This is a genomic window from Niveibacterium sp. COAC-50 (genome assembly GCF_013184235.1).
Classification (GTDB): domain Bacteria; phylum Pseudomonadota; class Gammaproteobacteria; order Burkholderiales; family Rhodocyclaceae; genus Niveibacterium; species Niveibacterium microcysteis.
Genome location: NZ_JABCJM010000001.1, coordinates 1,199,084 through 1,314,426 on the forward strand (window position 1 = coordinate 1,199,084; position 115,343 = coordinate 1,314,426).

Here is a 115,343-nt window from a genome sequence, read left to right on the forward strand (position 1 = left end):
GCAGGTGCGTGGCACTCGGGTCGCTTTGCCGGTGAGCGAGTCCCCTTGTTTGCTGATGCGATTCGGCGCTGCCGTGCGTTGGCTATTGCGGCAAACGTCGAGATCAAGCCGGCCGAAGGTTTTGAACTGGCCACTGGTCGCGTCGCCGCTGCAGTAGCCGCCGCCGGTTGGGCTGGGGCTGATCGGTTGCCATTGCTGTCCTCGTTCAGTGTCACCGCCCTCGCGGCCGCTGCGGAAGCGGCGCCGCATTTGCCACGCGCGATTCTGTTCGACGCGCTTGCGCCGGACTGGCTTGACCAGGTCAGGGCGCTTGGTGCAGTTGGCGTCGTCTGCAACGCAAATCGTCTTGATGCGGCAACGGCCGCTGCGGTCAAACAGCACGGCGTCGGGCTTGCCGCCTACACTGAAAACGATCCGCTGCGCGCGCGGCAACTCTTCGACTTTGGTGTCGATTCGGTGATCACGGATCGGCCCGATCTCGTTACCGCAGCATCCTGAACGTTGCGCCTGATTGGCGCGAGGCCCGGTGGTGCATGGCCGGCCGGGGCTTTCAGTTACAATCCCGCGTTTCCAGTTAACGAATCGCGCCAGCGCGCGAGCACCGCACGGAACGCCATGAAAAGCGCAGAGATCCGCCGCCAGTTCCTTGAATTCTTCGCCTCCAAGGGCCACCAGATCGTTTCATCCAGCTCGCTGGTGCCGGGCGACGACCCGACCCTGCTGTTCACCAATGCCGGGATGAACCAGTTCAAGGACGTCTTCCTCGGTTTCGACAAGCGGCCCTACACCCGTGCGACCACGTCGCAGAAGTGTGTACGTGCCGGTGGCAAGCACAACGACCTTGAAAACGTTGGCTACACCGCCCGCCACCACACCTTCTTCGAGATGCTGGGCAACTTCAGCTTCGGCGACTACTTCAAGCGCGACGCGATCAAGTACGCCTGGGAGTTGCTGACCGAGGTCTACAAGCTGCCGACCGAGAAGCTGTGGGTCACGGTGTATGCCGAGGACGACGAGGCCTACGACATCTGGACGAAGGAAGTCGGCGTGCCGGCCGAACGGGTGATCCGTATCGGCGACAACAAGGGCGCTCGCTACGCATCCGACAACTTCTGGATGATGGGTGACACCGGCCCGTGCGGCCCCTGCACCGAGATCTTCTACGACCACGGCGAGCAGATCTGGGGCGGCCCACCGGGAAGCCCGGACGAAGACGGCGACCGTTACATCGAGATCTGGAACAACGTGTTCATGCAGTTCAACCGCGACGAGGCCGGCGTGATGCACCCGCTGCCCAAGCCGAGCGTGGATACCGGCATGGGCCTCGAGCGCATCTCGGCAGTGCTGCAGCATGTGCATGCCAACTATGAGATCGACCTGTTCCAGAGCCTGATCAAGGCCGCTGCGCGCGAAACCCGCAGCGCGGACATGGACAGCCCGTCGCTCAAGGTTCTGGCCGATCACATCCGCGCCTGCTCGTTCCTGATCGCCGATGGTGTGATTCCCGGTAACGCCGGCCGCGGCTATGTGCTGCGCCGGATCATCCGCCGCGCGATCCGCCACGGCTACAAACTCGGCGCGCGCGCCGCGTTCTTCCACAAGATGGTGCCGGATCTCGTCGCCGAAATGGGCGAGGCGTATCCCGAGCTGGTCAAGGAACAGGCGAAGGTCACGGCGATCCTGAAGGAAGAGGAAGACAGCTTCTTCCGCACCATCCAGAACGGCATGGAGATCCTCGACGCCACGCTGGCGGTGATGGATACCAACGGGCGCACCGAGCTCGACGGCGAAGTCGCCTTCAAGCTGCACGACACCTACGGGTTCCCGCTTGACCTGACCGCGGACATCTGTCGCGAACGCAACTACACCGTGGATGCGGCGGGTTTTGATGCTGCGATGGCGCGCCAGCGTGAGCAGGCTCGTGCGGCTGGCAAATTCAAGATGGCTGCGGCGCTCGAATACAGCGGCAGCGCCACGACCTTCCACGGGTACGACAAGCTCAACGTGGATGGCGCACGCGTGACGGCGGTGTATGTGGATGGCGCTTCGGTCGACGTGGCGGTGGCCGGGCAGGACGCGGTGATCGTGCTCGACAACACCCCGTTCTATGCCGAGTCCGGTGGTCAGGTTGGCGACGCTGGCGTGCTGCAGAACGGCACGACGCGAGTGGTCGTCGAAGATACCCAGAAGATCCAGGCCGACGTATTCGGCCACCACGGTCAGATCGTGGAAGGCTCTGTGCGCGTTGGTGATCTGCTGAATGCCAAGGTCGATGGCGAGTCACGCGCGCGCATCATGCGCAACCACTCGGCAACGCACCTGATGCACAAGGCGCTGCGCGAAGTGCTCGGCGAGCATGTTCAGCAAAAGGGCTCGCAAGTTGATGCCGAGAAGACCCGCTTCGACTTTGCTCACAATGGCCCGATGACCGATGAGGAAATCCGCAAGGTCGAGGCCATCGTCAATCGCGAGATCCTCGCCAACGCCGCAACGCAGGCTCGCGTTCTTCCGATCGCGGAAGCGCAGAAGACCGGCGCGATGATGCTGTTCGGCGAGAAGTACGGCGACGAAGTACGCGTGCTCGACATCGGTTCGTCGCGCGAGCTGTGCGGTGGCACGCACGTCGGCCGTACCGGCGACATCGGCCTCTTCAAGATCGTGGGCCAGGGCGGCGTCGCGGCCGGCATTCGCCGTGTCGAGGCTGTTACTGGCGAAGCGGCGTTTGCGATCGTGCAGGCGCAGGATGCAATGCTGGCGGACCTGTCCGCCAAGCTGAAGCTGCCGGCCGCCGAGGCGGTGGCACGAGTCGGGCAGTTGCAGGAGCAGCTTAAGGCGACTGAGAAGGAACTCGCCAAGCTCAAGAGCGAAATGGTCGTGATGCGGCTTGACGAGCTCGTTGCGGCGGGTATGCGCACCATCAAGGGCGTGAAGATCGTTGCGATGCGCCTCGATAATGTCGATGCCGCAGCGCTGCGTGACGTGGCCGACAAGGCGCGTGATCGTCTGGGTGAAGGCGTTGTGGTTGCCGCTGCGGTCACTGACGGCAAGGTGTCGTTGGTGGCGATGGTGACGAAGTCGCTGACCGACCGACTCAAGGCTGGTGAGATCGTCGGCGCCGCCGCTCAGGTAGTCGGCGGCAAGGGCGGTGGCCGTGCGGACATGGCCCAGGCTGGCGGCACGCAACCTGAGAAGTTGCCGGAGGCATTTGAGACTGTCTTGCAGTTGCTAGATTCGAAGCTCTGATCGCGTTTGAATCAGAGGGCCGCCTGAGGGCGGCCCTTTTCATTTGTGGAGCACGCTATGACGCGACTGCGCGCCGACATGACGGTCGACAAACTCAATGCCTGGAGCCCCGGCTGCCTGCCCGGACACCATGGCTTTGAAGTGCTGGAGCTTGAACAGGGGCGCCTGATCGCGAAACTTCCGCTTGGCCCAGAGGTGATGGCGCCAAACGGCTTCCTGCATGCGGCAAGCGTTGTGCTGCTGGCGGACTCGGCTTGCGGCTACGGTGCGATTGCTCATCTGCCCGAAGGTGCCAGCAACTTCACCACGATCGAGCTCAAGACCAACTTCCTCTCCACCGCGAAAGAGGGCGAGGTGCTGTGCGAGGCGCGTGCAGTGCATCTTGGGCGCACAACCCAGGTCTGGGACGCGGAAGTACGCAGAAGCGACGGCAGCAAGATTGCGTTGTTCCGTTGCACCCAGATGATTCTGTGGCCCAAGCCCTGAGGCCGGACGATGCCGAGCGCATCAACAATCGACAACCGTATTTGATCCAGACGAAAAGATAGCGCTGCCGCGGCGCGCACACTGGGGCTCCCTGCCGCCGGTGAGTGTTTCGGTGCCCACCTGCGACGCCACAGGAAAGGGCTGGGCATGCAGACTTATCAGGCCGATGTCGTCATCGTCGGCGCCGGCGGTGCCGGTCTGAGGGCCGCAATCGCGGTCGCCGAGCTGGACCCGCGCCTGCGGGTCGCGCTGGTCTCCAAGGTCTACCCGATGCGCAGCCACACCGTGGCCGCCGAAGGTGGTTCAGCGGCGGTGGTCCAGGCGCACGACAGTCTCGAACACCATTTCCACGATACCGTTGCTGGCGGCGATTGGCTCTGCGAGCAGGACGTGGTCGACTACTTCGTCGCACACTGCGCCGAAGAGATGGTGCAGATGGAGCACTGGGGCTGCCCTTGGAGCCGCAAGGACGACGGCCATATCAACGTGCGCGCCTTTGGCGGCATGAAGATCGAGCGTACCTGGTTCGCTGCCGACAAGACCGGCTTCCACATGCTGCACACCTTGTTCCAGACCTCGATGAAGTACCCGTCGATCAAGCGTTTCGACGAGTATTTCTGCGCCGACCTGCTCGTCGATGAGGGCCGTTGCGGTGGGGTGGTCGCCATCCAGATCGCGAGCGGCGAACTGGTGCAGATACAGGCGCCGTCAGTCGTGTTGGCAACCGGCGGGGCGGGCCGCGTGTTTCGCCAGAACACCAATGGCGGTATCGTCACCGGCGACGGTATGGCGCTGGCCTATCGCCACGGCGTGCCGCTGCGCGACATGGAGTTCATGCAATACCACCCGACCTGTATGCCGGGCACCGGGCTGCTGTTTACCGAAGGCTGCCGCGGTGAGGGCGGCATCCTGACCAATCGGGATGGCTACCGCTATCTGCAGGACTATGGTCTCGGCCCAGCCGATCCCTGGCCGCGCAAGAAGGCGATGGAGCTCGGGCCACGCGACAGGCTGTCACAAGCTTTCTGGCATGAAGAACGCAAGGGTAGAACGATTGATGGGCCGCACGGCTCCGTCGTCAATCTGGACTTGCGTCACCTGGGCGAGAAGAAGCTGCGCGAGCGCCTGCCGCAGATCTGTGAGCTGGCCGAAGAGTTCCTCGGCATTGATCCGGCCAAGGCGCCGATCCCGGTTCGGCCGGCAGTGCACTACACGATGGGGGGCATTCTGGTTGATGGCGCGTGCGCGGCGCCGTTGCGGGGCTTGTTCGCTGCGGGTGAGTGCTCCAGCGTCGGCATCCACGGCGCGAACCGGCTCGGTTCAAATTCCCTGGCCGAGCTCTGCGTATTCGGCAAGGTCGCCGGCGAATCCGCAGCGCGATTCGCGCAAGACTCGGCGCCCTTGCGGCGCAATCACCTTGCCGAGCAGGCATCCGATGTCGAAGGCCGTGTAAGGGCTTTTGTCGACAACGAGGGGAACGAACGGATCGCCACCCTGCGAACCGAAATGGCGCAGACCATGGAGCAGGGCTGCGGCATTTACCGACTCGGTAACGAGATGCAGGCCACCTGCGACAAACTTGCCGAGCTGCGTGAGCGCTTCCGCCGCGTGAAGCTCGATGACAGATCCCGGGTCTGGAATTCCGAATGGTTGCTCGCAATCGAGTTGGGCTACCAGCTCGAAGTGGCGCAGGCGATGGCACATTCGGCACTGGAGCGGCGCGAGTCGCGCGGGGCCCACCAACGCCTCGACGGCTACGAGACGCGCGACGACGTCAATTTCCTTGCGCATTCGCTCGCGATCTACAACGGGCGCGAGGCGCCGCGAATCGAGTATGGGCCGGTGAAGATCACACACCTGCCGCCGGGCGTACGCGCGTACGGGGCCGAAGGAGAGCGCGTCGAGCAGGAAAGGAGTGCTGCCGGTGTCTGAACAGCAAAAGATCATCGAGATCGAGGTGCTGCGTTATCGCCCGGAGCAGGACGAGAAACCGGTGCCGCAAGTCTTCAAGGTGCCATTCACCGATGACATGTCCGTACTGCAGGGCATTCAGTACATCAAGGACTGGCTGGACGGCACGCTCAGCTATCGCTGGTCCTGTCGCATGGCGATCTGCGGCAGCTGCGGAATGATGGTGGACGGCGTGCCGAAGCTCGCCTGCAAGACCTTCCTGCGCGACTACTACCCAAACCGTGTGCGAATCGAGGCGCTGGCTCACTTCCCGATCGAGCGGGATCTGGTGATCGTTGCTGACGACTTCATTGAAAAGCTCCAACGCATCAAACCCTGGATCATCCCCAAGGAAGCACGCACGCTGGAGCAGGGCGAATACATCCAGACTCCTGCGGAACTGGATGTGTATGAACAGTTTTCGTCGTGCATCAACTGCATGCTGTGTTACGCGGCCTGTCCGCAATATGGGCTGAACGACAAGTTTCTCGGGCCCGGCATCATCGCCTTGCTCCACCGCTACAACACCGATTCGCGCGACGGTGCGGAAGCCGAGCGGATGCAGGAGATCCACGGCCACGAGGGGGTGTTCAACTGCACGGCCGTGGGCTACTGCTCCGAGGTCTGCCCGAAGGGCGTGGATCCGGCCAACGCGGTCAATGTGAACAAGACCAAAGTGGCGCAGGACTACTTCCTGCGTTTCGTGCGACCCAAGGCAAAGGGAGACTGCGAATGACGGCCCGACGCCCATACAAGCGCCCGATGCAGGGGTGGTGGCGCAAGAATCCGTACTTCGTTGAATACGTCATCCATGAGGCGACGGCCTGCTTTGTGGCGGCGTATGCGTTGGTGTTGCTGGCCGGGTTGTTGTGCCTTGTGCAAGGCGAAGCGGCATGGAACCTTTGGCTCGCTGTGTTGCGTAGCCCGTGGTCGATCGTCGCGCATGGCGTGATGCTGCTGGCGATGTGTTACCACAGCTACACCTGGTTCAAGATCATGCCCAAGACCTTGCCGCCGGTTGTGGTGGGGGGCAAACGCCTGTCCGCAGGCGCGATTACCGGTGGCGGTTTGCTGGCCGCGATGATCGCGAGTGCATTGGTAATCGGGCTTGCCTGGGGAGTCCTGCAATGACCAAGCGCAGCAATGAACCCATCTTCTGGCTGCTGTTCGGGGCAGGGGGCATGTTCTCGGCCTTGGTTGGCCCGGCGTTGGTCATCATCACTGGGCTGGCAGTGCCGCTTGGGCTGATGATCGCGCCGGATGCGCTGCGTTACGAGCGGGCGCATGCGCTGGCACAGCTCTGGTTCGGAAAGGGGCTCCTGTTCCTTGTGGTGTCGTTGTTCCTGTGGCACGCCGGACATCGCATCTTCCACAGCCTGCACGACTTCGGCATTCATGCGGGCGGTGTCGCGCGCGCGATCTGCTACGGCGTGCCTGCCGCCGCGACGGTGCTGGCCGCTGCGGCTTTGTTAGCGATTGGCTTCTAACGAGGGGTCTCGGCCGGTACGGTGATACCGCCGGCTTGCAGCGCTTCGGCCGTGGGGGCGGGCAGTGCCTCACGCGTGAGCCCCTGCGCATTGATCTGCGCCTGCAGCGCCTGCTGTCCGCCAAACGCGCGGATATAGCGGGCAACGGCATCGTTGAGCAAGGCCTTGCGGACGTGTTCCGACACGATCGGTTTTGCGTCGAACATGCGATCGGGCGTGCCAAGCACTTGTTGCATGGTCCCGCGGCGATAGACGACGGCGCCGAAGTCAGGCTCGCTCACCGCTTCACCACCGCCATCGCTTTTGACTGTGCGCATACCCGCAATCACGCAGGTGCTGGCATCGCCAGATTGCGCGCAGCCAAACACCCATTTTCGACCGCTGCCCAGATCCCGGCGGGTCGCATGGCTGTCCTGCCAGGTTGGGAAGCGAACGGTGTCCGGACTGAAAGACAGGCCCAGCAGGGGGTCGGTCATCATCGCCGTGCCGCCGTCGGCGACGGCGACCGTGCCGCTCAGCGAGAGCGCCAGCGCGGCACACCGCAGGGCGTTACGGACGATAGATTTCATACGCAGCCTTTTCTTTGCGATAAGCGGGGCCGGGATAGATCCCGGTTCCCTGCACGAAATCCGATACCCAGGTCGTACCGTTGTAGATCTGGATATGGCCGGCGGTCTGCCCTGCGGGCGGCTGAATCACGACCACGTCACCCTTCTGTGGGGTATAGCCCTCGGTTTCAACCTTGGTAAATCCTAGCGACGCCAGTTTCGCACCGTAGTCCTTCGCATAGACCGGGCGTGGCGGATCGATCGTGATACCGCCGGCTTCAATCGCCAGCCGTACGTACTTTGCGCATTGCCCCTGGCTGGTCGCGTGGGCGTGCGCGTCCAGATGCTTGATCATGTCATCGATGTTGACGCGGCTGGTCGCCGTGGTGGCGGGGCTGATGGCAGCCGGCGCGGTGACAGGGGCCTCAGGTGCTGTGGTGGGCCCCGGTGGGGGCGTTTCCATCAAAGCAAGCGTGCCATCGTCGGCGAGCGGGGTGTTGCTGCCGATGCCTGCGGGGCCCGGGGTGCGTGCGCCAGCCATGTGCTCCTCCTGATTCGCTCGGTGCGCCGATCTTATGCGCGCGGTATCGCGACTGCGAGTGACGACGATGCTAGCGCGCGCCACGCTGCGTGGCTATCGCGATCCGCCTCAGAGCGTCCGCGCGCGGTGAACCGCTTCAGTGCGCGTACGGATGCCCAGCTTGGAGTAGACGTGATTGATATGCGTCTTCACCGTTGCAAGGGAGACGTGCAGCCGGGTGGCAATCTGCTCGTTGGTGAGCTGCTCGCCGATCAACTGAAGAATCTGCCACTCCTTGGCGGTCAGCCCAGCGGGCGGTGGGGCGTCCGTGCTGGCCTCGGCGTCTTCTTGCGGCCGGGCGTCGCGTCGCCGCTCCAGCAGCCGTTGCACCAGCTCGCGCAGAAAGTTGCGCGTCAGCGTGTCAGCGGCGAGCGAGGTATCGCCCAAGAGCGCTTCAAGCGGGCCGAGCGCGCGCGGTGCGAGCCAAAGCCAATCGAGGCGGTCATTATGTGCAGCGGCCTGGCGGACGGCGCGCAGCAAGGCGGCGTTGTCGCCGGATTGCAGCGCCATCAGGCGATGGCCCAAGGTCGCCAGGTCTGCTGCGCCGCCTTGTTTGAGTCGATTGACGCGCTCGGCCAGTGCGCCGGTATCCAGTGTTTCGCCCGCGAGGAGGCGTGCAGCCGCGCAGAGCAGGTCGCGCCGGTCGCGGTAGAGGCACTCGGGCCAGGGTTCGGCTTCGGCGCGGGCGGCGATCTCAAGCAGACGTTCCCGGTCCGCCTCACGCGCGCGTAGCCAGATGCGCGGCAACATCGCCTCGGCACGCCATTTCAGGCACAGGAAGCGCTCCGCGAGCTGCCCTTCAAGCCAGGTGACGCCTTCAGCCGCTTCGTCGCTGCGCCCCTCGATCAAGGAGCTGATCGTCTGCAACGTGCCGTAGGTGAAGCTCCAGTATTCACCGTATGTGCACGCGGCGTCGGTGCCCGCTTGCAGCAGGCGCCGTGCGGACGACGTGTCGAGGCGACGCAGGTGGATTGTGGCTTCAAGGCGCACGCTCGGGTCCAGCGCGGCAGCGGATTCGAGTCCCGCAATCCGCACCCGTTTGCGGCGCTCGATCGACCAGCGCATCGCCGTGTCGAGGTCGCCGCGCTCAAGCATCAAGGCTGCGCGGCGGTGCAGTGCTTCGAATTGCAGCCAGTCGAGTCGGTCGCGATCAGCACATGCCTGCATGTGGGTGAGTGCGTGTTGCGCATGTTCCAGGTCGCCCAGCGCCAACGCGCAGCCAGCCGCGACGTATTCGGCCAGGGCGAAGCTGGGGTGGAGATCCTCATGCAAAGCCTTCAACGCCGCATCGGCATGGCCGGCCGCACAGGCGAAGCCGTCGTACTGGAACGAGATCGACGCTGCGAGCGCGCGTGCTGGTGCGGCAATCGCAGCGTCAGGGTGCTCGCACAGTCGGCTGACTTGTGCGTCGGCCTCGTGCGGCAACTTGCTGACTTCTACCTTCCACGCTGCGTCCAGCAACGCGCGAGGCGTGTGCTCGGTCTCGGTGGCGGTCGCGTCGAGCAGGGTTCGCAGCAGGTCGCGGTTGCGATCGAACAGCATGCGCCAGCCCGCCGCTTCGATGACGCTCAGACACAGCGACGGATCGCCCGCATCGAGCGCCAGCATGGCGGCGGGGGCGTGCTCGCCGCGTGCGAGCAGCGCAGCGCTGCCGTTGTCGAGCGCGGCGCGCCAGGCCTCGGGTTCTCGCGCACGCCAAGCAGCAACGAGATAGGGGCGGAAGCGCGCAGCAAGCCGGACGCCGCCGCCTGCGTTGCAGAGCGGCCCGGCCAGCGTGGCCACCTGAAGCATTGCCGCGTCGGCTTGTGGCTTGGCGCCGATGCCGAGCGCCATCAGCCATTCCGGGCGCGATTCCGGCAGCAGGGCGGCACGGCCGAGGGTGGCAATCTGCGCATCGCTCAAGTCGTTGAGCCAGGCTAGATCCAGCCATTGCGCCAACTCGTCGTCCCAGGCGGCGTCCGGGTGTACCGTCGCCTGCCGGGCGCCCCACCAGCCCGCCCAGGTGTCAGCGTCGCCTTCCAGCCCGGCGCTACGCCATTCGTCAGGCGAAAGGGCCAGGTGGTGCGCATTGAGGGCAGAAAGCCGCCCTTGCGATCGCCACAGCGAAACCGGAAGCGAGCCCGCACTTCGGCCGGCGAGGACCAGCCTGGCCGTGCGGGGCAGGCTATCGACCAGCGTTGCCAGCGTGTCAGCGCCTTGGGGATCAAGCGCGTCGATTGCGTCGACGACCAGCAGGCCATCGTCGCCAAGGGCGTCAATGGCGCCGCGCATGGCCTTCAGGAATCCTGCCGCTTCGCGCCTGGCCGTAATCCAGGCGCGCGAACCATGCCAGTCGTGCCAGAAGCCGCGCAAGGCACAGGTCTTACCGTAACCGCCGGGTGCCAGCACGGTCACCAGCGGTCGCTGCAGTGCCGCTTGCAGGGCTGCCGATACGCGCGGGCGCGGCATGTCGGGGCGGTAGGGTGCCGGTGGGTGGAGGGTATCCATCTGCATCCGAGCATCGTACCGCGACAATCAACCTCAGGGTTTGACGACTTCATTTCTGCGCAAGCGGAGCATGGTTGCCATAGGGAAACCGCAACACAGATCTGGAGCAATCATGACCCGTGATGAAGCACGTCAGGCCGCGCAACTGGCCTTTGCTGCGAGCAACGAGGAAATCGGTTTGGGCGACGCGAGCACCTTGCCCTTGCCGCTCGATCAGTTGCTTGCCCTCGACGAGACTCACCCCGACGTGGTGGAGGCGCACACCGGCGGCCTGACCGGATTCGTGTACCGACTTCGCACCTCACACGGTGACTGGAACATCAAGCGCGCCCGCAGTTCCAGCCTGGTGCAGAACCCGGATGGTCAGACGTCCTTTCTCAACGAAGTTCAGCGTCGCTGCGAACTCGAAGCCCTTGGTAACGACTGCCCGCCCGGCGTGGTGCGGACGCGCTACGCCTCGTTCCGAAAGGGCTTGATCGTGTCACCGTGGATCGAGGGTGAGATTGCGAAACGTTGGGACGAGCGGACGCTGTCGAGTCTGTTCGACTTGCTTGTCGATCTGTACCTGCGCGGCTTCTTCGAGTGGGACGTATCGCCGGGGAATCTGGTCGACGACGGCACGCGACTGTGGATGTTCGACTTTGGCTACATGTATCGCTTCGACCCGCGGGTCGACTTCAATTCGAACGGGCTTGAAGCGCTCCTCTTTCATCCGGCCGAGCGCTTCGAAACACGCAACTACTTCGCGGTCTTGTTGGAGCAGGAGAAGGCGCAAGGGCAGGATGCTGCCCTTAAGGACTTCGTGCTCGAGAAGCGGATTGCGCTCTCAGCCTATGAACGCTTGGTCAGTGGGCTTCGCGCAATGAACGCGAGCAGCGCCGTGATTGATCAGTTCACCGCAATCATCGGCCGGTGGACGCGTGCGCTGCGGGAGGATCCGGCTGCGCTCTACCTTGCCGAGGGCTGGCGTTCCCATCGCCTGGACCTGGACGACGATCTGCGGGGGCAGACTTGCACGCGCCGCACGCTGGCACGTACTGACTGGCTGCTTGATGCGGTCGATCAACACTTCGATGCGCTGCGTTCGCTTGATGCCTTCTTCTGGCACGACGTCGGCCAATCGCGTGAAGCCTTGCTTGATCAACTGGCAGCCGACCGCGAGAACGCGGTACGTTGGCAGATTGCGAGCTGAATGGAGACGGTATGCACTTCCCCTTTAAGGCGGTGTTGTTCGATATGGATGGCACGATCACAGACAGCACAGCGTTTCACGACGCCGCGTGGGACGCCTTCGCCCGAGCGCATGCCGGTGGCGGGCTGGCACCTGGCGATCCGCGCCTCGTGCCGGGGCGGACGATCGATGTGGTGCGCGCGGTACTTGGGCGCGACGTGGTTGGCGACGAAGCGCAACGCCTGCACGACGACAAGGAGCGCCGCTTTCATGCGATCGCGCGTGGCCGCATGACCGCGCTGCCAGGACTGTCGCGCTATTTGCGCTGGTTGTCCGAGCAGGGCATTCCGGCTGCGTTGGTGACCAACGCCCCCCGTATCAACATCGACTTCACGCTCGCGGAGCTCGGTCTGGAAGGTGCGTTTCCGCTCACGCTCGGGGCTGAGGATGTGGAGCGCGGCAAACCGCATCCCGACCCGTTCATCGAAGCCTGTTTGCGCCTTGGGGTGGCTGCGACCGACGCCTTGGTTCACGAGGACTCGCGTCTTGGCATCCAGGCGGGGGTGGCGGCGGGTTGCCCGGTTGCCGCCATGCTCACCGGTTTGTCGGCAAGCGACGCTGCCACCGCTGGCGCGCGCTGGGTTGCGCGTGACTATGACGACTGGCTGGCGCAGATTTCGCGCGAGACGGCGGAGGCCTGACTGCCTGCCTCATTCTTGAGCAAGTCGGCAAAACCCATTTGCTTCAAACGCTTGGCGCAGTGTTGCAGTGCTTATCCACAGGGCCACGCACATATTCTGTGGATCAACGCTTACCAGCGCAGCCCCAGGGCGCGGAACGCGAAGCTCAGGCAGAAGAGCGGCCCAACCCACAGATAGCGCAGATCCTCGAAGAACGACGGCTTCTTGCCCTCGATGCGGTGACCAATGAATTGGCCGATCCAGGCGAGTACGAACACCCCCAGCGAGACCGGCAGCAGATGTTCGCCCAGTGCGATCACGAGCCCGAGTACGATGGCGCTGACAAGTGCCATCGCCACCAGGAAGGGCACCGATAGCCGGGCGTAGTACACCAGGCTTGCTCCGATGAAACCGATCGCAAGCCACGGGCTGCCTGCCCACATCAGCCCAACCAGGCTGGCGAGGATGAGCGGGATGCAGACCAGGTGGATCCGTTCGTTGATCGGGTTACGGTGGCTTTCGCCGTAATGCGTGAGCAAGCGGTCCACTTCGCGTGTTGAAGCGGTCGAGTTGCTTGGCTGCATCGGGTGACTCCGTTGGTTCTGGGCGTTGTTTGGCCAAGCTTAGGGCTTTGCGGCCGGTGCAGTGATCGTTTCGGCGACAGTGTGTGCGGCGGCGTCCGGAACACTTTGCACGGTCAAACTGATCCGCGTCAGCGGCGGTGCGCGGCGAGGTGGTCGCGCTCTGCATTTTGGTGGATCATGCGCAGCATCATGAGTTGGCCGAGCCAAACGCCTCCGCGCCGGGAATGGGAACTGCGACGCCTCTCCGACGCTGACACCGAAGCGATCGCGCGGCACTGGTTGTCGCTGCCGGCGGGCGCGCGCTACAAGCGTTTCGGGCACATCCTTCCGGACGCCACCCTGCTGCGATTTGCAGAAGATCTCGATTTCTCCAGCGATCTTTTTTGCGGCATGGTTTCGCCCGATGGCGATCTGGTCGCCCTGGCCCAAGCGGCACCGGAGTGGGACGGTGCATGGGAGTTGAGTTTCTCCGTGCTGCCGCGCGCGCAGCGCAACGGCTTTGCGCGGCGACTTGGCGAGCGGATGCTCCGCATGCTCGCTGCGCAGGGCGCGCGGCGGGTGCGCTTGTGTTGTTTGGCTTCAAATCTCCCGATGACCAGCCTTGCAAACGCGCTCGGCTTCGCGATGGTGCGCGACAACGTGTTCATGCGCGGCGAGCGCGAACTCGAAGGGCCGAGTATCCGTGGTTTGCGCGCAGGCCAGACTGGTCGATTGCGCGGTAGCTGAAGGTCTGAATCGCTGCTGAGCAAAATAACGCTGGTGTTTCCTGCGCACCGTGGCATAATCCGCCCCTTCGTCTCGGCTGCCGGTTAGTTTCACCTCCGGCACGCATCGATTTCCAGCTTCCCGTCGTTTCCGGACTCTCCCGTTCGACATACCCGGTTGGCATCGATGTTTATTGCGATGCGCCATCCCGGGTTGCCACCTGGCAAGCCCTCATTGGCTCTGCGCCACTGAATCGAATGTTCGATTCATGCGCCGAGGCGGCTTTTGTTTGTCCGAACTGGAGAATTGAATGTCCGATATCGGCTTCGCCGACCTTGGCCTTGGCCAAACCCTCGAGTCCACCCTTGCCTCGCAAGGCCTGACTCAACCGACCCCCGTGCAGCAGAAAGCAATCCCGATGCTGCTGCAAGGCGCCGACCTGATTGCGTCCGCGCCGACCGGAACCGGCAAGACTGCCGCTTTCCTGCTTCCCGCCCTGGCCCGCCTGACCGAAGCGCCGAAGACCAAGAGCATCGGTCCGCGCATCCTGGTCCTGACGCCGACCCGCGAACTCGCGCAACAGGTTGCCAACGCTGCAAAACAGTTTTCGCGCCAGCTCAATCGTGTCAAGACGATCTGCGTGACCGGTGGCGAGTCGTACCGCGAACAGAACCGCGCCATCTCGACGCCGCACGAGATCCTCGTTGCGACGCCGGGTCGCTTGATGGACCAGATGCAATCGGGCCGTCTGGACTTCTCGCGCCTCGAAGTGTTCGTGCTCGATGAAGCTGACCGCATGCTCGACATGGGCTTCTCGGACGACGTGATGGCGATTGCCGCCAAGCTGCCGACCGATCGCCAGACCGTGTGCTTTACCGCCACGATGTCCCGTACCGTGCTGTCGTTGTCGTCGCAACTGCAGAAGAATCCGCAGACGATCGAAGTGAAGGCCGAAGTCGCGCGCACCGATGCAATCGACCAGCAGATCGTTTTCGTCGACAACTTCGGCCATAAGCGCCGCCTGCTGAGCCATTGGCTCAACGGCGAAGCCAGCGGCCAAGCCGTCGTGTTCACCTCGACCAAGCGTAGCGCGGACGAACTTGCCGCCGCGCTGGATGCTGAAGGCCATGCCACGGCTGCCTTGCACGGCGACCTGCAGCAGCGCCAACGTACCCGCATGCTCAACCAGCTGCGTCGCGGTGAAGTGCGCGTGCTGGTGGCAACCGATGTCGCCGCCCGCGGCATCGATGTGCCGGCAATCACCCATGTGTTCAACTTCGATTTGCCGAAGTTCGCTGAAGACTATGTGCACCGTATCGGCCGTACTGGCCGCGCCGGCGCCACGGGTACCGCGGTGTCCTTTGTTGGTCGCGACGATGTGGGCGCACTGCGCGGCATCGAGCGCTTCATCGGCCGCCCGGTGAAGATCACCGAAGTCGAAGGCATGGTTGCCGAGTTCAAGCCGGGTGCCCGTGGTGACGGTCGTCGCCCGGCGCCGCGCAAGTGGGATGAGCGTCGCCCGCAAGGCGAGCGCCGTGAAGGCCGCCCGTTCGGCGATCGCAACTTCGGTGATCGTCGTCCGCAGGGCGAGCGCAGCTTTGGTGACCGCCGTCCGCAGGGTGAGCGTAGCTTTGGCGACCGTCGTCCGTTCGCGAGCGAGCCGCGCAGCTTTGGCGACCGCGCGCCGCGCGGCGAGAGCTTCGGCAATCGCGAAGGCTTCGGCAACAGCGAACGCCCGGCCAGCCGCGAAGGCTTCGGCAATCGTGACGGCTACCCGAAGCGTGAAGGCTTCCGTCGTGACGAGGCGCCGCGTAGCTTTGGTGATCGTCCGGCGCGCGATGCCGCGCCCTACGGCGATCGTCCGCAACGCGAAGCTCGCCCGAGCGGCGAGCGCAGCTTTGCCGACCGCCGTCCGGATGCACCGCGCAAGTCCTGGGGCGATAGCAAGCCCTTCGGTGCCGAGCGCCCGCGTCGCAAGTTCGACTGATCGCACGCTGATTGCCAGAAACGGCCGGGATATCCCGGCCGTTTTTCTTTGTAGCGGTCGTTTCTGACGGCGCGGTGGTGTGTCGGCGTGCGCGCAATTGGCTCTCGCGACCCGGTCGATTGGCGCGTAGGCTGTCGCGTTTTATTCGCCGACGCATCGATTGAGGCCGCTGCCATGTCCTACCAGACCCGAACGATCGACCTTGCCGCGGTGCGGGACGTTGCCTGCATGTTTCCCGATGTGAACGCGGTGCCGAGAGGCAAGATCCGGCCCCTGCGCGATTTCCGAAATGGCGCAGAACTGCGCATTGCGGAAGCAATCGGCCTGCATACGATCGACGGCAACTATCCGGATGACGACATCACTGGCGACGCGGATCAGGACATCCGGCTAATCGCCGACCCGCGCAGTCTGCGCGTGCTGCCCTGGCGGCCGAACCGTGCGATCGCGATCCACGACGCTGTCCACGGCGATGGTCGTGCGTCGGATTTCGCGTCGCGAGCCGTACTGCGGCGTGTGCTGGAGGCATACCGGCAGCTTGGCTTGCAAGCCGTGGTAGCGCCGGAAATCGAGTTCTACCTGTTCGACCGCAATGATCGTGTCGAGCGTGGTTTTGAGGCACCGCGCGGACGCGGCGGCGTGACTGAACAAACGCCCGCCGGTTACAGCCTTGACGCGGCCAACGAGCACGCCGCCTTCTGGGACGAACTTGCTGCCACATTGGATGGGCTGGGGGTGCGCACGGATACCTGGCTGCATGAGGTGGGGGCGTCTCAGTATGAGATCAATCTGCTGCATGGCGATCCGATGGATCTCGCCGATCAGGTGATCTATTTCAAGATGGCCCTGCGGGAAGTGGCTGCGCGCCACGGCTTGCTTGCGGTCTTCATGGCCAAGCCGTTGGGCGGTCAGCCAGGTAGCTCGATGCATCTGCATCAGAGCGTTGTCGACTCGGCGGGCAACAACATCTTTGCAGCGAGTGACGGTTCGGACAGCGACGCATTTCGCGCTTTCATGGGTGGCCTGCAGCGCTACCTGCCAGATCTGATGCTGGTGTTCGCGCCGTTCATCAATTCGTGGCGACGTTACGTCAACGGATCCCAAGCGCCCGTAAATCTGGAGTGGGCCGAGGACAACCGTACCGTGGCCTTGCGTGTTCCCAGCGCAGCGCCGGTGGCGAGGCGGGTCGAGAACCGCCTCGCGGGGAGCGACGCAAACCCCTATCTCGTCATTGCCGCTTCGCTCGCCTGTGGGCTACGCGGGATCGAGGAGGGTTTGACGCGTCGTGAGTCGATCGGCGCGCGTTCCGGCTATGCCTTCCCGCGCGAACTCCCGCTGGGCATGGAGGCTGCGCTGCAGCAGTTGCGCGGCAGCGTGCCGGCCGCGGAGATGCTCGGCGCCGGATTTCTGCGGGCGTACTGCGGCGTCAAGCAAACTGAGCTCGATGCCTTCATGGGCGAGGTTGGCGCGTGGGAGCGCAGGCATCTCGCGTTGCACGTGTGAACAAAAAAGGGCCGGATTACTCCGGCCCTTCTGTCGATTGCCTTGGCGGATCAGAACTTCAGGAAACGGGCGCTGAGTGCCGGCACCTTGATCGTATAGATCCCGTCCGCTGCGCTGATCGTGCTGCTCGCGAGCAGGTCGCTCAGATCGGTTGTCACACCGCTGATGGCCTTGCTGTCGAGCTTGATCGTGGCTTCGCTGCTGCCCGTGTTGAGGATCACCAGGACACGGTTGGCGCCGGCGTCCTTGCGATCGACGTACAGCGTGCTGTCGGCGTAGATATGGGTGCGCGAACCGAAGGCGAGCGCCGGGTTGCTGTCGCGCAGCGCCCAAAGCTTTGAAACGTAGCTCTTCAGATCGCTTTGGCGCGCGTTGAGTGCACCGACCGAGCCACCCACGGTGGTTGCCACGCCATCTATGACGGCGCTGTCACGGCTGACGTGGTCGTCGCAGAGACCCATTGCGGCACAGGTGGAATCGGGTTGCTTCGCCGCGAAGCCAGCGACTTCCTGACCGATTTCGTCGCCGTAGTACAGCGTGATCGGGCCGCTGTATGCAGCCATGAACGAGAACGCCAGCTTGTGACGATTCCAGTATGCGTCGTCCGACGGCTGGGCGATGCCGCCACGCTGCAGCAGATCACCGAAGCGGACCAGGTCGTGGTTGGTCAGCATCAGGTTCGGCATGGCATGGTCGGGGTAGGCCGCCTGCACCGTTGAGTAGACCTCTTTCAGCGTGCTTGCCGGCTTCTTGCCCGTGCCGCTTTCTTCGACTGCCAGCGTTTGCACGACGCGGTAGCGGCTCGGGAAGTCGAAGTTCGAGAGCAGGCCAGGCGCTGCCGCGCTGCCGTAGCCGCTGGCAGTGATCTGGCTCTCGCCCTGCCAGATTTCACCGACCATGTAGCCCAGCGGGTTGACCGTGGCGCCGGACGCGTTGGTGTAAGTGACGCTCGCCGAAGCCTGCTGGACCGCCGCGCGCAGCTTGGCCCACTGATCGACCGGTACCTGATAGGCCTGGTCAAGACGCCAGCCGTCGATCTTCAGTTCCTTGATCCAGTAGGTCGCAACCTCGGCATAGAAATCGTAACTGCCGGGATAGCTGACCGGGTTCGCGTTGCCGGTCGGAGTCTTGCCGGTCGGCGAGGCGACCACGTTGTCCTTGTGGTGCCCGAAGACGCCGTCGAAGAACACATACAGGCCGCGTTTGTGGGCCTCGGCCACGAGCGTTTTGGCTTGGTCGAGCGTGCCGAACTTCGGGTCCACCTTGAAGTAGTTGCTGGTGAAGTAGCCCGTTGCGTCGAGGCGCGTCGCCCAGATGTCCTGACCCGCCTTGGGGATCGATTCGAAAATCGGCGTCAGCCAAATCGCGTTCGAGCCGGTGCTCTTGATGTAGTCGAGCGAATTGATGATGCCCTGCAGATCGCCCTTGTGGTGGCTGGAGCCGTAGCCGGCGTTGTAGTCCGCGCTTGAATCACCGTCGACAAAGGACTCCACCATGATCTGGTAGACGCGAAGTCCGCACTCAGCGCTGGCAGTGCCTTTGAAGCATGCGAGGCGGCTGTCGGCGCTGGCTGCGGCGGCCGAAATGGTGATCGCGCCGTCGGTCGGTGTGGTCGGGGTAGTCGGCGTCGTCGGGGTGGTGGTGTCGCTACCGCCGCCACCGCCGCCGCAAGCGCCGAGGGCGAGCGAGAGTGCGACGGCGATCGGGATCTGCTTGAACAGGGTGCTGCGCATGGGTTTGTTGCTCCTGATTGATGTGGATCCGGGCTGAGATGCCCGAGCCTCCCTGGCGTCGCTGCCGCCTTCGGGCGGGCGCGCTTCTGCGTGTGGGCGCTACGCTAAGGGGGCTTTGCAGGAGCGTCTTGTCGGTTTTTGTGGTTTTTTACCGAATTCACATTTCGTGATAGCGGACGCCTTGATGGGTGCCGCGTTCGGTGAGCAGGGCTTCCAGTCGTGGCGCCAGTTCCGACAGACGCAGGTTCCAGTGCGGCGCGAGCTTCAAGCGCGGCGGTACTTCGCTTCCGAGTCGCTGGATCAGGATTCGTGGCGCCAGGCGTTCGACGAAGTCAGCGAGCAAGGCCAGATACTCGTCCTCGCCGAACAGGGGGACCTTGGCTGGATCCGATTGCCATTCGCGGGCCAGAGCGGTGCCGCGCACCAACTGGAGTTGATGGAATTTGATCGCGTGGAGCGGTAGTGCCGAAAGGCGGGATGCGCCGGTGAGCATGTCTTCGCGCGACTCACCCGGCAGGCCGAATATCAGGTGCCCGGTGATGAACAGCCCTCGCGCGGCGGTGCGCTGAATGGCATCGACGCTGCAAGCGAAATCGTGCCCGCGATTGACGCGCGTGAGTGCCGAATCGGAGGTCGATTCGATGCCGATCTCAAGCTCGATCTGCGTTTGCTCGGCGAGTTCGGCCAGGTAGTCGAGTACGGCATCGGAGAGGCAGTCCGGCCGGGTGCCAATCGCCAGACCGCCGATCGCGGGGTGCGCCAAAGCAGCCTCATAGCAGGCCCGCAAGCGCGCGAGTTCGCCGTAGGTGTTGCTGTAGGTCTGGAAGTAAGCGAGGTAGCGGCGCGTGTTTGGATAACGACGGCTCAGGAAGCCGATGCCAGTGTCGATCTGTGCGTGGATGTCGGCGCGCGCATCAAGGTAGCCTGGCGTGAAGCCGGCGTTGTTGCAGAAACTGCAGCCTCCGGTGCCGACGGTGCCATCGCGATTGGGGCAGGTAAATCCGGCTGAGACGGACACTTTCTGGATGCGACCGCCGTGGGTGCGAGCGATCCAGTCGTTGTAGGCGTTGTAGCGGCGTTTGCCGAAGGGTGAGGCGTTGTCGGGTGCATCCATCTGGCGGATTTTCCCGACAACGCGCTGACTGCGCCTTGATCCGGGTCGGATCAAGGCGCGATCGCGCCGGAAGGCGTCTAGCGGCGCAGTTGCGTGCGGCTGCGCCAACCCATCAGGCCAAGGCCCAACGCGAGCAGAGCCGCTGTTGAGGGCGCTGGGACCGGATTCGGGTGCTCGACAGCGACGCCCTCAAAGATGAAGACCATGTCGTTGAAGTCGCGATCGCTCTTGCTGCCGGCGCCGAGCCAGGTGTCTTCGAAGCCGACCAGCAGGCGGTCGTCGCCGATATCCAGCGCGAACGCGCGGGCATGGATCGCGTCGTCGTTCCAACCGCGCGGGTCGTCATTGGTGCTGCCCGGGCCGGTGAAGAAGTACTCGACGTTCGGCAGGTTGATGCCGTCGTAGACGAGGCGTTGGGTCTGCAGGCCGAACACCAGCTGGCTGCCGACCGTCAGACCGGTGATGTCGCGCGACATGCCGATCTGCGTCGCAAGGCAGGTGTTACCGGCCTTGGCGGTCTGATAGGAACAACCGGCACGAGTCTGGAACAGTTGGTTGGAACTGTTGACCGGGTTGTAGATGCTCAGGTTGTTGGTGCCACCGCTGGCGTAGATCGGATTCCAGAACGCGGCGGTGTCGAAACCGCCGCCATCGCTTGCCAGGAAGAGATTGGAGTCCCGCGCAGCGCCCGTGCCGACATAGGTGACGCGCACCTTTTCGGACGTAGCGAACAGCCCCAGCGGTGCTGCCGGGCTTGTCTTGAGCGCATTGAACTGGCTGCTGGTGATCAGCGACGCATCGAAGCGGCTGAACCACTCTGGGCCCATCTGGACCTGCGGCGTAGTGGTGGTGCCGATCAAACTGCTGATCGGCGCGGCCGCGGCTGTGCCCGCGGCGCCAGCCGACAGGGCGAGCAGCCCGGCGGCGATCTTTTTGTGCATGATGTCTTTCCTCGGTTTGGTGTCGCGTGCGCCGAGACCGTTCGCACGAGGCGGGGGGGCGGTATCTGCGTACGCAGCAAAGCATCGGCTCTGCTGCTGTGTAGCCTAAAGAAACCCTGTGCCGCGAGGCTTGTTAAAAACCGTGAAACGGATCGACGCGAGTGATCTTCGTCACGATGTCTGGAACCTAATCGCCACGCCGCTTTCAGAAACTTTGTTGTTTAACCGGAAATACCAATGGCATTTTTGCGACTAGCGTTGAACACGCTTCGCCGTGACCTGCGTGCGGGTGAACTGAACCTGTTGCTCGTCGCGCTGGTCCTTGCGGTTGCCAGCCTCACCAGCGTAGCGTTCCTGACCGATCGGGTCGGCCGAGCGCTGGATCGCGATGCCAACCAGTTGCTGGGCGGTGACATGCTGCTGGTGGCGGATCACCCGCTGCCGCCGGTGTTCACCAACGATGCGCACGCCAGGGGTTTGCGACAGGCGCAAACCTGGCTGTTCTCGAGCATGGTTAGCACGGCCGAACAGGCGCAGCTCGCAGGCGTCAAGGCAGCGAGCGCGGACTACCCTTTGCGAGGTGGCCTGCGCGTGCGTGCGGACATGGCTGCGCCAGAGCGCCCGGTCACGACAGGGCCAGCCCGCGGCGAGGCATGGCTGGATGAACGCCTGATCGCGGCACTCGGTGTGCGTGTCGGGGATGAGGTTGGCGTTGGCCTTCTGAAGCTGCGCGTGGCCGCGATCTTGAGCTATGAACCGGACCGCGGCACCAACTTCTTTGCGCTTGCGCCGCGCTTGATGATGAACCTCGACGATGTACCGGCTAGCGGCCTTGTACAGCCGGGTAGCCGCGTGACTTACCGATTGCATGTGGCGGGCGACGCTCCGACGGTCGCAGCGTTTGAACGAGCCAGCAAGTCGCGGCTGACTCGCGGGGAATCGATCGAATCGATCGCCAATGCGCGTCCGGAGTTGCGTGAGATGCTTGAACGCGCGCATCGCTTCCTGTCACTTGCAGCCTTGCTTGCGGTGGTGTTGTCGGCTGTTGCAGTCGGGCTCGCGACGCGCCGCTTCGTACTGCGTCATGTGGATGGATGCGCCGTCATGCGGTGCTTCGGTGCAACGCAGCGGACTCTGCTCAGCGTGTTTCTGTCGGAATTTGTGCTGCTGGGTATGCTCGCCGCCGTCCTTGGGGCGGTGCTGGGCTTGCTGGCTCATCTGCTTCTGGCCGTGGCGCTCAGCACGCTGATTGCCACGGACCTACCTCTGCCCTCCGTGTGGCCTGCGTTGCAGGGCATGGTGGCCAGCCTCGTCTTGCTGCTTGGTTTCTCGATGCCCCAATTGCTGCGACTGGGGCGGGTGTCCACGCTGCGCGTTCTGCGACGCGAATGGGCGAGCTTTGAAGCAACAGGCAGCCTTGCTTGGCTCGCTGCGGGCCTGGCCCTGACTGCGCTGATGCTATGGGTGGCGCGTGACTGGCGTTTGGGGGCATGGGTGGCAGGTGGGTTTGCAGTGGCGCTCCTCGGGTATGGGCTTGTTGCACGCCTGGCGATCGGGCTCTTCGCGCGTACCCGGCGCCTCACCGGCGCTGCGGGCGGCGGATGGCGGTATGGGCTGGCCTCGCTTGGCCGCCGTTCGCTCGGTGCAACCGTGCAGGCGGTGTCGCTCGCGCTTGGTGTAACGGCGATGCTGCTGCTTTCAGTCGGGCATGGTGATCTGCTCGACGGCTGGCGTCGGAAGCTGCCGCCGGACGCGCCGAATCGCTTCATCATCAATATCCAGCCCGAGCAACTCGATGGCATCCGACAGCGCTTTGAAAGCGTTGGGCTCGCGCCACCCGATCTGATGCCGATGATCCGCGGTCGTTTGGTCACCATCAACGGCCGTGCGGTCGACCCCGGCGCGTATGAAGATGGCCGCGCACAGCGGCTCGCCGAGCGCGAGTTCAATTTGAGCCACAGTGCGCGCATGCAAGAGGGCAACCGCGTGGTGGCCGGCGTGTGGCATGGCAATACCGAAAAACCGGAGTTCTCGGTTGAGCTGGGCATCGCAAAGACGCTGGGGCTCAAGATCGGTGATCGTTTGCGATTCGATATTGCTGGCACGCCGGTCGAAGCGCCGGTCACCAGTCTGCGCGCGCTGGAGTGGGATTCGATGCGCGTTAACTTTTTCGTGATCGGCTCCCCTGGTTTGCTGGCCGGACAACCGACAAGCTACATCACCAGCTTTTACCTGCCGCCACAGCACAACGCGCTGACAACCGCGCTGGTGCGTGACTATCCGAACCTCACGATCATCGATACCAGCGCCATTCTTGGCCAGATGCAGCAGACGACGGATACGTTGATTGGTGCGGTCAAGCTGGTGTTCGGGCTCGCACTGGTCGCCGGCCTGATCGTCATGGCGGCGGCCTTGCAGGCCACGCATGACGAGCGTGCGCATGAGCTGGCGATCCTGCGCACACTGGGGGCTCGAGATGGCCAATTGCGATCTGCACTGCTGGCCGAGTTCGCGGCGCTCGGTCTGGTCGCTGCCTTGCTGGGGTGTTGCGGTGCGCTGGGTGTTGGCTGGGCGCTTGCGACACAGGTGTTCCAGTTTGCCTATGCCCCCAGCCTTGGTGCGTTTGCGGCCGCTGCTGCGGTGGCGGTGGTGGCGGTGGTTGTTGCAGGGTGGGCTGGCACGCGCCGCGTGCTCCGCACACCGCCGCTTGCCAGCCTGCGCGCCTTGGCGTGAACAACCGGCGGCGCCTGCCTGGCGCTGTTTCGGAGTAGTGCGCGCTGAGGTGGCCGTTTTGTTTCGTCGCCAACCGCGCTTTGCCGACGGAAGTGCGGGCAAGGAGTAGCCGTGGAAGAGGGCGTTTCGTGCTCGCCACGCTGCTTCAGTGCTCGGCAGAGGCGTGAGTGGTGGCGCTATCGCGTGTCCGTGTATGAATGCGGCGACGCGCAGTGCGCGGCGCGAACAAGGGTCGAACTAATGGGCTGCGTGGTCTGACGGGTCGTCCGGCTGAATCGGTGCGTGCAGCGGTAGCCGAATCGTGAAGCAGCTGCCGCGACCGGGCTCGGACTTCACGTCGATTTCGCCACCAAGGGTGCCGGTGACGATGTTGTGCACGATGTGGAGGCCCAGGCCGGTGCCGCCTTGGCCAAGGCGCGTCGTGAAGAAGGGGTCAAACACGCGCGACAGGTTCTCTGGCGCAATCCCGCAGCCGAAATCCTCGACGGCGATGCAGACCCAAGCGCCGTCCAACGTGGCCGACAGGCGAATGCGGCCCGGCCCTCCGCTCGGATAGGCGTGCAGCACCGCGTTCTGGATCAGGTTCATCAATACCTGATCGAGCGGGCCGGGGTAGCTGTCCAGCTTGATGTCCGGAATCTCGGCCTCATCGATGCTGACGCCCGAACGCCGCAAGCTCGGCTGGAGGGTCACGACGAGGTCGTGGATGGCACCGGCAAGTGTGAAGCGTCGCCGCTGCGCGGTGGTGCGGTCGGTCGCAACCTGCTTGAAGCTGCTGATCAGCTCGCTGGCCCGCCCGAGGCTGCGCTGGATGATGTCGCTGGCCTCATGCATCTGTGCCAGCGCTGCAGTCCACTCCGAGCGCTTCAGGTTGGCGTCGCCCTTTGTGAGTTGTCGCAGCTTCTCCATCAAGGTACTTGCCGCAAGCAGGCTGTTGCCGACCGGGGTGTTGAGTTCGTGCGCGATGCCTGCAACGAGCGCGCCGAGGGCGGCGAGCTTTTCGCTGCGCACCAGGTCGCTCTGGGTTTTGCGCAGCGTCTGCACCATTCGGGCGAGCTCGTCGTTCGCGCTGCGCAGCTCGGCCGTCCGCGCGTTGATGTGGGCTTCGAGTTCGTTGTTCAGACGCGCGAGTTCGTCACGCGCCAGCTCGCGCTCGTGCTTCTCCTGCATCAATCGATATGCCAGCGAGCCGATCATCGCCGCGATCACGCAGTAAAGCAGGCGCAGCGCCTGGATTCGTATTGACGGTGTTGTCCAGCCTCCGGCGGGGATCGCGGCGATCGTCCAGCTACCGCCGGGCAGTTCGAGTTGGGATTCCACTGGCCGCATGGCAAACACTTGCTCGCTGCCGAAGAACACCGCACCGCGCGCCCCTTCGGCGTCCTTGCCTCGGATCGCCAGCCGATACTCGGAGGATTCCGCTTCCAGGCCTGCCGTCTTTTGCAGTGAGTCCCAGTCGATCACAAGACTCAGCAGGCCCCAGTATTCGCCGTTGGATCGGAAGATCGGGGTGCGCGAAACGAGTCCGCGCCCGCCCTGCACCAGGTCAACGGGGCCGGCGACAATGGTGCCGCGCCGCTTGATTGCACGCTCCACCGCCGGCCACTGCTGCGGATTGTTCGGGTAATAGAGGCCGATTACGCGCTCATTGCCGGCAAGCGGATAGACCCACTTCACGCGGTTGTCCGGCGCGATCACGATGTTGCGGACATTGCGGCCCGTCTTGTAGAGCGCCGACAACAGGTCGGTCACATGTGCGACGTCGAGAAGGTCTGCGCGGGCGCTGGCGAACGCGACAAGCCCTGAGGACAGGTACAGGGTCGAATTGAGCTCCGTCTCAAGCCGTGCACGCACCCCGGCGACGTAGGCGAGCACCAGCGCGCGCTGCTCTTCGGTTTGACGTGCGAGTTCCAGTTGCACGCCGGTCTCGCCAATCAGTACAACAATCAAAGCCTGCGCGAGCGCACTCAGCCATCGCCAGGCCGAGGTGCTGCGCGGCGGCGGTGCGGTGGGGGCGACGGATTCGCGGGATGCCATGTCCTGCTAACGGAGCTTTGAACCGTGAGCTTTAGCGCCATCTGATCTGGGCTCCTGCGCCCGAGGGAGCAAGGGCGCTGCCGGCTATACTCTTGGGGTTGAAACCGGAGTGCCGATGACCGAATTCCTGCCCTTGCTCGCCGCCATGCTGACGCTTGCTGCCGTCGCTTGGCTGGCGCTGACGATCCGCGCGGCACTGGCTGCCGCTGAACAGAGTGCTGAGGCGCGTATCCAGCGCCTTGAAAGCACATTGGTACAGGCGCTGCGTTTGACCGAGACCGATCTCGCGGCGGGTTTCGAGCGCCAAGTCGAAAGGCTTGCCGGTACGCAGGTCGAAACCGCCGAGCGGCTTCGATCGCAGGTGTTCGAAGCCCTGCGTGCCACGGGCGATGCGGTGGCCGATACGCGGCGCACTGTGGAGCAGGGTGGGGCGCTGCAACGCGAAGACCTTGCCGCCCGCCTTGCCGAGTTGACTCAGGCGACGGCAACACGGCACGAGCAACTGCGAGGACAGCTGACCGAGGCGATGCTCAAGAGCGTGGCGGAGCAGGCGCGCGCCGATCGCGAGTTGTTGCAGGAAGGCCTCAAGGCAGCCTCACTGCAGATGGCGACCAGCAACGAGGCGCTGATGCGGGTGCTGAGCGAGCGACTGGATGCGATCACCGGCGTGGTGCACCAGCGCCTCGACGAGGGCTTCAAGAAGACCAACGAGACCTTCGCCAGCGTGATGGCCCGCCTTGCGACGATCGATGAGGCACAGAAGAAGATCGATGGCCTCACCACCAATGTGGTCAGCTTGCAGGAGTTGTTGGGCGACAAACGATCGCGTGGCGCGTTTGGCGAGGTGCAGCTCGAGGCATTGGTGAAGAACGCGCTGCCGCCCGATGGTTATGCCTTCCAGGTCCAGCTTGCCAGCGGCGTACGGGCCGACTGCGTGCTTAACCTGCCGGAGCCGACCGGCCGCGTGGCAGTGGATGCCAAGTTCCCGCTCGAGAACTACCACCGCATGTTCGACACCGACGTCGGTGATGTCGAACGCAAGTCAGCCCAGACGGCCTTCCGTGCCGATGTGAAGCGCCACGTTGAGGCGATTGCGTCGAAGTACATCATTCCAGGTGAAACCTCCGATGGAGCGGTCATGTTCGTGCCGGCCGAGGCGGTGTTCGCCGAGATCCACGCCTATCACCCGGAGGTCGTCCAGTTTGCGCTCGCGCGCCGCGTGTGGATCGTTTCGCCGACCACGCTGATGGCCGTTCTGAATACAGCGCGCGCCGTGCTCAAGGACGTCGAGACGCGCAAACAGATCCATGTGATCAAGGATGCGCTCGGCAAGCTCGCCAAGGACTTCACCCGTTTCGACGAGCGCATGCAGAAGCTCGCCACGCATATTCGCCAGGCGCACGAAGATGTTCAGGACGTTCATACGTCAAGCAAGAAGATCTCCGGCCACTTCACGCGAATCGAACAGGTACAGCTTGAAGACCTGCCACGCGCACTCAGCGAAGACGATTCACAGTAGGGTCTGACCACATTCAAGGGGGAATCTCGCCATGTCCATTGATCTCTATCGGCTTTCGGTTGGCACCTTCCAGCGTCATCTCGAACACATTGACGCCTTGCTCAACCGCGCCCTCGCGCACTGCGCCGAGCACGCGGTCGACCCGCAAGAACTCCTTGGCGCACGTCTTGCCCCGGACATGTTCGACTTCAAGCGTCAGGTTCAGATCGCCTGTGACTTCGCCAAGGGCGCAGGCGCGCGGCTCGCCGGTGTCGAGGTGCCGAAGTACGAAGACGACGAGCAGACCTTCGAGGATCTGCGCGTGCGCGTGAACAAAACCATGGGTTTCCTGCGCGGGCTGTCGCAGGCGGACTTCGTCGGTGCCGACACGCGCACCGTCGTGATTCCGCTGCGCGAACGCACACTGCGCATGGACGGCGCAACCTACCTCGTCGATTTTGCGCTGCCGAACTTCTATTTCCACTACACCACGGCCTACGACCTGCTTCGGCACGCGGGCCTGGCAATCGGTAAACGCGACTTCATCGGCGACGTTTGATCGCAATATTGCGAGGCGTGAGCGGGCGACGCTCAAGTCGCCTGCCTCTGATGCCGTAATCCCTTGAGTTGCGACGTTGCCCTTTGCGCGCCGCAGGCGTAGCGAAGCGGGTAGGTCGACTCGGGGGAGATCTTCATGACCATTACGACCCGGCTCGCCAGTCTGATCGGCGGGGCCATTCTTGCGCTGCTCGTGGTGGGCGCAATCGGCTTGGTGCAACTGGGGCGACTGAACGCTTCGGTGCGACAGGTCACCGAACAGGAAGTGCCGGCGCTGGAAGCCGTCAAAGGCTTCGAAACCCGCTACCACGAACTGCGTACGCTGATCTTCCGGCATATTGCAGACCCCGATCTGCAGCGCAAGGCTGCGCTCGACAGCGAACTCAAGACCAAGGGCGCGGCGCTGGAGCAGGACATCCAGCGCTTTGAGAACCGGCTCGAAGACGCCACCGCGCGTGCACGCGTCACGGAATTCCGCAAGACCGTCGCGGCCTACCTGCTGGTGTGCGAAACCGCGCTGACACGGTCGCGCCAGAACCAGACCGAAGCGGCGATGGAACTGGCGGTAAGCCCCTTCATCGAAGACGCCGCCGTCCTCAGCAACGAGATCCTCGGCACGCTCGCGAAGGAAGCTTCCGAGCGCGTCAGCCGCACCCGCGAAGCCTCTGCCGCGACGTACAAGACCGCCTTTGGTGTGCTGGCTGGGCTGATCGCGCTGGTGGTCGTGGGCATGGTGATCCTTGGCTGGCTGCTTGCCACCTCGATAACCCGACCGCTCACCACGCTGCGCAATACCGTGGTCGAGATTGGCAGCTCCTTGGACTTCACGCGACGCATCCCGTCGCGCGGGCGCGACGAGATCGGCCAGACCGTGACGGCGTTCAATACGATGGTGGAATCAGTGCAAGCCTCGTTCGCCGAACTGGCTCAGAGCGCGAAGCGTGTTGGTGAGGCGGCACGCGGCATGGAAAAGACCTCGCAGCAGCTGGCCCACGGCGCTGGCGTGCAGGCCGATTCGGCGTCGGCAATGGCTGCGGCGGTGGAGGAGGTGACCGTCAGCATCAACCATGTCGCCGAACGTGCGCAGGACGCCGCTGCGCTGTCCGCCGATGCGAGCCGCAGCGCGGGTTCGGGTGAAGCGGTCGTCGGAGCGACGGTTCAGCGCTTTGGCACCATTGCAAATGAAGTCGACCAGACCGCAGCAAGCCTGGACGCCCTGCAAGGCGAGACGGCGCGGATCTCTTCGGTGGTGGGCGTTATCCGCGATGTGGCGGAGCAGACCAATCTGCTCGCGCTCAATGCGGCAATCGAAGCCGCACGGGCGGGCGAACAGGGTCGCGGCTTCGCCGTGGTGGCGGACGAGGTGCGTGGTCTGGCCGAGCGCACGGCCAAGTCGACCAGCGAGATCACCGAGATGGTGGCGCGCATCCAGTCGGGTGCGCAGCAGGTGGTGCAGCGCATGCAGCGCACCGTCGCCACGGTGAAGGAAGGGGCGAGCGAAGCGGTGGCCGCCGGCGAGGCGATTCGCACGATTCGCGGTTCGTCGGATCAGGCGGTCGAAATGGTCAGCGACATCACGGACGCAATCCGCGAGCAGAGTGCAGCCAGCACCTCGATCGCGCAGCAGGTGGAACGCATCGCGACGATGACCGAGGAGACTACGGCGAGCGCGCGCGTTACGGCGTCGTCCGCATCCGATCTGAACGCGCTGGCCGAGAAGATGGTCGGTGCGATCTCCCGTTACCGTTACTGAGGGCATTCGCATGCGCGCACAGATCATTACCGGCCTGGCGGCCCTGCTGCTGGTGACGCCCGCGCTTGCCGGCGAAAAGGGCAAGCTGCTCATCTGGATCAACGGTGACAAGGGCTACACCGGCCTGCAACAGGTCGCCGACGCGTTCGGCAAGAAGTACGGCGTGACCGCGAAGGTCGAACACCCGGATGACCCGACCAAGAAGTTCGAGGAAACCGCCAAGGGCGGCAATGGCCCCGATGTGTTCCTGTGGGCGCACGACCGCATCGGCGACTGGATTGGCAAGGGCCTGATCAGCGAAGTGTCGCCGCCCGAGAAGCTGCGCAAGGAGCTGGTGTCGGTGGGCTGGGACGCCTTCACCGTGAATGGCAAGGTCTGGGGTTACCCGGTCGGCGCCGAAGCGATCATGTTGCTTTACAACAAGAAGCTTGTGCCGAAGCCTCCGGCGACCTTCGAGGAGATCATTGCCCTCGACAAGGAGCTCGCCGCCAAGGACGTGAAGGCGATCGGCTGGGATTACACCAACTCGTACTTCACCTGGCCCCTGATGGCCGCCAACGGCGGCTACGTGTTCAAGCGCGAGAGCAGTGGTAGCTACAGCGCGGGCGACGTTGGGGTCGCCACCCCTGGTGCGCTGGCCGGTGGGCGGTTGCTCGCCGATTACATTGCCGCGGGGGTCTTACCCAAGGGTGGCCTGCCGTACGGCGACGCTGAAAAGGCCATGACCAGCGGCAAGCAGGCCATGTGGATCAACGGCCCCTGGGCATGGGATGCGCTGCGCAAGGCCGGCATCGATTTCGGCGTGGCGCCGCTGCCGACGCTTCAGGGCAAGCCCGCGCGCCCCTTCGTCGGGGTACTTGGGGCGATGGTCGTGGCCGATACGCCAAACCGCGATCTGGCGACGAAGTTCATCGAAGAGTTCCTGATGACCGAGGAGGGGCTCAAGACGGTTAACGCCGACAAGCCGATCGGTGTGCCGCTGAACAAGAAGCTGTTCTGGTCGCTGATGAGCGACGAAAAGATCCGCATCTCGATGGATGGCGTTACCTTCGGCCGGCCGATGCCATCCAACCCAGAGATGGGCCGTTTCTGGACCTCTTTCACGCTGGCGCTCAAGCAGATTGCCGATGGCAAGAAGAAATCGGACGAGGCACTCGCGCAAGCCGCAAAGGACATGCTCGCCCCGCCTCCACCACCGAAGTGAGGCTCAGGGGCTGAGCATTTCCGGGGAGTTGAGGTTTGCGAACGCGGTGGCTTGGTCACTGAAGTCCACCGTGCGTGCGTCAACCGACGCGAGCCAATTCGCCACCTTGCGATCGCCGCGCGCGAGGTAGGCGCTCAGTGAGTCTGCGAGGCTAGTGTGCAGCAGGCAGAAGACCGGCTGCCAACGGCCGGCAAGGGTGACCACGGCAGCCTTGCCGCCCGCTACGCCGGCATGGAGTCGCTGCGCCAGGTCGCGGGGCAGGGCGGGGCTGTCACAGGGTACGCACAGCAACCAGCCCGCAGCCGCGTTGTGCAGACCGGCTTCGATGCCTGCCAAAGGCCCGCGGAAATCGGCGTCGCTGTCTTCCAGCACCGGAACGCCGAATGCCGCGTAGCGCGCGAGATTACGGTTGGCACTGATCAGCATCTGGTCGACCTGCGGCGCAACGCGTTCGAACACCAGTTCGACCAGTGGCCGGCCTTGATAGTGGATCCAGCCTTTGTCTGCGCCGCCCATACGCTGACCGGCGCCGCCGGCGAGGATCAGCCCGCTGGTTGGCTGCGCGGCCGTCATCCGCCGATGTAGGACATCTCAACCTTCGCGGCGCGATTGGCCTCGCCGCGAAGCTCTGAGTAGCGGTCGTCGCGGCTTCGCCAGACCTGTCGGATGCGGGCGGTGAGTGCGCCATCGTCGGCCCCCGAACGAAGCAGCGCACGCAGATCGTGCCCGCGATCAGCGAAGAGGCAAGTGAAGAGTTGCCCCTCAGGCGAAAGGCGCATGCGGGTGCAATCGCGGCAGAAGGCGTGGCTGACGGATGAGATCACGCCGATCTCGCCGCTGCCATCGCGGTAGCGCCAGCGTTCCGCCACCTCCCCGGTGTAGTTCGCATCCAGCGCATCGAGCGGAAACTCGCCCGAGATACGGGCGACCACCTCGCGCGACGGCAGCACGGCGTCGAGGTTCCAGCCGTTGTGGCTGCCGACGTCCATGAACTCGATGAAGCGCAGGATGTGGCCGCTGCCCCGGAAGTGGCGCGCGAGCGGCAGAATTTCGCCATCGTTGGTGCCCCGCTTGACCACGCAGTTCACCTTGACCGGCCCGAGACCCGCATCCGCCGCCGCGGCAATGCCGGCGAGCACCCGTTCAACCGGGAAGCCGACGTCGTTCATGCGGCGAAACACCTCGTCGTCCAGTGCGTCCAGACTCACCGTCACGCGCCGCAGGCCGGCGTCGGCGAGGCTGCGCGCCTTTTGTGCGAGTAGCGCGCCGTTGGTGGTCAAGGTCACTTCTACGTTCAGCCGCGCCAGTTGTTCGATCAGCCGTTCCAGCTGTTTGCGCAGCAGTGGCTCGCCGCCCGTGATGCGTATCTTTCGCACGCCTTGGTCAACGAACAGTTGGGCGATGCGGGTGATTTCCTCGAAGCTCAAAAGTGCCGCGCGGGGGAGAAAGGCGTGGTCGCGGTCGAACACGTCCTTGGGCATGCAGTAGGTGCAGCGGAAGTTGCAGCGGTCGGTAACCGAGATCCGCAGATCGTGCATCGCACGGCCAAGTTGATCGACTGCAGCGTGGGCAGGGTCGTCTGGCGACAGCGCCATGGGCGCTGGCGAGGGCGCTGCGACGGGGAAGATCGGAATCGGCGGGCGGGCGTTCATGGAGTCGGCGCGAGGCGCAGCGAGCGGCGGTGGATGAAGTTTAGCCGCTGCGCCGAAGGCCGGCGAATGATTCCGCTCAAGAACGGCGGGCCCCTTCCTGCTCGGGGCCCGGCGGTCGATTACAGGCGGAAGCCGGAGATGAGCTTGCGCATCGTGTTGGCCACTTCGTGCAGCCCGCCCAGCGTGTCGCGCACGCCCTGAATCGCGGCGTCGTTTTCGTGCATGCGTCCCGTGATCTGTTCGGCGGACTGTGCCATCAGCGTCGTTGCCTGTTGCTGCTCGCTGGTGGAGGCGGCGATCTCGTCGATCCGCGCGACGGCTTCGGTCATCTTCTGCTGGATCTCGGTCATCTGCCGTGCTGCTTCCTCACTGGCGGATGCGCCCTTGCCGACCGTTTCAATGGTGCCTTCCATGCCGGAGAACGCGCGCCGTGTGTCCTCGTTCATGCCGCTGATCATGTGGGTGATTTCGAGCGTGGCCTTTGCCGTGCGTTCTGCGAGCTTTCGGACTTCGTCGGCCACGACCGCAAAACCGCGCCCCTGTTCGCCGGCACGGGCGGCTTCGATTGCCGCGTTGAGCGCCAGCAGATTGGTTTGGTCGGCGATTTCCTTGATGACGTTGACGATCCCGCTGATTTCGTTGGCGCGGCTGCTGACGGTGTGGATCATCTCGCCCAGCGCACGCACTGATTCGGACGAGTGCGAGAACTCCTGAGAAACTTGCGCGATGGTCTTCGCGCCGTGTTCGGACATCTGCCCGGTCTGTTGCACCAATCCGTTCGCCACCGCAGCGCTGTCGGCAATGTGCGCCACCGAAACGGTGATTTCTTCAATCGTTGCAGCGTTCGCACTTGCAGTGTCTGAAAGGCTGGTCGAGTGCTGGGCGAGGCGCTGAACGGTGCCATCAATGTTCTCGACGCCATTCGACAGCCGTTCCGCCTCATTACGCACTTCGAGGAACATGGTCCGTAGCGTATCCAGGAAGCGGTTGAAGGCGGCTGAGGTTTCCGCGATCTCGTCGTTGCCGGAGACGTTGAGCGTCCGCGTCAGATCGCCGCCACCGGCTGAGATCTCCTTCATCAGGTCGCGCAGCGTCGCCAGGCGGCCGAGCATTCGGGTCAGCACCGCGATCAGCAGCGGCAGCGCAATCGCCAGTGCCAGCACGAGGATGCCGAGCGCGGTACCGAGCAGCTTGTCCAGCGGTGCCAGCGCACTGCCCTTGTCCACCACCACGCCCAGTGTCAGATCTGTTCCAGGGACCGGGAACATCTCGACGAAGCTCGCAACGCCCTGCACCTTGAGGTCGCTGGCCTGCTCGTTCTTGTAGGCGCCGAGAATCGCTTCGGCCGTGAGCTCAGGTGCGAGTTCGGTCGCGGACTTCTGCAGGAGCTCCTTGCTCGGGTGCACCAGGATCTTGCCGTCCTTGCCGATCAGCATTGCGTAACCCTTGGCGCTGAAGCGCACCGCGAGGATCTGCTGCACCACCCGATCAAGGGTGATGTCCGCGGCAACAACCCCTTTCAGGTTGCCGCCTTCCTTGGCGGCATAGGCGAAGGACACGACGAGCTGCCCGGTCGACGCATCCACGTAAGGTGCGGTCATGATCGGCTTGTCGCTCGCGACGGCCGCGGTGTACCACGGGCGCTGCGTGGCGTCGTAGCCCGCGGGCAGTTGTTGGTTGTCAGTGAAGAGGATCTTCTTATCGGGGAACCCGACGTAGAAGAGATCGAACTGGCCTGACGCCTTGGCTTGCATCAGTACCGGCATCGGATCGGCCGCCAGCGCCGCCCCGGCGCCGGCTTGGGTTACCTGTGAGCGCGACGCGATCCATTCGCCGGTTGCGGCTGCCGTCGCGCGCGCAACGCCGCGGATTTCGGCATCCATCCGCTGGATCAATTCGGCGCGCATCATCACGTAGATCGCCAGCGTCACCGACAGCAGCGCCGCGAGCATCAGCGCGGCGGTAACGGCGATCAGCTTCCCTCTCAGCGTATTCATCATCGCAAGCCTCACCAGTTGTAAGCGGAGAAAGAACCCAGCATGACCATAACGTCATAATGGGATTGCGACTTGAGGGGGAACTGAGAGGGAGTAGCGGCGGGGCGTGCGGTATGTCGCACCGCGCCGCACCAGTCGCGGCGTCAGCGCAGCGCGGCGGGGATCTGCTCGCCGGCCGGGAGCCAACCGACGCGCCTCAGGATCGTGGACGCGAGCCAGCAGCCCAGCCACACGGCGTAGAAGGCGAACACGACGTCGCTGGCGAAATGCCCGCCCTGAATGACGCGTACGAACCCGACAACGGTGCCGGATACGGCCGCGATGCCGAGCCAAAGCGCGCGTCGGCGCGGGGCGGCCAGCCAGCCGAATGCCATCAGCGCAAAGGCGCCCGTTGCATGTCCGCTGACAAACGAGCAATTGCGATCGCACTCTGCGGCGGGTACCAGTGCCGGCGTGAAATGGCGGGTGCCGCCGAAGGCCTCGATCTGATGCGGGCGTGCACGGCCCCAGTGATTCTTGAGCCCTGCGTCGGCGATCAGCCCCGGCCCCAATGCAAACGCCAGCGCGAGAAAGCCGAACCAGCGTCGGCGCGTGGCCAGCCAACCGTTTCGCACGACGAAGCTCGCAAGCCACAGCAGGATCACGGTGATTACGGCGAGGCGCGAGCCGCCCCATACGCCCCAATAGATCGCTTTGACGACGGCGAGACGGTCGAGCGCAAAACCATCCTGCGCTGTGAAAAAGAGGCTGGTGATCTGCAGATCCAGCTGCGGCCACAGCGTGAACACCAGCGCGGACAGCGCGAATACCGCCGCAAGCAGTGCGGCCTCGACGCGGCTGGGCATCAGTACCCCTTGAAGCCTTGCATCAACCACACGTCGGTCCGCAGCGCGAAATCCGGGTGCGTTTGAACCTTGAGCATGCCGACCTTCTCGACATGCTCGAAGCGCGCGGCCACTTCCGCCGGGTCACCTTGGGCAAGGAACAGAATGGTGATGCCCTTGGTATCCGGCAATGAGTGGGTCAGCTGGTACTGGTCATGCACCGCGTGCGCAGGGTTCCAACTCGCAATGCGTGGCGACTGCGCGCGCAGCGTGTAGGCGACGTGGGCAAGCAGCGTCCGCTCATCGGCGACGACATAGGCGTCGGGATTTGCGGCGATCCAGGGGGCGACGCCGCGGGCCAGCGAATCCCAGCCCTTCATGCGCTTGAACGGATCGATCTTCGCGGTGAGCGGCCGATGCACCACGGACAGGATCTGTGGCCATTGATACACCACCACGGCGATCAGTACGTTCAGGCCTATCGCTGCGGCGAGCAGCTTGCGGCGACCCGATGTGCGCGAGAGCCAGGCGACCGCCAGCAGCGTGCCGCCGGCGAAGATCGGGCCGGCCCAGTTTGCATTGGCCTCGCTGGAGCTGGCCTGGGCCATCACCAGCAGCAGCAGCGGTACCGAACCGGCGAACAACAGGCGGTCGGCGTCACTGCGCCAAGTGCTGCGCAGCGTGACGATCGCACCGATGAAGCCGATGGCCAGCAGCGGGCCGATCGAACCGATTTGCGCCGCGATGAACTCCAGCAGGTTGGCATCCTTGTGCTGCTGGGTGATCTCCGCGGTGTGGCGGAACGTCGGGAAGCCATTTGCCCAGTTCCACCACAGGTTCGGGGCGAGCACTGCGAGCGCGACCAGGGCCGTGATCCAGGGGCCGGGGCTCACCAGCTTGCGACGCCCTTCAGGGCTGGTCAGCAGGAGCAGGGCAGCCGTCAGCGCGAAGGCGGCCATCGTGTACTTCGACATCAGGCCCAGGCCGCAGGTCAGACCGAGCAGTACCCAGTCGCGCGCGCGATTGCGCTCCAGGGCGGTATGCAGTGCCCACAGCGAGGCTGTCCAGAAGAACAGCAACAGCGCGTCGGTCGAGATGAATAGGCTGAGCGCGGTCGTGATCGGAAGCGTCAGGAAGGCCAGTGCCGCGACCAGCGCGGTGCGCGTGTCGTAGAGCCGGCGCCCGAGACCGAAAAGCAGCAGGGCGGTTGCGGGGTAGAGCAGCAGCGAACCCGCCTTGACGCCGACCAGCCCGTCACCCAGCCAGGCAGTGCTTGCCTTGATCACGGCGGCGACGAGCGGCGGCTTTGAAAAGTAGCCCCACGCGAGCGCTTGTGACCAGCCCCAGTAGTAGGCCTCGTCAACGTAGAGCGTTGCGCCTGAGTGTGTGATGACCCAGATCCGCCATATCGTCAGCAGCACGATTGCGACCATCAGCGCTGCAAGCGCGGGGCCGGCAGGCGTGCTGGGGCGGTCTTCGGAAAACATGCGTGTCATGCTCATCGTTGTCGAACCAGGCGTACGCCGCCTTCGCTGTAGAGCACGTCGATATTTGCGTCGGCCGGGATGCGGTCGGCGCGCGTCAGAGCGATTTCACCCGGCAGCGGTGCACGAGCTGGCGCCTGACGTTCGCGGTACACCGCAAAACTCGGCTGGAAGAAGTTCCACTGCACGCCGGGCTCCGGCATTGTGCGTGCCGCGAGTGCGGCGCGCTTGACCGGACCTTGCAGCAGGTCGCCCACGTACGGGGTTACCACGGTCGCAAGCAACACGCCCTGAATCGCCGCAATGGCAGCGAGTCGCCGCCATGCGGCGGTGCGCCAGAGCACGGCGATCAACACTGCCGCGACCAGTGCGCCGAGGGTCGCCAGGTGATACGAGAACCCGGCCGCTTCACCCGCTCTTGAGAGCTGGGCCACGTAGTACGGATCAGCGATTCGGCCGTTTGCCAGTAGTTGTTGGACGAGCGACGGCAAGGCGGCGAAGAACGCGAGCGCAAGGATCGCCGGCAGCACGCCGAGCGCGACGGTTTTCAAGCGCTCGCGATGCAGCGCTACCAGCAGGAACAGTGGCGAGCAACCATAGAGCGCGTAGTGCGGCAGCTTCGTGCCTGAAAGCGAGAAGAACACCAGCACGAAACCGAACCAGATCCACAGGAAGCGGCGCAGCGGATCAGCGGTGTCGCTGCGCACGGCGCTGACTGCGCGCAGCAGCGGCGCAATCCAGGGCAGCAGCAGCAGCGGCACGATGACCGGATAGTAGAAGAGGCTGCCGCCGTGGCCTTCCATCGGACCCGAGAAGCGGCCGACGTTGTGCTTCATGATGAAGCCGTCGATGAACGCTTGGCCGTGGATCATCAGCGCCGCGGCATACCATGGTGCCGCCACGGCGATGAGAATCACCCAGCCGAGCGGATCGACGACTGCGCGCAGCCAGGTCTTGAATTCGCCGCGGCTGACGCAATAGGCGAGCGTGACGGCAGCGGGGATCGCCAGTGCGATCGGTCCCTTGGTCAGCACCCCCAGCGCGATCCAGAGGTACATCCGCCGCAGCGGCGCCCGTGCTCCCGATTCGAGATGACGCCATGCATCGGTCAGCGCGAGCGCGAGTAGCAGATTCAGCAGCGCGTCCGCCGTGGCGGCGCGACCGATCACAAATACCCCAACGCTGGTGGCTGCCACGAGGGCCGCCAACTGCGCCGTTTCACGGCCGAACCGGCGCCATGCGAAGTTGCCGATCACCGCACACCAAAGTGCTGCGGCCAGGGCGGAAGGTAAGCGGAAGGCCCATTCCGATACGCCGAACAGCCCCACCGGAATTGCCTGCAGCCAATAGATCAGGATCGGCTTATCGAACCGCGGTACGCCGTTGAGCCAGGTGGAGAGGAAGTCGCCGCGCTCGAACATCTCGCGGGTCGCTTCAGAGAAGGCGCCTTCGTCCACATCGAACAGCGGCGCACCACCCAGGTTCAGCAACAGCAGGACGGCTGGTACAAGGAACAGTACCAGCCGGTCGCGTAAAGTCGGCGCCGGCAAGGTGGCGCTCATTCGGCCTCGGCCTGTCCGGGTTTGTGCCAGGCGTCGCCTTCGTCGGGTTCATCGGGATCGCGCACCCGGTACTGCGAGGCGGCGCCGGATTCGAAGTAGATCCGCGCAAGCGTTTCCGCCAGCACGCCGGTCGAGATGAACTGGAACGACGCGATGATCAGGAAGAAACCCAGCTGCAACAAAGGGCGCTGGCCGATCGATGCGCCGGTGAACAGTTTGAGCGCTGCGAGCCAGCTGAGGATCAGGCCGCCAATCACCCCCATGCCGAGGCCGATGCCGCCGAAGAAGTGGCCGGGGCGAGCGCGGTAGCGCATGAAGAAGAACACCGAGATCAGATCCAGGATCACGCGGAAGGTGCGCGAGATGCCGTACTTGCTCTGGCCGAACTGGCGCGCATGGTGCGTCACCACTTCCTCGGCGATGCGGCGCGGGGTTGTGACGGTTGCGAGCCAGGCCGGGATGAATCGGTGCATTTCGCCGTACAGCCGCACGTTCTTGATCACGCTGGCGCGGAAGGCCTTGAGGCTGCAGCCGTAGTCGTTGAGCTTGACGCCGGTGATACGGGCGATCAGGCGGTTGGCGATGCGCGACGGGATCTTGCGCAGCACCATGCCGTCCTTGCGGTTCTTGCGCCAGCCGGCGACGAGGTCGAGGTTCTCGTTCAGCAGGCGGCCGACCATGCGCGGGATGTCGATCGGGTCGTTCTGGAGGTCGCCGTCCATCGTCACGATCACGTCGCCGCGCGCAGCGTCAACGCCAGCCTGCATCGCCGCGGTCTGCTTGAAATTGCGCATCAGTGACACGACGCGCACATGCGGGCCGTAGTGCCGCGCGGCAGCCTCAAGCTCGCCCGGGGTGCCGTCGGAGCTGCCATCGTCGACGAGGATCAGTTCCCACGGATAGGCATAGTCGTGCAGCGCTTCATGCACACGCTTGGCGAGCGGCGCGACGTTTTCGGCCTCGTTGTACATCGGCACCACGACCGACAGACGGTGCGGCGGAATGGATACGGGAGCCTGGCTTGTGGCCGGTGTGGCGACAGTGTTCATTGTGATTTTCCGTTTGCATTGGCCGAATGGGGCCCTGCCGGGAGCGCGACGAATGCCGCCGCGCCGGCGCTGACCGCGGCCGCGATGATGACGAGGTGCAACGCGAGCGCGGCCTGCAGCCCGTTTGCGAGTGTAATGCCGTGCGGCGTCAGTGCGGCAGCAACGCCGGCTTCGTAAGTGCCGAAACCGGCCACGCCCTGCACCGGAAGGATCGCGGCCAACTCGCCGCCAAGCACGCCTGCACTGGCGAGCAGGCCGGCCTGGCCGAGCAGGGCGCCGAGAAGCAGGGTTTGCGCCGAGAGCTTCACGATCCAGTTCGACAGCGTCCAGGCCCAGCTGCGAACCGCGCCGCGCGTTGAGTGCGCCAGCGCGATACGGACTTTGGCGAGCTTGCCCAGCCAACCCGGAAGCGGTTCCGCGCCGATCGGATGGGCGCGCGCCCAGGCGGGCACCGCCCAGGCTGCGACGAGCACTGCAATGCTCCACAGCGCACGCAAGGCGATATCGAGCCCGGGCCAGACCCAGGCCGCCAGCAGCAGCACGACGAAGGCGTCCTGCATGCGCAGCCAGAGGAGCGAGACCAGCGCGCGGCCCATCGGCACGCCGAATTCGCGTTGCAGCAGCACTGGTAGTGCAATCTCGCCGCCGCGGAACGGCACCACGTTGATGGCGGCGTTATGCGCGGTGGTGACGCGCGCCATGGCCCAGAAGTGCCCCGTCGCGACGTCGGCGAACTCGTCCCGGATACGGGCTGCACGCAGCAGGTAGCTCACCAGAAATCCGCTGAGCGCGAGGGCCAGCGTGGCGGGCGGAATGGTTGCGAGTCGGCTGCCGACGTCGCGCCAGTTGCCGCTGGCGGCAAGCCAGCCGAGCAGAGCCAGCGAGATGGCGAGGGCGATCAAGCGTTTGATCATGGCGCCACCTTCTGCGCTCTGTGCGCCCACTGCTGGCGCAGCGCCACAAGGCCGCTGACGAAGGCGAGCGCAGACAGCGCCCACTTCAGCAAGTCTGCCTGCGGATAACCGAGGTTCGTGAAAGCGAGGCTGGCGCCCATGATCACCAGAGCGATCGCCATCACGGCCAGCATGGCAGGGCGTTGCCAGATCAGCCAGCGACGTGACACTGCTTCGCCGGCCGCGCCGGACAGCCAGCCGCCGGCGGCCCCGACCAGTACATCAAGCGGCCAGTGTGCGCCAACCGCGATGCGTGACAGGGCAACCACGATCGCCACCGGCAGCAGCACCAGCGCCAGCCGACCGGGTCGCTGGCTGAAGAACACGAGCGTCGCGGCAAACGCGAAGGCCGTCATCGCGTGGCCCGACGGAAACGAGTTGCGGGTCAGCGTATCGCCGATCACGTGGATCTGATCCGCTGCGAGCACCGCGGCGGGGCGGGCGGCATTGAGCAGCGGCTTGATGGTGTGCGTGAAGATGCCGCCGAAGGCGCCGGTCAGCAGCGCGGCGGCCATCAAACGCGGGTGCTTGGACAACGTCGGGGCGATCAGCGCGTAGGCGCAGGCGCCGGTGCCGAGTGCCGTCGCCCATGACCAGAAGTGCTCCGGCAGCGATTGGGCGGCGGCATTGAGCGCAACGAAAACCGGGACGTTGGCGCCGGCCATGAGTAGCCAGACCGCCGCGCCCAGCAAGATGGCTGGCGGCAGCCAGATCAGCAGGGGGCGCAGCAGTGTGGTGGGCGCCGCGGGCGCGTCGGATTCGGGCATCGACTCAGAATGTCGGAAAAACCGTTAATTCTAACATCGGAGCCCGCCGGGCCCGGTTTGCCGATCAGAGCGCGACGAGACTCTGGCGGCCCCACCATTCGCCGCCGGGGGCAAGTTCCACCGGCTTGCCGATCGCGCCGTGCTCGATACACAGCATGCGGCGGAAGCCCAGCGGTGTCATGTCCGGGAGCGCCGCCGACAGATGCTCCCAAGGGTTCCAGATCACGGCGTCGGGCAGGTTTTCGGCAGAAACCCCCAGCGCGCGGCGATGCTCGCTCAGCAACAAGGGCTTCGTGGCGTCGAAGTAGATCCGGTCGGTCTCCGCCTCGATCATCAGTTCGGTGCCAGTCTCCTTGTGTTCGGTGCCGCGGGTGGCGTCGAGGTAGCGCAGGCCACGCAGGCCTTCGATCTTGCTCTCTTCGACTTCCTTGGTTGCGAGGTAGCTGTGAAGCGCGCAGGTGAAGCGCAGGGGCTCGTCGCCCGGGTTGTGCACACCCAGTTCCACGTCCAGCCGTTGCCCGGTCACGAGGACGGTCAGCTCCGCGCGGAAGGCGTGGGGCCAGATGGCCCGCGAGATGTCATCGTCACTGATCGAAAGCGTAGCGGTGGCAAAATCCTTCTCGGCGCGTGCGGCGTCGACATCCCACGCGACTGTGCGCACGAAACCGTGTTTGGGCAGTGGGCCCCGCGAACCAAACTGCGGGAAACAGACCGGGATGCCGCCGCGGATCGGTACACCCGCCTCGAAGCGCGCGCGCTCGCTGAGGAACAGGCGCTCTTCGCCGCCAGCCGGGATCCAGCTGATCACCTGCGCACCGTGGCGCATGATCGTGACCTGCGCCCCGTCACGGGCGGTCAGGCGGATAGCGGGCAGGCCGTTGAATTCGATATGCTGGACGGCGTCGTTCATTCGGGGTGAATCCTTAAAGACGGAAGCTGGCCGCGGATTGTGCGACCTCGTTCCGGCGGAAACAACCCTCGGCGTGGTCATTCACCATGCCAACGGCCTGCATGAAGGCGTAGCAGGTGGTGCTGCCGACAAAGCGGAAACCGGCTTTGCGCAGCGCGCGACTCATCTGGTCGGATACTTCATTGGTCGCCTGCGGCGCGGCACCGGGGGCCGGGGATTGCGGGCGTCCATCGACGAAAGACCACAGCCATTTCACCGGATCCGCGCCACCATTCTGCAGCGCAAGCCAGGCGCGCGCGTTGCCGATGGTTGCCTCGATCTTGCCGCGATGGCGCACGATGCCCGGGTCAGCGAGAAGGCGGGTGACGTCGTCGTCGCTGAAACGCGCGACCTTGGCCGGATCGAACCCCGCGAACGCGCGCCGATAGCCTTCCCGCTTGCGCAGAATCGTCAGCCACGACAAACCCGCTTGCGCACCTTCCAGCGTGAGGCATTCGAAGAGCGCGTTGGCGTCGGCGAGCGGCACACCCCATTCGGTGTCGTGATAGTCCAGGTACAGCGGATCGCTCGTGACCCAGGTGCAGCGGGCTGGCGCGTCGCACATCGCGATCAGATCTCGAACTCGTCGACCACTTGCAGCACGCGGAACTGCGGAATGCCTGCGAGCTTGCCGATCAGGGTCATGATCGCTTGCTTTACATGCGGGGCATTCATGTGGCGATTGAGGGAAGCCTCGTCGGCCCACACCTCGATGGTGTTGATCCGCATCGGGTTGGTGGTGTCGCGATACAGGTCGTAGCGCAGGCAGCCGTCCTCCTGGCGGGTCAGTACGGCCGCAGTGCGCAGCACCTGGATGACCTCGGATTCGTGCTGGGGCACGATCTCGGCCAGGGTGATGACGTGGATGCGGGGCTTGCTCATTCGGGGGCTCCGGGGGATTGGTAGGCCTGGATATCAAGGCTGCCGAGTTTAATCGAGGTGTCTTCCGGATCGTTCGTGAGCTTGAATCCGATCTTGCGCACGAACCGCAGCATGCGGTCGTTGTCGGTCAGGAAGATGCCCTTCATTTCGAGCAGACCGCGCTCTTTCGCGCTCAGGATCAGGATGTCCATCAGGCGTTGCGCGAGGCCGCTGCCCTTGGCGTCGTCGGACACCACGATGGCGAACTCGCAGCTCTTGCCGTCCGGGTTTGCGGCATAGCGGCACACGCCCAGTTCGTATTCGGCGCCGTCGCGCTCGGTAGTCGCGACGAAGGCCATCTCGCGGTCGTAGTCAATCTGCGTGAGTTTCGCGAGCATCTGCGGCGGAAGCTCCGACAGCGCGCTCATGAAGCGGTAGTACTTCGTCTCGGGCGAGAGGCGGCGTACGAATGCCTGCTCGAGCACCGCGTCCTCCGGCATGATCGGCCGCACCACCACGGGGGTGCCGTCGCGCAAGCTGACGTGCTGCACCAGGTTGCCGGGGTAGGGGTGGATCGCCATGTGATCGTAGCGCCCGGCCTTCTTCGGCACGCGGCCAACCACGATACGCACATCGACCGCGACGACTTCCTGCTCATCGGCAACCAGCGGTTGGATATCGACCGAGCGCACCCAGGGCAGTTCGCAGACCATTTCCGACAGGCGCAGCAGGACGAATTCGAGCCGCTCCATCGCGATCGCCGGCAGACCACGCCAATCGCCGAGCTTGGCCGCGATGCGGTGGGACCGCACCAGATCCTTGGCGAGGAAATCGTTCAACGGCGGCAGTGCGACGGTGCGGCCTTCTAGGCTTTCCGCATCAACGCCGTGTTCGCCGAACGAAATGACCGGCCCGAACACCGGGTCGCGCGATACGCCGAGCAGCAGCCCACGGGCGCTTGCGATATCGATCCGCGGTTCGATCGTGATGCCGTACGACGTGCTTTCGTCGTCGCGACTGCGCAGATCGTCCATCAGTTCTTCAAAGGCGAGGTGCGTCGCCACCGCGCTTGCCGGGAAGCGTTTCGGGCCCGCGCTGATGCGCTGCTGCAGCATGGCGTTGGGCCGCATGGTCACCGGGAAGCCGATGTCGTAAGCCATCGTTACTGCTTGTGCCGCGGTTTGCGCAACCAGCGTGCGCCGAACCGGGATGCGGAATGCGGCCAGCACCTGGCGGGCTTCGCTTCGGGTAAGCGTGGTGCGGCCGGTTTCGATCGCGTTCTCGATCACGGCGCGCGCGCCGGCAACGTCCGGCGGCTCGAGGTTCGAGAGCGGTGCTGGTACCTGGGTCAGCAACTTCTGGTTCTGGTAGTAGGCCGAGATCTGCGAGAAGAGGTCGATTGCCGGCTCTGGCGTGCGGAAGCTCGGGATACCCGCGGCGACGAACAATTCACGCGCGGCGGCCACCTGCGATTCGCCCATCCAGCAGCAAAGAATCGGCTTCTCCGCCTTCTTGTCGATCTCGACGACACGTTGGGCCACTTCGATCGGCAAGGTCATCGCCTGCGGCGTCAGGATCGCCAGCACCCCGTCGACGCCAGGGTCGGCAAGGACGGTCTCAAGCGTGCGCGCGTAGCGGTCCGGGTCCGCGTCGCCGACCATGTCGATAGGATTGTCGTGCGACCAGGCGCGCGGCAGATCGCGGTTCAGCGTGGCCACCGTTTGCGGTGAGAGCTCCGCCAGCGGAATGCCGAGGTCTCCGGCGCGGTCGGCAGCCATGACCCCCGGGCCGCCGCCGTTGGTGATGATCGCCAGACGGTTGCCACGCGGGCGGAAGCGGGTGAACAGCGCCTGCGTGGCGGCGAACATCTGCGTCAGATATTTCAACCGGATTACACCTGCACGGCGCAGCGCTGCGTCGAACACGATGTCCTCGCCGACGATTGCACCGGTATGCGAATGCGCCGCGCGCGAACCGGACGGATGTCGGCCCACCTTGATTACCATGATCGGCTTGGCACGGGCGGCGGTCCGCAGCGAACTCATGAACCGTCGCGCATCGCGGATACCTTCGATGTACAGCAGGATGCTCTCGGTGCGGAAGTCCCAGATGAGGTAATCGAGGATCTCGCCGAAATCCAGATCGCACGAGCCGCCGAGCGACACCACGTTGGAGAAGCCGACGCCGGTGGTCTTGGCCCAATCGAGAATCGCAGCGCACAGCGCGCCAGATTGCGAGACGAAACCGATGCTGCCTGCCTTCGGGGCGGCGTGGGCAAAGGTGGCGTTGAGCCCGGCAATCGCTCGCGCAATGCCAAGGCTGTTGGGGCCGAGGATGCGCACGCCGTGCTTTTCCGCAAGGCGCACGATGTCGCGTTCCATCGCGGCGCCATCAGCACCGCTTTCGGAGAAACCCGCGGAAAGGATGACTGCGGTGCGTACCCGAGCCTTGCCGCATGCGGCAACCACATCGGGCACGGTTGGCGCTGGCGTGGCGATGACGGCGAGGTCGACCCGTTGCGGCACATCGCCAATGCTGTGCACGCAGGGCGCGCCAAGAACGTCCTGGTATTTCGGGTTGACCGCGTAGAGCTTGCCCTTGAAGCCGCTCTCCTGCATGTTCTTGACGAGCACTTGGCCGAGCGCGCCTTCGCGCGGCGTGGCGCCGATGATTGCGACCACCTGTGGCGCAAAGAGTGGTGTGAGGTAGTGTTGCTCGTCCATGCTGACACCCGATCCGGTTGTTGGCGGCATCGTAGGCGGCGCGGCTGACAGCACACTTGCGATGGGTCATCCGGCCGAGGTTGCGGGCCGGGTCGGCCGCGCAAGGCTATTGTCTTCGGTTTGGCGCGCGCTTGCTTAGTCTCGCGCAGGCGGGTGGCAAAGAAAATGGTGGCGGCAATGTTAAACAAGGATTCCGCGCTGCAAGGCAGCGGCCAAACCATCGGTGAACCTTCGTCCTGGGTGGTGGCTCAAGCGGGCCTGCTGCCGCAGGGCCGGGTGCTTGATCTCGCGTGTGGTCGTGGGCGGCACGCGCGCTGGCTGGCGGCAATGGGTTGGCCCGTTCTGGCGGTTGATCGCGACGCGCTGGCCCTGGATGCCCTTGCAGATGTGCCGGGCGTCGAGACGCTGTGCTGCGACCTGGAGGGCGAGCGCTGGCCGCTCGCCGGGCAGGTATTCGCCAGCGTGGTTGTGACGAACTACCTCTACCGGCCCCATCTTCCAAGCCTTGCGGCCATGCTACTGCCGGGCGCAGTGCTGATCTACGAGACATTCATGCTGGGGCAGGCGCGTTTTGGCCGGCCGAGCAATCCGGATTTCCTGCTCGCGCCCGACGAGTTGCATCACTGGGCGATTGAGTGCGAGCTCGATGTGTTGGCCTTCGAACAAGGCGAGCAGACTGTGCCGCGCCCCGCGTGCGTGCAGCGTCTGTGCGCGCGCCGGCCTTCGCCCGGGACTATGATCTAAGGGGCGATACCCCTTCCACAACGGAGCGATGCGATGAGCTTATGGATTGCGAACATTAACCCCGAGGCTACGGACGACGACATTCGCGAACTGGTCCGCAAGTACTGCGGTATCGAAGTGCCCGAAATCCGCCGTGAACCGGGCGACGGTAGCCGCCCGGCCGCCCAGTTGATCTTTCCCGACGTCAACAACACCGTGCTGCAAGAGTTTCAGAAACGCCTGCACGGCATGTTCTGGAAAGATCGAACGATCAGCGTTCAGATCATGTAAGTGCCTTGATCAACTCGCCGGCCGCGGCCGCCAGGCTGGCCGGCGAAAGATCGTTGAGGACAACCGGGCGTGCATCCGCAAAGCGCCCGTAGTTCTTGTTCTGCGAGCGCTTGTAGAGCGGGTCGTAATGCTGGTCGATGAACGCAGCGAAGAGCTCCGGCAGATTGCCGGCGGCGGCGAGCTGCTTCCACTCGTCCAGCGTGGCGTTGCTGTGAAAACTCCGCAGGCAATCGATGCGTTGCTGCAGGTCTTCGACGTCGTCACCGAGGTAGGCGTAGTCGCCAAGCAGGAAGTCGATCCGGGCGTCGCGGCTTGCTTCTACCGCCACACACTCGCTCGCGCGCATACGCTCGATCAGCGGTTCTGGCACCTGAATGACGCCGATCTTGCGGCTCTCGGCTTCGACGAAGACCGGCCGCTCCGGCGCGAAGCGGGATAGTTGCTCACAAAGCGCTGTCTCGAAGGCTTTCTGGCTTGGCTGGTCGATGCCTGGCAGGCGCCCGAGGACCGATCCCTTGTGTTTCGCGAGCCCCTCCAGATCCAGCACCTGTGCGCCCTGTTCGGAGAGCGCGTCGAGCAGGCGGGTCTTGCCACTGCCCGTGGCGCCACAGACGACGACAAAACGCAGCGTAGGTGGCAGCGCTTCAATACGATCGATGACATGGCGGCGGAACACCTTATAGCCGCCTTCGAGTTGGCAGGCATCCCAGCCGATCATGCGCATCCAGGTCGTGAAGCTGCCACTGCGCTGCCCGCCGCGCCAGCAGTAGAGCAGCGGCCGCCAGTCCTTGGGCTTGTCCTGGAAATGCTTGTAGAGATGGCGGGCAATGTTCTCCGCCACCATCGCGGCGCCGAGTTTGCGCGCCTCGAATGCCGATATCTGTTTGTAGATCGTGCCAACCTGGGCACGTTGTTCGTTGTCCAGCACCGGGCAGTTGATCGCGCCGGGGATGTGATCGTCAGCGAACTCGGCTGGCGAACGGACGTCGATGATCGCGTCGAAGTTCGCGAGATCGGCAATGCGGGCAATGCCGCGGGGTGTCTGCATGAAAACTCCGGAAAGCGGGTGTGCGGCAGGCAGGTAAAATCAGCGGATTCTCCGCCAAGGTCCGGATATGGATATCAAACTTACGCAATTTTCCCATGGCGGCGGCTGCGGCTGCAAAATCGCGCCGGCGGTGCTGTCGCGTCTGCTCGCCAGCGCACCCGCTGGAATTGTGCCGCCCGCACTGATGGTGGGCAACGAAACCTCAGACGATGCGGCGGTGTATCGCCTCAACGACGAGCAAGCGCTGGTCGCGACGACGGACTTCTTCACGCCTATCGTCGACGACCCATACGACTTCGGCCGCATCGCGGCGACCAACGCGATCTCTGACGTTTACGCGATGGGTGGTCAGCCGATCATGGCGCTCTCCTTGGTCGGCATGCCGCTCGACAAACTGCCACTTGAAGTGGTCGGGCGCATCCTCGAAGGCGGTGCGGCGGTATGCCGCGAGGCCGGCATTCCGATCGCCGGCGGCCATTCGATCGACATCCCCGAACCGATCTACGGCTTGGTGGCGCTGGGTTTGGTGCATCCGGACCAGGTCAAGCGCAACGCCGATGCGCAGGCGGGTGACGTGTTGATCCTTGGCAAGCCGTTGGGTGTTGGTGTTCTCAGCGCCGCCTTGAAGAAAGGTCGGCTTGATAGCGCTGGCTACGCCGAGATGATCCGCCATACGACAAAGCTCAACCGGGTTGGCGTGCAGCTTGCGAAGATGGACTTCGTGCACGCACTGACCGACGTCACCGGCTTCGGTCTTGCCGGGCATCTGCTTGAGATCGCCCGCGGATCGCGGCTTGCCGCCGCGGTTGCGTTTGATGCATTGCCGCTGATTGCGCAGGCGGTGGCGTTTGCGAAGGAGGGCATGGCCACCGGTGCGACCGGGCGCAACTGGAACGGCTATGGCGCCGACGTGCTGACGCCTGACGGTTTCGAGCCCTGGCAGCGCACGCTGGTGACAGACCCGCAAACCTCAGGTGGGTTGCTTGTGAGCTGCGCGCCTGACGGTGTCGAAGCGGTACTGGCAGCCTTTCGCGCCGATGGCTTTGGTGAGGCTGCGGTAATCGGTCAGTTGCTGGAAGGGCCGCCCTTGGTCCGCATCGCGTGATCGCAGCGCGATCGCTCAGCGCTTGAGCAACGGTTTGAGCGCTGGCCAGATATTGTCGAGCACCCGCGGTTGCGCTGCGGCCGTGGGGTGCAGGCCGTCTGCCTGAAAGTATGTGTTTGTCTGCGCAAAACCTTCCATGAGGAAGGGCACGAGCGGCGTCCCTTCGGCTTTTGCGACCTCGGCAAACGTGTTCCGGAACTTTTCCGTGTAGTCGGGGCCGTAGTTCGGCGGCAGGCGCATGCCCACAACGACGACCTTGGCGCCGGACTTTTTCGCCAGGCGAACCATCTCGCTGAGGTTCTCTTGCATGGGTTTGAGCGGAAGGCCGCGCAGGCCGTCGTTGGCGCCAAGTTCGAGAATCACGATTGCTGGTTTGTGCTGTGCAAGAGCGGCTGGCAGGCGTGTGCGACCGCCGGCTGTGGTTTCGCCGCTGACACTGGCATTCACGACGGTGTAGCGGTAACCGGATGTGTCGAGGCGCTTCTGGAGCAGACTTGCCCAGGCTTCGTCCTGAGTGCGCAGACCGAAGCCGGCGGACAGGCTGTCGCCAAACACGAGAATCGTGGCCGCATGGCACACTCCGGAGCACAGACAGACAAGCGCAACAATGGAACGCAACATGAACCCGAATACCTCGCTGGTGTTGGAAGCGGTGGATCTGCTCAAGCGCGTCGACGGCGTCGACGGCGAGCTGACGATTTTGCAGCAGATCAGCTTTTCGGTGGGTGCAGGCGAGACGGTGGCGGTGGTGGGCGAGTCGGGTTCGGGCAAGAGCACCTTGCTGGGTCTGCTTGCCGGCCTCGATGTTCCATCATCGGGGACCGTCAAGTTGCGTGGAACGGATCTGTTCCTGTTGAATGAAGACGATCGTGCTCGCATGCGCGGCGAGGCGCTCGGCTTCGTATTCCAATCCTTCCAGTTGCTGCCAGCGCTGACGGCGCTGGAAAACGTGATGATGCCGCTCGAGCTTGCCGGACGGCGTGACGCCGCCCCGGTGGCGAACCGTTGGCTCGATCGGGTCGGGTTGTCGCACCGGGTTGGCCACTATCCGAAGCACCTTTCGGGGGGCGAGCAGCAGCGCGTTGCGCTCGCGCGCGCCTTCGCCGTGCAGCCCGCGGTGCTGCTGGCGGACGAGCCGACTGGTAACCTTGATGCGGCTACCGGCCTGCAAATTGCCGATCTGATGTTCGACATGAACCGCGAGGCCGGTACGACGCTGGTGCTGGTAACACATGACGAACGCCTTGCAGCGCGTTGCTCCCGCGTGATTCGTCTTGCTGCCGGGCAGCTTTTGAGCGACACGCTCGCCGCTGCGGCGTGATGCTCGGGCGTTAGGGGCTCAGACTCTCGCGGGCGAGATGCCCCGTCTTCACGAAGATCAGGCAACCCTCATCGCTGTACGGCGTGTGCTCGGACTGGTGCGGACTGCGTAGCCAACTACCGGCGGGGTAGCTGCCGTGCTCGTCCTGAAATGTACCTTCGAGCACCAGAATTTCCTCGCCGCCCCAGTGGCAATGCCGCTTGAACTGCGTGCCGGGCGCCCAGCGCACCAGCGCCACATGTTCCGTGCCGAAGCTGTGCAGTGGAAGCACACTCAGGCCCGGAACGAGGCCCGGATGCCAGCCCGCTTGGTTGGTGTCGATCACCACGCGCTGCGAATCCTCGGGATCGAACTGCCAGAGTTTCACAAACAGCGTGCAGCCCAGGTCGCTGTAAGGCCCGTGGCGTGATCCGACGGGGTTCCGGATGTAAGTGCCGGCGGTGTAGTTGCCGCGTTCGTCCGAGAACACGCCTTCAAGTACCAGAATCTCTTCGCCGCCCGGATGGTCATGGGGCGGGAAGGCTGAGCCGGCTGCGTAGCGGACGACGGAGGTCGCGCGCCCTTGTTCTTTGCCGTTCCGATCCAGCATGCGTCGCTCAATGCCCACGGAGGGTGACGCAACCCAGCCGGTATCGTCAGGCAGCACAACAGCACGTTGGCGCAAGTCAGCGTGAAGGTTCAATTTGAATTGCCTTGAATGTGCAAACTGCGGGCGCCGACCAAGCGGCAAGGGTCGGCTTCATTCTGCGGCGCCGACAGGAAGCAGACAGGCGGATAGGCTAGCGGTTCCTGAACGAGACCGAAGCCCGCGGCCATCTTGCGACTACTGTTCGGTCGGACACTCCAGTTCGGACAAGTCGACCATCGATACCAGGGCGCTGCGCTGCCCCTTGCGTGTCAGCACGCCTTGGCGGCGGAGCTCGCTGATCGATCGGCACACCGTTTCGGAAGCCAGGCCGGTGATGTCTGCCATGTCGCAAAGCTTTGGCAGGGCAAGCTTCGTCGGTAGCAGGCCAGCGTTACTGCCACCTGCGAGCAGCAACATCAGGCGACGTACTCGTTCGAGCGGTTGACCGGTGCGAATTGCGATCAGATCGGCGGCACGCTGCTCGGCGGAGATGAGTGTCCGGAGCACTGCGCGTTTACCCGCGTCCGCGAGCGGCATGCGCCACGGCTCGATTGCGCATTCAGTCAGGGCGGTCGCCTGGAAGGCGTAGTTTGCGTCGAGCAGCGTTTCTATCCCCAACAGGTCACCGGCGAGTGCGAGACTCGCGAACTGGTTTTCGCCTTGCTCGCTGCGATCGAGGCGAACGATGCCTGAGACCAGCTGCCACGGCTGTCCCCTGTCGCCTTCGAAATAGATGCACTGTCCGCGCGTGATGCGGCGAATCCTGCATGGGCGATTGAGTGCGGCCGTTGGCCTGGCCTGCAAGGTCTGGAGGGACATGCCTCGTACTCCACTGCTGCGCGGGGTGCTTGCCCGGAGGTGCGAACCCGTTGCGGATTGCTGCGAATCCGGATCTGTCTTGGCCGAGCATGTCGGCGAAATCGGCACTGATCGGAAGCGTGCTTCGCCGATGCGGCGCACCACGCGTCACGCCATCTAGTGCCGGGCGTATCGCTGTCTAAGCAAAATGCGGGCGAGTTCAGGGTTTGTCTGGAATTATGTGTTGCGCCAATGGCTTAGCGTTTCATGCCGGCGTTTGCCAAAGTACGGGCGCTGCCGAAGGCGGGTTATTGGCAGCGTGTGGCAGTTCATGGCAGTGAATGGCAGTAAGTGTCATCATGCTGGCTGCCACCTGATGGATTTGTCATGACCCCACCCGAGCAGCCCATTGCGGAACTGATGTCCTTGCTGGATGCGGCCCCTGATCCGCATGTGGTACTCGATTCGCACTGCCGGATTCTCGCGGCGAACGCCGCGTACCGCGCACAGCTTGCGGATGGGCGAAACGTGGTCGGCCTGCGTTGCTTTGAGGCCTTCCACCAGTTCAAGGTGCCTTGCGACCAAGCCGGCGAGGTGTGTCCGCTGGCGCGCAGCCGCCAATCCGGCCAGCGCGAGCGTGTGCTCCATCTGCATCACACGCCGCGCGGGGAAGAGCACGTTGATATCGAGCTGACGCCAATTCGGGACGCGAGCGGCCAGATCCGTTACTTCGTCGAGCGGATCGCAGCCTTGCCGGTGCCGCGCGCGCCCGGGAGCCAGCACGGTTTGATCGGCAGCGCGCCGGCCTTCATGCAGATGCTCGAGCTCGTCGCACGTGTCGCCGGTTCCGACGCCACGGTACTGCTTGAAGGTGAGTCCGGCGCCGGCAAGGAATTGGTGGCACAAGCGATTCATGATGGCAGCCGGCGGGCCACAGGGCCTTTTGTGCCGGTCGACTGCTCAGGTATTCCGGAGAGTCTGTTCGAGAGCGAGCTGTTTGGGCACGAGCGGGGCGCTTTTACCGGCGCCAATACTGCGCGCGCCGGGCTTGTGGAAGCCGCGAACGGTGGCACGCTGTTTCTTGACGAGGTTGGCGAAATCCCGCTGACGATGCAGGTGAAGCTGCTTCGTCTGCTGGAGACGGGCACCTATCGCCGTGTCGGCGCAACCGAGGGGCGGCGTGCAGATCTTCGCGTCGTTTCGGCAACCAATCGATCGCTGCGAGAGATGGTCGCCGCGCAGCAATTCCGCGCTGATCTCTACTATCGGCTCAATACGTTCCCGATTCGCGTGCCAGCGTTGCGCGAACGCCGTTCCGACATTGCCGCGCTCGTGCCGGCCTTGCTCAAGCGGGTAGCGCCGCAGCGCAATCTGGCGCTGTCGGCTCAAGCCATGCAGAAGCTCGAGCGCTATGACTATCCGGGCAACGTTCGCGAATTGCGGAATTTGCTCGAACGGGCGAGTCTGATGTGCGATGGCGACACCATTACGCCGGAACACTTGCCCGACATGCTTGAGTCGGGCGCCTTGCCGACTACGGCGCTTCGCGTCGAGCCCGTGAGTGACGACAGGCTGGTGGCAATGCTGGCCGCTTACTCGGGGTCGCGCAAGGCGCTTGCCCGGTCGCTGGGGCTCAGCGAGCGAACGCTCTATCGGCGAATCAGCGAGTTGCGGGCGGCCGGCAAATTGGCGTCGGACGGCTTGACCTGAGTCGGCGCGGGCGTCGTCCGGTCGCCGTTCGTTCTGTCTGCTTGCGTCAGCGTCGCGCAATCGGCCGCCGGAGGGTGATCAATCGGCGATTGCGCGCTGGTAGGCCAGGCCCGTGTTCAACGCACTTACGATCTTCTTCGCGGTGGGCGCAAGCGTCGTGAATTCGGCCGCGCTGCAGTCGCTATGCGGCGGATTCCATACGAACGTGCGTTTCGCGGTCACGATGTCGTTGGTCTGTTTGTAGCTTGCATCGAACTGCATACCGTTGGCCGAGATATGTCGGTCGCGCGGCAGGCGCAGGACGGAGACGCCGGTATCGAATCGGACTGTGATGGTCTCATCCACCTTGACGGGGCGACACACACCGGGGCGCGTGCGAGTGGTCGCGTAGAAGCGTCCGAGCAGCACGGGTACCGCAACGGACCCTGAGAATGCAGCATCGAGTGACATCACGCCGATCTCCTCACCGCTGAGGAAATTCTCGATGTGCTGGGTGTTGCGGTAGCTGACCCTGGACTGTTGGTCGTCGGAAATCTCGACGAGGTCGGCCGTTCCGCTCAGACGGTAACGCCGCAACTGCTCTTCGGCCCATTCCTTTTGTTTGCCTTGGCCAAGGCCACGGTACCAATTCCGAACCATCACGCTTGAAATGCCGTGTGCGCTGAGCTCGGTGCTTCGCTCGCCCGAGCCGTCGCTATGGACGGTCACATGGGTTGTCCGGATTTCGGTGTTGTTCTCGGGCGTGTCCATCGGAGTGCGTGCCGGGTTGTCCGCGCGGTAGGCAAGGATGACCGGCTTGTCGATTTCATTGGCCGGGAGCAGTCCGAACGGCACGGTTTCCGCGGTGGCGTCCACGTAGAGGCCCAGCGCGGGGATGTGGGTGATGACATGGTCGAAGCGGAGCAGCGGGATGCCCGGGAGGCGGTATTCGTCCGGGCCCGCGAAGATCAGCGCGGGGCTGCTCTCAATGCCGGCAGCGCGCAGCAGGGCTTCAAGGATGACGACGTGATCCTTGCAGTCGCCATATCGGTTCTCGAGTATCCAGTCGGTCGAATGGGGCCGCCATGCGCCGTTACCGATATAGGTGGCAACGTAACGGATGTTCTTGCGCACCCAGTCATAGATTTGCTGCGCCTTGGCGCGAGGTTCTGTCGCACCTTGTGTGATTTTGCTGGCGAGCGCATGCACTGCGGGCGACATTACGACGCTAGGGCGGTGCTCGGCTGCGTACGCAACACCGATCTCATCCCACGATCTCAGGTTGCTGACGAACACATGCGGATTCTCAAGGGCGGCGTCGGCCTCGGCCTGCTCGGGCGTTCGGATTTCCGTGTTCGTGTAGGTCCAGCGCAGGTGGCGGCCTGTGGCATCGCTGTCGTCACGCACCAGCAGCACACGGTGTGCCTCGATCTGCAAGGCAAGCCCGGGTGGTGCGTCGACTGTCACAGTGGCGGCGCCAATCGGTACTGAGTCCGAAACGGACTCCACCAGCGAAAGCACCCCTTTCAGCACGGGTTCCTTTTGCGTGTGGCGCCATTTCAGATGAACGCGGTCGCCCGGTGCGAGGTCGGGAAAAGTGATCGACGTGACTTGATGGTCACGGAAAGTCTTCTCGCCGAGAATCCCGTCCTGCGTCTCGATGGCGTCAGGCTTTACCGGAATTCTGCGACCGTCGCTCTTGATCGTTTCCGCGATGAGCACATCGAATGCCTGTTGTTTCGTGCTGTGCGAGAACATCCGCTTGCCCAGCATTTGGGCGCCATCCGGCGTGAGGGCATGGGTCGTTTCTTCGGCCTCGGCGATGTAGTCACCACTTGAGCCGAGCGTGTAATGGACATCGTAGCGGTCGACGGCGAAGTGGCCTTGGGGCGGTGCGGATTCGTTGGCGCGTACGGACAGCGTTGTGCAGCAGGTCAGCAGCACCAGGGCAATGCGGATCAATTGAGGCATGGTTGTGGGGGGTACGCGGCAGCAGGGGGCGTGCGAAAGGAATTAGGGTAGGTGACACAAAACACCGGACGCCTGATCTTGCGCCGGTCGGGGCGCTGGAGCGAAGCGAATGCTTCACGCCCAGGCGCCTCAACCTCCTGATTGCCGTGATTAGCGTCGGCGGTTCAACCCATCTTGTGCCGCAGGATTGCGCTGGCTTGGTCGACCACGAGCGCGAGCGCCAGCATGGCGACGATGACACTGCAGGCATTGTCGAGGCGGAACAGCGAGAGCTCGTAATAGAGCAGTTGACCCAGCCCGCCGGCCCCAACAAAGCCCATCACCGCCGCCATGCGGATATTGATCTCCCAGCGGTAGAGCGTGTAGGCAAGCCATTGAGGCGCTACTTCCGGCAGCGCGCCATAGAGGAACGCGGGCGCGCGCGGGGCGCCGCTGGCCCTTAGTGCGGCCTCGGCTGCCGGCGGCGCGTTCTCCAGTGCTTCGGCATAGAGCCGACCGAGTACGCCGCCGGTATGCAATGCAAGGGCGAGCGCACCCGCGAAGGGGCCGAGTCCAGCCGCGAGCACCGTGATCGTTGCCCAAACCAGCTCGGGTACTGCCCGCAGCAGGTTCAGGACGAAGCGGGTCAGTGCTTTGGCTACGGCACCGATGCGACCTGCAGCCGGCAGGGCGAGCGCGATGCCGATGAGCGCGGCGAGCACGGTGCCGACCAGGGACGTGGCCAATGTTTCGACGGCACCGCTGCCGATCTTTGTCAGCAGTGTGGCGTCGTGGGCCGGCGGCAGGAATTCGCGAAGAAAGCGCGCAATGTCGCTGCCCGCGCGATCGCCGAACAGCGCACCGAGATCGAGGCCGATATGGCGCCACGATGCCAGGCAGGCCAAGGCCGCGATCAGGCCAAGCGCCCAGCCGTTCAGCGCGCGTCGACGGCCATCCTTGCGGGTGTTGGCCATCCAGCGGCGCAGCACGTCGGACAAGGCATCGGCGAACAGCACCAGCAGAAGGAAGGCAGTCAGGATGCTGGCGATCTCGCCGCCGTTGAAGGCCTTCATCGACTGGTCCATCAACTGGCCAAGGCCGCCCGCGCCGACCAGCCCCATCACCACGGCTGCGCGCAGCGCGCACTCCCAACGATAGACCGTGTAGGACAGCAGCTCGGCTGCGGCAACGGGTAGCAAGCCGTACATCAACGCGTCGAGACGGCTGCCGCCGGCGGCAAGGATCGCCTTGGCGGGCCGGCGGTCGGCGGAGTCGAGGATCTCGCCGAACACCTTGGCGAGCATGCCGCCGTAGGTCAGCGCGAGTGCAAGCACGGCGGCACTGGGCCCAAGGCCGAACACGCGCACGAAAAGCAAAGCCCATACAAGCTCAGGAACGCCACGCAGCAACAGGGTCAGCGCGCGCAGCACTTGTCGCAACGCAGGGCGCCACAGGCCGTTTGGTGACGGGCCGATCGCGGTGACGGAAAGCGCGGCGGTGCTGCCAATTGCGAGCGGTATCGCTATCAGCAATGCGAGCAGCGTGCCGACCGTGGCGATTGCGAGCGTCTGGAGCACAGCGTCGCCGAGCAGACCGAGGAAGAAGCTGTCGTGCGCCAGCGGCCAGAAGCCAGCGATAAAGCTGCTGACGACGCGCAGGTTGGCGGGCTCAACCAGGGCCGCGGGATTGACGCCGGCGACATGACCGATCGGCCAGGCCAGCATGAGCGCCAGCATGCTGACTAACAGCCGCTGCGTGAGCGCTGGATCTCGCATGTCGCGGTTCAGCAGCATGGCAGGCCGGTTGCGCTGACGCGCGGCGTCACGACGTGGGCGGCACCTGGCTCACCCGGCGTAACCCGTTCCGATGCGTAGAGCGACTTGAGGTCGTCTTCGCTTACCGCGCTGGCGGGCTTGTCGAATGCGATGCGGCCATCGCGCACGCCGACAATGCGCGGAAAACGTGCGAGCGCGAGTTCCACGGCGTGAAGGCTGGCGATCAGCGTGGCGCCGCGGGTGCGTGCGTCGTCGCAAAGCACGGCGAGCGTGTGATCGGCGAGGGAGGGGTCAAGTGCTGAAACCGGTTCGTCCGCCAGAATCAAGGCGGGCGCCTGGTACAGCACGCGTGCGATGCCGACACGCTGAAGCTGCCCGCCAGAGAGTTGGTCGCAGCGCTCGAAGAGCTTGTCTTGCAGGTCGACGCGTTCAAGCGCCGTGCGTGCTCCGGCAATGTCTTGCGGAACGAGCGATGACAGCAAGGATTTCCACGCGGGCCACTGGCCCAGGCGCCCGGCCAGCGTTGCGGTGACGACACGTTGCCGCGGTGGCAGCGGGGGTGCCTGATGCACGGTGCCGATTCGGCTGCGCAAGCTGCGCAGGGCCGCGCGGCTGATCTGCCATGGCTGTACGCGGCCGAGCTCGATGCTTCCGCTGTTGGGGCGCAGGGCGGTGCCGACGCAGCGCAGCAGACTGGTCTTGCCGGCGCCAGACGGGCCGATGATTGCGACCTGTTCGCCTGCGGCAATATCGAGGTCTACACCGGCCAGGCCTGGCTGATCCGCGCCGTAATCGATGCGCAGAGCCGAAATACGAAGGTCCATGAGGGGCTACCGGACTCTGGGAAAAACGAAGCCCGGCCGCGGTGAACGCGGCCGGGACGGGGCAGGGCGTTAGCGCAGCAGACCAGCGGCCTGGGCGGCCTGTTCGATGCTGTGGTAGTTCTCTGGTTTTGTCGGCACGAAGCGGGTGGCGCGTTGCAGCGCCATGATTTCCTTGTGCTCCGGGTTGGTCGGATCGAGCTTGAGGAAGGCGTCACGCAGTTTCTTCATGACTGCCGGATCAAGGTCACCGCGCACTGTCCAGTTGTAGTCAAAGTAGGCTGGCGTGGTGGTGAACACGCGCACCTTGCTGGTATCAACCTTGCCGCTCTCGACCAGCTTGTCCCACACCGAAGCGTTCAGCACGCCTGCGTCTGCGCGGCCCGAGGCCACGAAGGCCACGGTGGCGTCATGCGCGCCGGAGAACGCGACGGTCTTGAAATCCTTCTCCGGCGTGAGGCCGGCCTGCAGCAGGAAGTAGCGCGGCATCAGGTGGCCGGACGTCGACGAGGCCGAGCCGAACGCGAAGGTCTTGCCCTTGAGGTCAGCGAAGGACTTGATCGCCGGGTCCGCAGTGATGAAACGGCTGGTGAACTTCTCGTCTTCCGCGCGCTGCACCAGCGGAATTGCAGTGCCGCCGGTGCGCAGCTTCGCTTGCACGAAGGTAAAGCCACCCAGCCACGCCATGTCGATGCGTTTGGCTGCCAGCGCTTCCACAACGCCGGCGTAGTCGGTAACCGGCACGAAACTCACCGGAATGCCGATTTCTTTCTCGAGATACTTGCCGAGCGGCGCGAACTTGCGCTGCAGTTCGGTGGGCGCTTCGTCCGGGATGGCCGAAACCTTGAGTTCCTTCATCTGAGCGAAGGCGGGGAGGGCGAGCGCCGCAAAGGCGAACGCCGCCAGACCACGCAGGGCGTGGCGACGGAAATGGGTCAGCATGTTGGCTCCAGAAAAACCACCTCGGCACGGGGCCATGCGCCGGGGTTTACGCGTTGGGATCTTGCTTCGGTGCGGTACTCAGACCGCGCGGGCGGATTATACCGGGCGCCACAAGCGAACAAGGCGCCACGGTGGCGCCTTGTTTGTGGGCGGAGAGTGCAGGCTTACTTGTTGGGAGTGCCGCCTACGATAAGCCGCTGCTCCTTGAGGGCACCGATTACGATCTTCGCCAGTTCGGCGGTTGATTTCTGGATGCTGGCCGGATCGGTCGTCTCGCTTAGTCCGGACCACATGACTTTGCCTTCCGGCGCGGGCCACAGGTTGGTCTCTATCGTCACCACATCGTACTGGTAGAGGCGTGGTTCGCTGATCATTGCGCCCGCGCCGTAGTAGCCCCAGAAGCTGCGGTAGCCATAACCGTAGGCGGGCATCATTGTCATCGTGCCGGGCGAATACTGGGTACGTTTCTCCACCCGCAAGGCGCGCGCCACCAGAATGCCGTCGGCACCGCTTTTGGCGACGGCTTCGCGCATCTCTTCAACATTGCGCTGCGGTTTGTCGGGCAGCAGGCGATAGCCCGGGATCGCTTCGACACCGGCATCGGACAGAGCCTTGGCGAAGTCGTCCTCGAAAACACGGCGGGCCGCGATTTCGTCCGAAACGCCGATCACGACCAGTTTCTTGAGCGGCGGGCCGGCGTAGTCACTGTCGCGCCAGGCACTCGTCAGCCGGGTCGATGCACAGCCGGCCAACATGAGCGTCGCTACAAGGCCAATCGCCGCTCGGCGGGCCAGCGTCGGTAAGTCTGCGTTCATGGCATGGGCCTCCGCGGATTGTGATGTGTCGAGTATCCCGCCTGCGCCGGGCACCGACAAGGCTTGTTGCTGCCGTAACATCCGAACTCTGTATCCGAGTGTTACCTGCATGCTCAAGCTGCTTCACCTGGACGATGACCTCGTCGCAATCGACAAACCGCCCGGTCTCCTCGTGCACCGTTCGATGCTGGATCGCCACGAGACCCGCTTCGCGGTGCAGCTCCTGCGCGACCAGATCGGCCGCCGCGTGATTCCGGTGCACCGGCTCGACAAGGGCACCTCCGGCGTGCTGGTGTTTGCATTCGAGCGCGAAACGGCCGCGGCGCTGGCGGCACAGTTCGAAACGCGGGCGGTGGAGAAACGCTACGTCGCGGTGGTGCGCGGCTGGCCGGCGGAGTCGGGGGTGATTGAACATCCGCTTAAGATCGTACGTGACGAGTACGAGCTGCCGATCGACGGCCTGGCGCCACCTCAGGAGGCCCGCACAGCATTCCGGCGCCTCGCCACGATCGAACTACCGGTCCCCGACGATCGGCACCCCACCAGCCGCTATGCGTGGCTTGAACTGGCGCCCGAGACGGGCCGACGGCACCAGATCCGGCGCCATCTCAAGCACATCTCGCATCCAGTGATCGGCGACGCCACCTACGGCAAGGGGCGGCACAACCGCATGTTCGCCGAGCAACTCGGCTGCGCGCGGCTGCTGCTGCACTGCGCCGCGATGACGCTGCAGCACCCGCGCAGCGGGCAGCCGCTCGCCCTGCGCGCGGAGGTGAGCGGTGACTACCAGCGTCTGCTCGAACGCTTCGGATGGGATCGCGAACTGGCTCAGGTCGCCGGCACGCTTAGCGGCCCAGAATCCCCTTGAGCAGATCGAGCGCGCCGGGGCTTTGCTGCTGAGGCTTCTGGCCCGACTCTTCGCCGCGCATCGCGTCACCCATGCCAGGCATGCCCAGCATCGTATTCGCGACGGATTTGACCCGGATCCGCGCGGACCACTCCGGTTCCCATGCGATCTTCGGATCGCTCGGGCGCGGTGGGTAGGCGACCGAGGCCTCGTTGCCGTAGGCGATCATCCGCAGCATCGCGCCCTTGTCGCCGAACACCTCCTTCGGGATCGCGCATTTCTGCGTGCTGGGGGGGAGCAGCACCTTCTCGCCGAGCCAGCGGTCGACGGCAGGGTTGGTCTGGTAGTCCATCAGGCCAAAGCCCGTTTCCGGTACCTCGCTGGACGACCAGAACACCATTTCCTGCTCGCCGCGGGCGCCCATCGCTGAGAGGAAGTAGGCGCGCGCCGTTGGCAATGCGGTCCACTCAAGCTGGGTGGCGTTACCGCTGTCGCGCTGTTTCAGGTCAATGGCCGGCATGAAGTCCTGCTGCGCGCCGATCGGGAAGCGGAAGCTTTCCGGTACGCCGTCGCCGCTGAAAGCGTGTTCGCCAACCAGCGACGCGCCCTCAGGTACTTTTCGCGTGTCACGCGCGTTTGGCCATACCGGCTTGCCGGCACCCTGGTGAGCGCCGCGCTGCGTGGCACGCCGTGCCTGGAAGAATTTGGCAAAGTCGGTCGGCGACGCCTTGCTCATGTCGAGCACCTTGGGTTGCCCGCTGCGCACCGTTTCGCCGCAGCCCCAATAGAAGTAGATCTTGCCCTTCGGGCGCTCCATCGGCTCCGGTTCACTCACTTCGTCGTCCGATTCCGGCACCGCCTTGGGCTTGTCCGGTGGCGTTGCCACGAGGGCCAGCGTTGGCGCGAGCTTGCTTCCGGTCGGTACCGACTGCAGGGCTTCGGTGAGTGACGGGTTCTTGCGCGTGGCCAAGGTCACATCCAGCCATCGGCCGCTGCTGCCAGCCTGGGTCATGCCGAAGCGGTTGCCGCCATCCTTCTTGCCACCAAAGAGGCCGGAGAGCCCTTCCATCACACTGGCGCCCGGCATGCCGCCCATCATTCCGGAAAAGGTGGCGACATCGATCCAGGCTTGTGCGATCGGCGGTTTGACGACCTGGGTGGTCTTGCTTGCCTTGCCTTGCGCACCGGCATTTCCGGCAAGCGCGAGCAGTGCGCTGCCGACTGCGACAGCAATGAGTGATCGACGCATGATGGCTCCCCTTGAATGAACACGACTCCCCGTTTCATTCTGGTCCGCCCCGCGCGAATTGCCAGTTACGCGGGGCGCCGTGCGTCTATTTTTTGGGCTAGTCCCGGTAGCTGGGGGCGCGCTTCTGCATCATCGCCGCGGCGCTTTCTTGCAGGTCTTCGGAGAGCAGTGCCGACGCGTTCCAGGTGGCGACGTAGCGCAGGCCATCCTCGATCGTATGGTCGCGTCCGTAGTTGAGCATTTCCTTCACGCCGCGGATCGCCAGCGGCGACTTTGCTGCGACCGCCGCGGCCACTTCGGCCACGCCTTCGAGCAACTGATCGGGCGTGTCGAACACGCGGTTCACGAGGCCGAATTCCTTGGCTTCTTCGGCGAGCACGTTGCGGCCGGTGTAGGCCAGCTCGCGCGCGATGCCGTCCGGGATGATGCGCGGCAGACGTTGCAGCGTGCCGACATCAGCCGCCATGCCGATGTCGATCTCGCGGACCGAGAAGATCGCGTTGGCGCTGGCGTAACGCATGTCGCAGGCGCTGATGATGTCCACGGCGCCGCCGATGCAGGGCCCGTGAATCGCTGCTATTACCGGCTTGCGGCAGCGTTCGATGCTGCTGACGCAATCCTGCAGATCGAGAATCAACGCCCGCAGCAGTTCCTGGCTGCGCGCCAGATCGGCGTGGCGGATACGTTCGCGCAGGCCGGCGAGCATCGCCAAGTCAATGCCGGTGGAAAACGCGCGGCCATTCCCGCTGAGGATCACGACCCGTGCCGCAGAGGTGCGGTCGGCCCAGGTGAACGCCTCGCGCAATTCGCGCCACATCTCGTCATTGAGGGCATTGAGCTTGTCCGGGCGATTCAGCGTGATGCGCGCAATGCCGGAATCCAGCGACAGCGTCACGGTTTGCAGCGTTGGGATGATTTCGTTCATGGCGTTGGCCTCCTCGAGTGGGTGGATGCAGAACCGGGCAAACGAGGGGGGAGGGCAGCCGGATGTGGCGGCCGGGTTTGCGCTGAGATGGCGCACGCTAGCACGCGGCGGGCGGGCGCGGAATGGCTCGCAGCGCCGATTTTCGAGCCGTCCGGTTCGATCGCTGCTTACCGTGCAAAGCGTTTGACCGCTGCCGATCTTTTGCCGATATTGTTTGCGGCACATCGGAGCGCTACGCGTTTGAAACCGGCGCGCTCCGACGGCTTTTGATGTCCCGATCCATCCGTACCCACCAATCTGTCGTGCACCCGCTGCGGCAGGACTGAGGCCACCCAATGAGTCAGACATCTGCCCGTTCGCCCCATCTCGATCCGTTGTTGGTTCGCTATCTCAACGACTTCCTTGGCGAGATCGAGCCTGCGGCGTTGAGCTTGCTCTTGTCACAGCTGGAGTGGGTGGAAGTGGCGGGCGGCGAGACGCTGATCAGGCAGGGCGATCCGGGCGATGCGATGTACCTGTCGGTGAGCGGGCGCTTACGGGCCTATGTCCATGGCGACGACGGCGCGCCCCGCATGGTGCGCGAAATGGGGCGAGGGCAGATCATCGGCGAGATGAGCCTCTACACCGATGCGCCGCGCTCGGCGACGGTGGTGGCCATTCGCGACTCGGTGCTGGTGCGGCTCGACAAGTCCCAATTCCACGCGCTGCTGGCGCACAGTCCGCAGGTGTCGATGGCACTGACGCGGCAGATCATCAGTCGTCTGCAGACCGAGCATCAGCGCAATCTGCTCGCCTTGCCGGTCACGATCGGGCTATTTCCGATCACCGATGGCATTGATCTCGCCGGCCTGGGTGTGCGCTTGGCCGAAGCCATGAGCCTTTACGGCAAGGTACGGCTGGTTGACGCCGCGGCGATCGACCGCGAGCTGGGGCAACCGGGTGCTGCGAACGGCGGCGCTGAGGATGCCGAGCTCAACCGGCGGATCGCGCTGCTGCTCGACGAGATTGAGGCCGCCAATGACTTCGTGCTTTTGCTCAGCGACCCCACGCCGACGCCGTGGACGCAGCGCTGCAGCCGGCACTGTGACGAGATTCTGCTGTTTGCCGACGCCACTCAGGCGCCCGCAATTCATCCGATCGAATCGCATTGCCTCGCAAACCGTCCCAAACACGCGGAGGCAGCAGAGGTACTCGTGCTCTTGCACCCAGCCGATCAAGCCTGCCCGGCGGGGACGAGACACTGGTTGGCGCGACGTGCTGTGGCCGACCATGTGCATATTCGTCCGGCGCTGGACCGCGATATCGGGCGCCTGGCGCGCATCCAGTGCCGAGCGGCGATTGGCCTCGTACTGGCGGGTGGGGGTGCCCGTGGCTTCGCCCACCTCGGCATCGTCAAGGCGCTGCAGGAACGTGGCGTGGAGATCGACTACGTGGGCGGCACCAGCATCGGCGCCGTGATGGCAACGCTGGTGGCATGTGACCAGCCCCTGCCGCGAGCGATCGAGGTTGCCCGCAAGGCTTTCCGCACCAATCCGACCAGCGACTTCAACTGGTTGCCGATGCTCTCGCTGATCAAGGGGCAACGTCTGCGCGGCATCATCAAGGGCGCGATGGACGAACTCTTCGGGCGCGAGATTGATATCGAAGATTTGTGGAAGAACTACTTCTGTGTCGCCACCAACTATTCGCAGGCGCGCGAGCAGCCGCTGCACCACGGCAAGCTGGAGAAATCGCTGCGCGCGAGCATCTCGATTCCCGGTGCCTTGCCGCCCGTGATCATCGACGGCGATTTGCTGTGCGACGGCGGCACCTTCAACAACTTCCCGGTCGATGTGATGCAGGGCATGCGCGGGGTAGGCAAGGTGATCGGGATTGATCTCAACTTCAAGAAGCCGCGTCGAATGGATTTCGACGAGGTGCCGGGTACCTGGGCGCTGTTGCGCGATCGGCTGGTGCCGCGGAGCCGGCGCCGCTATCGCCTGCCTTCGCTATCGGCCTACCTGATGAACGTGACGATTTTGTACAGCATGTCGCGCCAGCGGGATGCGCAACGGCGCACCGACCTCTACTTCAACCCCCCGCTCGAACGGGTCGGCTTGCTGCAGTGGAGCAAGTTCGACCAGATCGTCGAGCAGGGCTATGCGCATGCGCAGCAGGTGCTGGCCGAGTTTGGTGCCGAGCCGCTGGCGCTGATGCAGGCGACACGTCGTTAGCGTGCTGCCACCACGGTTACGCCGCGGCCGGTGTGGGCTACGCTCTTCGACGGTGTGTGAGTTTGCGCGGTGGTTTGGGGCAGGTTGTTGAGCTGGCGGCCAAAGCTCGCGCCGCCAAGCACGTCTGCGGCGGTGAATACGCTCATGCCGATGAAGGCTGCAACGAGGATGGAATTCAGCTGGTCGTCGAGGCGATTGGGTTTCATGGTGGTCTCCTGATGTTCTTGTCGTTGGTGGGGGTCATCAACGTGAGACCACTTTAGGACTCTGTCGCGGGAGCGACGATGTCGCTTGTCGCGCCGTTTATGTGACCAATTCACATCCGCGATTCTTCCCGCTGAAAAGGCAAACGCCGGCGGGCTGTCTGGCCCGGCCGGCGTTTGCAATCGGTGGTTTGGATTAGAGCGCAGGTGGCATCGTGTGTATCCGCGCTTGCCAGGCATCCCAGGCCCGGATACGCAGTTCGAGGTCTTCGTGGTTGATCGCCTGCGAGAGGAAGTAGCTTCGTTCCTCGTCCAGGTTGCGCGGCCAGTGCGGCGCCAGCGCAGCCAGGTTGCTGCGGATCGTCGCAATCGCCCGGATCAGCGTGTCATGGTCGTGCAGCGCGATGGGCGCTTCGATATGCGGCAGGGTGGCATGCAGTCTCATGATCAGCTCCTTCGCTGGGCAAAGTGCGACTACCGAAATCGGCTCAGAACGCGAAACGCGTGGGCAAGAGCCACTGCGGCCAGGCGTGCTGGATCGTCTCGAACATGTGCGAGCTTGTTTGGGCCCGGCGTGCTGTGCCGGTCTGGCCGCCCGGCTGGGCGGTGACGAGGCGGCGCTCGACACGCAGGTAACGATCGTCGTCCGCCTGCGGGCGCACTGAGAACCCGCAACGCAGCATCAGCGCGAGCATGGCGCCGTTACCGACCGGCACTTCACCGATCAGGCGCTTCACCCCGGCTTGCCGCGTCGCGCTGCAGAGCGCGGCCATCAGTTGCTTGCCGAAGCCACGGCCGCGCCAGCCTTCGGTGACGGACAAGGCGAACTCGGCGCTGTCGCCGTCGTCGGCGATCACGTAGCAGGCTTCGGCGACCACGATCTCGCGATCTCCGTCGAACGCGGTGATGACGAAGCCCATCTGGTCCGTGGCATCGAGGCAGATCAGTGCGTCGGTGGTGGCAGCCGGCTGTTCGCCAGTGTGGCTGTCGCAGCGCGCGAAGCGGGCGGCTGCCAGGCCGCGAGCGGGGGCGCCTTGCGGCGCGGCTTGCTGGTCGTCCTTGAGGGTGATTGCCTCGATCAGCTCGGCCGGGTAGGCATGGACGGTGGTCTTTGCCGTGCGGTGTGCGTGGACTTTCATGGGGTTCTCCCGTTTTCGGTGGTCTGCTCTGATTCGCCTTTGCGGTGTCGCTTCGGCATGGAACAAACTTTAGACGGGCGCGGAAAACGGATCGCAGGAGCAAGTCGCTCGGATTTTGTGACTTATTCACACGCCGCCGGGTGAACGACAAAGCCGCCCGGAGGCGGCCTTTTCGTGGGGCGCGTGCGTCCATTCACATGACGCGGCCGAGCAACTGGCGTTCATAACTGCGCCCGCTCGGCGTCGGACTTGCGGTGATGCCTTGCACGCGCTGCAGCCAACGCGGCAGGGCGTGGTTCAGCGCTGCGAGCAGGCGGTTCGGCCGGCGCGCTGTGCGGCGCGTTTTGGCCGGGCCAGTCACGCTGCGCTCAACCCGCACGAGGCGCTCGTCACCGGGGTGCGGGCGTACCGTGAAGCCGCAACGAATCATCAGCCCAAGCATGCTGGTGTTGGAGGCGAGCACTTCACCGTACAGCCAGCGGGCGCCCCCGCGGCGGGCGGCATCGCACAGCGCGTCGATCAACTGGCTGCCGAGGCCTTGGCGCTGCCAGGTGTCCGATACCGCGATCGCGAATTCGGCGGTGTCGCCGTCGTCGCTCAACACGTAGCAGGCGTCGGCAATCACGACTTCCTCGTCGCCTTCCGGCAGCGTGACGACGAAGCCCATCTGGTGCACGTAGTCGATGCAGGTGATCTGTGCCGCCACCTTCTCGCTCAGGCCACAGAGGTTGCCGTGGAAGCGGTTGAAGCGAGCCCCTTGCGACAGGGTGGCGACGAACTTCTGTTCCAGCGGCGCGTCTTGCGGCAGCACCGGGCGCAGCGTGGCGCGGCGGCCGCGACGCAGCGAAATCGAGTTGATCAGATGGGCCGGGTAGGCGTGGATGCTGTAAGTCGTTGCTTCGCGCAGGGTGGCTTGCATGATGCTCTCCTCGGTCGGGGGGATTTACCGGGTGCCCTTGCACCGTTCTTTCGGTGCGCTTGGCATGGAGAGACTTTAGGGAAACCGCTTTGTTACTTCCTCGCAGCTTGTCGCATGCGCCCTGTGACATTTTCACAAGGGCGCCGCGAAGCGACTGTTACCAGCCCGCAGGCAGCTTTTTCAAGAGAACGATCTGCTTGCCTTCCAGTGCGATGTAGCCACCGGTGGTGAGCTGCTTGAAGATACGGCTGATCATCTCGCGCGACGAGCCTACGTGGTCCGCGATGTCCTGCTGGGTCAGTCTGTCGGCCACCATCAGGCGACCATCAACTTCACGGGCGCGGTCGTTCAGCAGGCGCGCGACGCGGCTATACACATCGTCCAGCGCGAGGCTTTTTACGTTGTCGGTGGAGTGGCGTACAAGCCCGATCAACTTGCGGATCAGGTGCAACGCAAAGTCCGGGTGCTTGCCGAGAAAGTCGCGCACCTTGCTGCCGGCCACCACGACGCAGGTGGTGGGTTCAAGCGTCATCACCGATGCGGAGCGCGGGCCACCGTCCAGCGACATCTCGCCGAAGTACTCGCCCGGCCCGAGGGTGTTGTAGATCACCTCGCGGCCTTGCGCAGATGCGCCGAACACCTTCACCCGGCCCGAGAGCAGGATGAAGATCGAGTCGGTTTCGTCTTCCTCGTTGATCAGAACTGAATGAGCCGGAAAGGTGCGCACACCGCCGTGGGCGGCGATGGCTTCGAGGATGTCGTCCTTCAGCACGGACGGAGAAAGCGGAGCGTCGTTTTTCATGTTGCGGTTCAGTCGGGGGCCGACAACGATACCGCAAGCTCAGGCCGCGTTGGCAGTCTGTTTTTCCTGTCTGGGCAAGGGGTTGAGGCCGTAGCGCCCGCGTGCGCGGTTGCACTTGTCGTCGCCGGCCTCGACTTCCTTGCAGGCGGAAGGGCGTTGCGCGTAGACCGTGCAGGCGACTTGCTCGCCAATGGTTCCGCGCAGCGCAACACAGCGGGGGGCTGCCGGGTTGTTGGTGCCCGCCATGCAGGCGAAGAATGGGTTGATCTTTTCGGTGAGCGAAGCCGGCAAGCCGCCGGCTTCGGCCTCTGACCAGTAGAACGAGACTCGGAAGTGCGCGCAGCACGCGCCGCAATCCAGACAGGGGTTATTGGCAGTGTTCGTAGAGCTCATTTCCAGAAACGAAATGGAATCAGCGTGGACGTCCTTGCTTGTTGCGCGGTGCATTGCGCGCTGTTTGCGCTTTGGGTGGCGCTTTTTGCGCTGAGCGCCCGCCGGCTTTGGCTGCGGGCGGCGTAGCCGGCTTGCCACGCCCGTTCGGGGTAATGGCGTGCACGAAATCGTTGCCCCGCGGCTTCAGGCCGGCGCGTTGCAGGCGCGCTGGCGCAGCGCGCGGCACCAGGTGGTGCGGGCCGTTGCCGATCAGGTCGTCGCGCCCGATCGAATGCAGGTACTCGCGGATCAGCTCATGTCCGGCCGGGTCGTGGTAACGCAGCAACGCCTTGTGCAGCTTGCGCTGCACACCGGAGCGAGCGGTCTCGACGATCTCCGAATCGCGACTGACCTTGCGCAAGGGGTTCCTGCGCGTGTGGTACATCGCGGTCGCCATCGCCAGCGGCGTCGGCGTGAAGGTCTGCACCTGGTCCGGGCGGAAGTCGTTGGCCTTCAACCACAGCGCGAGGTTCAGCATGTCCTCGTCGGTGGTGCCGGGGTGGGCGGCGATGAAGTAGGGCACGAGGTGCTGCTTCTTGCCGGCCTCCTTCGAGAACTTGTCGAACAGGCGCTTGAACTTGTCGTAGGTGCCGATGCCCGGCTTCATCATCTTCGACAGCGTGTTCTCTTCGGTGTGCTCCGGCGCAATCTTCAGAAGCCCGCTGACGTGGTGCGTCACCAGCTCCTTCACGTACTCCGGCGAGCGCACCGCGAGGTCGTAACGCAGGCCCGAACCGATGGTGATCTTCTTGACGCCCGGAATCCGCCGCGCCTTGCGGTAGAGCTCGATGAGCGACGAGTGGTCGGTGTTCAGGTTCTCGCAGATGCCGGGGTACACGCATGAGAGGCGCCGGCACGAGGACTCGATCTTCGGGTCCTTGCAGGCCATGCGGTACATGTTGGCCGTCGGGCCGCCAAGATCGGTGATGTGGCCGCGGAACTCCGGGATCTTGTCGCGGATCTCCTCGATTTCCTTGAGGATCGATTCGTGCGAGCGGCTCTGGATGATGCGACCCTCGTGCTCGGTGATCGAGCAGAAGGTGCAGCCGCCGAAGCAGCCGCGCATGATGTTGATCGAGAAACGGATCATCTCCCACGCCGGGATGTGCGCATCGCCATACACCGGGTGCGGCGCGCGGGCGTAGGGCTGATCGAAGACCCAGTCCATCTCCTCGGTGGTGAGCGGCACCGGCGGCGGGTTGAGCCACACGTCGCGGTCCCCATGCCCTTGCACCAGCGCACGCGCGTTGCCGGGGTTGGATTCGAGGTGGAACACGCGAGAGGTATGCGCGTACAGCACCGCATCGTCCTTCACCTGCTCGAAGGCCGGCAGGCGGATCACCGTTTTGGCGCGCTGCGCCTTGCGGGCCGCGACGCGCTCGGCCGCCGGCACGATGCGCACCGGCATCGAACCATCGGCGTTCGGTGCGCTGGCCGTCTGCTGCGGCTCCATCGCGTAGGGATCGGGGTGCGGGTCGATGCGGCCGGGGCGGTCCAGATCGGTCGAGTCCTGCTCGACCCAGTCTTCCGCCGGCTTCCAACCGCGCTTGACCATGAAGGCGGTGCCGCGCAGGTCGCGGATGTTCTCGATCGCCTCACCGGCGGCGAGGCGATGCGCAAGGTCGATGACTGCGCGTTCGGCGCTGCCGAAGAGCAGCAGGTCGGCTTTCGAATCCGGCAGCACCGAGCGGCGCACCTTGTCCGACCAGTAGTCGTAGTGCGCGATGCGGCGCAGGCTCGCTTCGATCGACCCGATCACGATGTTCGCGTCGGGATAGGCCTCGCGGGCGCGCTGGGCATACACGGTCACGGCGCGGTCCGGGCGCTTGCCAGCCTCGCCGTGCGGCGTGTAGGCGTCGTCCGAGCGGATCTTCCGGTCCGCGGTGTAGCGGTTGATCATCGAATCCATGTTCCCGGCGGTCACGCCAAAGAACAGCGCCGGGCGGCCCAGCGCCCGGAAGGGCTCGGCCGAGGTCCAGTCCGGCTGCGCGATGATGCCGACGCGGAAGCCCTGCGCCTCCAGCGCGCGACCGATCAGCGCCATGCCGAAGCTCGGGTGGTCGATGTAGGCGTCGCCGGTCACCAGGATGATGTCGCACACGTCCCAGCCCAGCGCGTCCATCTCGGCACGCGACATCGGCAGGAAGGGCGCGCGACGCTTCAGTTTGCGGTGGCGCGGGTAGTCGAGAAGGGAGGGGGCTTCAGCTCGCATGAGGGGGCGGATTGTACGGGAATGCGGGGCTTCGCGCCGTAAGTGATGAGGGGCAGAAGGCATGCAGGGCAGGTTAAAAACCCTTTTCGCGTCAGTGACATGCGTCAACGTGAAAATGTACTGGCGGGCGCCCGTGGGGGTACATAGACTGCAACGGTCCTGCGTGCGCGTGGCGTGTTCATGTGCGCAGCAGCCGATCGCCACCCCAAAACAGACAGAGAGACAAGAACCATGATCGAGTATTTGCTGCCGGGCCGCCGCGGCTACCAGGAAAAGCTGTATCCGAATCCCTTGTTGCTCAAACCGGACGTGGGTCTGAAGACCTTCGCAGAAGTGATCGCGCACTTCACCGCGAGTTCCCTCGCGCAGGACGGGATCGCTATCAAGCCGGACTCGCTGAAGGTCATTCGCGGCGAGGCGGGGTACCGCATACGCTTTGACCCAATGCCCGGCTTCGAGTCACAGGCCGAGCAGTTCAAGGCGATGCATATCGCGATGCTCGATGAGGCCCACTTTGGCCTCGCGCTCAAGGGGGCGGACGCTTGCAAGCGCACACCCGCCTGGAATCCGATGGCCGGCTTCCCGGTGAATCGCAGTGATGGCCCCTCGGAATGGTTGCCCTGTCTGCCGCTTGGCATGCCGATCGCCAATCAGCGCGCCGTATCCCTGATGCACTACCCGCCGATCGTCGCGTACCGCACTGCGGACTACCTCAACAACATGACGCTGCGACGCTGGGCGCAGCTACTCACTTGCGTCGGCATCCAGGAGACGAGCTTGTATCACTCGATCCTGGATGTGAACCCGATCGCCGCGCCCGGTTCGGGGGAGAGCGAATACCCCAACGACTACTTTCCGATCAACCTGACATCGCAGTTCTTCGACGACGAGAAGCATGGCCTCACCTACGTGCGGTCGATGCTGGAGCTGATGCTCAACCCGCCAGCGAACGCATCCAACCCGCTGACGCTACCGCTGCTGGTGTGCGGTTCGCCGCTCTACGATCCGCAGGCGCCGGGCTGGTTCCGTACCCGCTACAAGGCGCTGCTGCCGAAGGATCAGAACGGCTCCCCCACGGTAGAGGTGCTGCAGGTGGGGCTCGTGCGCCTGAACCCGGACAGTCCGAAGCAAACCCCCTACATGATCGCCAACCACATGATCGCTGCGGGGGTGACCGGCCAGTGCACCGGCGATCCCTCGAAGATCCCGAACATTCAGAAGTACGAGGCCGAAGACCTTGTCGCCGCGACCTGGCTGAGCCTTTACGCAGACGCGGTCGCACACGGCAAAGCCTTCGACCCGCAGGCCGCGAAGGAGGCTGCCTGCATGCGCTGGTTCGGCGCGCCCAATGGCGACGGCGCTCCCAACCCGCCGGACCCGAACGACCGCCTCACGATCTGTGCGCTGGCGCAGATGGATCTGTGTTTCGACCCGGTGAAGATCGCGCCGATGTACACCTTTGACCAGGCAAAGCAGCGCTGCCAGCAGAAGGGTGGTAGCAGCTATTCGCCGTGTTTCGGATGTGCGCCCGTGTCGCCTGGCATTTGATAACCCGCTCGAGGCGGCTGCGGATTCACTTGTGCATGAGCTTCTCGACACCCTGCCACTCGGGTGCCGGGGCTTCCTGGAGGTAGCGTTCGCATCGCGCGATGAATAGCTGCGGCACCGTATCGTCTGGCGTGTGGGCGGCAATGGTTTTGAAGGCCGCTAGCGCCGCGTCGAATTGCCGTGCGTAGTAGAGCGACATCGCGGTTCGCAGCATGTCGCGGGTGGCGAGGAGGGCGTCACGCTGGGCCTCCACCTCGGCGTCGATGACCTGGTAGAGCGCTACAGGGAGGCTTTTTCCCTTCACGGCGACGCGGTCCACCAGGCGGGTTTCAATTGAATCGGGGCGCGCGAGGCTCAGGTAGGTCTGCTCGCCGATCAGCAAGCGCGCGTGGTAGACCTTGGTGAGTTGCTCGATGCGCGAGGCGAGATTCACCGTGTCGCCAATCACCGAACACTGGATGCGGTCGTGCCCACCAACGGTGCCCAGCACTACGGGCCCGCTATTGATGCCGACCCCCATTTGCAAGGTTGGTTGGTCGGCGGCGATAGAGCGTTCATTGAAGGCTTCCAGCGCCCGCCACATGTCGATACCGGCGTGCACCGCGGCGTCCGAAGCAGTATCGAACAATGCCTTGATTTCGTCGCCGGCGAACGAGTCGATGAAGCCACCGGAATGCGTGATCGGCGACTCCATGCTGACGAAGAATCGGTTGAGCAGGGCGATGACGGTACGTGGGTCGAGGCGCTCTGCGAGCGGCGTGAAACCGCGCAGGTCGGCGAACATCACGCTCATGTTCTTCGCGACGTGTTCGCCGAGGTCAACCTGTGCGATGTCCCGGCGGTTCAGGCTTTCGAGGAACTGGCTGGGGACAAAGCGACGCTGCGCTTCAACCAGGTGAAGTTGCGACGCGTACAGCCGCGCGTTTTCCATCGAGATCGACGCCTGGGCGGCGAGCAGTTTCAGGATCTCGATCCGGTCTTCCGTGAATACGCCGGCTGCGAGCCGGTTCTCCATGTAGATCACCCCCTCGAACTTGCCCTGGCGCAGCAGCGGTACGCAGAGTACCGAGCGGGGCTTGTGGGCGAGCAGGTATGCGTCACGTGCGAAGTGGCCGGGTGCGGTCGCGTCGGCAAGCACGATCGCCTGCTGGGTGTGCATCACCTGATAGATGATCGACATCGGCAGTGGCAGCGCGGTGTCGGCGGCGTCAATGGCGCGCGCTGCCTGCACTTCGTCCTTGCCGGCTTCGCAGGCGCCTTCCATGACGAGTTGGCCATCGTGTCGAACCACAAAGCAGCCACGCTGGCCGCCCGCGTTCTCAAGCATGATGCGCATCGTCGTGCTGAGCAGCCGTTCGAGCACGATCTCGCCAGAGATCGCTTGCGAGGCTTTCATGACGGACGCGATGTCGAGCGCACCGGCTTCTGGCGACTCCTCGCTACTGTCCGACGGCGGGTTGCCCGCGCTGGGCAGTGGGCCCGGCGCAGCGTGCCAGCCGCGTAACTGAGGGAACTCGCTTTCCAGGTGCGCTACCTTGCGATGCGCGCCCCAGCGTTGGTACAGATGCCGTGCGGCGCTCAGATAGCCCTCGGCGGCCTTGCGCCGATTGATCGCAAGCAGATGCCGCGCGGCACGTTCGTTGGCCATCGCCTCATCCCGCCGGAAGCCGCTTGCGTGGGCGGCGTCCGCGGCCTGCTCGTAGCGCCGGAGTGCCAACTCGTTGCGGCCATCGAGTCGCGCGAGTTCCGCTTCCATCAAGTGCTGCAGGTGCAGGAAGTTATCGGGGCAATGCCCGGCCCAGCGGGCCATGCGACGCAGATCCGCGCGCAGGCGTTTGAGCGTTTCGCGCTGTTCGGTCTCATCCATCTGGGGAACGAGGCTCGCCAGCGTGATGAATGCGGCAATCTGGAATCGCACCAACTGCGGCAGCGACATCGCCGAGGCCATCAGCTTGTCCTGCGCCCGCACATGCTTGAGCGCTTCGGTGTACTCACCGTACAGGCAGCAGATCTCGACCTTGTAGATGTGGTAGTTCGCCACACCGGTCATGAAGCGACGCTGCAACATGCCTTCAAGGCAGCGCTGCTCGTCGAAGCCTGGGTCGTTCATCGAACACAGCGCTTCGGTGCGGCCAAGGAAATTGCGCTGCATTTGCAGGAACAGCGTGCCGGAGTCGAGCGAGTCCTGGTACGCGCAATCGCGCACGATGCTGAGGAAGTCCGCGTGTTCCTGCTCGGCCGTTTCGAGGTCGAGCTTGGGGTCCCAGATGATGCAGTCCTGCGCGCTGTAGGCAAGGTAGAGCAGGTCACCGGATTGATATCCGGATTCGATCCCGCGCCGGAACCAGGGCGTCATGCTGGACCAGTGCTGGCTCCAGTGGTGCACGAACATCGTGTAGACGTACAGCACGCGCGACTTGAGCGTGATGTCATCGAAGCGATCGTTCATCGCCACGGCGAGCTGGCCGTACGCGTAACCCGTCGCCGGGTCGTCCAGCACGCCACACAGCAACATGCCGTAGGCGGCGTAAGCGAACGCGGCCTCCGGGCTGTTGCCGCTCTGCAGCGAGATGTTCACCGACTTCAGCACGAGGAAGGGGAACAGGTTCCCGCTGCCGGAGAGGAAGGCGGCGGGGAAGATCTCCATCAGCAAGCGGATCGCGACCTTCTTTGCCGGGTCGGTCAGCGGTGGGGCGTCGATCAGCGATGCAATCGGTCGCCCGCCCAGGTTGCGTTTGACCGCCGCTTTTTCACGCTGGATGGCGGCCCGATCCGGGTTGTCCGTGATGCGCATGCCGAGGAGCGAGAGCCCCATGATGGCGGCGCGGATCGACTCGGTCATCTTCCCGGTGGTCGCGTATTGCCGCGTGCGCATCGAGAGGATGTCCGCCTTCTCGAGCGCGGTGCGGGCACGCGCGAGCAGCTGTTCGATGCCGGCTTCGGCCTCGTCGTAGCGCGCGGTGAGGTAGGCACATTGCTGCAACTCGGACGCAAGCGCCTTCGCCAGTTCGTATTCGCTGTCCCACGCGTCCTGCGGCAGCAGCGATTGGCCGATGCGCAGATACTCGAGCGCCGACTCGTAGGCTGAGGATCGTTGCGCCTTGATGCCTGCCGCCAGGTTCAGGCGCGCCAGCGTGAGGCGTTCGGCGGGATCGTCGATCAGTCGGCGACCTTCGTTGAGGTGGTCCGCGATGTCGATCAGGCGAGCGTCGCGCTCGTCGGCATCGGCGTGCTGCAGGATCAGCCTGCCGACCGAGAGGTGCACGGCCTGCTTCTGGTCTTCGTCGATCAGCGCGTAGGCGGCCTGTTGCACGCGGTCGTGCTGGAAGCGGTAGACCGGGTTCAGCGCCGCGGCGTCGTCAGCGGGGATTTCGCCCGCGCCAGCGGCGCCGAAGAGCCTGTAGTCATCCTGCAGCGGAATCACCATGTGGCGCTTGAGTGCGGGCATCAATGCCGCACTGGTCGCATCCATTGATCGCTGGTGGATCACCGCTAGGGTTCGCAGGTCAAAGCGGCTGCCAATGCAGGCGGCGAGCTGCAGCACACGCTGGGTATCGGGTGCCAGCTTGCGCAGGTTGGCAACGACGAGGTCGACCACGTTCCCGCTGAGCCCGCTCTGCTGCACGGCGGCCATGTCCCAGCGCCAGCGACCAATCTCCGGCGCGAAGCGGATCGCGCGAGATTGCTCCAGTGTCCGCAGCATCTCGGTAAGGAAGAACGGGTTGCCTTGTGCCTTGTCGTGTAGCAACGCGGCGAGCGGGGCGCTGTCGGCCGGCGCACAACCCAGCGTGTCGGCCACGAGCAGCTCCACCGATGCTTGCTCCAGGGGGCGCAGCGGCAATTCGTGGATCGTGCGGGATTCTTCGACCTCGTTGAGCGCAAGCCGCAGCGGGTGACCCACGTCGACTTCATTGCTACGGTAGGCGCCGATGAACAGCAATCGGGTCAGCTCGCGCGCGCTTGCGAGCCACCGGATCAGGTTCAACGACGATGCGTCGCTGAACTGCAGGTCGTCGAGGAAGATCACGAGCGGCTGCTCGGCCGTGATCGCACGGATAAAGTTGAGCAGCGCGATCTGGAAACGGTTTTGCGCCTCGGTGGGCGGTAGCTCCGGCACGGCGGGTTGCGGGCCGATGATGCGTTCGAGCTCCGGCATCAGATCGGTCAGTAGCCGCGCGTTTGGCGCCACCGCGGCGAGAATCCGCTCGCGCAGCGCTGCGGTGCGCGCTTCCGGCTCGGCCAGCAACTGCGGCACCAGACTGCGCAGCGCCAGCCCGACGGCCGAGTAAGGGGTGCTGCGATGGAACTGGTCGAACTTGCCCTGGATCAGATAGCCGTTGCGCCGCACGAGCGGCTTGGCGATCTCATTGACCAGCGCCGATTTGCCGATGCCCGAGTAGCCGGACACCATGCAGAACTCGGTGGCGCCTGTCGCCACATGCTCAAACAGGGCGAGCAGCGTTGCAAGTTCCGGTTCGCGGCCGTAGAGCTTCTGCGGGATCTGGAACTTGCGTGAGACGTCGCGTTCGCCCAAGGCGAAGCTGGGCACCGAACCGGTCTGCGACAAGGCGCGCTGGCAGCGTTGCAGGTCGGCGATCAATCCGTAGCTGCTCTGGTAGCGATCCTCCGCATTCTTTGCGAGCAGCTTCAGTACGATTGCCGACACCGCGTCCGGTATGCCAGGCCGCACATCGCTCGGCGAGCGGGGCGCCGCGCTGATGTGGGCATGTACCCATTCGAGCGTTGACGATGCCTGAAAGGGCAACGTACCAGTCAGCAGTTCGTAGAGCGTGACGCCCAGGGAATAGAAGTCGGAGCGGTAGTCCAGATCGCGGTTCATGCGCCCGGTCTGCTCGGGCGAAATGTACGGCAGCACGCCTTCTATACGCCGGGAATGCGCATAGTTGGGCCGCTCGCGCGAGAGCTCGGAACAGATGCCGAAGTCGATCAGCCGGATTGCGCCCGCGTCGTTCAGCAGAATGCTGTGGGGCTGGATGTTCTTGTGGACGACATCGAATTCGTGCACATGGCCAATCGTCTCTGCCACGTGGATCGCGACGTCGAAGAACAGATCCAGTGGCACGTCGGCGCCGCGCTGCGAAGCGATCCGATGGGCGAGCGGGTGGCCGAAACGCTCGAATACGACCGCCAGGTTCCCGTTTCCGTGCGGCTCCAGACCATGTACGCGGATGACGCCTTCAACCGGCTGCAAGCGCAGCGTAACCTGGAACTCGCGCAGCAACTCGGCAACGCTTTGCTTGCCGGGATACTCGGCTGAAAGCGTCTTGATGATCAGGGGTGCATTGTCTTCGAGGCGTATCGCCTCGAAGACCGAACGCACACGGGACTGATGCAGTGCCGCGCCGATCTGGTAGCCGGAGAGCTCGGGCGCGGGCATGCAGGGGTGCGCGATGAGTTGCGAGCCTTAGCCCGCAAAGACCTGCGCAATACGCGCGCCGTAGGCTTCCGCTGCGATGTCGCGCAGCGGCTCGCCATGGCCGCACAGCGCATGCTTGAAGCTGAGTTCGCGCAGGCGCGAGAAGTCGTCGCCCTTCGGCTCGCTGACCTGCATCCACACCGGGCCGAAGTTCGCCCGCTGGAAGAAGCCCATGCCGGCCATCATGTCGCGCGACTCGTTCGAGAAGAAGTCGTCGGGCTGCACCCAGTTCTGCAACGCGTCGCAGGCGACCAGGATGCCGCCCGCGCGGTCGATGTGCAGGATCGCTTCCGGCAGTTTTGTGGTTTTGAATTCGAAGACGCTGCAGCCCTTGAAGGGCACTTCACCGCCCGGCACGAGGTCGACGTCCGCCGTCAGGCCGCCTTCGTGCTGCATGCCGGGCAGGGCCCAGAAGCGCGCGCCGTAACGTGCCTTGTAGAACGCATCGTCGCGGCCATGCAGCGAACCGATCTTCACGAGATTGACCACGCGCCCGAGGGCTTCGAGCTGTGCCAGACCCGCGTCGTCAAGCCGCACGGAGTTGATCAGCGTGAGTTCGTCGCCATCGCGCACCACCGTCATGTTGCGGCTGAAGTGCCAGTGGGCGTTCATCAGCTCGGTCTTCATCGTGCCGGTGACGAAGAAGACGTCGGGGAACACCTCTTCCAGCGGGCCGTGCGGCAGGGGTGGTGCGTATTGATCCATGGCAAAAAACCTCGCGATTGTCAGGGGCTACAGGGTACTTCGCAGCACGAACTGCCGCAATCGCAAAACACGCCGTAATCAAGTGGCGGCGCGCCGATGCCTCAGTCGTAATGGTAGCGACCGACGTATTCGTACTCGTCGCTGTAGGCGTGCAGGTATTCGTCGAGGTAGGCGCGCTGTGCGGGCGTCAGGCGGTTGTGGCGGATGTCGTCCAGCGTCTCGCTGCCGTCGGAGTGATCGAGCCGCTTGAGGTGGAAGAGCGTCATGTCGCGCCCACCGAAGAAGCCCTTCAGGAAGTCGTGCTGCCAGCGGGCACCCGACATGTCGAACACCGAGCCGGCCAGCGCGGTGTAGAGCGGGTGGTTGGCAAGGCTCGCCGCATCGAAGTCTGGATAGTCTCCAGCCGGGGGCACGAAGGGGGCAACCGGCTTCTTGACGTGCACCGGCGTGGCGCGCAGCGCGGCGATGTAGTCGGGGTCGAGTTGTGATGCCTCCGCGCCTTTGAGCAGAATGTTCAGGTAGCGCTGCGTGGGCCGGCATTGTTCGTCGATGAATGAGGGGATGCCGACATAAGCAGTGGCGGCCTGCAGGCCCCGTTCTGTTTCTAGCTGCACCGTGATGCGGTCGTAGCCGTGCCCGTAGGCTTCCGCGGCGTCAAGCAGCGCAAGGTGCTGCGGCTCACACAGATGAAGCACACCCCAGACATGGTCTGCGGGGTGGGTGCTCGGCTCGATATTGCCAACGCCGCCTTCGTGGCGGAAGAAGTGGTGCACGTTGAACCGGAGCCGCCAGCCCCGCAGCACGGCGCGCATCGATTCGCGGGGCTCCACACCCTTGGCGCGCAGCGAGCGCAGATCCATGTTCGATCCGTAGCCGAAATACCAGAACACCCCTCATCCTCCGCAAGGCAGACACAGTCAGGTCGAGGTTAGCACGTCGGTTTCCTTGCCCGCATTTGACCAGGCCGCCCACGTCGGCGATTGAAAGGGCGTCGGGTGACTTGACGCACCCGATCGGGATTGGGCCCAACAGTCCAGGTATTTTTCACGTGCGGAATGTGGTGCGAAAACACGTCGACGCCTTAAGCGCCTGCTAAGCTGAAACGGATCGCGCCGCGAGTGCGCGACACCATAACAACACGGCTGTGCAACGCGCGCGGCCCCCTGCGGAGAATCACGATGACCACGCACAGCCCAGCCGTGCCCGTTTCGCACGACTACCTGATCAGCCGTTCGGACACAGACGATGCCTACGCGATGTGGCGCATCAATTTGGATGGGCCCGATCTGCTGCAACGCATGCCGCTGAAGCCGGACGCCAAGTTCGATCGCAGCCATCAGATCCTGTCGATCGGGCGCTATCTGCTCGAATGGGGGCCGGTGGCGCTGGAGGCCTATCAGGCAAGCTTCCCGTACCGGCTGTTCGAGTTCGATCCCGCCAGCGACGACCCGCTCGCCGGCGCGCCAGTGCAGAAGGGGCTGTGGCCGAAGTCCAAGTTCTGGTGGTCGCGGCCGGATTTCGGCAACCCCAACGGCGCCGCGAAGAGTTTCGACTCCGGCAAGAATCTGATGCTCGTGCCGATGGGCGGCTTCGTCCTCAACCTGATTCCGCAAGCAGGGCGCGGCACTTTCCAGCTGTGGAACTTCGACCCCAATCCGGTCGCGCCGTGCCAATCCGATCCGCTTCCCAAGCCTTACTCACCGCAAGGTGCTTTTGATTCCATTGCGGCCGGCCATGAGCTGATTCCGTTCGGCAACTATGTACTTGATCGCGTGGCCGAGACGGGCGACTACTGGGTCTGGAGCTTCGATCCGGGCAACGAATTCCCGCTGGCACGCCCGAGCATCCAGCATGGCCGCTGGGCGGACATCGACGCCAGTCATCAACTGGTTGCAATCGGCGAACATGTGCTCGATTGGGTGCCTGCCGATCGCAGCTACCGCCTGTGGCGATTTGATTCGCGCTCGGCCAATCCGCTCACCGGGCCGGTTCGCAGCGGCGTGCTGCCGGCGGACTTCGATGCGCATACGACGCTGACGGCGATCCAGTCACTGCGGCCCGTTTGCGAACAGCGCAAGGCGGTGCCGGGCACCGTCGACTTCATGCGCGACAAGATCAAGCATGTCGTGTACCTGATGCTTGAGAACCGCTCCTTCGACCATGTCTGCGGCTGGCTGTACGAGAAGGGCGAAGCCGGCATCCACTTTGTCGGCAACGATGCGCCCTTCGACGGTGCGAGCACGGAAATGTTCAACTTCGGCACCGACGACAAGGGCGCCGAACGCAAGGTCTATCTGAGCCAGTACAAGGACGGCAAGCTCAGCGATGACTGGTCGCTCGACTTCCTTACCGTGGATCCGTATCACGACCATTCCGACGTGATGCGCCAGTACTTCTACAAGAACCCCCACGGCTACGCCGAGCGCGCCACGCCGGACATGGGCGGCTTCGTGTGGAACAACGCATCCGATTCGGTGATGCTGACCTACAGCCCGACGCAACTGCCGGTGCTCAACGGGCTCGCCAAGCACTACGCCGTGTCCGACGCCTGGTTCAGCTCGATGCCGGGCGCGACCGATTCGAACCGTGCATTCGCCTTCTCCGGCTCCGCACTCGGTCAACTCAACAACTTCCAGAATGGTGCGCAGTACGTCGACTGGCCGGATACGTGGCATCGCCAGTCGATCTGGAAGGTGCTGTGGACCAACGGCTACACCGACTGGAAGATCTACAACTCGATCGAGTGGATGGGCTTCGTCCATACCTACCACCTGTATCTTCAGGGGCAGATTCCCTCGGTGGACGCGAACCCCTCGGCGCACATCGCGAGCATCGAGCAGTTCAAGGACGATGCGCGTGCAGGCAAACTGCCTGCGTTCAGCTTCCTGGAGCCGGTCTGGGTCGGCTCGGCTGGCACAACGTCCTACCACCCGGGGCCGGATGTGATTCCTGGCGAACAGGCGCTGAACGAATTGTTCAACGCGATGAAGGCAGGGCCAGCGTGGAACGAGACGCTGTTTGTCATCACCTTCGACGAGCACGGCGGCATCTACGACCATGTGGCGCCGCCGTATGCCGAGAACCCGTGGCCGAACGACATCGTGGATGGCTACCGCTTCGACATGATGGGCGTGCGCGTGCCGACCATCCTGGTGTCACCGTGGATCAAGGAGAAAACGGTCTTCCGTTCATCCACGCCAGTTCATTACGACGCCACCTCGATCCTTGCCACGTTGCTGCACTGGTACGGCATTCCGAAGACCACCTGGGCACTGGGAGACCGAACCGACCGCGCGCCGACCTTCGAAGCCGTGTTCCAGCGCACGACACCGCGCACCGACGCGCCGGAGCTGACGCCGCCGTACGACAGCGATTTCCCGCGGGAAGGCAAGCCGAATCCGGATCTCGCGCTCAACGATCTGCACCGCCTGATGACGCCTCGCATCATCTGGGCCATCGCACGCGGCAAGCTCAGCGCCGGGGAGGCAACCAAGGTGTCGGACGACATACTCGCCCGCGCCACCAACCTCGCGACCCTGCATGCCTTGATCGACGAGTTTGCGAAGCGGATGGCCTGAACGCGGCGCCCAGTTGGGCAACTGGCACCAGCCAGGTAGGCGCGATCTGCCTGGCTGGCGCTGCCGCGCGTCAGCGTGAGCCTTGCATCAACTGCCGCCCCAGTCCGCTCCGCCGTCGTGTCGGCTGGGCGCAGGCGGCGATGAAGACTTCGCCATTCCCGGAGATTTCGACGGCCGATGCGGCCCGCGTGACGGCGGTGTAGGCCAGCTCGCGCGTCATTACTGCTGCGGCGCTGCCCGGCAGCAGCAGATGCACGCGCTCGAACTCCGACCCCTGTGACTTGTGCACCGTCATCGCGAACGCATCGGTGTGTTCGGGCAGGCGGCTGGGCGTCAGCCGACGCCAGGTGCCATCGCTATCGGGGAAGGCGACGGCCAGCTCGCCGTCCGGCCCCGCCACACAGAGGCCGATGTCGCCATTGAACACCCGCAGCGCATAGTCGTTGCGCAGGATCATCACCGCACGGCCTCGGTACCACGGGCTGCTGCTGGCCGGTGTGGTCAGCCGGCGCACGCGTTGTGCAACGAATTCGTTGGTCGCCATCACGCCGCGCGGCCCCGCCTGCACCGCGCACAGCACGCGGAAGCGATCGAGCGCGCGCATCAACGCGGCCGGGTCATGACCAGCCGCCTTGTCAAGCAGCGCCTCGAAGTAGGGCGCATAGCCTGCAAGCACGGCCGCCAGGCTCGCCGCGCTGGGCGCGTCGCCTGCGTCATCGATCCAGCGCACCGACTGGTCGGTGCCCGCCTGCATCCAGGCCAGAGCCTCCACACCGCGGCCGGCGTTGATGTCTGATGCGAGCCGGCCAATGCCGGAGTCCGCGCGGAAGCGGCGGCTTTCGGTCAGCCACACCACCGAGTCCGGCAGCGGTGCAACGCCGCTGGCGATGTCGCGAAGGGCGTCGGGCTCACCGCCGACAAGGGTCGCGAGTTCGGCCGCGCGCCGATCGCTGAAGCGCTGCCCGGCAGAGAGCTCGGCAAACACGGCGCCGGCCTCCACCGCGGCAAGCTGATCCTTGTCGCCGAGCAGAATCAGCCGTGCGCCGGTAGGCATCGCTTCGACCAGCCGCGTCGCCAGCGCCAGATCCAGCATCGAGGCTTCGTCCACCACCAAGGCATCGATCGGCAGCGGGTTGTCGCGATGGTGACGGAAGCGCCCGGCCTCGCTGGTGACACCCAGCAGGCGGTGGATCGTCCACGCCTCGGTCGGCAAGCGTTCACGGATCGCCGAGGGCAGGTCCGCGGTGCGGCGGCGCAGGGTGTCCATCATCCGCGCGGCGGCCTTGCCGGTGGGCGCCGCGAGCGCGACTCGTGTGTCTGGTTGCAGCGTCAAGAGTGCTGCGAGCAACCCGACCACGGTGTGCGTCTTCCCGGTGCCCGGCCCGCCGGAAATCACCGTCAGCCCACCTTGCAGCGCAAGTGCCGCGGCCAGCTTCTGCCGGTCCGGCCCGCTGCGTTGTGCGTCGGCTGGGAAGAGCTGGTCGAGCTGGGCGCGCAGGCGGGCGATGTCGGCATCGGCCAGCGCAAACGGCTGCGCCAGTGCATGCAAGGCGCTCGCGAGGCGGCGCTCGTAGTCGTGGTAACGCCACAGGTACAGGCGGCCGCTGCCATCGGCGAACAGGGGCGCTGGCTCGGCGGAGGCGTCGTCCGCCACCACGCTGGTCGCCAGCAGCGCGGCGTGCAGCTCATCGGGTGGCATCGCCTGCCACGGCGGCGGCAGCGCATCTACATGGGCGCAGACATGGCCGTCGGCGGTGGCGGCCGACACCAGCCGCGCGGCCGCGTCGGCGAGGGCGACGGCGGGCTCGCTGGCGCCGGCGCGCTGCGCCCAGCGGGTGATGTGGTGGGCGAAGCCGTCGGGGAGAGGGGACGGGTTCATCGGCCCGGCTCCGGTGCCGGAATCAGAACTTGGTCGACAAATTTGCGGGTTGCCGCCTCGGTGCCAACGGACTGGTTCGGACAGCGATAGGCATTCAACCAAGGCGGGGAAACCGTGTGTTGCTCAAAACCGCCCGCGATTGCATAGCGCGTGAGCTCACCCATCACTTCATTGGTCTGGGTGTCGATGACTTTGAGGGTGGTGCTGGCCACACCCATCGCCCGCTCTTCAGGGATCACGTGGTCTTCATAGGTCACGGCATAGCGTGGCGCGGGGTCGGCAGCTGGAACTCGGTCAAGGAATACGTTCCACCACTCCGTCTTTGCGCTGAGATCGCGCTCCCGGCGGAGTGTATAGCGGTAACGTTTTCCGTCCTTCTCGTCGACTACGTCGACGTAGCGGTAGCCGGGTTTGTTTGAGGGGTCGCTGCTGTTGAAGTCGGTGGTGATAAAACCGCGACGTGTGGGGGATACGGGCTCTCCCGTTGGCGACGGCGAATGCTCGTAGCCCAGAAAAGTCTCGATGTACTCGTTGCTGGTGGCTTCTTTGGCAAACGCCGCGCCGGGAAAGTTGCGGTCGTACCACTCCGGGTCCGCGGCCCTGGGCCGAACCTTGAGCAGCAAGACCCCCTCCACGCCTTCGACCTTGCGGTATATCTTTTCACCGGCCACGGTCTCGCATTTGTTCTCCCAGTACGCCAATGCAGCCTTGCCCTGTTCCTTCGCCGGGTCGCTGCAGGCGCTGAGCAGGGTGGTGGCGAGTAGCAGCGCGGCAAAGCGCCGGGGTCGTTTGCTGGGGCCGACGGGGCTCTTTGGTGCCATTTGGATTGCGTGTGGGTGAGTCATTGTTTTGGCTGAGGATTGGAGCCAGCCGTGGGGCTTGGGCTGAGTAGCGCGAAGTCCGCATTTCGGGTGCCTGATCGTGGGATGCGGCTTGCGATGGGTGTTGGTGATTTGCTGGCGTGCGTTGGCCGGGAGTCCGTCCCGGCGGCCGGGTTCCTTTCTCTTGCTTGCCCAAGAGAAAGGAACCAAAGAGAAGGGCACCCGGCGTTCGCGGTCAGGCGCAAGCGCCTGACTTCCCTCGCGTGCTCGCGAAATCGGGCGGCTGCGGAACTCGGCCCTGCGGGCCTCAGACAGTCCTCGCCGTCGGCGCTCCGCGCCGATTCCCCGACCCCGCTGCGCCACTCGGCGCTCTCGACGGGACCCAAAGTCAAAACCATCGGTTGATCGACGCGGCCGGGTTGTTCGTAGCCGGGCTGGAGCGGAGCGGAATCTGTGGCTGCTGCCGTCAACGGTGCAACCGCACCTCCCGGATTCCGGCCTTCGCCCTGTGTTCGGGCTACGGAAACAAGGAAACGGTCAATCGTCGACGCCTTTCCATCGCCCTCTGAAACGCCGAGCAGCGCAGCGTTGCCGGGTTCCGACGTGCGCAGCACGGCGGGGCCGAGGACTGTTCGAGCACCGAGCGAAGCGAGGGCGAGTTCCGCAGGCCCCCGGCGACGGGAGCAGCGCAGGGTACCCCGCCACAGGCGGGGCGTTGAAGCGGGGCGATTTTCTTTGGGTACTTTCTTTGTTCGCGCAAAGAAAGTACCCCGGCCGCCGGGCCGGGACCCGGCTTCAGCGGACACACCATCGCCGCGCAACACGGCCGATCGCAAGCCGCAAACACAGCAACGTTGGGCTTCGCAAAGCTCAGCGCAACCTACGACCGTGTCGCTAGCCGCTTCGCGAAGCGTCAGTGCGTGGCCGGTCATAAGGTCAAAACTCCGCCATCACCACCACCCGCAATCAAAGCATCCAACGCTTCAATATCCGCGCGACTCGGCCGCCGGAAATACACCCCGGCCTGAGCGCCGTCCTCCGCCAACCACCCCGGCCGTACGCCCCGGACAAACAAATAGAGCGCCCCCCCGATGTGACTGTCGTAGTCGTAGTGCGGCAGCCGTAGCTTCAAGTGACGGTGCAGCGCGACGAGGTAGAGCAGGTATTGCAGGTGGTAGCCGTGCGCGGCCATCGCGTCGGCCAGCGCTTCGCCGCGGTAGTCGTCGGCGTTGAAGCCGAGCATGTTGGATTTCCAGTCCAGCACCCAGTAACGGCCTTCGTGTTCAAACACCAGATCGATGAAGCCGGAGAGGTAGCCGTGCAGGCTCTGGAAGCCTAGCGGCGGCATGCGGTAGCCACGCTCGGCGAGCCAGGCGTTGAGGCGCGCGGCGTTCAAGGTCGACGCCGGCAGGTTGAAGCCCATTTCGATGAGTCGCCGCTTTATCGGTAGCTCCGTCAGGCGCAGGCCGGCTGGCAGCGGTGTGCTGACGACGTCGCGGATCAGGCCGGTGAGTTGGGCCACCTGACGCGCCAGCTCGCCACGGCTGCCTTCGATGCCGCGTTGCGGGTGATCACGCAGCGCGGCGCGGGCGGCGGCGTCCCAGCTCGCCGGGTCGGTGAAATCGGCTCGCTCGAAGGCTGCGTGCATGCAGTCGCCGGCCGATGCGCCACGCGGGAAGTGCAGCACGTCCTCGGGCGGGATGCTCGCCGGCGTCGGGCCGAGCGGGCGCGGCGCGGCGAGGGCGTCATGGTCCTGCTCGGCACCGTGGGCACTGTGCGCGCCTTGCACGAGGCGGCTGAAGCTGCCGATCTTCCAGGCGTCCGGAATGTGCGCGGGCGCAGGCAGGGCGGTGAGCTGGTCGAGCGGCGGCGCGGTAAGGTCGAGCGGGATTGCAGCCCCAACGGGCAGCGGTGTCAGCGCGATGTCGCCAGCGGCGGCTTCGGCAATGCGCTGCCATGCGGCGTCGATCTCCGCGGCAGTCGCCTCGCCAGCGTCCCACACCTGCTGATCGCTGCCAGCGCCGGCGGCGATCCAGTTCAGCACGCTGCGCGCCGATTCCTTGGTGCTGACGCTCTTGCCGGCGGGCTTGAGGTAGTTGCCGACGACGACGTAGCTGCGGAACACCGCGCGGGTCAGCGCGACGTAGGCGAGCCGCACGTCTTCGGCGGCGCGTTCGCGTTTGCGGGCCTGCTTGATCGTGTCGTCGTCGCCGGCTTCGGGGCGGTAGTCGAGCACGATGCGGCCGTTCGCGTCGTGGTATTCGACCGCGTCGCCGCTGGCATCGCTGCGGCGGTGGCCGTCCCACAGGAAGGGCGTGAAGGTGATCGGGTATTCCAGCCCTTTGGACTTGTGGATCGTGACGATCTGCACCAGCTTGCGGTCAGATTCCAGGCGCAACTGTGCAACCTCTTCATGGCGATCGGCCTGCAACTGGTCGGCAAACCAGCGCATCTGCGCCTCGGGCGAGCGATGGGTATCGCTGGCTTGCTGCAGCAACTCTGCGAGATGAAGCAGGTTCGTGAGCCGGCGTTCGCCGTCGCCGGCTGCGAGCATGCGGGCGACTACGCTTTGCTTGGCGTCGTCGCCAGCCAGCCAGCGGCGCAACATCATGCCGATGCCACGGTGGTTCCACAATTCGCGCCATTCGGCGAAGCGGGTGACCTGCGCTTGCAGGCGCGCTTCGTTGTGATCCAGTGCAGCGAGCGCTTCGGCGGTTTCGCCCATCAGCGTGGTGGCGAGTGCTGCGCGCAGCAGGCCCACGCGCGCAGGCTCGCGCACCGCGTGCAACACGCGGGCGAGCTCGGTGGCTTCCAGCGTCTGGAACACGTCGGACTGTGAGATCTCGACACTGGCGACGCCGACCTGCGCCAGTGCGGCTTTGATCAGCGCGGCCTGCTTGTGGCTGCGCACCAGCACCGCAATGTCCGCCGCAGCGAGCGGGCGGCCGCCGATGCGGATCTCGCCGCGCTGGCCGGCAGCGAGCAGTCGCGCGATTTCGCTGGCGCAGGCCGCGGGCACCTGAGTCATCGCCGCGCTGCGCAGCATTGCACCGCCGGCTTCGCCGAGCGGCAGTTGCCACAGGTGCAGTGCCGCGTTGGGCGTTCCGCTCTCGTCGCTGAAGACCGGGCGCGGCTTGGCGCCGACCCGCACGGTTTCGTAGCCCAGCTTGGGCAGCACGAAGGCGCCGGGGTTGGCGTTGAACAGCGTGTTGAGCGCGTTGATCAGCGGGCCGGTGGAGCGCTGGTTCTCGCGCAGCGTGTAGCGATGCTGGGCCGCGTCGCCGGCGGCAAGGTAGGTGTGCAGATCGGCGTTGCGGAAGCTGTAGATTGCCTGCTTCGGGTCGCCCACGAGGAACAGCGGCCCCGCCGGATCGCCGGCATAGATCTTCGAGAACACTTCGAACTGCACCGGGTCGGTATCCTGAAATTCGTCGATCAGCGCGGCGGGGTAGTGCTCGCGCAGCGCGGCGGCGAGCCACGGGTTCGCGCCGGAGGTGAGCGCGCGGTGCAGGTTGGCGAGCATGTCGTCGTAGGCCACCACCCGCGCACGCCGCTTCGCGGCACGCAGGGATTCGCCCGCGGTGGTGAGCATGCGGCGAATCAGCCCAAGGCGCGCATGTTCGAGCGCCTGTTCGGCACTGTTCCGGGCGGCGACCAGCGCCTCGGCCGCGTCGAAGAACGCGTGTTCTGGCGCGGTGCGGTTCTTGTTGAGCTTGCCTGCGATGAAGCCAGCGCGCATCAGACGCAGCGGCGATTTGTCGCTCGACGGCGCGACGACGGTGCTCAGTTCGTCGCCGCTGTCGAACCACGCTTCCCACTCGGCCGCACTGGCGTCGATCAGATGCGGCTTGTACGACGCTGCGTTGAGATCCTTCGCGGCGGCGGCTTGTTTGAGGACTTCGGCTGGCGGCGGGTTCGCTGCAAATGCGGCCCGCGCTTCGTCGAACAGTTGCCGGAGCGTATCGGGCGACGGTGCGTCTTCGGGCGCCGCGGGCCATTCAACCTTCGCCAGCGGGCGCGCGAGCGATTCGCGCAACAGCTTGGCCCAGGTGTCCGGCGTGTCCTTGCGCAACAGCAGCCATCCAGCAAGGGAGGGCGGCAGGGTGTCGATGGCGACTTCGCGCCGCCAGAAATCGGCCACCGCTTCGCGGATCAGCGCATGGTCGTCGGGGGTGACATCGAGCTTGAACGGCAGGCCCGCCGCGAAAGGGGTATCTGCCAGCGCACGCTGGCAGAAGCCGTGGATCGTGAAGATCGCCGCTTCGTCGAAGGTCTGCAGGGCCAGTTCGAGCTGGCTGCGCAGGCGTGCCTCGTCCGCGACACCGCTTGCACGCACCGCGGTGAGCAACTGCGGCACGAAGGGGTCGCCCGCGCTGCCGCGGCCGTCGAGGTGGGCAAGCGTTTCGACGATGCGCTGGCGGATCCGCTCGCGCAGTTCTGCGGTGGCGGCCTTTGTGAAGGTGACGACCAGAATCCGCTCGACCGGCAGGCCGTGTTCGAGCAGGAGCCGCAGATACAGGCCGCAGATGTTCCAGGTCTTGCCGGTGCCGGCCGAGGCTTCGATCAGGCTGATGCCGGACAGCGGGCAGGCGAAGACGTCGAGATCGCGCAGCCTGCTCATGCCGTGCGCTCCGCGTCGGTGATCAGCAGGCCGAACACATCCAGCGCGACTTGCTCGAATTCCGCGTCGAGCGGATCGGCGACGCCGCGCAGCGCGAGCTGGTAGTGGGGGTCTTCATTCTCACCGGCGAACATCGCGCTGTCCCACTTCTTTCGGGCTTCGGAGAGGCGTTGTCCGCTCTCCACATAGGCCCAGGCACTCTTCGGGTAGAAGTGCAGCGGCCGTGTCTGGCCGAGGCGATACCAGCCAAGCAGGCTTTGCAGGTGGGCGAGCGCGGTGGCGGGGGCTAGTGGCGCCAGCGTCAGCGTCTCGTCGCTGGCAAGGTGCTGCGTGCTTGCGACCACGCCGCTCGGCGCCGCGGCACAGAGTACCAGGTGATGCAGGATCGCCTCGACGCGGTCGGCCGCGCGCAGGGCGTCGAGTCGGTAACGGTACTGACCGCTCGCGCGCAGCCCGGCGAGGTTGCCGCTCAGGCGCCATGTCTCGCCGGCCAGATCGAAGTTCAGCGCGATGGGCACCGGCGCCAGCGCCGCTTCGTTGCGCAGTGGTTGCAGCTTCTGCGAAAAGGCGGCGAGCTGCGCCACCACATCGGCCCGCTGCACGTTGCCCAGGGCGCCGTGCGGGTATTCGTTACCCGCTGCGACGCGGGCGCGCAGTTGATCAATCGAACTGCCGGCAAGTACGTCAGCCTCCAGGCGCTGGAAGAGGGCGCGGATGCCTTCGTAGTCGGCGACGAAGGGTTCCTCATCCGCCAGCGCGTCTTCACCCTTGGCGAGCTGAATGCCAAGCCGCTGGCGCAACAGCGCACGCGATGGGTTGCGGAAGAAGCGGATGAAGCGGTCCAGCGGCACGTCTCGCAGTGAGGCGTCGATGGCGAGTGGGGTGGTGAAGAAGGGCGGGGCCGTGCTGGTTTCGTCCTGCGCCTCGCGCTCATCGTCCGGATCGGAGGACGGAGGCCCGAGCGGCGCCTCGGGCGCGCGCTGTGCGTCGGCGAGGCCAGCGCGCAGCGCGTCGCAGAGTTCTGCGTTGTGGCTGTGCAGGCGGGGGTCGGCGCCGGGCAGGAAGAGATCCAGCGCGAAGGGTTGCAGCGGGTGTTCCACCAAGAGCCGGGCGCGCGCAGCGGCGATGGCTTCTGGCGAGGTATCGGTCGCGGTCAGCTCGGCGAGCGCATCGAGCAGTTCCGCCACGAGTACCGAGGGCGGCAACGCGGCGTTGTCGCGCAGGCTGCGGCCGGTGTAGGCGAGGATGAAGTGATCCCGCGCGCTGAGCAGCAGGTCGAGGAACAGGTTGCGGTCGTCGAAGCGGCGCTGGCGATCGCCCCGGCGCGGGTTGCGCGCGAGCAGGTCAAATTCCGCCGGGCGGTCGGTGCCGGGGAAGGCGCCGTCGTCCATGCCGAGCGCGCAGACCACCCGGTAGGGCAATGGGCGCAGGCTGGCCATCGCGGCGAAGGTGACACCGCCAGTGGGCACCCCGCCGCGCGCAGGCTGTTCGAGCAGGTCAGCGAGCGCGCGGATCACGATGTCTGGCGTGAGTACGGCGTCGCCGGCCGCATCCATCTGCCGATGTAGCTCGGCCACCGTCGCGCGCAAGGTGCGCAGATCTTCCGCCCATTCGAAGCTCGGGGGGATGTAGCGTGCGAGCAGGTCGTCCAGCTCACCGCGCCAGGCTTCGGCGCTGCGCGGCGTGCGCCAGCGCAGCCGCGTGTCGGCCAGATCCTGTACGAAGCGCCAGAGCTGGCCGAGCGCCTGCGCGGCTTGCCCTTCGGGATTGGCGGCGCCGGTTCGGCCCGCGAACACTGCGTCGTCGCCCAGCGCGTAGGCGAGGAAGAGCCGCTCCAGCCCATCGGCGAAGCTGTGCACATCGTGTTCCGGCAGGCCCAGTTCGCTGCGCTGGCGAGCGTCGAGGCCCCAGCGGATGCCGGCGCTGGCGACCCAATCGCGCACCGTTTCAAGTGCCGCGTCGTCGAGCTGATAGCGCGCCGCAATCGGTGCGAGTTGCAGCAGATCGAACACCGCGCTGGCCGGGAAGCGGCCGGGCAGCAGATCGAGTAGGGCGGCGAGCGTACTCGCGACAAGGTTCTCGCGCGTCTGGCCGCGGCCGGTAATGGTGTAGGGGATGCGGCGTGCTGGCGGGGCGGTGCCGAACACGGCGTCGATCAGCGGCGCGGCGGTGGCCAGATCCGGCACCACGACCAGCACATCGCTTGGCCGGATCGGCGAACCCGGCGCGGCTGAACCCGCGCCAAGCAGCGCCAGAAGCCGGTCCTGCAAGGCTTCGAGCTGGCGGGTGAGCGAATGGCACACGTGGACTTCGATGCTGCGGTCGTCCGCCTCCAGGGCGAAACTCGCCGGTCCCAGTTCCTGCAGGTCGAGTACGGCGTTCTGCACATGGCCCAGCAGCGTGGCGGCCGGGGCTTCGTTGAACCGGCTGTCGGCTTCCTCGAGGGCGTCGTCGTTTTCGAACAGCAGGTCGATATGACCCTGCGTCTGCCGCCCCCAGGCAGCGAGCAGGCGGTTGCCGACCTCGTGGAAGTCGGACCGACCCTGTGCGGCGAGAAAGCTGAGCCTGCGCGCCGGTACGATTTCGAACCAGTGTTCGCGGCAGGGGTTGAGCACGTAGAGCTGCACCTCGCGGTAGTCCGCGAAGGCGCGCAGCAGGTCAAGGTGCAGCGGGGGCAGGGCGGGCAGGGCGAATATATGCACCGGGCCGCAGTCGGCCGGCGCGGCGGCGCGCTGAGGTTGTTCCTGCAACAGGCGGATGAACGGGTGCTGCCCGGCGACGCCCAATGCGCTGGTCACCCGGCGCCACAAGTCACCCAGCCAGTCGGCAGTGTCGCGATCGTTTCCGGCGGGTAGCGGCAGTGGGCGACGCAGTCGCCACTGTTCCACCCAGTCGGGCCGGTAGGTCACGGTGTCCGTAAATACGCGGGCGACTTGCTCGGCGAGTTCGAAGCGCATCACCGCGTCGGCATCGGCAAGGTAGCCGGCAACGCCGGGGTGACTGCGCACGAAATCCCCGTCGTTCAATTGCACCAGAATCGCCCATGTCAGGCGGCCAGTGTCGAGCGGTGAGCGCTCTGGCGCCGGCATCCACTGCCCCACCTCCTGCCACAGCCACTGGCCGAGGAAGGGAAAGTCCACTTGGGCGCAGAGCCCGAAACGGTCCGCCATGTCGAGCTCGATACGGCGGCGCACGGCCGTATTCGGCACGATGACCGTCTGCCGGTCGAACGGGCCGGGCTGCTCGGCCTGAAGGCGGGCAAGCAGGATCTGTTCAAGGGTTTCGAAGCGGTTGGCGAAGCTGACGCGGATCGGCATGGGGCAAGTCTATCGCGAGCCAAGCTCGCCCGATGAGCCACGCCGCGTGGGGCGTGGCCGCCCGCGCGCAAAGTCGGCGACAATCAGGCGCTTGGTCTTGAGGTGATGCATTCATGGCTCGTATCTACCCCGACGGTTGGGAAGCGCTGGCGAACGGCGCATCGCCCAGCTTGGTTCGACTGCTCGACACGCTGCGCCGCCTGGGCGAAGCCTTGCCCGACGACTGGGCTGTGTTTCACGGTGTGCATTGGCAGCATGGCGCGGATGGCCAAGCGCTGTTTGGCGCGGTGGATCTGGCGCTGGTGGCGCCATCTGGCGCCTGCGTACTGATTGAGCAGCGCACCGGTTTTCTGCGCGAATCGGCCGAGGGCCTCCTGCGCGGCAGTGCGGCGCAGGCGGTGAACGTGGCGCACCACCTGGGGCGCGCGGTGGCGGTGCTGCGCGAGAAACTCGCGCGCGTGGCCAGCGACGCATCGGTGACTGGTCTGCTCTTCCTGCCGGACTATCGCGTTCGCCAACCGCAGACCGCGGGCCTGGACCCGGCGCTGATCATCGATGCCGATCGACGCGAGGCGCTGGTGGCGCGGGTGCAGGCGCTTGATGCCGGTGTCGCCTCAGATGCGGTACGTCACGCCGCGGTGTCGGCGTTTCTGGCGGACGAACTGTCGCTGACGCCGGACGTCGGCGCGGCCGCGGATGCGTCGCGCGCGCTCTACACCCGCCTCTCAGGTGGCCTCACTGAATGGGCGCGGCGGCTGGAAATGTCACCCCACCTGTTGCGGGTGGTGGGCACGGCGGGGTCCGGCAAGACGCAGCTCGCGTTGGCGGTCTATCGCGATGCGCTGGCAGCTGGGCGGCGGCCTTTGTACGTATGCTTTAACCGGCCGCTGGCGGACCATGTGGCCGCCTTGGTGCCCGCGGGGGGCGAGGTCACGTCGTTCCACCAGCTATGCCTGAGCATGTTGCGAACCACCGGTTTGCAGCCCGACCTGCGCCAGCCGGATGCCTTCTCGCGGCTGGAGATGGCGTTTGGGGTGATGGCGGTACCGGCGGAGTGGGTGTTCGACGAGATCATCATCGACGAGGGGCAGGATTTTTCGCCCGCCTGGCGCGACGCAGTTTTGCGCTTGGGCCGCCCCGGTGCGCGCTGCTGGTGGCTGGAAGACCCGATGCAGAACCTTTACGCCAAGCCCGCGATCGAGATGCCCGGCTGGGTAACGCTTCGCTCGGCAACCAACTTCCGCAGCCCGCGCGCGATCGTCGACATGCTCAATCGGCTGATGCCCGACGCCTTGCGCCAGGAGCCCGGCAGCCCGATCCGCGGCGACGCGGTGAGTGTGGTGCCCTACGCCGATCGCGAGTCGCTGCTCGAGCAGACGCGCCGGGCGCTCACGCAGGCAATTGGCTTGGGTTTCGAGCGCAGCCAGATCGCGCTGCTGAGCTTTCACGGCCGGGAGCGTTCGGCGCTTGTCGGGCTCGACCGGCTTGGGCCGATCCCGCTGCGACACTTCACAGGGCGCTACGATCTGCTTGGCATGCCTGAGTTCTCGGCCGGCGACGTGCTGTGCGAGACGGTCTACCGCTTCAAGGGGCAGAGCGCGCCCTGCGTGATCCTCAGCGAAGTGGACTTTGCGGTGCTGGACGACGCAGCCTTGCGTAAATTCTTCGTCGGCGCGACCCGCGCCACGATGAAATTGTTCGTGCTGGCGTCGGCTACCGCAGCCGGCTTGCTGAACGAAGCGGGTTTCGCCGACGACGCCTAAAGTCGCTTCATCCCCCGCCGTTAATCGGACGAACGGCGCCCGAGAGCGCGAGCGTGATCAACACGGCGAGGGTCGAATGAGGCAAATCGGGGCGATGATCGTCCTTGGCGCAGCTGCGGCGCTGGGGGCGGGGGCCGGAGCTTGGCTTGGGGGGGCGGCGGGGGCCGCGGTGGTTTCGGCCTTGCCTGTGATGGTGCTGTTCTGGTGGATACAGCGGCGACAGTGCGCCGGTCTGCAGGCGATGACCACGCTACTCACCGATATCAATCGAGACGGCGACCTCTCGCGCCGCGCGGCGGCCGGCAGTGGCGTCAGCGGCGAACTGGCCAGCGCCTTCAACTCGCTCCTCGATGTGGTGCAGGGTGTTGTCGCCAAGGTGATCAGCGATTCGCGTCGGGTTGCAGAAGTTTCCGATCAACTCGGTGCGCGCTCCGAGCGCATGAGCGCCAGTACCGGTTCGCAGCGCGACGCGGCGAACCAGATGGCGCAGGCGATCGAGCAGATGACCGCCAACGTCTACGAAGTCGCCGAACATGCCTCGCAGACTGCTCGCATTGCGCAGGAAGCCCGCGAGCTTTCGATCGCCGGTGGCGGCGTGGTGGCCAATGTGTCGCAGGAAATCGAGCGTATCGCCCAGTGGGTGGAACAGTCCGCATCCGTCGTGGCGTCGCTGGGCGACCGGTCGCAGGCGATCAGCGGCATCGTCAACGTTATTCGCGAGATCGCCGATCAGACCAACCTCTTGGCGCTCAACGCTGCTATCGAGGCGGCTCGGGCCGGCGAGCAGGGGCGCGGTTTCGCGGTGGTGGCCGACGAGGTGCGCAAGCTTGCGGAACGCACATCCAACGCTACGCGCGAGATCACGCAGATGATCGCGGCCATCCAGGGGGAAACGGCCAGCGCTATCGCGACGATTGAAGAAGGTAGCAAACAGGCGCGCAGTGGTGCCCAACTGGCCAGCAGCGCATCCGATTCCCTGCAGGCGATCGACCGTGGCGCGACCGAGACCATGGAGAAGGTCGACGCGATCGCGCTGTCGATACAGGGGCAGAGTCGTGATGCTGAGGCGATCCACGGCTCGGTGCAGCAGATCCTCAAGATGATCAACGAGAACGCCAAGGCGGCGGATGAGTCGCGCGGCGAGGCGGCGCGCCTCGCGAACCTGGCCGGCAACCTGGGCGAGATCGACAAGGTGTTCCGCCTCTCGGACGTTGGGCAGAACGCCGTGGCGGTGCATGCCGCCTTGCCAAGTGTGGCCATGGCGGCCGCCAAGGCGGTGGGCGAGGCGCTTGAGCAGGCGGTGGCATCCGGGCGCATCACGCTGGACGCCTTGTTCGACGACCGCTACGTGCCGATTCCCGACACCAAACCGCAGAAGTTCAACACCCGCTTTGATTCGCTGACCGACGAACTGCTGCCGGCAATCCAGGAGCCGATCCTGGAGCAGCACTCGGCGGTGGTGTACGCCGGGGCGGTGGATCGCAGGGGCTACTTCCCCACGCATAACCGGCGCTTCTCGCAGCCGCTGACCGGCGATTTCGACAAGGACATGGTCGGCAACCGCACCAAGCGGATCTTCGACGATCCGGTCGGCAAGCGCTGCGGTGCCCACGAAATGGAATACCTGGTGCAAACCTACCGGCGCGATACCGGTGAGGTGATGCACGACGTTTCGGCCCCGATTTATATCCAGGGCCGCCACTGGGGCGGGTTCCGGATCGGTTTTCGTGCATAAGCACCCTCAAGTCCGTAACCGCGCTGCCGTTAGTGTTATTGACGCCTGCAAGAATGCAGGCAGGGCCTGGAGTTGGAGAGACGAATGTCCGAACTACTGAAGAGCATTGACGCGCGGACGCGCCTGGCTGGTACGAACAAGCTCGAGATCCTGCTCTTCACCTTGGGCGAGGATCAACGCACCAATCGGCGCGAGACCTTCGGCATCAACGTGTTCAAGGTGCGTGAAGTCATGCGCACACCGCCTATCACCGCCGCGCCGGACATGCAGAGCGCGGTGGAAGGCATGGTTTCGCTGCGCGGGCAGCTTGTGCCGATCGTCGATCTGGCCAAGTACACCGGTGTAAACACCGATGGCAAGCGCGACATCATGATCGTGACCGAATACAACGGCCACACCCAGGGCTTCCTGGTTGAGGCGGTGGACACCATCCTTCGGCTCGACTGGGCGCAGATGCGGGTGCCGCCCGAAATGCTGACGTCGCGTCTGGGCGGTCTGGTAACGGCAGTCACCGAACTTGAAGACGGCCGGCTGATCATGATGCTGGACGTCGAGAAGGTACTGTCGGAAACCACCAAGTACGACGACGACTTCCTGTTCAAGGACTTGCCCAAGGTTCGCAAGAAAGACGCAACGGTTTTCTACGCCGACGACTCGGCCGTAGCGCGCAAGCAAATCGAACGCACGCTCAAGGAAATGGGGATCCGGTCGTTAAGCGCGGTCAACGGCCGCGCTGCGTGGGATGAGCTGGAGAAGCTGGCGAACCACGCCGATATCGTCGGCAAGAAGATGAACAAGCTGGTCACGGTCATCCTGACCGATATCGAGATGCCGGAAATGGATGGCTACATCCTGACGAAGAAGATCAAGTCGGACCCACGTTTCGAGGGGATACCCATCCTCATGCATTCCTCGCTGTCGGGCATGTCGAACCAGGCGCTCGGCAAATCAGTGGGTGTGGATGCCTACGTTTCCAAGTTTGAGCCGCACCGGCTGGCTGACTCGCTGTTGAAGTACATCGACGGCGACCAGGACATGCTCTGAGGGGAACCGAAATGGACCAGGCACAAAGCAATCTGCTCGATTCGGTTGATGCGCGTACCAAGCTCGCCGGTTCTAACCGGATGGAGATCCTGCTGTTTTCGCTCGGCACGACCGAAACCTTCGGCATCAACGTGTTCAAGGTGCGCGAAGTCTCGAAAACGCCGTTCATCACCAAGGCGCCGAATATGCCTGCCGGGGTGGAGGGCCTGATTTCGCTCCGCGGCAACGTCATTCCCGTACTGTCACTCGGCCGCATCCTTGGCTTGAATGGCCCCGAAGCGGGTCTGGGCGGCTCGATGATGGTGACCGAGTACAGCAAGCGAACGCTCGGGTTCCTCGTCAGCGATGTCGACCGCATCATCCGGGTTGAATGGGACAAGGTTCGCCAGCCGGAGAACGTCTCATCGTCGGCGGTCAGCTTCATCACCGCGATCACCGAACTGCCGGACGGCCGTCTGGTGTCGATCCTGGACGTCGAGACGATCCTCGCGCAAACCTTCGGCGAAGCGCCCATCGGGCAGATCGCCCCGCTCGGAAAAGACGTCGAATCGAACATCTTCTTCGTCGATGACTCGTCGGTTGCTCGCAAGAAGATTGTCGAGGTGCTCGACAAGCTTGGCGTACGCCACAAGCACGCGATGAACGGTTTTGAGGCTTGGACCCGGCTCGAAGGCATGGCCTCCCATGCGCAACTGCAGAAGCGCCGCCTGGCCGACGAGCTGAGCCTGATTCTGGTTGACGCGGAAATGCCGGAAATGGACGGCTACGTGCTGACCCGCAATATCAAGAGCGACGTTCGTTTTGAGGGGATCCCGGTGGTCATGCACTCGTCCCTCTCCTCGGAAGCGAATCGAGCAATGGGCAAGTCAGTCGGTGTCGATGCGTATGTGGCAAAGTTCGATGCTGAGGTGCTCGCCGAGACGCTGCGCCCATATCTGATGAAGTCGCACAGGGAATAACCCCGGAGAAAAATATGTCCGATCCCAAGATGAAATTCCTCGTGGTTGATGACTTTTCGACGATGCGTCGCATCGTCCGCAACCTGTTGAAGGAATTGGGCTACACAAACGTCGATGAGGCGGAAGACGGCGCCGTTGCCTTGCAGAAACTGCAAGGCGGTGGATTCGACTTCGTCGTCACCGACTGGAACATGCCCAACATGACCGGCATTGAGTTGCTGCAAGCGATCCGCTCGAGTTCTGCGCTGAAGGATCTGCCCGTTCTGATGATCACGGCAGAGGCCAAGAAGGAAAACATCATCATGGCTGCGCAGGCCGGTGCGAGTGGCTACATCGTGAAGCCTTTCACCGCGGCGACCCTGTCCGAAAAGATGGGGAAGATCTTCGAAAAAATGGGCAAGGCGGGCTAATCCGCGACATGCGTGGTGTGCGGCGCGGCTTTCTTTGCGCTGCGCATTCGGTGTGAAAGACCAACAGGAGCCGGAAATGGCAAAACGGCCAGCGAATGACGGATCAGGTGACAACGACGAACTGCAGGAGCTGTTCGACAGCATCGCGAGCGAGGCCGCAGCGCCCCGTCCGCCTGCCGACGAAGGCGACAGCGACGAATTGCAGCATCTCTTCGACGATGTAGCGTCGAAGTTCAATGCGGGCGGGCAGGACGTTCTTGAGGGCGAGGCGCGCGAGGTACCGGCGGAGCCCTTGACACCGGAGGAGCGCCAGGAATCGGTCTTCACGAAGATCGGCCAGATGACGCGGATGCTGCACGACACCCTGCGCGAGCTGGGTTACGACCGGATGCTTGAGGAAACTGCACGCCAGATCCCCGACGCACGCCAGCGCCTCTCCTACATCGCGACGATGACCGAGCAGGCTGCGAGCCGCGTGCTCAACGCGACCGACATCGCGCAGCCGATCCAGGATCGGCAGGAAGACATGTCGCGTCAGCTGCGCGAACGCTGGGACAAGCTCTACGCGAAGGAGCTGTCGGTCGAAGAGTTCAAGGTACTTGCTCAGGAGACCCGCGGCTTCCTTGGTCAGGTCGCCGACGACAGCAAGCTGGTCAATGAGCAGTTGCTCGAAATCATGATGGCGCAGGACTTCCAGGATCTGACCGGTCAGGTGATCAAGAAGATCGTCGACATGGCTGCCGTACTGGAAGAGGGCCTGGTGAACGTGCTGCTGCAGGTGGTGCCGGAGAACAAGCGCTCGTCGGCCAGCGAAGGCCTGCTGAATGGCCCGGTGGTCAGCAGCGAAGGGCGCGAGGATGTCGTGACGAACCAGGAGCAGGTGGACGATCTGCTCGAAAGCCTGGGCTTCTGACAGCGTTGCATGACCGACTTAAAGCCGGACTGGCGTAAGACATCGGTGATTCGGAGCGAGCTATGAGCGATTTTGCGGGGATGGAAGATCTCCTTCAGGACTTCCTGATCGAAGCGGGTGATCTGCTATCAGGCGTCGACAACAAGCTTGTCGATCTTGAGCGCACGCCGAACGACACCGGTTTGCTCAACGAGATCTTCCGCGGCTTCCACACGATCAAGGGGGGTGCCGGGTTCCTCAATGCGACCGAGCTGGTGACCTTGTGCCACCTGACCGAGAACCTGTTCGACAAGTTGCGTAACGCGGAACTCGCGATTACGCCGGATGCGATGGACGTCATCCTCGCCGCGACCGGTGCGGTGCGCGACATGTTCAACGAGCTTGAGCGCGGCCAGCAGCCATCCGCTGCGGACCCGCATTTGATCTCGCAGCTGAAGCTGGCGATTGCTGGGAATCTGGTTGGCGGTGCGGCCAAACCAGCCGCTCCGGCGCCGGCACCGGCTCCCGCGCCGAAGGCCGATACAGCCTTGGTTCCGGTGGCGCCGGTGGTTGTGCACCATCCGGTTGGCGACGACGGCATCGACTGGTATGCGCTTTACGAATCCGTGACAGGCGTGCCCTCGTCAGCAGTGGCCCCGGCCGCCGCGCCGGCCGCTGTTGTTACTGTTGCAGATCCTTCGCACGACCTCGACGGCAAATCTGCCGACGAGATCATCAAGGCTGCAATCGGGCGACGTGCCAGCGACAAACCGGGTTACAGCGGCCCGACCGGCCGGCGCGAAGTTGAGCGCACTCGCGACAACTCGATCCGCGTGGATACTTCTCGCCTCGATCAGGTTTTGAACCTGTCCGGTGAGATCGGGCTCACCAAGAACCGGCTCAATGCACTGCGTTCTGACATTCTGAACGGCCGCAGCGATTCGGAAACGCTGCACGCGTTGGACGTGGCAGTGAGCCAGCTCGATCTGCTGGTTTCGGATCTGCAGAACGCAGTCATGAAGACGCGCATGCAGCCAATCGGCCGTCTGTTCCAGAAATACCCGCGAATCGCCCGCGATCTGGCCCGCAGCCTCGGAAAGGATGTTGAGCTGATGCTCAGCGGCGAGGAAACGGAAATCGACAAAACGATGATCGAGGATCTCTCCGATCCGATCATCCACCTGATCCGCAACGCGGTTGATCACGGTGTCGAGCCGACGCACGAACGCCTCGCGGCAGGCAAATCGGACAAATCCGTAGTGCGCCTGGAGGCGCGTCAGGAAGGCGACCACATTGTCATCATCGTCGCAGACGATGGGCGTGGCATGAACGCCGAGCGGCTGCGCGCCAAAGCGTTGGAGAAAGGCCTCATCACTGATGAAGAGGCCAACACCATGGATGAACGTCAGAGCTACAACCTGATCTTCCTGCCCGGCTTCTCCACCGCATCGGCTGTGTCGGACGTGTCCGGGCGTGGCGTTGGCATGGATGTGGTAAAGACGAATATCCAGAAGCTCAACGGCACGATCGATATCCGCTCGACGCAAGGCAAGGGCACGACCTTCATCATTTCGCTGCCGCTTACTCTGGCAATTCTGCCGGTGCTTGTGGTGCGCCTTGCGGAGCAGCCTTTCGCCGTGCCCCTGTCGATGGTGCGCGAGATCCTGCCGATCGAAGCACAGCACGTGCAGGAGGTTGGTGGCCGCGCGACGATGGTGGTGCGTGGCGAAGTGCTGCCGATCTACACGCTATCTGGCCTGCTGGGCTGGCCGCAGGAGCACGTCGCCGAGTACGGCGTGCTCATGCAGACGGCCGAGCGCAACTACGTGCTGGCGATCGACTCGTTCGCGGGCCGGGAAGACGCGGTCATCAAGTCGCTTGATGCCTTCCGTCCGAAGGGCGTGGCGGGCGTGACGACGCTGTCGAACGGGCAGATCGTGCTCATTCTCGATATGAAAGAGCTACTCGGCAGCTCGTCGGATCAAGGCGGCACGACTCGAAAGGCGCTGTTGCGGGATCGTTTGCCGGTCGCCGCATGACGGATCGCTTGTCAGGGTTTTGAACCGTCGGGCCCACCTTGGTGGGCCCGTTCTTTTTGTGGTGCTTGGTGCACGATTGGCTGTTGGTTCTGTGCGGCGCAGGGCGTAGGATGACATTCCATCCCGTCGTCGGAGCCATCGCCATGACCGACACCGAATTTCGTCATCTCAAGGTTCTGGCGCAGACCGACGTTGCCGGCTTCGTGGCTGCAAGGCGAGAGTTGATCGAGCGCATGATCAGTGGCACTGATCCCGAGCGCCAGGCCAGGCTTTGGCAGCTGCAGGATGAGATAGAGCTGATGCGGGCCACGACACCGAACGCCGATCAGGTGACGCAGCGGCTTGCCCAGATGATTTCAGAGCGGCTTGATGCCCTTGATCTTGCCTTCTCGCGGCTGCCTACGGCCGCGGAACCTATCGGCGAGACGGTCAATACGGCGCACGGGGCCAAGCATCAGATGTGACCGCTGGCGCCGAGCGGCAGCGTGGCGATACGGTCGCCACGTTAATTCCAATCAGCGGATATTGGTTTCGGCCGAGCGCAATTCAGGCTGGTCTACGACCCGACGGGCGCCGTTGAAGCGCGTGCGCCAGTAGTCGTCAGACATGCTCTCCACGCGCACCTTGCCGCCAGCCGACGGCGAATGGAGAAAGCGGTTGTCGCCAAGGTAAATGCCGACGTGTGAGAAGGTACGACGCATGGTGTTGAAGAACACCAGATCGCCCGGCTTGAGCTCAGAAGGATTGATCCGCTCGCCGGTATTGGCCATTTCCTTGGCCGTACGGGGCAGATTCAGACCGAGCGCATCCATGAACACGCGGCGAACCAAGCCACTGCAGTCAAATCCGGTCTCGGCCGAGTTGCCACCGAAACGGTAGCGGATACCAAGGTATTGAAGGCCGGAATTCATCAGGTCACCGGCGCCGCGCGATGCGCGATCGAGGAGCGACTCCGAGTGCGCCACAATCGACTCTGAGGTCAATGCAGCCGGCGCACCCGGAACGTGCTCCGGCGGCTCCGCGGCAAGCGCTTGTCCGGCAAAGATCGCCAGACATGCAATACAGAGTGTTGTTTTTATGCGCATCACGCGACTATAACTTGGCAGGTGTGACCGGTAAACCCTTGATTTTGTGTTGACGTGTACCTAGATGTTACCGTTGGTCGCGGATTGCCGGCTAAATCAAGGCATTCCGTTGGAATACCCATAAAATCTCGCCCATTGTCTCGCCGCCTAGGTCCCCCGCCATGAAGGTGTTTTCTTACCTGCTATTTCTCGGCTTCGTTGTGCTTGGTGTCTGGTCTGTACGCCGCTGCATGCGCGCGATCCAGGTATCACGCATGCATGCGTCGTCGAGGGAAGAGCAGTTCCTCCTCGCCGCATCGGCCGACCTCGGTGGACCGAACAAAGCGCCGGATGCCGCACCGAATACAGTGCAGGCTCCCAAGACGAATAAGGCAAGTCCGATGGAAACGGAACTGCTTGCACGGGAAGAGCGGCTTGTTTACCTGCTCTTGAAGGTTGCGCTCCCCGAATTTGAAGTGCTGACCCACGTTAGCAGCGCAAAGCTCTTGCCCCGCGGGGAGCATCTTGGGCTGGCTGTGCTGGACTTCGTTGTTTGCCGAAAGGACTTCCGGCCTGTGGCTGTCGTGGTTCTCGACCGCGCAGGTGAGCCATCACATCCGGCTCGATCGCGTGCCCTGGCGGAGCTGGCGGGGACGGGCGTGAAGCTCGCCCACTGGCGGGTGGAGCAATTGCCTGGCCGCACGGCGGTTCGCAATTGGGTGCTGGACGATGCGGTCCCCGGCGAGCGTCGCTTCGCTGCCTAAGTGATCTGAGGGCGAGGAGCGGGGCTTATTCGTCCCGCGCGTCCTTGTACCGCTGATCGAGGCGATTCATGGCCCAAGTGTGCACGCCCACAATCGCCAGGTAGATCAACAGCGCGCCCTGCGCTGCAAAATAGAAGCCAAGCGGAAACCCGAGAAATTCCCATTCGTTCAAGCGCTCGGGCATGAAGCTGGTTACCAGCGTTACCACAAACCATACCGCCAGTAGCGCCAGCGTCAGCGCGAGCGTGCGCCGCCAATGGCGCCGCGCCGCGGCAGAGTCCGGGCGCGGCGCGTCACTCACAGAACTTCCCCTGCCCAGTCGGCAAGCCGCGAGCGCTCGCCTCGCTGCAAGGTGATATGGCCGCTATGAGCCCAGCCCTTGAAGCGATCCACCACGTAGGTCAAGCCTGAGCTCCCTTCTGTCAGATACGGTGTATCGATCTGCGCGATGTTGCCGAGGCAGACCACCTTGGTGCCTGGGCCGGCACGTGTGATCAGCGTCTTCATCTGTTTGGGCGTTAGGTTCTGCGCTTCGTCGATGATCAGGAATTTGTTGATGAAGGTGCGACCCCGCATGAAGTTGAGGCTCTTAATCTTGATCCGGGTACGGATGAGATCGCGTGTCGCGGCGCGCCCCCATTCGCCACCATAGTGGCCACCCTCTTCGGCGTTGCCGTTGAGCACATCAAGGTTGTCCTCCAGCGCGCCCATCCATGGCGCCATCTTTTCTTCCTCGGTGCCAGGTAGAAAACCAATGTCTTCACCAACCGGCACGGTCACGCGCGTCATGATGATTTCGCTGTAGCGCTTGGTTTCCAGCACCTGAGTCAGGCTCGCCGCGAGCGTGAGCAGCGTCTTGCCAGTGCCAGCCTGGCCGAGCAGCGAGACGAAATCGACGTCCGGGTTCATCAGCAGATTCAGCGCGAAATTCTGTTCCCGGTTTCGTGCCGTGATGCCCCAGACGTTGTTCTTCTGATGCGAGAAGTCGATCAGCGTTTCAAGGACGACGGTCGGCCCAGTCCTTTCCTTTACCAGTGCGTAGAGCGGCCGTTCGCCTTCCTGATACACAAATTCGTTGACCACCAACTCCGCGGAAAGCGGACCACGCAGCTTGTAAAACGTGCGGCCGTTCTCCTTCCACGACTCCATGTCCTTGCCATGCGTATCCCAGAAATCCGCAGGCAACTCTCTGACGCCGGTGTAGAGCAGGTCGGTGTCTTCCAGGACTTTGTCGTTGAAGTAGTCCTGTGCATCGAGCCCCATTGCGCGGGCTTTGATGCGCATGTTGATGTCTTTCGACACCAGGATGACCGGCCGCTTCGGGAACTTGGTCGCCAAGTAATGAACGACCGCCAGAATCTGGTTGTCGGCCTTGGCTGTCGGTACGTTCACCGGCAGTTGGATCGGAATCGCCTCGGTTTGCAGGAAAAGGCGGCCGGTTGCGAGTTCTCGCGACGGTTCCGTCAGTTCGATGCCGGTCTCGATGCCGTCGGGTGCGGAGGTCACGATGTCATCCATCATGCGACTCGCTTGGCGCGCGTTGCGTGCCACCTCCGACATGCCTTTTTTGTGGGCGTCGAGTTCTTCCAGTGTCTGAATGGGAATGAAGATGTCGTGTTCTTCGAACCGGTAGAGACAGTTCGGGTCGTGCATCAAGACGTTGGTGTCTAGCACGAAGAGCTTCGTCTTGGCGGCTGTGCTGGCTGGCTGGCGTTTTGCGTTCATGAGCTAGAGCTTCCGCGTAAGTTCGAAAGACAGAAGGGGTCAGAGCGACGTGACGAAGTCAAGCACTTCCTGCGCGTGACCGGGAACCTTGACGCCGCGCCACTCGCGGCAGATTTCTCCTTTCGCGTTGATGACGAAGGTGCTGCGTTCGATGCCGCGGACCTGCTTGCCGTACATGTTCTTCAGCTTCATGACCCCAAACGCCTCACACAGCGTCTCGTCCGGGTCGGACAGCAGGTCGAACGGGAATTCTTTCTTGCTCTTGAAATTCTCATGCGACTTGATGCTGTCGCGTGAAACCCCAAGAACCATGGCGCCACGCTTCACGAACTCATCATGCAGGTCGCGAAAGTTCTCGCCCTCGGTTGTGCAGCCGGGCGTGTTGTCTTTCGGGTAGAAGTAGAGCACCACTGTGTGACCGGCAAGATCAGCGAGACTGATCGTCTTGCCGCCGGTCGCGGGGAGGGAGAATTCGGGCGCTTTCGATCCTGTCATCGCGGTCTCCATGGGTGGATTCCGCACCAGAGTAGCCGAGCCGGATCGTGCCCCGCAAATGGCCGAAAAGCGTATGTCGCTAAGCTGCTGATTCAATGATCATTGCCGCGATCACCTTACGGCCCTCCGCGGCGAGGATGTTGTAGGTCCGGCATGCGGCCGCGGTGTCCATGATCTCGAAACCACGCTGCGCGTCGATCAAAGGCCTGAGCATTTGGGGCGACGGAAAGCGCTGCCGCTGGCCGGTGCCAATCAGGGTAATGACTGCCTCGTGGTCTGCGAGGGCGGCAAAGTCGTCAATCGTGAGCGATTCGAAGCGATCCTTGCCCCACGCGGTGTCCAGCAGCTGGGGGCCGACAACCAGGCTCGCTGTATAGCGCTGACCGTTGATGGCGATGAAGCCCGCTCCGTGCGCGGTCACAACGTTGGTTCCAGCCGACAGATCGAGGTTGAGTTTCATCGTTTGTTGCACCGCGATTGCGGCAGTGGTGAGGCTTGGCTACGATTATAACCTTTTGATTTGCCGCGCCTTGGCGTTCAGTCGAGGGCGGATGACGCTTGGAGAAGACTATGACTGCGGGAAATCTGTTGCGGATTACGGGCGAACACGGACTTGAGCCGGTGGCCGCCGCCCGCGCCGCGCGCCCGCTTCACAAGTCGGCGAAGCTCTCTAACGTGTGCTATGACATCCGCGGCCCGGTGTTGGCGCGTGCACGGCAAATGGAGGAAGAGGGGCAGAAGATCATCAAGCTGAACATTGGCAATCTCGCCCCGTTCGGTCTGCTTCCCCCTGATGAGATCGTGCAGGACATGATCCGTAACCTGCCGGACGCCGCGGGTTACACCGATTCCAAGGGTCTGTTCGCGCCGCGCAAGGCGATCGTGCATTACACGCAGGAAAAGGCCATCACTGGTGTCACGGTGGACGACGTGTACATCGGTAACGGCGCGTCTGAACTGATTGTAATGAGCATGCAGGCGCTCCTGAACTCAGGTGACGAGGTGCTCCTGCCGGCGCCCGACTACCCGCTCTATACCGCCGCGGTGAGTCTGTCGGGTGGTACGCCGCGGCATTACCTGTGTGATGAGGCATCGGGTTGGCTGCCTGACCTCGACGATATCCGCCGCAAGATCACGCCCAACACCAAGGGCATCGTGGTGATCAATCCGAACAACCCGACGGGGGCGCTGTATCCGGTCGAAACGCTGCAAGCCATTGTCGACATCGCCCGCGAGCATGGCCTGATCGTGTTCGCCGATGAGATCTACGACAAGACGCTCTTTGACGGCGAAGTACATACCAGCATCGCGTCCCTGGCCGACGATGTGCTCTTCGTGACCTTCAACGGCCTCTCGAAGAACTACCGTTCCTGCGGCTATCGTGCCGGCTGGATGGTCGTATCGGGCGACAAGCGCCGTGCGGCGGACTATATCGAGGGGCTGAATATGCTCGCCTCGATGCGCCTGTGCTCGAACACGCCGGGCCAGTTGGCAATCCAGACCGCGCTGGGTGGTTACCAGAGCATCAAGGACCTGGTGGCGCCCGGCGGTCGTCTGACACGCCAGCGCGACATCGCCGTCGATCTGCTCAATCAGATCCCCGGCGTCAGCTGTGTCAAGCCGAAGGCAGCGCTGTACTGCTTCCCTCGGCTGGATCCAAAGCTCTATCCGATCGAGAACGACCAACAGTTCATCCTCGAACTACTGGAGGAATCGAAGGTGCTGGTCGTTCAAGGGACGGGCTTCAACTGGCCGACGCCGGACCATTTCCGTGTCGTTTTCCTGCCGCACGAAGACGATCTGCGCGAGGCAATCGGGCGTATCGCACGCTTCCTCGAGCAATATCGGAAGCGGCATGGCGGTTGAAAACGCTAAACTGTCGCCTTTATGGGACGGCACCGGCAAGTTGGTGGCGTCCGACAATCTGTTGGCCATCGTTCGGAACCATGCGGATTCCGCCCTTGGCGAGAAGTATCTCTCCGACGACCTCGTAACCAACGGGGCGTCTCACTCACCGGGGGTAGGTCACCACCTGACTCCGGCTTTGAGTTCGGAAGCATTCGGCTCGGCCCATCGCACCGCGTTGTTTGAACCGGGTACGCCGCGCGATGGTGTGTACTGCTTCCCTTTCCGCAGAAGCTCGATCAACCCCTCCATCAATTTCAAGAAACACCTGTCATGAAACCGATCAACGTTGGCCTGCTGGGCATTGGGACCGTCGGTGGCGGCACATTTACCGTGCTGTCCCGGAATCAGGAAGAAATCACGCGTCGCGCCGGGCGTCCCATTCGAATTGCGTCGGTAGCGGACCGCAACGTGGAGCTCGCCAAAAAGGTGGTGGGCGACAAGGCCCGGATTACGGCCGACGCGTTCGAGGTTGTCCGTGACCCCGAAATCGACATCGTGGTCGAATTGATCGGCGGCTATGGTATTTCGCGCGAGCTGGTGCTCGAAGCGATTGCCAATGGCAAGCATGTCGTGACGGCCAACAAGGCGCTGCTCGCCTTGCATGGCAACGAGATCTTCGCTGCGGCCCAGAAGAAGGGCGTCATGGTGGCCTTTGAGGCTGCCGTCGCGGGCGGTATCCCGATCATCAAGGCGCTGCGTGAAGGCCTGACGGCGAACCGCATCGAATGGATCGCCGGCATCATCAACGGCACCACGAACTACATCCTGACCGAGATGCGGGACAAGGGTATTTCCTTTGATACCGCGCTCAAAGCCGCTCAGGAACTTGGCTATGCGGAAGCCGACCCGACGTTTGACGTCGAGGGTGTCGATGCCGCACACAAGCTGACGATCATGAGCGCGATTGCTTTTGGCATCCCGATGCAGTTCGACAAAGCCTACGTGGAAGGCATTTCGAAGCTGACTCGCGAAGATATCGCGTACGCCGAGGAGCTCGGCTATCGGATCAAGCTGCTCGGCATTACGCGTCGCACGCCGCGTGGCGTGGAGTTGCGCGTGCACCCGACGCTGATCCCTGAGCGTCGTTTGATCGCCAGCGTTGAGGGCGTGATGAACGCCGTGCTTGTGAAGGGTGATGCGGTTGGGCACACCTTGTACTACGGCCGCGGCGCAGGCGCCGAGCCGACGGCGAGTGCGGTGGTCGCCGATCTCGTCGACGTGACGCGCATGCACACGTCGGACCCCGAGCACCGGGTGCCGCACCTTGCGTTCCAGGCTGACCAGGTCTTCGAACTCCCGATCCTCGCGATCGGCGACGTCGAAACCTCGTTCTACCTGCGCATGCAGGTCTTCGATCGTCCGGGTGTGCTGGCTGATGTCGCACGCATCCTTGCTGACCACGGCATCTCGATTGAAGCCATGATCCAGAAGGAGCCGCCGGAAGGCGTCGACAAGGCCAGCATCATCCTGCTGACGCATAAGGTGTTGGAGCGCAACGTCGTCGCTGCGATCGAGCGTATCGAGCAACTCGCTACTGTCGATGGCTCGGTCACCAAGATCCGTCTGGAAGAGCTGGGCAACTGACATGGCGATGAACTACGTCTCGACGCGCGGCAAGGCCGCGCCGATGCACTTCCTCGACATCCTGCTCGGTGGGTTGATGGAGGATGGCGGTCTGGCGATGCCGGAAAGCTATCCCCGCTTCACGCCAGAAGAGTTGGAGTCACTGCGCGGGCTGAGCTATCCGGAGCTCGCGTTCGCGGTTCTGTCGCGTTTTGCGGACGACATTCCGGCCGATGATCTGCGGGCACTGATCAATCGTACCTACACCGCGCAGGTCTACTGCAATGCGCGCGATGCGGCCAAAACGGGTGAGATCACGCCCGTGACCACGCTGGAGCCGGGCCTGCACTTGCTGGAACTCTCCAACGGGCCGACGCTCGCGTTCAAGGACATGGCCATGCAGCTGCTTGGCAACCTGTTCGAGTACGCGTTGGACAAGACAGGCCAATCGCTCAACATTCTTGGCGCCACATCCGGTGATACCGGTTCGGCGGCCGAGTACGCGATGCGCGGCAAGCGCGGCGTGCGCGTGTTCATGCTGTCGCCCGATGGCCGCATGAGTCCGTTCCAGCGCGCCCAGATGTATTCGCTGCAGGATGCGAACATCTTCAACATCGCTGTCCGCGGCATGTTTGACGATGCACAGGACGTGGTGAAGGCGGTGTCGAACGACCTGGCCTTCAAGCGCAAATACGCGATCGGTACCGTCAACTCGATCAACTGGGCGCGCGTGTCGGCCCAGGTGGTGTACTACTTCAAGGCCTACTTTGCCGTCACGAAGGCGGCCGGCGAAGAGGTCTCGTTTGCCGTGCCGTCTGGCAATTTCGGCAACATCTGTGCTGGCCATATCGCACGCATGATGGGCTTGCCGATTCGTAAGCTGGTGTTGGCGACGAACGAAAACGACGTGCTTGACGAGTTCTTCCGCACCGGCGTTTATCGTCCGCGTGGCACGGCCGAAACGCACGCTACGTCCAGCCCGTCGATGGACATCTCGAAGGCATCGAATTTCGAACGCTTTGTTTTCGATCTGGTGGGCCGCGACGCCGACGTGGTGCGTGATCTGTGGGCCAAGGTCGATGCGGGCGGGGCCTTCGATCTGTCTGCCACGCCGTATTTCTCGAAGATCGCGGGCTACGGTTTCGTATCAGGCAGCAGTTCTCATGCAGACCGTTTGGCGACAATTCGTGCGACGGCGGAGCGCTACGCCGTCACGGTCGACCCGCACACGGCCGATGCGCTCAAGGTGGCAGCCGAGCACCGTGAAGCTGGCATCCCGATGGTGGTTCTTGAGACCGCCTTGCCGGCCAAGTTCGAGGAGACCATTCAGGAAGCGCTCGGCCGTCAGCCCGCGCGTCCGGCCGGCTACGAGGGTATTGAAGCGCTGCCGCAGCGTGTTGAGGTGATGGACGCTGACGCCGCTGCGATCAAGGCCTTCATCGCAGCGCATGTGGGCTGATCGCTAACGCGACCGATCATTCGAACGCTTCACAATCGAGAACGGCCGGGGAACTCCGGCCGTTCTTTTTTGTGGAGGCCGCCCAACTAAAGGTAGATCACGGCGGGGAAAACAGTGATTGCCAGAATATAGATCAGCCATTCGATGTTATGGCGACTCAGGAATCCGGTGAAGTGCAGCACCAGTACGATGATGGAGACGATGTAGTAGGCAACAAAGAAGACGGACATCGAGGCGATTCCTGAATCCACCCCTCACGGGACAGACGTGCTCAAAAGGGGCGGCAAAAGTCGATCGGCATATATAGCCTTAAAGCGCCTTTGCGGCAAGCCAGATTGGCATTGCGCTTCAGGCGCGATCTCAGCGCTCGGTGTGCCGCAGAGACAAGTCAATCGCATGGACATCCTTGGTCAGGCGACCGATGGAGATCCGATCCACACCCACCTCGGCAATCGCCCGTACACCCTCAAGGCCGACGCCGCCGCTGGCTTCTAGTTCGGCACGGCCGGCGGTCAGCTTCACTGCCTCGCGCATTTCATCGAGCGACATGTTGTCGAGCAGCACCATCCGGACGCCGGCGTCGATTGCCTCGCGTAGCTCCTTGAGGTTCTCGACTTCGACTTCGATGAAGACATTTGAAGGGGCAATGGCGCGCGCTGCCTCCACCGCTTTTGCGATGCTGCCGGCCGAGATGATGTGGTTTTCCTTGATCAGGATTCCGTCGTACAGACCGACGCGATGGTTGGTGCCGCCGCCGACGGCGACGGCGTACTTCTGCGCGAGACGCAGCCCCGGCAAGGTCTTGCGCGTATCAACAATCTTCGCTTTCGTGCCGGCTACTGCCTCGACGTAAGCGCTGGTCGTGGTTGCCGTTGCCGAGAGCAGTTGCAGGAAGTTCAATGCAGTGCGCTCGGCGGTAAGCAACGATCGCGCTGTGGCCAGCACATCGCAGAGCAATTGGCCCGGTTCGATTCGGTCGCCGTCCTTTGCGTGCCAGACGATCGTGCTATCCGGTTCCAGCGCAGCGAAGGTGGCGGAAAACCATTCGGTGCCGCACAGGACTGCGGCTTCGCGGGTAATCACACGGCCGCTTGCATTGCGGTCGGCAGGAATCAGGCGGGCGGTGAGATCGCCGGTGCCAATGTCTTCGGCAAGCGAAGCGGCGACGTTGCGCAGAATTTCGGCGCGGAGTTGTTCAGTGATTTGCATGGCAGGCTTTCAGGCTATCGCGCCCGTCGATCAGGGCGCGGTATTTCGCGGCTTCTCGGCCGCTACATCAAGCCGCTACGGTATACGGCGGCGACGCGGTCGCCAAGGATTATGCGCGATACGAGCCTTCAGTGTGCCCACTTGCGTTGTCTTGAACGAGAGTCGCCACGTCCGCCTCGCGTTCTACGCGGCCTTGGCGAATGGACGATTCTGGCCGAGCACGGCGGCAAAGGTGTGGGTGTCCACATTGCCGCCAGTGATGACGATTCCTGCCCTGCGACCGCGAAGGGCGGGGCGCTCTTGCAGCGCTGCGGCAAGCGACGCCGCGCCAGCACCCTCGGCGACGTTGTGGGTGGTCGCAAACAGCAGGCGCATCGCGTTCGCGATTTCATCGTCGGTCACCATGACGAAGCGACTGGCACCGCGACGAATCATTGCGAGTGCGGCGGGGTCGGTCCTCCGGCATGCGAGCCCATCGGCCAACAGCGTGTCAGCCGGCGCTTCGGTCTCGATGCCACTTGCAAAGGCCCGCGCGTAGGCAGGGGCATGCGCCGAGACCACGCCAACGATCTCGGTATGCAGCCCGAGCGCATCGCGCGCTGCAATCATGCCGCAAAGGCCCGATCCCATGCCCACCGGCACGTACACGATATCGAGCGGGCTGGCGCTGGAGAGGAACTCCCACGCATAGGTGGCGACACCGGCGATCAGCGCCTCATGGAATGCCGGCACCTGGTGCCAACCGTGCGTTTGCGCCAGACGGCCTGCATGCTCGCGCGCAGCCTGGAAATCGTCACCGTATTCGACCACCGAGGCGCCCAGCGCGCGCATCGCTGCGTTCTTCTCGCTGCTGTTGCCGTGTGGCACCACGACCGTGACGTCAAAGCCGTGCAAAGCGCCGGCCATGGCGACCGACTGGCCGTGATTCCCCCGTGTGGCGCACACCACTTTCCGTGATCCTGCGTGGCCCGCAAGTCGGCCAAAGTAGTTCAGGCCGCCGCGTATCTTGAAGGCGCCCGTCGGTGCGTGGTTTTCGTGCTTGACCAATGTCTCGCAAGCGAGCGCCTCACACAGCATGGGCCAGCGGTACTGGGGCGTTGCCGGCACGAGCGGGCGCACATGGCTCAGGGCTTGAAGGATGTCTTCGCGCGAAATCCGCATCGTCGTCTCCGCTTGTGGCGATTGGTGATGCATGGCATTTTGTAGGCACATTTGTTCGGATTGTGTGCATGACAACTTGGCTGCCCCGCGTCGCGGGCCTCGATGGTCCGGTCTACCGCGCGATCGTGGATCAACTCGCTGACGCAATTCGGCGAGGCACCCTGAAGGCCGGCGACCGCCTTCCAACGCATCGTCTGATGGCGGATCTGCTGGGCATCAACGTCAGCACGGTGACGCGCGCATACCGCGAGGCCGAACGGCGGCGCCTGATCGGCGGTGAGGTGGGGCGCGGCACGTTCGTGCTCGGCGGCGCGGCAGAGGCACGTCTCTTCGCGTTCGCCGACAGACCGCAGGATTCGCTGATCGACCTATCGACCAACACGCCGCCCAAGCTGGTGGGCGATGACGGCCTCGCAAAGGCTGTTGCAGCTTTGCTAGAAGAGGGCGAGCTCGAGCGCTTTGCCGACTATCCGACGCCGGGGGATCTTCATCTGCACCGCTTGGCCGCCGAGAGTTGGCTTGTCCAGCACGGCGTGAATTGCGTGGCGGAGCGCATCGTCCTTTGTGCCGGCGCGCAGCACGCGATGGAAGCGGCGCTTGCTGCGGCCGGCGCTACGGTCGTGGGGTGCGAGAGCCTTTGCTGGCCTGGCTTGAAGGCGATTGCGCGCAGCCGTGGATTACGGCTTCATGCGCTGCCGATTGATCGCGATGGCATCCTGCCGGATGCGCTTGAACGTGCTGCCTTGCAGGGGCTGAAATGCCTGGTCTGCATGCCGACCTTGCACAACCCCACCGCGCGCACATGGAGCATCGAAAGGCGTGAGGCGATTGTTGCCGTCGCGCGGCGTCATGATCTGATGCTGATTGAAGAAGACGTGTATGGCGCCCTGATGCCGATTTCGCCAACATCGTTGGCCAGCCTCGCGCCGGAGCGAGTCTGTCATGTCAGTGGCTTGTCCAAGACAGTGGCGCCTGGCCTGCGGCTTGGCTACCTCGTGCTGCCTCCAGCGCTTCACGGACGTCAGGAGGCGCTCGAGCACCATACGCACTGGTATGTCTCACCGCTTGGAGCGGAAATCGCCAGACGGTGGATCGTGGGTGGGGCCGCAAAGGGCCGCCTGACGCGCCAGCGGCGCGAATTGGCGGCACGCTGGAAGCTGACCCAAGCGGCCCTCGCTGATTACGAGCTCGAAGGGGCGACGGTGTCTCCGCATCTGTGGCTGCCGCTGGCGCGCGGTCGTGATCCGCAGCGCGTTGCGGAGGTCGCGAGGCGTGAAGGCGTTGCGGTGGTGCCTTCGGAAACCTTTGCGGCTGCGACCCATGCCGAGCCCGCCGGTCTCCGCGTCTCGCTTGGGGCTGCAAGTAGTCGAAGCCGTTTGCAGGAAGCCCTGAGCCGGCTTGCGCCGGTGCTCCAACGTTCGGCGTTGCTTCGTTAGCTGCTGCGCGTGCTGTCGTAAGCAATGAGCAAACCCGAGGCGCCGATTACAAGCATGCCCGCGATCGTGGCAGCAGACGGCGTGTTGCCGAAAACAAGCCAACCGAGCAGGGCTGCCCAGATCAACTGCGTGTAGATCAGCGGCGACAGCAATGAGGCTGGCGCTTCGCGAAACGCGCGCGTGAGCAGGTAGTGACCCGTCCCACCAAACAGGCCGAGGGCGACGATCATGCCGCCGTCCAGCCAACCGGGCCAGCTAAGCGGGCCGATCAAGGGCTGCGCCAGCGAGAGGCTGACGGTGCCAGCGAGCGCGGTGTAGTAAAGCATTGTGACGGGATGGCTGACGTGGCTCAGTGTGCGAGTCATCAACTGGTAGCCGGCGTAGGCGACGGCGGCCGCCAGCGCGCACGCGACACCCACCGGATCGAGCCCGCTGCCCGGTCGCGTCAGCATGACAACGCCGGTGAATCCGAGCAGCACGGCGGTCCAACGCAGCTTTCCGATGTGCTCGCCGAGAATTGGCCGTGCGAGCAGCGCGACCAGAAGGGGCGATGCGAAGAGTAGGGCTGTGGCTTCGGCCAGCGGCATGCGCTTGAAGGCAGCCATTGCAAGGACGGTTACGGCGACCAGGCTCAGGCCACGTACGCTCTGCAGTACTGGGCGTTCGGTCGCCAACAGTCGCCCTCGCCAGGTCGGTGCTAGGAAGGCTGTCATCAGCACGAAATGCACCACATAACGCCCCCAGGCGAGCATGGCGACCGGCCAGTGCTGCGACAGGTGCTTGGCCGTAGCGTCAAGACAGGCAAAGAGCACCACTGCGACGCAGAAGAGTACGACGCCGCGTATCGGGCGAGGAGCGCTCTGCTTACCCATTGCGTCGTCCCGCAAATCGCGGTCGCGAGCACCTCATGCAGACTCGCTGGTCCAGGCGTTTCTGATGCGACGTGCTGCGTCGATCACTTCGCTGGCGCGCAGCCCGACCGGACCGACGCCGTTTGCGACCAGCGCGTCCGCCGCGGCGCCATGCAGATGCACCGCAGCCTCAAGCGCCATCGGCGCGGGCCATTGCTGGGCCAGCAGGCTTGCAGCGAAGCCGGTGAGGGCGTCGCCCATTCCGGCCACGGCCATGCCAGGATTTCCGCTGGTGTTGATCGCCCAGGCG

96 protein-coding genes (2 of these 96 running past the window's edge) are annotated in these 115,343 nt (G+C 64.3%); 40 read left to right on the forward strand and 56 right to left on the reverse strand.

Features of this window, described 5'->3' with window-relative positions:
* The 7 genes from ugpQ to frdD form a co-directional block, all read left to right on the forward strand.
* Positions 1-498: the 3' portion of a glycerophosphodiester phosphodiesterase gene (gene ugpQ, locus HH302_RS05390; protein WP_172199223.1), read on the forward strand. The gene continues 240 nt to the left of window position 1, outside the view; the window shows 498 of its 738 coding nt (coding positions 241-738); its start codon lies off the left edge, out of view; the stop codon is at positions 496-498.
* A 117-nt stretch (positions 499-615) separates the two neighbouring features.
* Positions 616-3,243: an alanine--tRNA ligase gene (gene alaS, locus HH302_RS05395; protein ID WP_172199226.1), complete on the forward strand. Its 2,628-nt coding sequence runs from the start codon at positions 616-618 to the stop codon at positions 3,241-3,243.
* Between the two features lie 57 nt (positions 3,244-3,300).
* Entirely contained in the window at positions 3,301-3,729 is a 429-nt protein-coding gene (locus HH302_RS05400; RefSeq protein WP_172199229.1) for a PaaI family thioesterase, read from the forward strand.
* A gap of 147 nt (positions 3,730-3,876) precedes the next feature.
* Positions 3,877-5,661: a fumarate reductase (quinol) flavoprotein subunit gene (gene frdA / locus HH302_RS05405; RefSeq protein WP_172199232.1), complete on the forward strand. Its 1,785-nt coding sequence runs from the start codon at positions 3,877-3,879 to the stop codon at positions 5,659-5,661.
* Entirely contained in the window at positions 5,654-6,415 is a 762-nt protein-coding gene (locus HH302_RS05410; RefSeq protein WP_206256209.1) for a succinate dehydrogenase/fumarate reductase iron-sulfur subunit, read from the forward strand. Before frdA ends, HH302_RS05410 begins: the two co-directional genes overlap by 8 nt.
* Positions 6,412-6,810: a fumarate reductase subunit C gene (locus HH302_RS05415; RefSeq protein ID WP_172199235.1), complete on the forward strand. Its 399-nt coding sequence runs from the start codon at positions 6,412-6,414 to the stop codon at positions 6,808-6,810. The genes HH302_RS05410 and HH302_RS05415 overlap by 4 nt, the downstream gene beginning before the upstream one ends.
* The gene (frdD, locus tag HH302_RS05420) at positions 6,807-7,166 is read left to right on the forward strand and encodes a fumarate reductase subunit FrdD (protein WP_172199238.1); all 360 of its coding nucleotides are present in this window, start codon (positions 6,807-6,809) and stop codon (positions 7,164-7,166) included. Before HH302_RS05415 ends, frdD begins: the two co-directional genes overlap by 4 nt.
* Here frdD and HH302_RS05425 read toward each other — a convergent pair.
* From HH302_RS05425 to HH302_RS05435, 3 genes are all read right to left on the reverse strand, one after another.
* Complete coding sequence (locus HH302_RS05425) at positions 7,163-7,735, reverse strand: hypothetical protein (protein ID WP_172199241.1); 573 nt, start codon at positions 7,733-7,735, stop codon at positions 7,163-7,165. The two genes, frdD and HH302_RS05425, sit on opposite strands and share 4 nt — an antisense overlap.
* The gene (locus tag HH302_RS05430; RefSeq protein ID WP_216661757.1) at positions 7,716-8,255 is read right to left on the reverse strand and encodes a CHAP domain-containing protein; all 540 of its coding nucleotides are present in this window, start codon (positions 8,253-8,255) and stop codon (positions 7,716-7,718) included. The genes HH302_RS05425 and HH302_RS05430 overlap by 20 nt, the downstream gene beginning before the upstream one ends.
* Positions 8,256-8,363: 108 nt before the next feature.
* Positions 8,364-10,781, reverse strand: a complete 2,418-nt coding sequence (locus HH302_RS05435; protein ID WP_172199244.1) for a LuxR family transcriptional regulator — start codon at positions 10,779-10,781, stop codon at positions 8,364-8,366.
* Positions 10,782-10,893: 112 nt separating this feature from the next.
* On the opposite strand from HH302_RS05435, the gene HH302_RS05440 reads away from it, so the two are divergent.
* Both HH302_RS05440 and HH302_RS05445 read left to right on the forward strand, forming a co-directional pair.
* Positions 10,894-11,973 (forward strand): hypothetical protein, encoded by a 1,080-nt coding sequence (locus HH302_RS05440; RefSeq protein ID WP_172199247.1) that lies wholly within the window; start codon positions 10,894-10,896, stop codon positions 11,971-11,973.
* A gap of 11 nt (positions 11,974-11,984) precedes the next feature.
* Entirely contained in the window at positions 11,985-12,653 is a 669-nt protein-coding gene (locus HH302_RS05445) for an HAD family phosphatase (RefSeq protein WP_172199250.1), read from the forward strand.
* Between the two features lie 110 nt (positions 12,654-12,763).
* Here HH302_RS05445 and HH302_RS05450 read toward each other — a convergent pair whose 3' ends face one another.
* On the reverse strand, positions 12,764-13,216 hold the full coding sequence (locus tag HH302_RS05450) for a DUF962 domain-containing protein (protein ID WP_172199253.1): 453 nt from the start codon (positions 13,214-13,216) through the stop codon (positions 12,764-12,766).
* Between the two features lie 189 nt (positions 13,217-13,405).
* Here HH302_RS05450 and HH302_RS05455 point away from each other — a divergent pair, with 189 nt between their 5' ends.
* The 3 genes from HH302_RS05455 (at position 13,406) to HH302_RS05465 (ending at position 17,411) form a co-directional block, all read left to right on the forward strand.
* Positions 13,406-13,942, forward strand: a complete 537-nt coding sequence (locus tag HH302_RS05455; RefSeq protein ID WP_172199256.1) for a GNAT family N-acetyltransferase — start codon at positions 13,406-13,408, stop codon at positions 13,940-13,942.
* A gap of 289 nt (positions 13,943-14,231) precedes the next feature.
* Complete coding sequence (locus HH302_RS05460) at positions 14,232-15,908, forward strand: DEAD/DEAH box helicase (RefSeq protein WP_172199259.1); 1,677 nt, start codon at positions 14,232-14,234, stop codon at positions 15,906-15,908.
* A gap of 174 nt (positions 15,909-16,082) precedes the next feature.
* The gene (locus HH302_RS05465; RefSeq protein WP_172199262.1) at positions 16,083-17,411 is read left to right on the forward strand and encodes a glutamine synthetase family protein; all 1,329 of its coding nucleotides are present in this window, start codon (positions 16,083-16,085) and stop codon (positions 17,409-17,411) included.
* A 50-nt stretch (positions 17,412-17,461) separates the two neighbouring features.
* Here HH302_RS05465 and HH302_RS05470 read toward each other — a convergent pair whose 3' ends face one another.
* From HH302_RS05470 to HH302_RS05480, 3 genes are all read right to left on the reverse strand, one after another.
* Positions 17,462-19,144, reverse strand: a complete 1,683-nt coding sequence (locus HH302_RS05470; protein ID WP_172199265.1) for an alpha-amylase family protein — start codon at positions 19,142-19,144, stop codon at positions 17,462-17,464.
* 157 nt (positions 19,145-19,301) lie between these two features.
* On the reverse strand, positions 19,302-20,258 hold the full coding sequence (locus HH302_RS05475) for a TIGR01212 family radical SAM protein (RefSeq protein ID WP_172199268.1): 957 nt from the start codon (positions 20,256-20,258) through the stop codon (positions 19,302-19,304).
* Positions 20,259-20,335: 77 nt separating this feature from the next.
* On the reverse strand, positions 20,336-21,199 hold the full coding sequence (locus tag HH302_RS05480) for a PEP-CTERM sorting domain-containing protein (protein ID WP_172199271.1): 864 nt from the start codon (positions 21,197-21,199) through the stop codon (positions 20,336-20,338).
* Positions 21,200-21,436: 237 nt separating this feature from the next.
* Between HH302_RS05480 and HH302_RS05485 the strand changes: the two genes are divergently transcribed.
* Positions 21,437-23,932, forward strand: coding sequence for an ABC transporter permease (locus HH302_RS05485; protein WP_172199274.1), 2,496 nt, complete (start codon positions 21,437-21,439; stop codon positions 23,930-23,932).
* Positions 23,933-24,169: 237 nt separating this feature from the next.
* Here HH302_RS05485 and HH302_RS05490 read toward each other — a convergent pair whose 3' ends face one another.
* Positions 24,170-25,969 (reverse strand): ATP-binding protein, encoded by a 1,800-nt coding sequence (locus HH302_RS05490; protein WP_172199277.1) that lies wholly within the window; start codon positions 25,967-25,969, stop codon positions 24,170-24,172.
* 115 nt (positions 25,970-26,084) lie between these two features.
* On the opposite strand from HH302_RS05490, the gene HH302_RS05495 reads away from it, so the two are divergent.
* The 4 genes from HH302_RS05495 (at position 26,085) to malE (ending at position 30,982) form a co-directional block, all read left to right on the forward strand.
* Positions 26,085-27,488: a DNA recombination protein RmuC gene (locus tag HH302_RS05495; protein WP_172199280.1), complete on the forward strand. Its 1,404-nt coding sequence runs from the start codon at positions 26,085-26,087 to the stop codon at positions 27,486-27,488.
* A 31-nt stretch (positions 27,489-27,519) separates the two neighbouring features.
* Complete coding sequence (locus tag HH302_RS05500) at positions 27,520-28,026, forward strand: DUF1993 family protein (protein WP_172199283.1); 507 nt, start codon at positions 27,520-27,522, stop codon at positions 28,024-28,026.
* Between the two features lie 135 nt (positions 28,027-28,161).
* The gene (locus tag HH302_RS05505) at positions 28,162-29,778 is read left to right on the forward strand and encodes a methyl-accepting chemotaxis protein (RefSeq protein WP_172199286.1); all 1,617 of its coding nucleotides are present in this window, start codon (positions 28,162-28,164) and stop codon (positions 29,776-29,778) included.
* Positions 29,779-29,788: 10 nt separating this feature from the next.
* Entirely contained in the window at positions 29,789-30,982 is a 1,194-nt protein-coding gene (malE, locus tag HH302_RS05510; protein WP_172199289.1) for a maltose/maltodextrin ABC transporter substrate-binding protein MalE, read from the forward strand.
* A gap of 3 nt (positions 30,983-30,985) precedes the next feature.
* On the opposite strand, the gene mobA is transcribed toward malE, so the two are convergent.
* The 13 genes from mobA to HH302_RS05575 all read right to left on the reverse strand — a co-directional run bounded on the left by mobA (position 30,986) and on the right by HH302_RS05575 (position 45,803).
* A complete protein-coding gene (gene mobA / locus HH302_RS05515; RefSeq protein ID WP_172199292.1) occupies positions 30,986-31,555 on the reverse strand; it encodes a molybdenum cofactor guanylyltransferase MobA in 570 nt (189 codons plus the stop codon).
* Entirely contained in the window at positions 31,552-32,577 is a 1,026-nt protein-coding gene (gene moaA / locus HH302_RS05520; RefSeq protein WP_216661821.1) for a GTP 3',8-cyclase MoaA, read from the reverse strand. The genes mobA and moaA overlap by 4 nt, the downstream gene beginning before the upstream one ends.
* Positions 32,578-32,753: 176 nt before the next feature.
* A complete protein-coding gene (locus tag HH302_RS05525) occupies positions 32,754-34,631 on the reverse strand; it encodes a methyl-accepting chemotaxis protein (RefSeq protein ID WP_172199298.1) in 1,878 nt (625 codons plus the stop codon).
* Positions 34,632-34,774: 143 nt separating this feature from the next.
* Positions 34,775-35,476 carry a phosphatase PAP2 family protein gene (locus HH302_RS05530; RefSeq protein ID WP_172199301.1) on the reverse strand — a complete coding sequence of 234 codons (702 nt, stop codon included), beginning with the start codon at positions 35,474-35,476 and terminating at the stop codon, positions 34,775-34,777.
* Complete coding sequence (locus HH302_RS05535) at positions 35,476-36,957, reverse strand: glycosyltransferase family 39 protein (protein ID WP_172199304.1); 1,482 nt, start codon at positions 36,955-36,957, stop codon at positions 35,476-35,478. The genes HH302_RS05530 and HH302_RS05535 overlap by 1 nt, the downstream gene beginning before the upstream one ends.
* On the reverse strand, positions 36,954-38,501 hold the full coding sequence (locus HH302_RS05540; RefSeq protein ID WP_172199307.1) for a glycosyltransferase family 39 protein: 1,548 nt from the start codon (positions 38,499-38,501) through the stop codon (positions 36,954-36,956). Before HH302_RS05540 ends, HH302_RS05535 begins: the two co-directional genes overlap by 4 nt.
* Positions 38,498-39,550: a glycosyltransferase family 2 protein gene (locus HH302_RS05545; RefSeq protein WP_172199310.1), complete on the reverse strand. Its 1,053-nt coding sequence runs from the start codon at positions 39,548-39,550 to the stop codon at positions 38,498-38,500. The genes HH302_RS05540 and HH302_RS05545 overlap by 4 nt, the downstream gene beginning before the upstream one ends.
* Entirely contained in the window at positions 39,547-40,464 is a 918-nt protein-coding gene (locus HH302_RS05550) for a lysylphosphatidylglycerol synthase transmembrane domain-containing protein (protein ID WP_172199313.1), read from the reverse strand. Before HH302_RS05550 ends, HH302_RS05545 begins: the two co-directional genes overlap by 4 nt.
* Positions 40,461-41,270 carry a phosphatase PAP2 family protein gene (locus HH302_RS05555; RefSeq protein ID WP_172199316.1) on the reverse strand — a complete coding sequence of 270 codons (810 nt, stop codon included), beginning with the start codon at positions 41,268-41,270 and terminating at the stop codon, positions 40,461-40,463. Before HH302_RS05555 ends, HH302_RS05550 begins: the two co-directional genes overlap by 4 nt.
* 64 nt (positions 41,271-41,334) lie before the next feature.
* Positions 41,335-42,180, reverse strand: a complete 846-nt coding sequence (locus tag HH302_RS05560; RefSeq protein ID WP_172199319.1) for a D-hexose-6-phosphate mutarotase — start codon at positions 42,178-42,180, stop codon at positions 41,335-41,337.
* Positions 42,181-42,193: 13 nt separating this feature from the next.
* Entirely contained in the window at positions 42,194-42,784 is a 591-nt protein-coding gene (locus tag HH302_RS05565; protein ID WP_172199322.1) for a DNA-3-methyladenine glycosylase I, read from the reverse strand.
* A 5-nt stretch (positions 42,785-42,789) separates the two neighbouring features.
* Positions 42,790-43,101 (reverse strand): putative quinol monooxygenase, encoded by a 312-nt coding sequence (locus HH302_RS05570; protein ID WP_172199325.1) that lies wholly within the window; start codon positions 43,099-43,101, stop codon positions 42,790-42,792.
* Entirely contained in the window at positions 43,098-45,803 is a 2,706-nt protein-coding gene (locus HH302_RS05575) for a GNAT family N-acetyltransferase (RefSeq protein ID WP_172199328.1), read from the reverse strand. The genes HH302_RS05570 and HH302_RS05575 overlap by 4 nt, the downstream gene beginning before the upstream one ends.
* A gap of 165 nt (positions 45,804-45,968) precedes the next feature.
* Between HH302_RS05575 and HH302_RS05580 the strand changes: the two genes are divergently transcribed.
* A complete protein-coding gene (locus HH302_RS05580; protein WP_253945989.1) occupies positions 45,969-46,547 on the forward strand; it encodes a methyltransferase domain-containing protein in 579 nt (192 codons plus the stop codon).
* 33 nt (positions 46,548-46,580) lie between these two features.
* The gene (locus HH302_RS05585; RefSeq protein WP_172199331.1) at positions 46,581-46,817 is read left to right on the forward strand and encodes an RNA-binding protein; all 237 of its coding nucleotides are present in this window, start codon (positions 46,581-46,583) and stop codon (positions 46,815-46,817) included.
* On the opposite strand, the gene mnmH is transcribed toward HH302_RS05585, so the two are convergent.
* Entirely contained in the window at positions 46,810-47,865 is a 1,056-nt protein-coding gene (mnmH, locus tag HH302_RS05590; protein ID WP_172199334.1) for a tRNA 2-selenouridine(34) synthase MnmH, read from the reverse strand. The genes HH302_RS05585 and mnmH overlap by 8 nt on opposite strands.
* 67 nt (positions 47,866-47,932) lie before the next feature.
* Here mnmH and selD point away from each other — a divergent pair, with 67 nt between their 5' ends.
* Positions 47,933-48,970 (forward strand): selenide, water dikinase SelD, encoded by a 1,038-nt coding sequence (gene selD, locus HH302_RS05595; RefSeq protein ID WP_172199337.1) that lies wholly within the window; start codon positions 47,933-47,935, stop codon positions 48,968-48,970.
* Between the two features lie 15 nt (positions 48,971-48,985).
* On the opposite strand, the gene HH302_RS05600 is transcribed toward selD, so the two are convergent.
* On the reverse strand, positions 48,986-49,591 hold the full coding sequence (locus tag HH302_RS05600; RefSeq protein ID WP_172199340.1) for an arylesterase: 606 nt from the start codon (positions 49,589-49,591) through the stop codon (positions 48,986-48,988).
* Here HH302_RS05600 and HH302_RS05605 point away from each other — a divergent pair.
* Entirely contained in the window at positions 49,578-50,291 is a 714-nt protein-coding gene (locus HH302_RS05605) for an ABC transporter ATP-binding protein (protein WP_172199343.1), read from the forward strand. The two genes, HH302_RS05600 and HH302_RS05605, sit on opposite strands and share 14 nt — an antisense overlap.
* Before the next feature lie 10 nt (positions 50,292-50,301).
* Here HH302_RS05605 and HH302_RS05610 read toward each other — a convergent pair whose 3' ends face one another.
* Together HH302_RS05610 and HH302_RS05615 are read right to left on the reverse strand one after the other, a co-directional pair.
* Entirely contained in the window at positions 50,302-50,937 is a 636-nt protein-coding gene (locus tag HH302_RS05610) for a cupin domain-containing protein (protein ID WP_371814616.1), read from the reverse strand.
* Positions 50,938-51,114: 177 nt separating this feature from the next.
* Positions 51,115-51,738 carry a Crp/Fnr family transcriptional regulator gene (locus HH302_RS05615; RefSeq protein WP_172199349.1) on the reverse strand — a complete coding sequence of 208 codons (624 nt, stop codon included), beginning with the start codon at positions 51,736-51,738 and terminating at the stop codon, positions 51,115-51,117.
* Between the two features lie 366 nt (positions 51,739-52,104).
* On the opposite strand from HH302_RS05615, the gene HH302_RS05620 reads away from it, so the two are divergent.
* Positions 52,105-53,427, forward strand: a complete 1,323-nt coding sequence (locus HH302_RS05620; RefSeq protein ID WP_172199352.1) for a sigma-54-dependent Fis family transcriptional regulator — start codon at positions 52,105-52,107, stop codon at positions 53,425-53,427.
* A gap of 78 nt (positions 53,428-53,505) precedes the next feature.
* On the opposite strand, the gene HH302_RS05625 is transcribed toward HH302_RS05620, so the two are convergent.
* The 5 genes from HH302_RS05625 to HH302_RS05645 form a co-directional block, all read right to left on the reverse strand.
* Positions 53,506-55,377 carry a DUF3857 domain-containing transglutaminase family protein gene (locus tag HH302_RS05625; protein ID WP_172199355.1) on the reverse strand — a complete coding sequence of 624 codons (1,872 nt, stop codon included), beginning with the start codon at positions 55,375-55,377 and terminating at the stop codon, positions 53,506-53,508.
* Between the two features lie 164 nt (positions 55,378-55,541).
* Positions 55,542-57,149: a phosphonate ABC transporter, permease protein PhnE gene (phnE, locus tag HH302_RS05630; protein WP_172199358.1), complete on the reverse strand. Its 1,608-nt coding sequence runs from the start codon at positions 57,147-57,149 to the stop codon at positions 55,542-55,544.
* A complete protein-coding gene (locus HH302_RS05635; RefSeq protein WP_172199361.1) occupies positions 57,140-57,955 on the reverse strand; it encodes a phosphonate ABC transporter ATP-binding protein in 816 nt (271 codons plus the stop codon). The genes phnE and HH302_RS05635 overlap by 10 nt, the downstream gene beginning before the upstream one ends.
* A 69-nt stretch (positions 57,956-58,024) precedes the next feature.
* A complete protein-coding gene (locus HH302_RS05640; protein ID WP_172199364.1) occupies positions 58,025-58,894 on the reverse strand; it encodes a putative selenate ABC transporter substrate-binding protein in 870 nt (289 codons plus the stop codon).
* Between the two features lie 164 nt (positions 58,895-59,058).
* Positions 59,059-59,826, reverse strand: a complete 768-nt coding sequence (locus HH302_RS05645) for a hypothetical protein (RefSeq protein ID WP_172199367.1) — start codon at positions 59,824-59,826, stop codon at positions 59,059-59,061.
* On the opposite strand from HH302_RS05645, the gene HH302_RS05650 reads away from it, so the two are divergent.
* Positions 59,819-60,577 (forward strand): pseudouridine synthase, encoded by a 759-nt coding sequence (locus HH302_RS05650; protein ID WP_172199370.1) that lies wholly within the window; start codon positions 59,819-59,821, stop codon positions 60,575-60,577. The genes HH302_RS05645 and HH302_RS05650 overlap by 8 nt on opposite strands.
* Here HH302_RS05650 and HH302_RS05655 read toward each other — a convergent pair.
* A complete protein-coding gene (locus HH302_RS05655) occupies positions 60,555-61,805 on the reverse strand; it encodes a hypothetical protein (RefSeq protein WP_172199373.1) in 1,251 nt (416 codons plus the stop codon). The two genes, HH302_RS05650 and HH302_RS05655, sit on opposite strands and share 23 nt — an antisense overlap.
* A gap of 97 nt (positions 61,806-61,902) precedes the next feature.
* On the reverse strand, positions 61,903-62,730 hold the full coding sequence (locus tag HH302_RS05660) for a crotonase/enoyl-CoA hydratase family protein (RefSeq protein ID WP_172199376.1): 828 nt from the start codon (positions 62,728-62,730) through the stop codon (positions 61,903-61,905).
* Positions 62,731-63,065: 335 nt separating this feature from the next.
* Here HH302_RS05660 and HH302_RS05665 point away from each other — a divergent pair, with 335 nt between their 5' ends.
* Positions 63,066-64,943, forward strand: coding sequence for a patatin-like phospholipase family protein (locus HH302_RS05665; protein ID WP_172199379.1), 1,878 nt, complete (start codon positions 63,066-63,068; stop codon positions 64,941-64,943).
* On the opposite strand, the gene HH302_RS05670 is transcribed toward HH302_RS05665, so the two are convergent.
* The 7 genes from HH302_RS05670 to HH302_RS05700 all read right to left on the reverse strand — a co-directional run bounded on the left by HH302_RS05670 (position 64,940) and on the right by HH302_RS05700 (position 70,575).
* Positions 64,940-65,149 (reverse strand): hypothetical protein, encoded by a 210-nt coding sequence (locus HH302_RS05670; protein WP_172199382.1) that lies wholly within the window; start codon positions 65,147-65,149, stop codon positions 64,940-64,942. The genes HH302_RS05665 and HH302_RS05670 overlap by 4 nt on opposite strands.
* A 193-nt stretch (positions 65,150-65,342) precedes the next feature.
* Positions 65,343-65,591, reverse strand: coding sequence for a hypothetical protein (locus HH302_RS05675; RefSeq protein WP_172199385.1), 249 nt, complete (start codon positions 65,589-65,591; stop codon positions 65,343-65,345).
* A gap of 43 nt (positions 65,592-65,634) precedes the next feature.
* The gene (locus HH302_RS05680; protein ID WP_172199388.1) at positions 65,635-66,285 is read right to left on the reverse strand and encodes a GNAT family N-acetyltransferase; all 651 of its coding nucleotides are present in this window, start codon (positions 66,283-66,285) and stop codon (positions 65,635-65,637) included.
* A gap of 193 nt (positions 66,286-66,478) precedes the next feature.
* Positions 66,479-67,204, reverse strand: coding sequence for a GNAT family N-acetyltransferase (locus HH302_RS05685; RefSeq protein WP_172199391.1), 726 nt, complete (start codon positions 67,202-67,204; stop codon positions 66,479-66,481).
* Positions 67,205-67,361: 157 nt separating this feature from the next.
* Entirely contained in the window at positions 67,362-68,006 is a 645-nt protein-coding gene (locus HH302_RS05690) for a Crp/Fnr family transcriptional regulator (protein ID WP_172199394.1), read from the reverse strand.
* A 39-nt stretch (positions 68,007-68,045) separates the two neighbouring features.
* Positions 68,046-68,399 (reverse strand): YkgJ family cysteine cluster protein, encoded by a 354-nt coding sequence (locus HH302_RS05695; protein WP_172199397.1) that lies wholly within the window; start codon positions 68,397-68,399, stop codon positions 68,046-68,048.
* 19 nt (positions 68,400-68,418) lie between these two features.
* Positions 68,419-70,575: a YgiQ family radical SAM protein gene (locus tag HH302_RS05700; RefSeq protein WP_216661822.1), complete on the reverse strand. Its 2,157-nt coding sequence runs from the start codon at positions 70,573-70,575 to the stop codon at positions 68,419-68,421.
* 306 nt (positions 70,576-70,881) lie between these two features.
* On the opposite strand from HH302_RS05700, the gene HH302_RS05705 reads away from it, so the two are divergent.
* Positions 70,882-72,198 carry a hypothetical protein gene (locus tag HH302_RS05705; RefSeq protein WP_172199403.1) on the forward strand — a complete coding sequence of 439 codons (1,317 nt, stop codon included), beginning with the start codon at positions 70,882-70,884 and terminating at the stop codon, positions 72,196-72,198.
* A gap of 25 nt (positions 72,199-72,223) precedes the next feature.
* Here HH302_RS05705 and HH302_RS05710 read toward each other — a convergent pair whose 3' ends face one another.
* From HH302_RS05710 to HH302_RS05720, 3 genes are all read right to left on the reverse strand, one after another.
* Positions 72,224-77,596, reverse strand: a complete 5,373-nt coding sequence (locus HH302_RS05710) for an AAA family ATPase (protein ID WP_172199406.1) — start codon at positions 77,594-77,596, stop codon at positions 72,224-72,226.
* A 27-nt stretch (positions 77,597-77,623) separates the two neighbouring features.
* Positions 77,624-78,340, reverse strand: a complete 717-nt coding sequence (locus tag HH302_RS05715; protein WP_172199409.1) for a hypothetical protein — start codon at positions 78,338-78,340, stop codon at positions 77,624-77,626.
* A 101-nt stretch (positions 78,341-78,441) separates the two neighbouring features.
* Positions 78,442-79,230: a gamma-glutamylcyclotransferase family protein gene (locus HH302_RS05720; RefSeq protein ID WP_172199412.1), complete on the reverse strand. Its 789-nt coding sequence runs from the start codon at positions 79,228-79,230 to the stop codon at positions 78,442-78,444.
* A 288-nt stretch (positions 79,231-79,518) separates the two neighbouring features.
* Between HH302_RS05720 and HH302_RS05725 the strand changes: the two genes are divergently transcribed.
* A complete protein-coding gene (locus tag HH302_RS05725; RefSeq protein ID WP_172199414.1) occupies positions 79,519-81,918 on the forward strand; it encodes an alkaline phosphatase family protein in 2,400 nt (799 codons plus the stop codon).
* Between the two features lie 70 nt (positions 81,919-81,988).
* Here HH302_RS05725 and recD read toward each other — a convergent pair whose 3' ends face one another.
* The 4 genes from recD to recC form a co-directional block, all read right to left on the reverse strand.
* Complete coding sequence (gene recD / locus HH302_RS05730) at positions 81,989-83,797, reverse strand: exodeoxyribonuclease V subunit alpha (protein WP_216661759.1); 1,809 nt, start codon at positions 83,795-83,797, stop codon at positions 81,989-81,991.
* Positions 83,794-84,618, reverse strand: a complete 825-nt coding sequence (locus HH302_RS05735) for a hypothetical protein (RefSeq protein ID WP_172199417.1) — start codon at positions 84,616-84,618, stop codon at positions 83,794-83,796. The genes recD and HH302_RS05735 overlap by 4 nt, the downstream gene beginning before the upstream one ends.
* Before the next feature lie 928 nt (positions 84,619-85,546).
* Positions 85,547-89,239 (reverse strand): exodeoxyribonuclease V subunit beta, encoded by a 3,693-nt coding sequence (gene recB / locus HH302_RS05740; protein WP_172199420.1) that lies wholly within the window; start codon positions 89,237-89,239, stop codon positions 85,547-85,549.
* Positions 89,236-92,556 carry an exodeoxyribonuclease V subunit gamma gene (gene recC / locus HH302_RS05745; RefSeq protein ID WP_172199423.1) on the reverse strand — a complete coding sequence of 1,107 codons (3,321 nt, stop codon included), beginning with the start codon at positions 92,554-92,556 and terminating at the stop codon, positions 89,236-89,238. Before recC ends, recB begins: the two co-directional genes overlap by 4 nt.
* A gap of 113 nt (positions 92,557-92,669) precedes the next feature.
* Here recC and HH302_RS05750 point away from each other — a divergent pair, with 113 nt between their 5' ends.
* The 8 genes from HH302_RS05750 (at position 92,670) to HH302_RS05785 (ending at position 101,862) form a co-directional block, all read left to right on the forward strand.
* Positions 92,670-94,319, forward strand: a complete 1,650-nt coding sequence (locus HH302_RS05750) for a nuclease-related domain-containing DEAD/DEAH box helicase (RefSeq protein WP_172199426.1) — start codon at positions 92,670-92,672, stop codon at positions 94,317-94,319.
* Between the two features lie 76 nt (positions 94,320-94,395).
* Positions 94,396-96,054 carry a methyl-accepting chemotaxis protein gene (locus HH302_RS05755; protein ID WP_172199432.1) on the forward strand — a complete coding sequence of 553 codons (1,659 nt, stop codon included), beginning with the start codon at positions 94,396-94,398 and terminating at the stop codon, positions 96,052-96,054.
* Between the two features lie 84 nt (positions 96,055-96,138).
* The gene (locus HH302_RS05760; RefSeq protein ID WP_172199435.1) at positions 96,139-97,098 is read left to right on the forward strand and encodes a chemotaxis protein; all 960 of its coding nucleotides are present in this window, start codon (positions 96,139-96,141) and stop codon (positions 97,096-97,098) included.
* Positions 97,099-97,109: 11 nt separating this feature from the next.
* Positions 97,110-98,057: a chemotaxis protein gene (locus tag HH302_RS05765; RefSeq protein ID WP_172199438.1), complete on the forward strand. Its 948-nt coding sequence runs from the start codon at positions 97,110-97,112 to the stop codon at positions 98,055-98,057.
* Positions 98,058-98,071: 14 nt separating this feature from the next.
* Positions 98,072-98,467 (forward strand): chemotaxis response regulator CheY, encoded by a 396-nt coding sequence (gene cheY, locus HH302_RS05770; protein ID WP_172199441.1) that lies wholly within the window; start codon positions 98,072-98,074, stop codon positions 98,465-98,467.
* A 76-nt stretch (positions 98,468-98,543) separates the two neighbouring features.
* Entirely contained in the window at positions 98,544-99,380 is an 837-nt protein-coding gene (cheZ, locus tag HH302_RS05775) for a protein phosphatase CheZ (RefSeq protein WP_172199444.1), read from the forward strand.
* A gap of 62 nt (positions 99,381-99,442) precedes the next feature.
* Entirely contained in the window at positions 99,443-101,398 is a 1,956-nt protein-coding gene (locus tag HH302_RS05780) for a chemotaxis protein CheA (protein WP_172199447.1), read from the forward strand.
* 143 nt (positions 101,399-101,541) lie between these two features.
* Positions 101,542-101,862, forward strand: a complete 321-nt coding sequence (locus HH302_RS05785; RefSeq protein ID WP_172199450.1) for a DUF3135 domain-containing protein — start codon at positions 101,542-101,544, stop codon at positions 101,860-101,862.
* A gap of 51 nt (positions 101,863-101,913) precedes the next feature.
* Here the strand turns inward: HH302_RS05785 and HH302_RS05790 are convergent, their stop codons facing one another.
* Entirely contained in the window at positions 101,914-102,309 is a 396-nt protein-coding gene (locus HH302_RS05790; RefSeq protein ID WP_371814575.1) for a C40 family peptidase, read from the reverse strand.
* Between the two features lie 335 nt (positions 102,310-102,644).
* Between HH302_RS05790 and HH302_RS05795 the strand changes: the two genes are divergently transcribed.
* The gene (locus tag HH302_RS05795; RefSeq protein WP_172199453.1) at positions 102,645-103,226 is read left to right on the forward strand and encodes a hypothetical protein; all 582 of its coding nucleotides are present in this window, start codon (positions 102,645-102,647) and stop codon (positions 103,224-103,226) included.
* Between the two features lie 25 nt (positions 103,227-103,251).
* Here the strand turns inward: HH302_RS05795 and HH302_RS05800 are convergent, their stop codons facing one another.
* From HH302_RS05800 to HH302_RS05815, 4 genes are all read right to left on the reverse strand, one after another.
* The gene (locus HH302_RS05800; RefSeq protein WP_172199456.1) at positions 103,252-103,527 is read right to left on the reverse strand and encodes a DUF4212 domain-containing protein; all 276 of its coding nucleotides are present in this window, start codon (positions 103,525-103,527) and stop codon (positions 103,252-103,254) included.
* On the reverse strand, positions 103,524-104,951 hold the full coding sequence (locus HH302_RS05805; protein ID WP_172199459.1) for a PhoH family protein: 1,428 nt from the start codon (positions 104,949-104,951) through the stop codon (positions 103,524-103,526). Before HH302_RS05805 ends, HH302_RS05800 begins: the two co-directional genes overlap by 4 nt.
* A 39-nt stretch (positions 104,952-104,990) precedes the next feature.
* Positions 104,991-105,446 carry a peroxiredoxin gene (locus HH302_RS05810; RefSeq protein ID WP_172199462.1) on the reverse strand — a complete coding sequence of 152 codons (456 nt, stop codon included), beginning with the start codon at positions 105,444-105,446 and terminating at the stop codon, positions 104,991-104,993.
* Between the two features lie 79 nt (positions 105,447-105,525).
* Positions 105,526-105,906: an Mth938-like domain-containing protein gene (locus HH302_RS05815; RefSeq protein ID WP_172199465.1), complete on the reverse strand. Its 381-nt coding sequence runs from the start codon at positions 105,904-105,906 to the stop codon at positions 105,526-105,528.
* 110 nt (positions 105,907-106,016) lie between these two features.
* Here HH302_RS05815 and HH302_RS05820 point away from each other — a divergent pair, with 110 nt between their 5' ends.
* The 4 genes from HH302_RS05820 to thrC are packed head-to-tail and all read left to right on the forward strand — an operon-like array spanning position 106,017 to position 110,376.
* Positions 106,017-107,312: a pyridoxal phosphate-dependent aminotransferase gene (locus tag HH302_RS05820; protein WP_172199468.1), complete on the forward strand. Its 1,296-nt coding sequence runs from the start codon at positions 106,017-106,019 to the stop codon at positions 107,310-107,312.
* A complete protein-coding gene (locus tag HH302_RS05825; RefSeq protein WP_172199482.1) occupies positions 107,302-107,628 on the forward strand; it encodes a hypothetical protein in 327 nt (108 codons plus the stop codon). Before HH302_RS05820 ends, HH302_RS05825 begins: the two co-directional genes overlap by 11 nt.
* Entirely contained in the window at positions 107,625-108,938 is a 1,314-nt protein-coding gene (locus tag HH302_RS05830) for a homoserine dehydrogenase (RefSeq protein WP_172199484.1), read from the forward strand. The genes HH302_RS05825 and HH302_RS05830 overlap by 4 nt, the downstream gene beginning before the upstream one ends.
* 7 nt (positions 108,939-108,945) lie before the next feature.
* Positions 108,946-110,376: a threonine synthase gene (gene thrC / locus HH302_RS05835; protein WP_172200763.1), complete on the forward strand. Its 1,431-nt coding sequence runs from the start codon at positions 108,946-108,948 to the stop codon at positions 110,374-110,376.
* A gap of 86 nt (positions 110,377-110,462) precedes the next feature.
* Here thrC and HH302_RS05840 read toward each other — a convergent pair whose 3' ends face one another.
* The 3 genes from HH302_RS05840 to HH302_RS05850 form a co-directional block, all read right to left on the reverse strand.
* Positions 110,463-110,606: a hypothetical protein gene (locus HH302_RS05840; RefSeq protein WP_172199486.1), complete on the reverse strand. Its 144-nt coding sequence runs from the start codon at positions 110,604-110,606 to the stop codon at positions 110,463-110,465.
* Positions 110,607-110,736: 130 nt separating this feature from the next.
* Complete coding sequence (gene nadC, locus HH302_RS05845; protein ID WP_172199489.1) at positions 110,737-111,585, reverse strand: carboxylating nicotinate-nucleotide diphosphorylase; 849 nt, start codon at positions 111,583-111,585, stop codon at positions 110,737-110,739.
* Positions 111,586-111,768: 183 nt separating this feature from the next.
* On the reverse strand, positions 111,769-112,746 hold the full coding sequence (locus HH302_RS05850) for a threonine dehydratase (RefSeq protein WP_172199492.1): 978 nt from the start codon (positions 112,744-112,746) through the stop codon (positions 111,769-111,771).
* Positions 112,747-112,814: 68 nt separating this feature from the next.
* On the opposite strand from HH302_RS05850, the gene HH302_RS05855 reads away from it, so the two are divergent.
* Positions 112,815-114,182 (forward strand): PLP-dependent aminotransferase family protein, encoded by a 1,368-nt coding sequence (locus tag HH302_RS05855; protein ID WP_172199495.1) that lies wholly within the window; start codon positions 112,815-112,817, stop codon positions 114,180-114,182.
* On the opposite strand, the gene HH302_RS05860 is transcribed toward HH302_RS05855, so the two are convergent.
* Positions 114,179-115,054 (reverse strand): DMT family transporter, encoded by an 876-nt coding sequence (locus HH302_RS05860; protein ID WP_172199498.1) that lies wholly within the window; start codon positions 115,052-115,054, stop codon positions 114,179-114,181. The genes HH302_RS05855 and HH302_RS05860 overlap by 4 nt on opposite strands.
* A gap of 33 nt (positions 115,055-115,087) precedes the next feature.
* Positions 115,088-115,343, reverse strand: partial view of an NAD(P)H-hydrate dehydratase gene (locus tag HH302_RS05865; RefSeq protein WP_371814576.1) — the 3' portion only. The gene runs 1,226 nt beyond the window's last position; the window shows 256 of its 1,482 coding nt (coding positions 1,227-1,482); its start codon lies beyond the right edge, outside the window; the stop codon is at positions 115,088-115,090.

Excerpts from the sequence above, each read along its gene's own strand:
- alaS (WP_172199226.1), top strand. The coding sequence starts at position 616 with ATGAAAAGCGCAGAGATCCGCCGCCAGTTCCTTGAATTCTTCGCCTCC.
- HH302_RS05400 (WP_172199229.1), top strand. The coding sequence starts at position 3,301 with ATGACGCGACTGCGCGCCGACATGACGGTCGACAAACTCAATGCCTGG.
- frdA (WP_172199232.1), top strand. The coding sequence starts at position 3,877 with ATGCAGACTTATCAGGCCGATGTCGTCATCGTCGGCGCCGGCGGTGCC.
- HH302_RS05415 (WP_172199235.1), top strand. The coding sequence starts at position 6,412 with ATGACGGCCCGACGCCCATACAAGCGCCCGATGCAGGGGTGGTGGCGC.
- frdD (WP_172199238.1), top strand. The coding sequence starts at position 6,807 with ATGACCAAGCGCAGCAATGAACCCATCTTCTGGCTGCTGTTCGGGGCA.
- HH302_RS05425 (WP_172199241.1), bottom strand. The coding sequence starts at position 7,735 with ATGAAATCTATCGTCCGTAACGCCCTGCGGTGTGCCGCGCTGGCGCTC.
- HH302_RS05430 (WP_216661757.1), bottom strand. The coding sequence starts at position 8,255 with ATGGCTGGCGCACGCACCCCGGGCCCCGCAGGCATCGGCAGCAACACC.
- HH302_RS05435 (WP_172199244.1), bottom strand. The coding sequence starts at position 10,781 with ATGGATACCCTCCACCCACCGGCACCCTACCGCCCCGACATGCCGCGC.
- HH302_RS05440 (WP_172199247.1), top strand. The coding sequence starts at position 10,894 with ATGACCCGTGATGAAGCACGTCAGGCCGCGCAACTGGCCTTTGCTGCG.
- HH302_RS05445 (WP_172199250.1), top strand. The coding sequence starts at position 11,985 with ATGCACTTCCCCTTTAAGGCGGTGTTGTTCGATATGGATGGCACGATC.
- HH302_RS05450 (WP_172199253.1), bottom strand. The coding sequence starts at position 13,216 with ATGCAGCCAAGCAACTCGACCGCTTCAACACGCGAAGTGGACCGCTTG.
- HH302_RS05455 (WP_172199256.1), top strand. The coding sequence starts at position 13,406 with ATGAGTTGGCCGAGCCAAACGCCTCCGCGCCGGGAATGGGAACTGCGA.
- HH302_RS05460 (WP_172199259.1), top strand. The coding sequence starts at position 14,232 with ATGTCCGATATCGGCTTCGCCGACCTTGGCCTTGGCCAAACCCTCGAG.
- HH302_RS05465 (WP_172199262.1), top strand. The coding sequence starts at position 16,083 with ATGTCCTACCAGACCCGAACGATCGACCTTGCCGCGGTGCGGGACGTT.
- HH302_RS05470 (WP_172199265.1), bottom strand. The coding sequence starts at position 19,144 with ATGCGCAGCACCCTGTTCAAGCAGATCCCGATCGCCGTCGCACTCTCG.
- HH302_RS05475 (WP_172199268.1), bottom strand. The coding sequence starts at position 20,258 with ATGGATGCACCCGACAACGCCTCACCCTTCGGCAAACGCCGCTACAAC.
- HH302_RS05480 (WP_172199271.1), bottom strand. The coding sequence starts at position 21,199 with ATGCACAAAAAGATCGCCGCCGGGCTGCTCGCCCTGTCGGCTGGCGCC.
- HH302_RS05485 (WP_172199274.1), top strand. The coding sequence starts at position 21,437 with ATGGCATTTTTGCGACTAGCGTTGAACACGCTTCGCCGTGACCTGCGT.
- HH302_RS05490 (WP_172199277.1), bottom strand. The coding sequence starts at position 25,969 with ATGGCATCCCGCGAATCCGTCGCCCCCACCGCACCGCCGCCGCGCAGC.
- HH302_RS05495 (WP_172199280.1), top strand. The coding sequence starts at position 26,085 with ATGACCGAATTCCTGCCCTTGCTCGCCGCCATGCTGACGCTTGCTGCC.
- HH302_RS05500 (WP_172199283.1), top strand. The coding sequence starts at position 27,520 with ATGTCCATTGATCTCTATCGGCTTTCGGTTGGCACCTTCCAGCGTCAT.
- HH302_RS05505 (WP_172199286.1), top strand. The coding sequence starts at position 28,162 with ATGACCATTACGACCCGGCTCGCCAGTCTGATCGGCGGGGCCATTCTT.
- malE (WP_172199289.1), top strand. The coding sequence starts at position 29,789 with ATGCGCGCACAGATCATTACCGGCCTGGCGGCCCTGCTGCTGGTGACG.
- mobA (WP_172199292.1), bottom strand. The coding sequence starts at position 31,555 with ATGACGGCCGCGCAGCCAACCAGCGGGCTGATCCTCGCCGGCGGCGCC.
- moaA (WP_216661821.1), bottom strand. The coding sequence starts at position 32,577 with ATGGCGCTGTCGCCAGACGACCCTGCCCACGCTGCAGTCGATCAACTT.
- HH302_RS05525 (WP_172199298.1), bottom strand. The coding sequence starts at position 34,631 with ATGAATACGCTGAGAGGGAAGCTGATCGCCGTTACCGCCGCGCTGATG.
- HH302_RS05530 (WP_172199301.1), bottom strand. The coding sequence starts at position 35,476 with ATGCCCAGCCGCGTCGAGGCCGCACTGCTTGCGGCGGTATTCGCGCTG.
- HH302_RS05535 (WP_172199304.1), bottom strand. The coding sequence starts at position 36,957 with ATGAGCATGACACGCATGTTTTCCGAAGACCGCCCCAGCACGCCTGCC.
- HH302_RS05540 (WP_172199307.1), bottom strand. The coding sequence starts at position 38,501 with ATGAGCGCCACCTTGCCGGCGCCGACTTTACGCGACCGGCTGGTACTG.
- HH302_RS05545 (WP_172199310.1), bottom strand. The coding sequence starts at position 39,550 with ATGAACACTGTCGCCACACCGGCCACAAGCCAGGCTCCCGTATCCATT.
- HH302_RS05550 (WP_172199313.1), bottom strand. The coding sequence starts at position 40,464 with ATGATCAAACGCTTGATCGCCCTCGCCATCTCGCTGGCTCTGCTCGGC.
- HH302_RS05555 (WP_172199316.1), bottom strand. The coding sequence starts at position 41,270 with ATGCCCGAATCCGACGCGCCCGCGGCGCCCACCACACTGCTGCGCCCC.
- HH302_RS05560 (WP_172199319.1), bottom strand. The coding sequence starts at position 42,180 with ATGAACGACGCCGTCCAGCATATCGAATTCAACGGCCTGCCCGCTATC.
- HH302_RS05565 (WP_172199322.1), bottom strand. The coding sequence starts at position 42,784 with ATGTGCGACGCGCCAGCCCGCTGCACCTGGGTCACGAGCGATCCGCTG.
- HH302_RS05570 (WP_172199325.1), bottom strand. The coding sequence starts at position 43,101 with ATGAGCAAGCCCCGCATCCACGTCATCACCCTGGCCGAGATCGTGCCC.
- HH302_RS05575 (WP_172199328.1), bottom strand. The coding sequence starts at position 45,803 with ATGGACGAGCAACACTACCTCACACCACTCTTTGCGCCACAGGTGGTC.
- HH302_RS05580 (WP_253945989.1), top strand. The coding sequence starts at position 45,969 with ATGGTGGCGGCAATGTTAAACAAGGATTCCGCGCTGCAAGGCAGCGGC.
- HH302_RS05585 (WP_172199331.1), top strand. The coding sequence starts at position 46,581 with ATGAGCTTATGGATTGCGAACATTAACCCCGAGGCTACGGACGACGAC.
- mnmH (WP_172199334.1), bottom strand. The coding sequence starts at position 47,865 with ATGCAGACACCCCGCGGCATTGCCCGCATTGCCGATCTCGCGAACTTC.
- selD (WP_172199337.1), top strand. The coding sequence starts at position 47,933 with ATGGATATCAAACTTACGCAATTTTCCCATGGCGGCGGCTGCGGCTGC.
- HH302_RS05605 (WP_172199343.1), top strand. The coding sequence starts at position 49,578 with ATGGAACGCAACATGAACCCGAATACCTCGCTGGTGTTGGAAGCGGTG.
- HH302_RS05600 (WP_172199340.1), bottom strand. The coding sequence starts at position 49,591 with ATGTTGCGTTCCATTGTTGCGCTTGTCTGTCTGTGCTCCGGAGTGTGC.
- HH302_RS05615 (WP_172199349.1), bottom strand. The coding sequence starts at position 51,738 with ATGTCCCTCCAGACCTTGCAGGCCAGGCCAACGGCCGCACTCAATCGC.
- HH302_RS05620 (WP_172199352.1), top strand. The coding sequence starts at position 52,105 with ATGACCCCACCCGAGCAGCCCATTGCGGAACTGATGTCCTTGCTGGAT.
- HH302_RS05625 (WP_172199355.1), bottom strand. The coding sequence starts at position 55,377 with ATGCCTCAATTGATCCGCATTGCCCTGGTGCTGCTGACCTGCTGCACA.
- phnE (WP_172199358.1), bottom strand. The coding sequence starts at position 57,149 with ATGCTGCTGAACCGCGACATGCGAGATCCAGCGCTCACGCAGCGGCTG.
- HH302_RS05635 (WP_172199361.1), bottom strand. The coding sequence starts at position 57,955 with ATGGACCTTCGTATTTCGGCTCTGCGCATCGATTACGGCGCGGATCAG.
- HH302_RS05640 (WP_172199364.1), bottom strand. The coding sequence starts at position 58,894 with ATGCTGACCCATTTCCGTCGCCACGCCCTGCGTGGTCTGGCGGCGTTC.
- HH302_RS05650 (WP_172199370.1), top strand. The coding sequence starts at position 59,819 with ATGCTCAAGCTGCTTCACCTGGACGATGACCTCGTCGCAATCGACAAA.
- HH302_RS05655 (WP_172199373.1), bottom strand. The coding sequence starts at position 61,805 with ATGCGTCGATCACTCATTGCTGTCGCAGTCGGCAGCGCACTGCTCGCG.
- HH302_RS05660 (WP_172199376.1), bottom strand. The coding sequence starts at position 62,730 with ATGAACGAAATCATCCCAACGCTGCAAACCGTGACGCTGTCGCTGGAT.
- HH302_RS05665 (WP_172199379.1), top strand. The coding sequence starts at position 63,066 with ATGAGTCAGACATCTGCCCGTTCGCCCCATCTCGATCCGTTGTTGGTT.
- HH302_RS05670 (WP_172199382.1), bottom strand. The coding sequence starts at position 65,149 with ATGAAACCCAATCGCCTCGACGACCAGCTGAATTCCATCCTCGTTGCA.
- HH302_RS05675 (WP_172199385.1), bottom strand. The coding sequence starts at position 65,591 with ATGAGACTGCATGCCACCCTGCCGCATATCGAAGCGCCCATCGCGCTG.
- HH302_RS05680 (WP_172199388.1), bottom strand. The coding sequence starts at position 66,285 with ATGAAAGTCCACGCACACCGCACGGCAAAGACCACCGTCCATGCCTAC.
- HH302_RS05685 (WP_172199391.1), bottom strand. The coding sequence starts at position 67,204 with ATGCAAGCCACCCTGCGCGAAGCAACGACTTACAGCATCCACGCCTAC.
- HH302_RS05690 (WP_172199394.1), bottom strand. The coding sequence starts at position 68,006 with ATGAAAAACGACGCTCCGCTTTCTCCGTCCGTGCTGAAGGACGACATC.
- HH302_RS05695 (WP_172199397.1), bottom strand. The coding sequence starts at position 68,399 with ATGAGCTCTACGAACACTGCCAATAACCCCTGTCTGGATTGCGGCGCG.
- HH302_RS05700 (WP_216661822.1), bottom strand. The coding sequence starts at position 70,575 with ATGTCGCGTGCCGAGATGGACGCGCTGGGCTGGGACGTGTGCGACATC.
- HH302_RS05705 (WP_172199403.1), top strand. The coding sequence starts at position 70,882 with ATGATCGAGTATTTGCTGCCGGGCCGCCGCGGCTACCAGGAAAAGCTG.
- HH302_RS05710 (WP_172199406.1), bottom strand. The coding sequence starts at position 77,596 with ATGCCCGCGCCCGAGCTCTCCGGCTACCAGATCGGCGCGGCACTGCAT.
- HH302_RS05715 (WP_172199409.1), bottom strand. The coding sequence starts at position 78,340 with ATGGATCAATACGCACCACCCCTGCCGCACGGCCCGCTGGAAGAGGTG.
- HH302_RS05725 (WP_172199414.1), top strand. The coding sequence starts at position 79,519 with ATGACCACGCACAGCCCAGCCGTGCCCGTTTCGCACGACTACCTGATC.
- recD (WP_216661759.1), bottom strand. The coding sequence starts at position 83,797 with ATGAACCCGTCCCCTCTCCCCGACGGCTTCGCCCACCACATCACCCGC.
- HH302_RS05735 (WP_172199417.1), bottom strand. The coding sequence starts at position 84,618 with ATGGCACCAAAGAGCCCCGTCGGCCCCAGCAAACGACCCCGGCGCTTT.
- recB (WP_172199420.1), bottom strand. The coding sequence starts at position 89,239 with ATGAGCAGGCTGCGCGATCTCGACGTCTTCGCCTGCCCGCTGTCCGGC.
- recC (WP_172199423.1), bottom strand. The coding sequence starts at position 92,556 with ATGCCGATCCGCGTCAGCTTCGCCAACCGCTTCGAAACCCTTGAACAG.
- HH302_RS05750 (WP_172199426.1), top strand. The coding sequence starts at position 92,670 with ATGGCTCGTATCTACCCCGACGGTTGGGAAGCGCTGGCGAACGGCGCA.
- HH302_RS05755 (WP_172199432.1), top strand. The coding sequence starts at position 94,396 with ATGAGGCAAATCGGGGCGATGATCGTCCTTGGCGCAGCTGCGGCGCTG.
- HH302_RS05760 (WP_172199435.1), top strand. The coding sequence starts at position 96,139 with ATGTCCGAACTACTGAAGAGCATTGACGCGCGGACGCGCCTGGCTGGT.
- HH302_RS05765 (WP_172199438.1), top strand. The coding sequence starts at position 97,110 with ATGGACCAGGCACAAAGCAATCTGCTCGATTCGGTTGATGCGCGTACC.
- cheY (WP_172199441.1), top strand. The coding sequence starts at position 98,072 with ATGTCCGATCCCAAGATGAAATTCCTCGTGGTTGATGACTTTTCGACG.
- cheZ (WP_172199444.1), top strand. The coding sequence starts at position 98,544 with ATGGCAAAACGGCCAGCGAATGACGGATCAGGTGACAACGACGAACTG.
- HH302_RS05780 (WP_172199447.1), top strand. The coding sequence starts at position 99,443 with ATGAGCGATTTTGCGGGGATGGAAGATCTCCTTCAGGACTTCCTGATC.
- HH302_RS05785 (WP_172199450.1), top strand. The coding sequence starts at position 101,542 with ATGACCGACACCGAATTTCGTCATCTCAAGGTTCTGGCGCAGACCGAC.
- HH302_RS05790 (WP_371814575.1), bottom strand. The coding sequence starts at position 102,309 with ATGAATTCCGGCCTTCAATACCTTGGTATCCGCTACCGTTTCGGTGGC.
- HH302_RS05795 (WP_172199453.1), top strand. The coding sequence starts at position 102,645 with ATGAAGGTGTTTTCTTACCTGCTATTTCTCGGCTTCGTTGTGCTTGGT.
- HH302_RS05805 (WP_172199459.1), bottom strand. The coding sequence starts at position 104,951 with ATGAACGCAAAACGCCAGCCAGCCAGCACAGCCGCCAAGACGAAGCTC.
- HH302_RS05810 (WP_172199462.1), bottom strand. The coding sequence starts at position 105,446 with ATGACAGGATCGAAAGCGCCCGAATTCTCCCTCCCCGCGACCGGCGGC.
- HH302_RS05815 (WP_172199465.1), bottom strand. The coding sequence starts at position 105,906 with ATGAAACTCAACCTCGATCTGTCGGCTGGAACCAACGTTGTGACCGCG.
- HH302_RS05820 (WP_172199468.1), top strand. The coding sequence starts at position 106,017 with ATGACTGCGGGAAATCTGTTGCGGATTACGGGCGAACACGGACTTGAG.
- HH302_RS05825 (WP_172199482.1), top strand. The coding sequence starts at position 107,302 with ATGGCGGTTGAAAACGCTAAACTGTCGCCTTTATGGGACGGCACCGGC.
- HH302_RS05830 (WP_172199484.1), top strand. The coding sequence starts at position 107,625 with ATGAAACCGATCAACGTTGGCCTGCTGGGCATTGGGACCGTCGGTGGC.
- thrC (WP_172200763.1), top strand. The coding sequence starts at position 108,946 with ATGAACTACGTCTCGACGCGCGGCAAGGCCGCGCCGATGCACTTCCTC.
- HH302_RS05840 (WP_172199486.1), bottom strand. The coding sequence starts at position 110,606 with ATGTCCGTCTTCTTTGTTGCCTACTACATCGTCTCCATCATCGTACTG.
- nadC (WP_172199489.1), bottom strand. The coding sequence starts at position 111,585 with ATGCAAATCACTGAACAACTCCGCGCCGAAATTCTGCGCAACGTCGCC.
- HH302_RS05850 (WP_172199492.1), bottom strand. The coding sequence starts at position 112,746 with ATGCGGATTTCGCGCGAAGACATCCTTCAAGCCCTGAGCCATGTGCGC.
- HH302_RS05855 (WP_172199495.1), top strand. The coding sequence starts at position 112,815 with ATGACAACTTGGCTGCCCCGCGTCGCGGGCCTCGATGGTCCGGTCTAC.
- HH302_RS05860 (WP_172199498.1), bottom strand. The coding sequence starts at position 115,054 with ATGGGTAAGCAGAGCGCTCCTCGCCCGATACGCGGCGTCGTACTCTTC.